The organism is Kitasatospora sp. RG8, from assembly GCF_017813315.1.
GTDB lineage: Bacteria > Actinomycetota > Actinomycetes > Streptomycetales > Streptomycetaceae > Kitasatospora.
Window position 1 is genome coordinate 1 of sequence record NZ_JAGIYX010000036.1, and the last position, 90,421, is coordinate 90,421.

The 90,421-nt window shown below is 73.9% G+C and carries 75 protein-coding genes, 1 other RNA gene and 1 pseudogene; 35 read left to right on the forward strand and 42 right to left on the reverse strand.

The annotated features are described in order from the left end of the window. Positions 1 to 50 precede the first annotated feature (50 nt). The 4 genes from J5Y04_RS35230 to lanL form a co-directional block, all read right to left on the reverse strand. On the reverse strand, positions 51 to 281 hold the full coding sequence (locus tag J5Y04_RS35230; RefSeq protein ID WP_209416611.1) for a hypothetical protein: 231 nt from the start codon (positions 279 to 281) through the stop codon (positions 51 to 53). A 125-nt stretch (positions 282 to 406) separates the two neighbouring features. Beyond that, complete coding sequence (locus J5Y04_RS35235) at positions 407 to 550, reverse strand: VenA family class IV lanthipeptide (protein ID WP_153882823.1); 144 nt, start codon at positions 548 to 550, stop codon at positions 407 to 409. Between the two features lie 165 nt (positions 551 to 715). Next, a complete protein-coding gene (locus J5Y04_RS35240; protein WP_209416612.1) occupies positions 716 to 2,764 on the reverse strand; it encodes an alpha/beta fold hydrolase in 2,049 nt (682 codons plus the stop codon). Then, a complete protein-coding gene (lanL, locus tag J5Y04_RS35245) occupies positions 2,761 to 5,775 on the reverse strand; it encodes a class IV lanthionine synthetase LanL (protein WP_209416613.1) in 3,015 nt (1,004 codons plus the stop codon). Before lanL ends, J5Y04_RS35240 begins: the two co-directional genes overlap by 4 nt. A gap of 622 nt (positions 5,776 to 6,397) precedes the next feature. On the opposite strand from lanL, the gene J5Y04_RS35250 reads away from it, so the two are divergent. The 3 genes from J5Y04_RS35250 to J5Y04_RS35260 are packed head-to-tail and all read left to right on the forward strand — an operon-like array spanning position 6,398 to position 9,163. Continuing rightward, positions 6,398 to 7,234 (forward strand): Nif3-like dinuclear metal center hexameric protein, encoded by an 837-nt coding sequence (locus J5Y04_RS35250; RefSeq protein WP_209416614.1) that lies wholly within the window; start codon positions 6,398 to 6,400, stop codon positions 7,232 to 7,234. A 23-nt stretch (positions 7,235 to 7,257) separates the two neighbouring features. Beyond that, on the forward strand, positions 7,258 to 8,001 hold the full coding sequence (locus J5Y04_RS35255; protein ID WP_209416615.1) for a zinc ribbon domain-containing protein: 744 nt from the start codon (positions 7,258 to 7,260) through the stop codon (positions 7,999 to 8,001). A 4-nt stretch (positions 8,002 to 8,005) separates the two neighbouring features. Then, on the forward strand, positions 8,006 to 9,163 hold the full coding sequence (locus J5Y04_RS35260; protein WP_209416616.1) for a bifunctional RNase H/acid phosphatase: 1,158 nt from the start codon (positions 8,006 to 8,008) through the stop codon (positions 9,161 to 9,163). Positions 9,164 to 9,232: 69 nt separating this feature from the next. Here J5Y04_RS35260 and yaaA read toward each other — a convergent pair whose 3' ends face one another. Together yaaA and J5Y04_RS35270 are read right to left on the reverse strand one after the other, a co-directional pair. Continuing rightward, the gene (yaaA, locus tag J5Y04_RS35265) at positions 9,233 to 10,018 is read right to left on the reverse strand and encodes a peroxide stress protein YaaA (RefSeq protein ID WP_209416617.1); all 786 of its coding nucleotides are present in this window, start codon (positions 10,016 to 10,018) and stop codon (positions 9,233 to 9,235) included. A 98-nt stretch (positions 10,019 to 10,116) separates the two neighbouring features. Next, positions 10,117 to 10,611, reverse strand: coding sequence for a DUF3995 domain-containing protein (locus tag J5Y04_RS35270; RefSeq protein WP_209416618.1), 495 nt, complete (start codon positions 10,609 to 10,611; stop codon positions 10,117 to 10,119). Between the two features lie 133 nt (positions 10,612 to 10,744). On the opposite strand from J5Y04_RS35270, the gene J5Y04_RS35275 reads away from it, so the two are divergent. From J5Y04_RS35275 to rnpB, 5 genes are all read left to right on the forward strand, one after another. Next, positions 10,745 to 11,107 (forward strand): hypothetical protein, encoded by a 363-nt coding sequence (locus tag J5Y04_RS35275; RefSeq protein ID WP_209416619.1) that lies wholly within the window; start codon positions 10,745 to 10,747, stop codon positions 11,105 to 11,107. After that, the gene (locus tag J5Y04_RS35280) at positions 11,104 to 11,499 is read left to right on the forward strand and encodes a type II toxin-antitoxin system death-on-curing family toxin (RefSeq protein ID WP_307853462.1); all 396 of its coding nucleotides are present in this window, start codon (positions 11,104 to 11,106) and stop codon (positions 11,497 to 11,499) included. The genes J5Y04_RS35275 and J5Y04_RS35280 overlap by 4 nt, the downstream gene beginning before the upstream one ends. 84 nt (positions 11,500 to 11,583) lie before the next feature. Then, complete coding sequence (locus J5Y04_RS35285) at positions 11,584 to 13,053, forward strand: RNB domain-containing ribonuclease (protein WP_209416620.1); 1,470 nt, start codon at positions 11,584 to 11,586, stop codon at positions 13,051 to 13,053. 108 nt (positions 13,054 to 13,161) lie between these two features. Next, positions 13,162 to 14,604 (forward strand): MFS transporter, encoded by a 1,443-nt coding sequence (locus tag J5Y04_RS35290; protein WP_245206116.1) that lies wholly within the window; start codon positions 13,162 to 13,164, stop codon positions 14,602 to 14,604. A gap of 13 nt (positions 14,605 to 14,617) precedes the next feature. Further along, positions 14,618 to 15,016: RNase P RNA component class A (rnpB, locus tag J5Y04_RS35295), an RNA gene on the forward strand. A gap of 88 nt (positions 15,017 to 15,104) precedes the next feature. On the opposite strand, the gene J5Y04_RS35300 is transcribed toward rnpB, so the two are convergent. Then, the gene (locus J5Y04_RS35300) at positions 15,105 to 15,362 is read right to left on the reverse strand and encodes a Prokaryotic metallothionein (RefSeq protein WP_209416622.1); all 258 of its coding nucleotides are present in this window, start codon (positions 15,360 to 15,362) and stop codon (positions 15,105 to 15,107) included. 210 nt (positions 15,363 to 15,572) lie between these two features. Next, on the reverse strand, positions 15,573 to 15,971 hold the full coding sequence (locus J5Y04_RS35305; RefSeq protein ID WP_209416623.1) for an ACT domain-containing protein: 399 nt from the start codon (positions 15,969 to 15,971) through the stop codon (positions 15,573 to 15,575). Between the two features lie 172 nt (positions 15,972 to 16,143). Between J5Y04_RS35305 and J5Y04_RS35310 the strand changes: the two genes are divergently transcribed. Next, positions 16,144 to 16,812, forward strand: coding sequence for a PadR family transcriptional regulator (locus J5Y04_RS35310; RefSeq protein ID WP_209416669.1), 669 nt, complete (start codon positions 16,144 to 16,146; stop codon positions 16,810 to 16,812). A gap of 37 nt (positions 16,813 to 16,849) precedes the next feature. On the opposite strand, the gene J5Y04_RS35315 is transcribed toward J5Y04_RS35310, so the two are convergent. Together J5Y04_RS35315 and J5Y04_RS35320 are read right to left on the reverse strand one after the other, a co-directional pair. Further along, on the reverse strand, positions 16,850 to 17,050 hold the full coding sequence (locus J5Y04_RS35315; RefSeq protein ID WP_209416677.1) for a hypothetical protein: 201 nt from the start codon (positions 17,048 to 17,050) through the stop codon (positions 16,850 to 16,852). Positions 17,051 to 17,109: 59 nt separating this feature from the next. Continuing rightward, positions 17,110 to 17,340: a hypothetical protein gene (locus J5Y04_RS35320; RefSeq protein WP_209416624.1), complete on the reverse strand. Its 231-nt coding sequence runs from the start codon at positions 17,338 to 17,340 to the stop codon at positions 17,110 to 17,112. 477 nt (positions 17,341 to 17,817) lie between these two features. On the opposite strand from J5Y04_RS35320, the gene J5Y04_RS35325 reads away from it, so the two are divergent. After that, on the forward strand, positions 17,818 to 18,519 hold the full coding sequence (locus J5Y04_RS35325) for a bifunctional DNA primase/polymerase (protein WP_209416625.1): 702 nt from the start codon (positions 17,818 to 17,820) through the stop codon (positions 18,517 to 18,519). Between the two features lie 22 nt (positions 18,520 to 18,541). Here J5Y04_RS35325 and map read toward each other — a convergent pair whose 3' ends face one another. Next, positions 18,542 to 19,387, reverse strand: a complete 846-nt coding sequence (map, locus tag J5Y04_RS35330; RefSeq protein WP_209416626.1) for a type I methionyl aminopeptidase — start codon at positions 19,385 to 19,387, stop codon at positions 18,542 to 18,544. Positions 19,388 to 19,492: 105 nt separating this feature from the next. Between map and J5Y04_RS35335 the strand changes: the two genes are divergently transcribed. Continuing rightward, positions 19,493 to 19,723: a hypothetical protein gene (locus J5Y04_RS35335; protein ID WP_148645388.1), complete on the forward strand. Its 231-nt coding sequence runs from the start codon at positions 19,493 to 19,495 to the stop codon at positions 19,721 to 19,723. Between the two features lie 3 nt (positions 19,724 to 19,726). Here the strand turns inward: J5Y04_RS35335 and J5Y04_RS35340 are convergent, their stop codons facing one another. From J5Y04_RS35340 to J5Y04_RS35350, 3 genes are all read right to left on the reverse strand, one after another. Beyond that, a complete protein-coding gene (locus J5Y04_RS35340; protein ID WP_241002805.1) occupies positions 19,727 to 20,401 on the reverse strand; it encodes a GNAT family N-acetyltransferase in 675 nt (224 codons plus the stop codon). A 65-nt stretch (positions 20,402 to 20,466) separates the two neighbouring features. Continuing rightward, positions 20,467 to 21,849, reverse strand: a complete 1,383-nt coding sequence (locus J5Y04_RS35345; protein WP_374106177.1) for an MFS transporter — start codon at positions 21,847 to 21,849, stop codon at positions 20,467 to 20,469. Positions 21,850 to 21,960: 111 nt separating this feature from the next. After that, the gene (locus tag J5Y04_RS35350) at positions 21,961 to 22,560 is read right to left on the reverse strand and encodes a hypothetical protein (protein WP_209416628.1); all 600 of its coding nucleotides are present in this window, start codon (positions 22,558 to 22,560) and stop codon (positions 21,961 to 21,963) included. Positions 22,561 to 22,607: 47 nt separating this feature from the next. Here J5Y04_RS35350 and npdG point away from each other — a divergent pair, with 47 nt between their 5' ends. After that, complete coding sequence (npdG, locus tag J5Y04_RS35355; protein WP_209416629.1) at positions 22,608 to 23,300, forward strand: NADPH-dependent F420 reductase; 693 nt, start codon at positions 22,608 to 22,610, stop codon at positions 23,298 to 23,300. Between the two features lie 129 nt (positions 23,301 to 23,429). After that, positions 23,430 to 23,627 (forward strand): hypothetical protein, encoded by a 198-nt coding sequence (locus J5Y04_RS35360; RefSeq protein ID WP_148645392.1) that lies wholly within the window; start codon positions 23,430 to 23,432, stop codon positions 23,625 to 23,627. Between the two features lie 19 nt (positions 23,628 to 23,646). Here the strand turns inward: J5Y04_RS35360 and J5Y04_RS35365 are convergent, their stop codons facing one another. Beyond that, a complete protein-coding gene (locus J5Y04_RS35365) occupies positions 23,647 to 24,462 on the reverse strand; it encodes a site-2 protease family protein (RefSeq protein WP_209416630.1) in 816 nt (271 codons plus the stop codon). Between the two features lie 202 nt (positions 24,463 to 24,664). On the opposite strand from J5Y04_RS35365, the gene J5Y04_RS35370 reads away from it, so the two are divergent. After that, entirely contained in the window at positions 24,665 to 28,048 is a 3,384-nt protein-coding gene (locus J5Y04_RS35370) for a BTAD domain-containing putative transcriptional regulator (RefSeq protein ID WP_209416631.1), read from the forward strand. 79 nt (positions 28,049 to 28,127) lie between these two features. On the opposite strand, the gene J5Y04_RS35375 is transcribed toward J5Y04_RS35370, so the two are convergent. From J5Y04_RS35375 to panB, 3 genes are all read right to left on the reverse strand, one after another. After that, positions 28,128 to 28,940 (reverse strand): ABC transporter permease, encoded by an 813-nt coding sequence (locus J5Y04_RS35375; RefSeq protein ID WP_209416632.1) that lies wholly within the window; start codon positions 28,938 to 28,940, stop codon positions 28,128 to 28,130. Next, entirely contained in the window at positions 28,937 to 29,959 is a 1,023-nt protein-coding gene (locus tag J5Y04_RS35380) for an ATP-binding cassette domain-containing protein (protein WP_209416633.1), read from the reverse strand. The genes J5Y04_RS35375 and J5Y04_RS35380 overlap by 4 nt, the downstream gene beginning before the upstream one ends. Positions 29,960 to 30,222: 263 nt before the next feature. Next, positions 30,223 to 31,092: a 3-methyl-2-oxobutanoate hydroxymethyltransferase gene (gene panB, locus J5Y04_RS35385; RefSeq protein WP_148645397.1), complete on the reverse strand. Its 870-nt coding sequence runs from the start codon at positions 31,090 to 31,092 to the stop codon at positions 30,223 to 30,225. Between the two features lie 285 nt (positions 31,093 to 31,377). On the opposite strand from panB, the gene J5Y04_RS35390 reads away from it, so the two are divergent. The 3 genes from J5Y04_RS35390 (at position 31,378) to J5Y04_RS35400 (ending at position 35,451) form a co-directional block, all read left to right on the forward strand. Then, a complete protein-coding gene (locus J5Y04_RS35390; protein ID WP_209416634.1) occupies positions 31,378 to 33,015 on the forward strand; it encodes an MFS transporter in 1,638 nt (545 codons plus the stop codon). A 182-nt stretch (positions 33,016 to 33,197) separates the two neighbouring features. Continuing rightward, positions 33,198 to 33,830, forward strand: a complete 633-nt coding sequence (locus tag J5Y04_RS35395; RefSeq protein WP_209416635.1) for a TetR/AcrR family transcriptional regulator — start codon at positions 33,198 to 33,200, stop codon at positions 33,828 to 33,830. Positions 33,831 to 34,491: 661 nt separating this feature from the next. Continuing rightward, entirely contained in the window at positions 34,492 to 35,451 is a 960-nt protein-coding gene (locus tag J5Y04_RS35400; protein ID WP_374106179.1) for an endonuclease/exonuclease/phosphatase family protein, read from the forward strand. A gap of 19 nt (positions 35,452 to 35,470) precedes the next feature. Here J5Y04_RS35400 and J5Y04_RS35405 read toward each other — a convergent pair whose 3' ends face one another. Further along, on the reverse strand, positions 35,471 to 37,225 hold the full coding sequence (locus tag J5Y04_RS35405) for an NAD+ synthase (RefSeq protein ID WP_209416636.1): 1,755 nt from the start codon (positions 37,223 to 37,225) through the stop codon (positions 35,471 to 35,473). A gap of 151 nt (positions 37,226 to 37,376) precedes the next feature. On the opposite strand from J5Y04_RS35405, the gene J5Y04_RS35410 reads away from it, so the two are divergent. Together J5Y04_RS35410 and J5Y04_RS35415 are read left to right on the forward strand one after the other, a co-directional pair. Continuing rightward, complete coding sequence (locus tag J5Y04_RS35410; RefSeq protein ID WP_209416637.1) at positions 37,377 to 38,738, forward strand: glutamine synthetase family protein; 1,362 nt, start codon at positions 37,377 to 37,379, stop codon at positions 38,736 to 38,738. A gap of 247 nt (positions 38,739 to 38,985) precedes the next feature. Continuing rightward, positions 38,986 to 40,209, forward strand: coding sequence for an LAETG motif-containing sortase-dependent surface protein (locus tag J5Y04_RS35415; RefSeq protein ID WP_209416638.1), 1,224 nt, complete (start codon positions 38,986 to 38,988; stop codon positions 40,207 to 40,209). Positions 40,210 to 40,499: 290 nt separating this feature from the next. On the opposite strand, the gene J5Y04_RS35420 is transcribed toward J5Y04_RS35415, so the two are convergent. Next, on the reverse strand, positions 40,500 to 40,949 hold the full coding sequence (locus J5Y04_RS35420; protein WP_245206110.1) for a hypothetical protein: 450 nt from the start codon (positions 40,947 to 40,949) through the stop codon (positions 40,500 to 40,502). A gap of 319 nt (positions 40,950 to 41,268) precedes the next feature. Here J5Y04_RS35420 and J5Y04_RS35425 point away from each other — a divergent pair, with 319 nt between their 5' ends. After that, the gene (locus tag J5Y04_RS35425) at positions 41,269 to 44,292 is read left to right on the forward strand and encodes a bifunctional [glutamine synthetase] adenylyltransferase/[glutamine synthetase]-adenylyl-L-tyrosine phosphorylase (protein ID WP_209416639.1); all 3,024 of its coding nucleotides are present in this window, start codon (positions 41,269 to 41,271) and stop codon (positions 44,290 to 44,292) included. A gap of 63 nt (positions 44,293 to 44,355) precedes the next feature. On the opposite strand, the gene J5Y04_RS35430 is transcribed toward J5Y04_RS35425, so the two are convergent. Further along, positions 44,356 to 45,321 carry a phosphatase PAP2 family protein gene (locus J5Y04_RS35430; protein ID WP_209416640.1) on the reverse strand — a complete coding sequence of 322 codons (966 nt, stop codon included), beginning with the start codon at positions 45,319 to 45,321 and terminating at the stop codon, positions 44,356 to 44,358. A gap of 320 nt (positions 45,322 to 45,641) precedes the next feature. On the opposite strand from J5Y04_RS35430, the gene pulA reads away from it, so the two are divergent. From pulA to J5Y04_RS35460, 6 genes are all read left to right on the forward strand, one after another. Then, on the forward strand, positions 45,642 to 51,158 hold the full coding sequence (pulA, locus tag J5Y04_RS35435; protein WP_209416641.1) for a pullulanase-type alpha-1,6-glucosidase: 5,517 nt from the start codon (positions 45,642 to 45,644) through the stop codon (positions 51,156 to 51,158). Positions 51,159 to 51,715: 557 nt separating this feature from the next. Beyond that, a complete protein-coding gene (locus J5Y04_RS35440; RefSeq protein WP_209416642.1) occupies positions 51,716 to 54,049 on the forward strand; it encodes a M4 family metallopeptidase in 2,334 nt (777 codons plus the stop codon). Positions 54,050 to 54,303: 254 nt separating this feature from the next. After that, positions 54,304 to 55,629, forward strand: coding sequence for an ammonium transporter (locus tag J5Y04_RS35445; protein WP_209416643.1), 1,326 nt, complete (start codon positions 54,304 to 54,306; stop codon positions 55,627 to 55,629). Beyond that, positions 55,626 to 55,964 carry a P-II family nitrogen regulator gene (locus J5Y04_RS35450; protein WP_148645409.1) on the forward strand — a complete coding sequence of 113 codons (339 nt, stop codon included), beginning with the start codon at positions 55,626 to 55,628 and terminating at the stop codon, positions 55,962 to 55,964. The genes J5Y04_RS35445 and J5Y04_RS35450 overlap by 4 nt, the downstream gene beginning before the upstream one ends. 603 nt (positions 55,965 to 56,567) lie before the next feature. Beyond that, the gene (locus tag J5Y04_RS35455) at positions 56,568 to 58,313 is read left to right on the forward strand and encodes a carbohydrate-binding module family 20 domain-containing protein (protein WP_374106178.1); all 1,746 of its coding nucleotides are present in this window, start codon (positions 56,568 to 56,570) and stop codon (positions 58,311 to 58,313) included. Between the two features lie 138 nt (positions 58,314 to 58,451). Next, complete coding sequence (locus J5Y04_RS35460) at positions 58,452 to 58,673, forward strand: hypothetical protein (protein WP_209416644.1); 222 nt, start codon at positions 58,452 to 58,454, stop codon at positions 58,671 to 58,673. Positions 58,674 to 58,770: 97 nt separating this feature from the next. Here the strand turns inward: J5Y04_RS35460 and J5Y04_RS35465 are convergent, their stop codons facing one another. Beyond that, positions 58,771 to 59,577 carry an SDR family oxidoreductase gene (locus J5Y04_RS35465; protein ID WP_209416645.1) on the reverse strand — a complete coding sequence of 269 codons (807 nt, stop codon included), beginning with the start codon at positions 59,575 to 59,577 and terminating at the stop codon, positions 58,771 to 58,773. 390 nt (positions 59,578 to 59,967) lie between these two features. On the opposite strand from J5Y04_RS35465, the gene J5Y04_RS35470 reads away from it, so the two are divergent. After that, positions 59,968 to 61,035, forward strand: a complete 1,068-nt coding sequence (locus tag J5Y04_RS35470; protein ID WP_209416646.1) for an esterase family protein — start codon at positions 59,968 to 59,970, stop codon at positions 61,033 to 61,035. Between the two features lie 340 nt (positions 61,036 to 61,375). After that, a complete protein-coding gene (locus J5Y04_RS35475) occupies positions 61,376 to 62,155 on the forward strand; it encodes a hemerythrin domain-containing protein (protein WP_209416647.1) in 780 nt (259 codons plus the stop codon). A 90-nt stretch (positions 62,156 to 62,245) separates the two neighbouring features. On the opposite strand, the gene J5Y04_RS35480 is transcribed toward J5Y04_RS35475, so the two are convergent. Beyond that, positions 62,246 to 63,805 (reverse strand): FAD-dependent monooxygenase, encoded by a 1,560-nt coding sequence (locus J5Y04_RS35480; RefSeq protein WP_307853465.1) that lies wholly within the window; start codon positions 63,803 to 63,805, stop codon positions 62,246 to 62,248. Between the two features lie 149 nt (positions 63,806 to 63,954). On the opposite strand from J5Y04_RS35480, the gene J5Y04_RS35485 reads away from it, so the two are divergent. Further along, entirely contained in the window at positions 63,955 to 64,590 is a 636-nt protein-coding gene (locus J5Y04_RS35485; protein WP_307853466.1) for a TetR/AcrR family transcriptional regulator C-terminal domain-containing protein, read from the forward strand. Positions 64,591 to 64,751: 161 nt separating this feature from the next. On the opposite strand, the gene J5Y04_RS35490 is transcribed toward J5Y04_RS35485, so the two are convergent. The 3 genes from J5Y04_RS35490 to J5Y04_RS35500 all read right to left on the reverse strand — a co-directional run bounded on the left by J5Y04_RS35490 (position 64,752) and on the right by J5Y04_RS35500 (position 66,741). Next, on the reverse strand, positions 64,752 to 65,345 hold the full coding sequence (locus J5Y04_RS35490) for a hypothetical protein (RefSeq protein ID WP_209416648.1): 594 nt from the start codon (positions 65,343 to 65,345) through the stop codon (positions 64,752 to 64,754). Between the two features lie 242 nt (positions 65,346 to 65,587). Further along, complete coding sequence (locus J5Y04_RS35495) at positions 65,588 to 66,133, reverse strand: DUF1707 and FHA domain-containing protein (RefSeq protein WP_209416649.1); 546 nt, start codon at positions 66,131 to 66,133, stop codon at positions 65,588 to 65,590. A 56-nt stretch (positions 66,134 to 66,189) separates the two neighbouring features. Next, positions 66,190 to 66,741 carry a DUF1697 domain-containing protein gene (locus J5Y04_RS35500; protein ID WP_307853467.1) on the reverse strand — a complete coding sequence of 184 codons (552 nt, stop codon included), beginning with the start codon at positions 66,739 to 66,741 and terminating at the stop codon, positions 66,190 to 66,192. Between the two features lie 79 nt (positions 66,742 to 66,820). Between J5Y04_RS35500 and J5Y04_RS35505 the strand changes: the two genes are divergently transcribed. Next, on the forward strand, positions 66,821 to 67,291 hold the full coding sequence (locus J5Y04_RS35505) for a pyridoxamine 5'-phosphate oxidase family protein (RefSeq protein WP_209416651.1): 471 nt from the start codon (positions 66,821 to 66,823) through the stop codon (positions 67,289 to 67,291). 134 nt (positions 67,292 to 67,425) lie between these two features. Here J5Y04_RS35505 and J5Y04_RS35510 read toward each other — a convergent pair whose 3' ends face one another. Continuing rightward, on the reverse strand, positions 67,426 to 67,791 hold the full coding sequence (locus J5Y04_RS35510) for an arsenate reductase family protein (RefSeq protein WP_148645418.1): 366 nt from the start codon (positions 67,789 to 67,791) through the stop codon (positions 67,426 to 67,428). Positions 67,792 to 67,933: 142 nt separating this feature from the next. Between J5Y04_RS35510 and J5Y04_RS35515 the strand changes: the two genes are divergently transcribed. From J5Y04_RS35515 to J5Y04_RS35525, 3 genes are all read left to right on the forward strand, one after another. Next, positions 67,934 to 69,151, forward strand: a complete 1,218-nt coding sequence (locus J5Y04_RS35515) for a cytochrome P450 (protein ID WP_209416652.1) — start codon at positions 67,934 to 67,936, stop codon at positions 69,149 to 69,151. A gap of 214 nt (positions 69,152 to 69,365) precedes the next feature. After that, complete coding sequence (locus J5Y04_RS35520) at positions 69,366 to 70,508, forward strand: PP2C family protein-serine/threonine phosphatase (RefSeq protein ID WP_209416653.1); 1,143 nt, start codon at positions 69,366 to 69,368, stop codon at positions 70,506 to 70,508. Positions 70,509 to 70,940: 432 nt separating this feature from the next. Beyond that, positions 70,941 to 71,228 carry an amphi-Trp domain-containing protein gene (locus J5Y04_RS35525; RefSeq protein WP_209416654.1) on the forward strand — a complete coding sequence of 96 codons (288 nt, stop codon included), beginning with the start codon at positions 70,941 to 70,943 and terminating at the stop codon, positions 71,226 to 71,228. A 98-nt stretch (positions 71,229 to 71,326) separates the two neighbouring features. On the opposite strand, the gene J5Y04_RS35530 is transcribed toward J5Y04_RS35525, so the two are convergent. The 8 genes from J5Y04_RS35530 to glnA form a co-directional block, all read right to left on the reverse strand. Continuing rightward, complete coding sequence (locus J5Y04_RS35530; RefSeq protein ID WP_245206112.1) at positions 71,327 to 71,896, reverse strand: phosphatase PAP2 family protein; 570 nt, start codon at positions 71,894 to 71,896, stop codon at positions 71,327 to 71,329. Continuing rightward, positions 71,889 to 73,244, reverse strand: a complete 1,356-nt coding sequence (locus tag J5Y04_RS35535; RefSeq protein ID WP_209416655.1) for a diacylglycerol kinase family protein — start codon at positions 73,242 to 73,244, stop codon at positions 71,889 to 71,891. The genes J5Y04_RS35530 and J5Y04_RS35535 overlap by 8 nt, the downstream gene beginning before the upstream one ends. A gap of 446 nt (positions 73,245 to 73,690) precedes the next feature. After that, positions 73,691 to 74,158, reverse strand: coding sequence for a MarR family transcriptional regulator (locus J5Y04_RS35540; protein ID WP_209416656.1), 468 nt, complete (start codon positions 74,156 to 74,158; stop codon positions 73,691 to 73,693). A 95-nt stretch (positions 74,159 to 74,253) separates the two neighbouring features. Continuing rightward, complete coding sequence (locus J5Y04_RS35545; protein WP_209416657.1) at positions 74,254 to 75,564, reverse strand: SgcJ/EcaC family oxidoreductase; 1,311 nt, start codon at positions 75,562 to 75,564, stop codon at positions 74,254 to 74,256. A 228-nt stretch (positions 75,565 to 75,792) separates the two neighbouring features. Next, positions 75,793 to 77,016 carry an MFS transporter gene (locus tag J5Y04_RS35550; RefSeq protein ID WP_209416658.1) on the reverse strand — a complete coding sequence of 408 codons (1,224 nt, stop codon included), beginning with the start codon at positions 77,014 to 77,016 and terminating at the stop codon, positions 75,793 to 75,795. 130 nt (positions 77,017 to 77,146) lie between these two features. Continuing rightward, positions 77,147 to 77,806 (reverse strand): hemerythrin domain-containing protein, encoded by a 660-nt coding sequence (locus J5Y04_RS35555; RefSeq protein WP_307853468.1) that lies wholly within the window; start codon positions 77,804 to 77,806, stop codon positions 77,147 to 77,149. A 492-nt stretch (positions 77,807 to 78,298) separates the two neighbouring features. Next, a complete protein-coding gene (locus J5Y04_RS35560) occupies positions 78,299 to 79,186 on the reverse strand; it encodes a LysR family transcriptional regulator (protein ID WP_209416659.1) in 888 nt (295 codons plus the stop codon). A 141-nt stretch (positions 79,187 to 79,327) separates the two neighbouring features. Further along, positions 79,328 to 80,740 carry a type I glutamate--ammonia ligase gene (glnA, locus tag J5Y04_RS35565; protein WP_209416660.1) on the reverse strand — a complete coding sequence of 471 codons (1,413 nt, stop codon included), beginning with the start codon at positions 80,738 to 80,740 and terminating at the stop codon, positions 79,328 to 79,330. Positions 80,741 to 80,993: 253 nt separating this feature from the next. Between glnA and J5Y04_RS35570 the strand changes: the two genes are divergently transcribed. Next, on the forward strand, positions 80,994 to 81,461 hold the full coding sequence (locus J5Y04_RS35570) for an RDD family protein (RefSeq protein ID WP_209416661.1): 468 nt from the start codon (positions 80,994 to 80,996) through the stop codon (positions 81,459 to 81,461). A 184-nt stretch (positions 81,462 to 81,645) separates the two neighbouring features. On the opposite strand, the gene J5Y04_RS35575 is transcribed toward J5Y04_RS35570, so the two are convergent. From J5Y04_RS35575 to J5Y04_RS35605, 7 genes are all read right to left on the reverse strand, one after another. Beyond that, positions 81,646 to 82,335 (reverse strand): DUF4191 domain-containing protein, encoded by a 690-nt coding sequence (locus tag J5Y04_RS35575; RefSeq protein WP_148645436.1) that lies wholly within the window; start codon positions 82,333 to 82,335, stop codon positions 81,646 to 81,648. A gap of 150 nt (positions 82,336 to 82,485) precedes the next feature. After that, positions 82,486 to 82,671 carry a hypothetical protein gene (locus tag J5Y04_RS35580; RefSeq protein ID WP_209416662.1) on the reverse strand — a complete coding sequence of 62 codons (186 nt, stop codon included), beginning with the start codon at positions 82,669 to 82,671 and terminating at the stop codon, positions 82,486 to 82,488. A 161-nt stretch (positions 82,672 to 82,832) separates the two neighbouring features. Further along, the gene (gene lipA, locus J5Y04_RS35585) at positions 82,833 to 83,786 is read right to left on the reverse strand and encodes a lipoyl synthase (protein WP_209416663.1); all 954 of its coding nucleotides are present in this window, start codon (positions 83,784 to 83,786) and stop codon (positions 82,833 to 82,835) included. A 197-nt stretch (positions 83,787 to 83,983) separates the two neighbouring features. After that, positions 83,984 to 84,781, reverse strand: coding sequence for a lipoyl(octanoyl) transferase LipB (lipB, locus tag J5Y04_RS35590; RefSeq protein ID WP_209416664.1), 798 nt, complete (start codon positions 84,779 to 84,781; stop codon positions 83,984 to 83,986). Positions 84,782 to 84,954: 173 nt separating this feature from the next. Beyond that, positions 84,955 to 86,877 carry a GAF domain-containing protein gene (locus J5Y04_RS35595; protein ID WP_209416665.1) on the reverse strand — a complete coding sequence of 641 codons (1,923 nt, stop codon included), beginning with the start codon at positions 86,875 to 86,877 and terminating at the stop codon, positions 84,955 to 84,957. A gap of 128 nt (positions 86,878 to 87,005) precedes the next feature. Further along, positions 87,006 to 88,406 carry an MFS transporter gene (locus J5Y04_RS35600; RefSeq protein WP_209416666.1) on the reverse strand — a complete coding sequence of 467 codons (1,401 nt, stop codon included), beginning with the start codon at positions 88,404 to 88,406 and terminating at the stop codon, positions 87,006 to 87,008. Between the two features lie 41 nt (positions 88,407 to 88,447). Then, entirely contained in the window at positions 88,448 to 89,209 is a 762-nt protein-coding gene (locus J5Y04_RS35605) for a 3-hydroxybutyrate dehydrogenase (RefSeq protein ID WP_209416667.1), read from the reverse strand. A 309-nt stretch (positions 89,210 to 89,518) separates the two neighbouring features. On the opposite strand from J5Y04_RS35605, the pseudogene J5Y04_RS42465 reads away from it, so the two are divergent. Further along, a pseudogene (locus J5Y04_RS42465) lies at positions 89,519 to 90,421 on the forward strand (hypothetical protein); the annotation flags it as partial.

Genomic DNA, 90,421 nt, shown 5'->3' on the forward strand with positions numbered 1-90,421 from the left:
CTTCACGTTGCCCGGTGAGCAGCCGAGCACTTCGGCGACCTGGCCCTCGCTCATGTCCTCCCAGTAGCGCAGGCGGGACCGGCCGCGGCGGCGAGCGCGTCGGCGGCGGCGGCCGTGCCGACGACGAGGGCGAGCAGGACGGACGCGGAGTACCCGGGGTCCCGGTCGAGCGCGGCGTCGACGGCCCCGGCGAGGGCCGGGGGCAGGGCGAGCGTGGTGGCGGCCTCGGCGGGCAGGGCGACGGCCAGCGCGAGGGTCCAGCCGGTGGGGCGGCGGGGCATGGGCGGACTCCCGTCGGGGGCGGGTGGAGGAAGGGGGAAAGGGCGGGCGCCGCTCCCGCCTGTCCGGACAGGCGGGAGCGGCGCCCGTGGGCCACCGCGTCAGAGGGTGGCCGACCGCCGTACGACTAGCTGATCGTGAAGATCAGGCACGTCAGGATGAGACAGGTGTACTGGCAGCCGCCGCCGTGGCCGGTCAGCTCGACGGACTCGGTCTCGGGCAGCTCCTGCAGGGCCGCGAGGTCGGTCTCGAAGTCCACCATGTTCTCCATGATGTGGGTCCTCCCCTGGTGTTCCGCCCGCCGCGATCTGCGGTGCGGGCGATCGGTGGTGCTCCCGCGGTGGCCTCCATCCACCGCCGCGGGTACCAACCCGGGCCATCGGGGCCCGGGAGTCTGTGAGGCCGGTCGGGGCGTGGGGCCCGGCCGGCCGGCCGGTCACCCCGGGCGGCCGGTCCGCAGGAAGGCGGCCAGCAGCTCGTGCAGCACGGCGCCGCCGTCCTCCGCCAGCACCTCGTGCCCGGCGCCGGCGGCCTCCACGTACCGGAAGTCGGTGCCCTCGGAGCGGCCGATCCGCAGCAGTTCGTGCCGCAGTGCACGCGACTGGCTCACCGGGACGACCTCGTCCCGGTCGCCGTGCACGACCAGCAGCGGCGCGGTGAGCCGGTGCGCCAGCTGGAGCACGTCGCGGGGGCCGCGGGCGTCCGCGATCGGTTCGCCGCCGCCCAGCCGGGTCGTCAACGCCCTCACCGGGGAAGCGGCTTCGGACAGCAGACGGGCACCGGACAGGAACGGCGCGACCACCGCGCAGCGTGCGACCTGCTCGGCGGGCGCGTGCGCCGCGGCCAGCAGGGCCAGGAACGCGCCGTAGCTGACGCCGAACAGGGCGGGCGGCTCCAGGCCGAGCGCGGCGCGCTGGCCCGCGAGGCCGTCCAGCAGGTACAGGACGTCGTCGAGGTCGGGGCCGCCCCAGGCGCCCCGGATGGCCATCGCGTGCGCCACCCCGTAACCGGTGGAACCGCGCTGGTTGGGGGCGACGACGGCGAGCCCCTCGGCCGCCATCCGCTGCAGGGCGGGGTCGAACTCCAGCCGCCAGGCGTCCGCCGGGCCGCCGTGCAGGGCGAGCACCAGGTGCGGGCTGCTCAGCCAGGAGTCGCCGCCGTACACCACGGCCTCCAGCGGGCCTGCCGGACCGGCGAGTTCGATGCTCTGGGCCGGGTGCCAGCGGCCGCCGTCGCCGGGCGGCGTGGAGCCGTCCAGCCGCCAACCGGCGGGCGCGGCAGGGGCGGTGCGTGCTCCGCCGGGCTGCCGTGGCAGGACGACGTCCCGCCACGGCCCGGGGAGGCCGGAACCCGGCAGGCCGGTGCCGAGCGGCGCCAGCTGCAGGGGCAGCGGCGCCGGTCCGGGCCCGGCGACGGCCGGGCCGTGGGCCAGCAGCGCGTCGACGTCCAGGGTGGCCAGCGCCGTCGGGTGGTCGGGGGAGGAGTACGGCATCCGCAGCCCCGCCTCCGACCAGTGGCCGGCCGCGCCGAGCCGCCCGGGCGGCACCGGCAGCGGGTCCAGCCGTCCGGCGACGGGCCGCCACAGGGCCAGCGCCGAGCCAGCGCCGTGGTCGATCTGGACCACCACCCGGACCCCCTCCGGTGCGGGCCGCAGCGCCACCGGCCGCAGGAGCATGCCGGACACGTGCAGGCACTCCGGGAACCGCAGGGGCCCGCCGCCGCCCAGCAGACCCCAGCCGAGCCGGTCGGTGCCGGGCGCGTCGCTGCGCACCATCGCGAAGCGGCTGTCCGGGTCGAACAGCACCAGCCGGTCGTTGCTGCGTTCGCCGATCTCCAGCAGCGGGGTGACGGTGCCGCTGCGCAGGTCCAGGACGACGGTGCGGACGACGCCCGCGGCGACCCGGTCGAGTGCCAGCAGGGTGCCGGCCCGGTCGAGCCAGACGCCGCCGCCGTGCAGCCCGGGGATCTCGGCGACCTGGCGGGGCTCGCTCCCGTCCGCGTGCACCAGCCAGACGGTGGTGGCCGGCCGGGTGTCGGTGCCCAGCGCCACGGCGACCGGGACGCGTGCGCCGTCCGCTGCTGGTGCGCCGTCCGGTGCGGGTGAGCCCGCGGCGGACGCCGGAAGCGGCAGCAGGCGCAGGCCGGGCCGTCTGAAGGCGGCCAGCCGGCGTTCGGTGGTGGCCGGTTCACCGCCCGGCCCGGCGGCGCCGAGCGCCACCAGTTCGTGCCGCTCACCGTCGTGCCGGCAGACCAGGACGGAGCCGTCCGGCAGCGAGATCAGCTGCGAGCGCAGGTTCTCGGACCGGTTGCCGGGCAGCGCGAGCGGGGTCGGTACGGCCGGGCCGGACGCCGGGAGGTGCCAACTCTCCGCGTACCAGCCGCCGTCGGCGGCGGACGCGAGGCAGGCGGCATGGCTGCCGTCGGCGGCGAAGGAGAAGCTGAGGCGGCGCAGGGCGTGCGTCGCGCTCCTGGTGGCCACGGTCATGTCGCCCTCGTTTCGCCTGCGGGGGGCGGCAGTTCCCCGGACCGGACCGGAGGCACCGGGTCCACCCAGAGCCGGGGGCCGCCGTGGCGCAGCCGCAGCAGGAAGGCGAGCGGGCCCGCCGTCCCGGTGCCGTACGCGGCGGAACAGCCGGTGCCGGTCTCGTCGGGAAGTACCAGCAGCCCGTTGCGCAGGGCGGACCTGGCGGTGATCAGCTGTGCCAACTCCTCGGCTCCCGCGCGGAATTCGGCGTCGCCGGTGAACCCGGCCAGGTCGAGCAGGTATTCGCCGTTCCCGGCCAGCCCGTGGCAGGCGGTGACGCCGCAGTGCCAGCGTTCGGCCAGTACGGCCCGTCCCGCGGCGAGGGCGAGTTCACGCGCGGTGGCGTCGCCGGTGACCTGCCAGAGCCGGAGCAGGAAGGTTCCCGCGCCCGAGGCGCCGCTGCACCAGTGGGCGAGCCTGACGTGCTCGGGGTCGCCGGCGTCCTGCGGCCACCAGGCGCACTCCCGCGTGCCGCCGGCGCTCTCCCGCCGCGCGGTGCGCGCGAGCGTACGCCCGGCCTCGACGGCGCCGGCGAGCAGTGCCTGGTCCCCGGTGGCCTCGCCGGCGGCCAGCAGGAACGCGCCGACTCCCGCCACCCCGTGGGCGAACCCGAGGTGGGTGATCCCGGCGAGCGCCGAGTCGAAGTCCTCCGGTACCGGCCAGACCGTGCCGTACGGCGAGGGCCGTGCGGCGGCCAGCAGGCCGTGCCCGCAGGCGGTGGCCCGGGCGAGGAACTCCCGGGCGGCGGCCGTTCCCCGGTCCTCGGCCGCGAAGCGCAGCTGGAGGTGGCCGGCACCGGCGGCGCCGTGGCAGACGTCGGGGTTGGGCCACTTGACGGCTATCCCGCGGGCCAGGGCGGCGGCGCGTCCGGCGAGCGCGTGGTCGCCCAGCGATCCGGCGGCGTCCAGCAGGGCCCAGGCGGTTCCCGAGCGGCCGAAGTGCAGCCCCGGCAGGACGACCGGCTCGGCGGCGCACCGGCGCTCGATCCACTTCACCGCGGTCCGCGCCGTCTCGCGGGCCTCGTCCCGCACTCCGGCCGGCAGTGCGCCGGTCACGGCCGCCCGGGCGAGCAGCGCCAGCACCCCGGCGGCGCCGTGCTGGACGTTGCAGGGGTCGGACCGCTGCCCGGCGGGGACGGCGGGCCAGAGCCGGTCGCGCCGCAGCGGGGTGGCGGTGGCGGCGAGGTGCCGCAGGCCGTCGTGCAGCACCCGGTCGACGATCGCCTCGCCGCTCCCCGTGGGCCGGGTTCCCACGGAGCTCGTCTGCGGCCCGCCGGCCGCGTCCGTGCGGCTGTCGTCCGGCCCTGCGGCCGTGTCCGTGCCGTCGCCGCCCGATCCGGCGGCCGTCGCCGTGGCCCCGCCCGCGAGGGCCTCCCGTACGCGGTGAAGCCGCCACCGCTGCTCCGGGGCCTCCGCGCGAAGCCCCAGGACCAGGGGCGCGAGCCGCCGCGCCGTGTCACCGCCGCGGGCGGCGAGCGCGAGCCAGCGGCCGAGGCGGTCGGCGACCGGGCGGGCGCACGGCAGGTCCTCGGGCAGCAACGGGTCGTGGCCGGTCGCGAGTAGGAAGAAGAGGCCGCCGAGGGCGTAGAGGTCTGCGGTCGGCTCGGCCGTGCAGACGCCGCCCGCGCCGCCCCCGGCCGGGCCGCCGTCCGACGGCGCGTCCTCGACCAGGGCGAGCCGCCCCGGCCCCTGCTCGGGGGCTCGGTAGCCCGGGGTGCCGGCCGAGCCGGCGCGGCGGCCCGCCTCGGCGGCCAGCTCCAGGTCCACCAGCCGCAGGGTGCCGTCGGGCTGCACCAGGACGTTCCCGGGGGAGAGGTCGCGGAGCACCAGGCCCAGCTCGTGCACCCGCTCGACCAGGTCGAGCAGGGCGTGCACCAGCGGTCCGGACTCGGCCCAGTCGACGTCGGGGCTGCCGTCGCGGCGCAGCCGGGCCGCGACCCAGCCCCCCAGCGGCTGCCCGGCGATTCGTTCCTGCACGAGGAACAGCGAGTCGTCCTGCTCGATCAGTTCGACCGGTCGCGGCGCCAGCCCCAGGCCCTCCAGCCGGGTCAGCAGCGCGGCCTCGTGCCGCAGCGCGGCCCGGGCGTCGGTGCCGGAGCGGTCCACCTCGATGTGTGCGCGGGCCTGCTTGACCACGACCTCCGCGCCGGCGTCGGTGTCCCGGCCGAGGAAGACGCCGCCCTTGGCGCTGTGCCGGATCGCGCCGGTGATCACGTACCGCCCGGCCAGCAGCACTCCGCCGGCCCCGCGCCGGGCCGCGGCCGGCTTGGCCGCCCCGGGCCCGCGGCGGTCGACGCCGGCTCCCCGGCCCTCGGGCCCCCGCCCCTCCGCCAGCGGGTCGCGCGCCCACGGCGGGCACCGGTACGTCGCCCCGCGCACGTCCTCGACCAGCTCGCCGTCAGGCCCGCGCAGCATCGACCGGTAGCCGCCGTCGTTGCCCAGCTCGGCGCGGGCCGCGAAGGCGCCGTACCGGTAGTGGACGCGGCTGCCGGGCCGGTACGGCCGGTCGGAGAGCACGACCGGGCCGGGCAGGCCGTCGGTGGCCCGGTGCAGGGCGGCGGCCAGCCGCCGGAACTGCTCCTCGCCCTCCGGGTAGACGGTGACGAACTTCCCTGCCGAACCCCGGTCGCTGTTGCGCGAGTTGAGCTCGTGCAGCTGCTCCGGCCCGGCGGCGAACTTGAACGCGCACGGGTCGTCGGCCAGCACCTCGGCGACGGCGGCGAGCACCGCGCCCCCCACGGCGGACGCCGCGCTGACGTGGATCTTCCAGCCCTCCCCGGCCAGTTCTCCCGCGGACGGCCTGGCCGTGCACCAGAAGCCCTCGGCGGTGACCTCCCAGTCGCCGCCGCCTCCCCGGCTCCCGGCGCCGGCCAGCGCCGTCCGTGTGACCTCCGGCCACGAGCCGGCCGCAGCCGGCCCGTCGCCCGCCGATCCCCTTCCCCCGGCCGTGCGAAGCGAGGTGCCCGTCCCCATCCGCTCTCACATCCCTTCGTCTCGGCCGGCGCCCGCCGGTGCCCACTGCTCCGGCACCCGGGCGCACGGCCACGGCCTGATCGGTTTCTCGGAGGTAACGGGAGTGCCGCCCCGGTCGCGTCCGCCGCGGACCTCGGCCGGGGCCCGGTCCGGACCCATCCCGGGGCCGGTGCGGACCCCGCCTGACCAGGGCCCGAGCTCCGGCGGAGCACCTTCCCGACCCGTACGGTCGGGGCAACTCCCGTTCGCAGAAGTGAAGTTACTTTCGGTTTCGGGGCGGACTCAACGCGTAGCGAGTCACTTCACTCGTAAGGGTGATCTGGGCACCGTTTCGAATTCGTGCGAGCCGCCCCCTGTGAGCGGCGGGCCCCGCGTACCCCGGCGGACGGGGCGCCCGAACGGCCCGTACGCCGTCGTCGCCCGCGCCCCGGGCGCCGTCCGAACGCGCTGAACCGCAGGTTGACGCGCACCTGTGCGCCCCGTCCCCCGCGCCGGGCACCTGCCCGTCCCCGCGCCGGGCACCCGCCGCCCCCGGGCAGGGCACCCCGCCGGCCCTGCGGCCCGCCCGGTCCCGGCGGGCCGGGCGGCCCGGGCGCCCCCGCGCGCACGGTAGTCTCGACAGGTGCCGAAACTGTCCGACGTCATTGCCGCGCTCGAAGAGGTCTACCCGCCCCAGTGGGCGGAGTCCTGGGACGCCGTCGGCCTGGTCTGCGGGGACCCTCAGGCCGAGGTCGGCCGCGTGCTCTTCGCCGTCGACCCCGTGCAGGCGGTCGTCGACGAGGCCGTCGAGTGGGGTGCCGACCTGGTGGTCACCCACCACCCCCTCTATCTGCGCGGCACCACCAGTGTCGCCGCGACCACCTTCAAGGGCCGGGTCGTGCACACGCTGATCCAGAGCGGCATCGCCCTGCACGTGGCGCACACCAACGCCGACCACGCCGACCCGGGCGTCTCGGACGCGCTGGCCGAGGCGGTCGGCGTCCGCGTGACCGGTCCGCTGGTGCCGGACCCGACCGACCCGCTGGGCCGACGCGGCGCAGGCCGGATCGGCCTGCTGGAGCCCCCGCTCACGCTCTCCGTCTTCGCCGCCCAGGTCGCCAGGGGCTTGCCGGCCACCGCCGCCGGCGTCCGGGTCTCCGGCGACCCGAACCGGCTGATCAGCCGCGTCGCGGTGTGCGGCGGTTCGGGCGACAGCATGTTCGCCGAGGTGCGGGCGGCCGGCGTCGACGCCTACCTCACCGCCGACCTGCGCCACCACCCGGCGTCCGAGGCCGCCGAGGCGGCGCCGGTCGCGCTGGTCGACGCGGCGCACTGGGCCACCGAGTGGCCCTGGCTCGCCCTGGCCGAGCGGGCGCTGCACGGCGCCGCCGAGAAGCGGGGCTGGGCCGTGGAGACCAAGGTCTCCCACAAGGTCACCGACCCGTGGACCGCGCACGCCCCCATGTCCTTCACCGCCTGACCCGATTCACAGGAGCTCTCCGCTTGAACGCCGCGCCCGCCGACCAGATCCGCCTGCTCGACCTCCAGGCCATCGACTCGAAGCTCGACCAGCTGGCCCACCGGCGTCGCAGCCTGCCCGAGCACGCCGAGATCGAGAAGGCCACCGCCGACCACACCGCGCTGAAGGACCTGGTCGTCGCCGCCCAGGCTCAGCAGGGCGACACCGCCCGCGAGCTGACCAAGGCCGAGCAGGACGTCGAGCAGGTCCGCGCCCGCTCCGCCCGCAACCAGCAGCGCCTGGACTCCGGCGCGATCACCTCGCCGAAGGACCTGGAGAACCTCCAGCACGAGATCGGCTCGCTGGCCAAGCGCCAGGGCGACCTCGAGGAGGTCGTGCTGGAGATCATGGAGCGGCTGGAGTCGGCCCAGACCCGGGTCACCGAGCTGACCGCGCGTCTGGAGCACTCCTCGGTCGTGCTCAAGGAGGCCGAGGCCCGCCGCGACGCCGCCTTCGCCGAGATCGACGGCGAGGCCGAGCGGGTCCGCCGCGAGCGCGAGACCGTCGCCGTCGTCATCCCGGCCGACCTGCTGAAGCTCTACACCCGCCTGCGCGACCAGCAGGGCGGCGTCGGCGCGGCCCGCCTGTTCCAGCGCCGCTGCGAGGGCTGCCGGGTCGAGTTCGCCGTCTCCGACCTGAACGCCATCAAGGCCGAGCCCAAGGACGCGGTCGTCCGCTGCGACAACTGCGGCCGCATCCTGGTGCGCACCGCGGAATCGGGCATCTGAGCCGGTGGCGGGGCGCAGGTTCATCGTCGAGGCGGACGGCGGCTCCCGGGGCAACCCGGGGCCGGCCGGCTACGGCGCGGTGGTCCGGGACGGTGACACCGGTCAGATCATCGCCGAGGCCGCCGAGTTCATCGGCCACGCCACCAACAACGTGGCCGAGTACAAGGGCCTGATCGCCGGCCTGAAGGCGGCCCGGGAGATCGACCCGGACGCCTCGGTGGACGTCCGGATGGACTCCAAGCTGGTGGTCGAGCAGATGTCCGGGCGCTGGAAGATCAAGCACCCCGACATGCAGCCGCTCGCCGCCGAGGCCCGTGGCGTCCTCCCGCGCGGCCAGGTCAAGTACACCTGGATCCCGCGCGAGCGGAACAAGGACGCCGACCGGCTCGCCAACGAGGCGATGGACGCGGGCAAGGCCGGGCGCCAGTGGGAGCCCAGGCCGCTGAAGGCCGCGTCGCCCGTCGTCGTGGAGCCGGCCGCCGAGCCGCCGCTGGAGAAGGCGGCGCCGAAGGCCGGCTGGGCGGCCGCCGCCGACCTCGGGACGCCGACCACCTTCGTGCTGCTGCGCCACGGCGAGACCCACCTCACCCCGGAGAAGCGCTTCTCGGGCAGCGGCGGCAGCGACCCGGAGCTCTCCGAGAAGGGCCGCTGGCAGGCCGAGCGGGCCGCCGAGGCGCTGGCCGCGCGCGGCTCCGTCCAGGCCGTGGTCAGCTCGCCGATGCGCCGCACCCGGGAGACCGCGGAGATCGTCGCCGCCCGCCTGGGCCTGGAGGTCCGGTACGAGGAGGGGCTGCGCGAGGTCGACTTCGGCGCCTGGGAGGGCCTCACCTTCGCCGAGGTCCAGCAGCACTACCCGGACGACCTGAACGCCTGGCTCGGCTCGCCCAGGGCCAAGCCGACCGGCAGCGGCGAGAGCTTCACCACCCTCACCCACCGGGCCGGGGTCGCCCGCGACAAGATCCTCGCCCGCCACCCGGGGAAGACCGTGCTGGTCGTCTCGCACGTCAGCCCGATCAAGACGCTGGTCCGGCTCGCCCTCGGCGCCCCGCCGGACTCGCTCTACAGGATGGAGCTGTCCGCCGCCTCGCTCTGTGCCGTCCAGTACTACGCGGACGGCAACGCCTCGGTGCGGCTGCTCAACGACACCGGGCACCTGCGCTGACCCTGCCGACGCAACGGCGGCGGGCTCCCCACGGAGCCCGCCGCCGTTCGCACACCGGAACCCCGCCGGTCAGTGGATCTCGGTGACCACCACGTCCAGCTGCCACGGCTTGCGGGCGGTGCCCTCGGCCGCGACCTCCACCCGGTGGCCCAGCCCGAGCAGCGCGTCCACCAGCTCGCCGGGCGTCTTCGGCTCGGCGCCCGCCACCAGCAGGTCGCGCACCAGTCGGCCCTTGGTCGCCTTGTTGAAGTGGCTCACCACGGTGCGCCTGCCGTTCCGCTCCTGGAGCACCCGTACGGTCGCCGTCCGGGACACCACCTCGCCGGCCGGCTTCCACGCCGCCGCGTACGCGGAGCTGCGCAGGTCCAGGACCAGCCCGTCCGCCACCTCCGGCAGCACGGACGCCGTCGCGCCCCGCCAGTACGCGCCGAGCGCCCCCAGCCCGGGGAGTTTCACGCCCATCGAGCAGCGGTAGGGCGGAATCCGGTCGCCGATCCGCACCGCACCCCAGAGCCCCGAGAAGACCAGCAGCGAACGCGCGGCCCGGTCGTACGCCGCCTCGTCCAGCGTGGCCAGCCCGAGGTTGTCGAACAGCACCCCGGTGTACACCTCGCCGGCCGGCAGCGCGCCCGCCGTCGGCAGCGCGGCGTTGCGCGCGATCTCGCCCCGCAGGCCGGGGCTCAGTCCGAGCACCCCGGCCGCCGTGTCCTCGTCCCCCCGGCAGAGCCCGACCAGCGTCTCCAGGACCTGCTCCCGCGCCGCCGTCAGCCCGGGCAGCGACAGCCCGTCGAGCGCCACCGGCACCCCGTCCCCGGACGCGGCCTTGCCCTCCGAGGGCGGCAACAGCACCAGCACAGCGGACTCCTCAACAGTTTGTGGCGGACGATCCCCGCCACCCTACGCAAAACCACCCCGCCCCCGGAGACCCGGTCCGGCCGGTGAACGGCCGGGGCCTACTCCCCGCGCCGGGCCCCGCCGGCCGCCGCGACCACGGCGGCCCCGGTGCCGAGGGCCAGGCAGAGCGGCGAGTAGTACCGGGTGTCCAGTCGCCGGAACCGCTCCGAGCGCGGCACCAGGCCCCCGCCGAACATCGCCAGCCCGCCCGCGCCCCGCGCCAGCATCACCCCGGCGACCGCCCGGACCCCCTGCCGCCGCACCCACGCCGGCCCGGCCTTCGGCAGCACGCCGGCCTCCGCGCCCACCAGGTACGCCGCCGAACCGAGCAGCCCGGCCACCGCCACGCACGCGGCCGCCGGCGGCACCCCGTCACCGGTGCCGACCACCGTGTCCGCGAACTCCTCCGGCGTCCGCAACGGCCACGGCGTCACCGCCCACACCGCGTGCAGCGCCCCCGTCGCCGCCAGCACCCCGGCCACCGCCGCCCCCGCGACCTTCACCGCACCCATCGCCGAACCCCCTCCGCAGAACACCGGTTCTTGTCCCGCCACGCTACGACCCCCTTACGCGTCCCGTCCCACCGCCGTACCCGTCGGTGCCGCCCCGCCCGCCGGGCCCCCGTTAAAGCGCTGGTCACCGCGGGCCCGGTCGCTCTACCGTCGACGTGAAGAGGAGAGTGACGCGATGACCCTGCGACCCCTGGACCTGGTCCCCGGCGACGACGACGCCGTGGAGGAGTCCCTGCCCGTCCGCCTGCCCGCCGGCCTTCCGGCCGAGACCAGGCGGGCGCTGGAGTTCGCACTGGAGGCGGCCGCGCAGGCGGTGCTGGCCGGCCGGGTGCGGGTCACCGGGGCACCGGACGAGGACGACCGCGCCGAGCTGGCCTTCGACGTGCGCCAGTCCGAGCTCCCCGACGCCCTCGCCGAGCCCGCCCGGCACCCCGCCCGGGCCGCCGCCGGGCCCGGCCGTGCCGAGCGCCGCGCCGCCATGGTGGGCCGGATCCGCGAGGCCAACGCGGAGACGCTGGAGAGGCTGAAGGACCTGTGAACGCGGCGGGGGGAACGAACGACGTCGAGTACCTCGACCTGGAGGACGTCACCTACCTCGCCGGCGGCCCGGAGAACATCCGCGACCTGGGCGCGCTGCTCTCCGCACTGGGCCGCCCGCAGGCGAGCCTGTTCGGCGGGGACGCCTACCCGGACCTCTGGACCAAGGCCGCCGCGCTCGGCCAGAGCCTCGCCCGCAACCACCCGCTGGTCGACCGGAACAAGCGCACCGCCTTCGAGGCGATGCTGCTCTTCCTCGACTACAACGACGAGCCCTACCGCGACCCGCACCCGGACGACGCGGTCGCCTTCATGCTCCGCCTGGCCACCGGCGGCTACGACGAGTCCGTCGCCCTCGCGGCCAAGGACCTCAGGTCCCTCCTGGGCCGCTGAGCACTCCCGGAGCACGGCCCGGCCACCGGCGCGCCCGGTGGCCGGGTCCGTCCGGAATCACCCGATTCGCCCTACGCTGCCTCCATGCCACGCCGAAAACTGCGCGTCAAGGCCGCCGACTCCGCCCGGATCAACGCTGAACTGGCCGAGCTGCGCGCCCGCCTGGAGATCCACACCGAGTGGCCCGACCCGGTCCTCGCGGAGGCGGAGGAGGCCGCCCGCACGCCCCGGCTGCCGGAGTACGACGCGACCGGGCTGCCGCTCTTCACCGTCGACCCGCCCGGCTCCCGGGACCTCGACCAGGCCATGCACCTGGCCCACCGCCCGGGCGGCGGCTACCGGGTGCACTACGCGATCGCCGACGTCGCGGCCTTCGTCCGGCCCGGCGGGCTGATCGACGCCGAGGCCCGGCGCCGCGTCCAGACCCTCTACTTCCCGGACCACCGCGTCCCGCTGCACCCGGCCCGGCTCTCCGAGGACGCGGCCAGCCTCCTGCCGGGCGAGACCCGCCCCGCCCTGCTCTGGCAGCTCGACCTGGACGCGGACGGCGCCGTCGTCCTCGCGGACCTGCGACGCGCCCTCGTCCGCTCGCACCGCCGGCTCGACTACGCCGCCGTCCAGCGCGCCGTCGACGCGGGTGGCGCCGACGAGCAGCCCGCCCTCCTCGCCACCGTCGGCCGGCTGCGCGAGGAGCAGGAACGGGCCCGCGGCGGGATCAGCCTGCCCGTCCCCGAGCAGGAGATCGAGGAGACCCTGCACGGCTACGTCCTCGGCTACCGCGCACCCGCCCCCGCTGACGGCTGGAACGCCCAGATCTCGCTGCTCACCGGCATGGCCGCGGCCGAGCTGATGCTGGACGCCGGCGTCGGACTGCTGCGCACCCTGCCCGCCGCCACGCCGGAGGCGTACCAGCGGCTGCGCCGCACCGCCCGCGCGCTGGACGTCGACTGGCCCGACGGCCTGCCGTACCCGGAGCTGGTCCGCTCGCTGGACCCGGACGTCCCGCTGAACGCTGCGTTCCTCAACGAGTGCACCGGCCTGCTGCGCGGCGCCGGCTACCACGCCTTCGACACGGCGCAGGGCCTGCCCGTCCCGGCGGATCCGGCGCACGCCGCGCTGGCCGCACCGTACGCGCACTGCACCGCGCCGCTGCGCCGGCTGGGCGACCGCTTCGCCCAGGAGGTCTGCGCGGCCGTCGCCGCCGGCGAGTCGGTGCCCGACTGGGCCCGGGAGGCGCTGCCCGCCGTGCCGTCCCTGATGGCGGGCGGGGACCGCCGCTCGGCCGAGGTCGAGCGGGCCTGCGTGGACCTGGTGGAGGCCGAGCTGCTGGCGGGCCGGGAGGGGGAGGACTTCCCGGCGCTGGTGATCGACGTGGACGAGCAGCGGCCCGCCCGCGGCACCGTCCAGCTGCGCGAGCCGGCCGTCCGGGCCCGCTGCGAACGCCCCGACGACGCGTCGGGAGCCGGCCGCGGCCTGCCGCTCGGCGGGGAGGTCCTCGCGCGGCTGACGGTCGCCGACCCGGCCACCCGGACGGTCCGCTTCACCGCCCGCTGACCCCGCCCCCGGTGGGAGGATCGTCCCGTGGCCGAACCGAACCCCCGCAGGACGCCCCCGGGCGAGCACCCCGCCGCGCCGTCCGCCCCGCCCGGCCGGCGCCGCCGGCTGCTGGTCCTGGCGATCTGCTGCCTGAGCCTGTTCATCGTCGGGCTCGACAACACGGTGGTGAACATCGCCCTCCCGGCGATCCAGAAGGACCTCGACGCCCCCGCCTCCGGACTGCAGTGGATCATCGACGCCTACACCCTGGTGCTGGCCTCGCTGCTGATGCTGTTCGGCTCGGTGGCCGACCGCTTCGGCCGCCGTCGGGTGTTCCAGACCGGCCTGCTGCTCTTCGTGCTCGGCTCGCTGCTCTGCAGCCTGGCGCCCAGCCTGGAGTGGCTGGTGGCGTTCCGCGCGCTGCAGGCGGTCGGTGGCTCGATGCTCAACCCGGTGGCGATGTCGATCATCACCAACACCTTCACCGATCCGAGGGAACGGGCCCGGGCGATCGGCGTCTGGGGCGGCGTGGTCGGCATCTCGATGGCGCTGGGCCCGCTGCTCGGCGGCTTCCTGGTGGACGGCGCCGGCTGGCCCTCGATCTTCCTGATCAACGTCCCCGTCGGACTGCTCGCCTGCGTGCTGACCGCCCGGTACGTCCCCGAGTCCCGCGCGCCGCGGGCCCGCCGGCTGGACCCGGTGGGCCAGCTGCTGATGGTGGCACTGCTCGGCTGCGGCACCGCCGCGATCATCGAGGGCCCCGAACACGGCTGGACGTCCCCGCTGATCCTGGCCCTCGCCGCGACCGCGCTCGCCGCGCTGACGGCCTTCCCGCTCTGGGAGCGGAGGGTCGCCGAGCCGCTGGTCGACCCGCGGTTCTTCCGCAGCGCCCCGTTCACCGGTGCCACCGTGACGGCGGTCTGCGCCTTCGCGGCGCTCGGCGGCTTCCTCTTCCTCAACACGCTCTACCTCCAGGACGTCCGCCACTACAGCCCGGTCGAGGCGGGCCTGTGGACGCTGCCGATGGCCGGGATGATGCTGGTCTGCGCGCCGGTCTCCGGCCGGATCGTCGGCAGCCGGGGCCCGCGCGGCCCGCTGGTCGCGGCCGGGCTCGGCCTCGCCGCCAGCGGCCTGCTGCTCACCCGGCTGGCCGCGGACTCCCCGGCGGCCCTGCTGCTGGCCGCGTACGGGCTGTTCGGCTTCGGCTTCGGCATGGTGAACGCGCCGATCACCAACACCGCCGTCTCGGGCATGCCGCGGGCCCAGGCCGGCGTGGCGGCGGCGGTCGCCTCGACCAGCCGTCAGGTCGGGCAGTCGCTCGGCGTCGCGGTGATCGGCACCGTGGTCACCTCGGCGGTGGTCGGCCCGCTCGTCACCGGCTTCGCCCCGGCCAGTCACGCCGGCTGGTGGATCGTGACCGGCCTCGGCGTCGCCATCCTCGTCCTCGGCCTGGTCACCACGACCGCCTGGGCCACCGGCACCGCCACCCGGGTGGCCGCCCGCCTCGGCGGCGAGGCACCCGTCGTCAGGCCCGCCGTACGGGAGGCCCCGCCCGAGCGGCTACCATGACCACTACGGCGGAAGAGTCGGCCGGGCGGTCGCGACGGGTCCTCAGGGCCCGCCGAGGAACGTCCGGGCTCCACAGAGCAGGGTGGTGGGTAACGCCCACCCGGGGTGACCCGCGGGACAGTGCCACAGAAAACAGACCGCCCGCAGCTTCGGCAGCGGGTAAGGGTGAAACGGTGGTGTAAGAGACCACCAGCGACCGGGGTGACCCGGCCGGCTAGGTAAACCCCACCTGGAGCAAGGTCAAGATCGGTGCCCTCGGGCGCCGTGCGCGGATGACCGAGGGCTGCTCGCCCGAGTCCGCGGGTAGACCGCACGAGGCTGTCGGCAACGGCAGCCCTAGATGGATGGCCGCCTCCCCGGGCCGCGCAAGCACCCCGGGAGACAGAACCCGGCGTACAGGCCGACTCTTCCGTCCTCAGGCGTGGTGAAGGCCCGTCGGACCGCTCAGCGGTCCGGCGGGCCTTTCGCCGTCCGTCCTCGGACGGGGCACCGCCCGCGGCTCAGGACGGGTGGGCGCCGACCGCGTCGCGGATCTGTTCGCCGAGGCCGCCGTTGACGCGGGCGCAGTTGGCGCAGCAGAAGAACCGGCCCGCCACCTCCACGCCGTGGCCCACGATCCGGACCTGGCACTGTTCGCAGCGCGGCGCGAGCTTCTCCATCGCGCACTCGAAGCTGTCGAAGGTGTACACGTCGCCGGTGATGGTCTTGATCTCGAAGGCGAGCCAGTAGTCGTTGCCGCAGGTGACGCAGATGGCCATGGTGGCCGTCTCCCTTCCGGTGGGGGCTGAACGGCCGGTCTGGCGCTCAGCCCTTCCCAGTGTCGGAGCGGCCCCCGGCACCGGCCACTCGGCCGCACCCGCCCGGGAGGCCCGGAAGCACGGGGGCCCGGAAGCACGGGGGTGCGGAAGCATCGGGGCCCGGACGCACCGGCGGCTCACCTGGACCGGAGCCTCAGGTGGACCGGAGCCTCAGGCGGACCGGGACGACAGCTCCTCCAGTGCCCGGACCGCCCGGTCGGCCTCCTCGGCCCCGACGAACAGGTGGTCGTGGTGGAAGCCGGCCACCACGTTGCAGCTGATCCCCTCCTCGGCCAGCCGGCCCGCCACGGCGGCGGTCAGGCCGACGGCTTCCAGCGCCGAGTGGATCTTCAGCGTGATCCAGGCCGCCACGTACTCGTAGCGCAGGCCGAGTGCGTCCGCCTCCTCCTGCGCCACCACCACCGTCACCCCCTCGGGCTCGGCGACCGTGACCACCGGCCGCATCCCGGCGGGCACCTTCGCGGGCAGCGTGCAGTAGACGTACCGCCCCGGGTTGAGCTGCGGGCGCATTCCGCGCAGGAGGGTCGCAAGGTCTCGTTCACCGGCCATGCCCGCCACCGTAGCGGCTGGGCCCCTGCCGCACGGGGTGCCGGCCGACGACCGGTCGGCCGTGTCGGAAACCGTTGACGAGCGACAGTCACCGATATATCGTCGAGTTATCGAGACAGTTACTCGACTGTCCGAACGACTGATGGACGAACGAATGCAGGAGGTGGGCGCGATGCGCTCGGGACGACGATTTCGTGAGGAGGGCCCGCGCGGCGGACGGCGCCGCGGGCCGGGCCCGGAGTTCGGGGGGACGCCCGGGGAGGGCTTCGAGGGCCGGGGGGCGTTCGGCCCCTTCGGGCCGCCGCCGTTCGGGCCCGGTCGCCCGATGGGCGGGCCGTTCGGCGGCTTCGGCGGGCACGGGGGCCGCGGGCACGGCGGTCCGCGCGGCCGTCGCGGCGGGCGGGCGCGGCGCGGGGACGTGCGCGCGTCGCTGCTGGCGCTGCTCAAGGAGCGGCCGATGCACGGCTACGAGATGATCGCGGAGATCGCCGAGCGGACGGGCGGGGCCTGGCGGCCGAGCCCCGGCTCGATCTACCCGAACCTCCAGCTGCTGGAGGAGGAGGGCCTGATCACCGCGGAGGAGGTCGGCGGCAAGCGGCTGGTCTCGCTCACCGAGGCCGGCCGGGCGGAGGCCGAGGCGGGGGCCGCCGAGCCGTGGGCGGAGGCCGGCCGTGAGGTCGACTGGGAGGCCGTCCAGGAGGTCGGCCAGGCGCTCGGCGCGGTCGACCACGCGATCCGGCAGGTCATGACGACGGGCACGGAGGCGCAGCGAGCCAAGGGGCTGGCGGTGCTCAACGAGGCCCGCAAGAAGCTGTACCTGATCCTCGCCGAGGATGCGTAGCGGTCGGCGGGGGGCTGTCGGCGGACGGTGCCGCTGCTCAGGAGCGGATGGCGAACAGTGCCACGCACGCGAGCAGCAGCACCGTCCAGCCGAGCCAGAGCCAGGGGTTCGGGCCGATCGCCGCGCTGTAGGCGCTGACCATCACCAGCAGCCCCGCGGTGACCGCGGCCACCTGCCGGTTGTGGTGCATCGCCGTCCGGGACCTCGTCCGCGGGTGGTGCCGTGCCGTCCTCGCCATGGCCGTTCTCCCTGGATCGGGCCCCCGGGACGCGCTGTCGTCACCCCGGGGAGCGGCCGTCACCCGGAGGCGCGGGCGCTGGCCGCCTCGTCGTACTCGTAGCGCCAGTACCAGCTGACACCCCGCTGCTGCTTGGACCGGACGTACACCAGTGTGCGCGCGGGGGTCTCACCGTGCGCGGGGACCGGCACCTTGTAGGTCTTGGGCACGCCGTACATGGGCCCCAGCGGGATCGGCAGGATCCGGCCGTCCAGGGGGCCGCCGACGAATTCGGTCTCCGCGCTCTTCACCTCACCAGGGTCTCACCCCGCCGGGTCCTCCCGTCGCCGCAGGTGGCCGTTGGGTGGCCTCCCGATGTCCGGGGGGTGAACGGCGGTCCGGGGCGGTCCGGAGGAGGGGTTGTGACGCGCAGGTGCCGGGAGTGTGACCGGAGAGGCACCGCCCCCGGTCATCCGAGGGCCCCGCGCACCCTTATCCTTCCTGTTACGCCCTCGGGGTTCACCCGGGTCAGCGGGCCCCGTACGGGCCGGGCAAGGCGCACGTCGGTGTGCCTGCCGGGCCACCGAGCCGCAGCGTCCGTGCTGCCGTGACTCCGTACCGTGACCCGGGCGTCGGCCGTCCGGCAACCCCGGCTCCGGCCGGCTGGGCGCGGACGGCAGGGCCGAGCACCATCCCGGGAAGCAGGCGGGGGGTGCTGTGCGTTGCGTCGGAGTAGGACGTCGAGTGCTGTGTCACACCAGGCACGGCAGTGCGCGGAGAGGGGCCCGATGGAATCCGGCAGCAGGTGGACGACCTGGTGGCAGAAGCGTGATCGTCAGCGGGCCCGGTCGGCCGACGCGGACAGTCCCGCCGCCAGACTGGATCAGCTGCTCGGCGCCGTGCGCGCCGGTTTCCCGCTCGCGCCCGCCGCGCACCCGGCCGGGTACCGGTGTTCCTGTGACCGGGTCGCGTGTCCGGCCCCGGCCCAGCACCCGGTGTCCTTCGCGTGGCAGACCCAGGCGACCACCGACCCCGAGCAGGTCGGCCGCTGGCTCTCCCGCGACCCCCAGGCCAACTTCATCACCGCCACCGGCCGCGCCCACGACGTGCTGGACGTGCCCGCCGAGGCCGGCCGGCTGGCCCTTGAGCGGCTCACCGCGCTGGGCGTGGAGGGTCCGGTGGCCGCCGTCGGCGAGGACCGCTACCTGTTCTTCACCGCCACCCGGGGCACCCCGGTGGACGAGGACGAGTGGTGGCCGAGCGCCCTCGACTCCACCCCGGACACCATGTCCGAGCACCCCGGACTGCGCTGGCACTGCCGGGGCTCGTACACCCTGCTGCCGCCGGCCGCGCTGCCGGACGGCTCCGAGGTGCGCTGGCTGCGCGGGCCCGAGCAGCCCCTGCCGGACCCGCTGCGCGTCCTGGACGTGCTGACCGACGCCTGCACCGAGGTGGGCGCGGTCGCCGAGGAGCAGTGGCTGATCGGCTGACCGCGCCGTCCGTCCCGCCGGGCTACGGCAGGGTGAGGATCTCCGCGCCGTCGGCCGTGACGACGAGGGTGTGCTCGAACTGGGCGGTGCGCTTGCGGTCCTTGGTCACGACCGTCCAGCCGTCGGCCCAGATCTCGTAGTCGTAGGTGCCCAGGGTCAGCATCGGCTCGATGGTGAAGGTCATCCCGGGCTTGATCACCTCGGTGGCCCGCTCGCTGTCGTAGTGCGGGATGATCAGGCCGGAGTGGAACGACGTGTTGATGCCGTGCCCGGTGAAGTCCCGCACCACGCCGTAGCCGAAGCGCTTCGCGTAGGACTCGATGACCCGGCCGATGACGTTGACCTGGCGGCCGGGCTTGACCGCCTTGATGGCCCGGTTGAGCGACTCGCGGGTCCGTTCGACCAGCAGCCGCGACTCCTCGTCCACGTCGCCGCAGAGGTAGGTGGCGTTGAGGTCGCCGTGCACCCCGTGGATGTAGGCGGTGGCGTCGATGTTGACGATGTCGCCGTCCTGCAGCACGGTCGAGTCCGGGATGCCGTGGCAGATCACCTCGTTGACCGAGGTGCAGATCGACTTCGGGAAGCCCCGGTAGCCGAGGTCGGACGGGTAGGCGCCGTGGTCGCACATGTACTCGTGGGCGACGACGTCCAGGGCGTCCGTGGTGACGCCGGGCGCGATCAGCTTCGCGGCCTCCGCCATCGCCTGTGCGGCGATCCGGCTCGCGATCCGCATCTTCTCGATCGTCTCGGCGGTCTGCACCTCGGGCCCGGTGTACGGCGCCGGCGCGGGCCGTCCGACGTACTCGGGGCGCGCGATGTGCGCCGGGACCTTGCGGGTGGGGGACTGGATGCCGGGTACGAGAGCCATGGCCGCGAGTCTATCCGCCGGTCCTGCCCCGGCCCGGGGCGTGCGGGGCGCCCCCGGCCGGGGAATGATCGGTACGACCTGCCACGCCGAACGGGAGTGACCGCCATGCCCCTGGGATTCCACCGCAAGCCGACCGGCAAGCCCGGTGAGTGGTTCTACTGCATCAAGCACGCCAAGGTGGAGGAGGGCCCCGAGTGCCCCGCCAAGGACCGCCTCGGCCCGTACGCCACCCGCGAGGAGGCCGCCCACGCGCTCCAACTCGCCGACGAGCGCAACCGCGAGTGGAAGAACGACCCCCGCTGGGGCGACCGGCCGGCGGACGATCAGGCCGAGTAGCCGTCAGCGACCGCGGGGGCCCAGGTACTTCGCGCTGGTGAGCGGGGCGAGCACCCGCCAGCCGAGCGCGGTGTACAGCGCGTGGCCGTCCGGGGTCCCGGCGAGGACGCCGGTCTGGGCGCCCTGCTCGGCCGCCGCGGTGGCGAGCGCGCGCATGACCAGACTGCCGAGGCCCCTGCGGCGGTGCCCGGGGTCGGTCTCGATCTGGTCGACGACGGCGGTCGGGCCGAGGGGGACGGTCTGGCCGCGGGCCGCCAGTGCGCCGGAGGCGTCGGTGACCATGGCGCGGACCACGCCGCCGCGGGTCCAGGTGCGCAGGCGGTAGCCGTCAGGCGCGGTCAGCCGGTGCGCGGGGGAGGGGGCCAGCGGGACGGTCATCAGGTAGCCGGGTTCGTCGTCGATCCACCAGTCGGGCCCGAGCCAGGGGGAGACGACCGCCGGGTCCGCGAAGACCTTGAGCCAGGTGCCCTCGGCGCGGACGGCGCCGGCGACCTTGCGGACGTCGGCCTCGCGCACGGCGTCACCGGTGGCGTCGAAGACGTGCCGGGTGACGTGGCCGCCGACGCCGACGTCGATGGTGTACCCCCACGGTTCGACGACGGGCGGCGCGGCCAGCCGCGACACGATCCACCCGTCGACCCAGCTGCGGACGACGTTCTCCGTCGTGGTCTCCAGCACGGCCACCCCTTCGCCCGGACGATCTGAACGAGGGAAGAGTAATAGGCCCATGGCCACTCTGTCACTTACTTTTGGGTGGCGGGTGCCGCGGCCTCCGTCTTCGCGGCCTCCACCGCGGCCCGATCCGCCTCCGCCCGGTCCGCCGCGGCGCGCTCGTGCTCGGCGCGGACGGCGGCCGCGTGCGGGTCGGTGCGGTCGTCGTAGGCGAGCAGGGCGGGCAGTGCGGCGACCAGGGCCAGCACGCCGGCCACGCAGGCGACGCCGCCGACCCACACCGAGGCCCGGACGCCGACCAGCCCGGCCATCCCGCCGGCCCGGACCTGGCCGAGCTGCGGGCCGAGCGAGTAGCTGAGCAGCTCCACGCCGGCCATCCGCCCGCGGACCTCGTCCGGGATGGACTGGTTCCACATCGTGGAGCGGGCGATGCCGCTGATCTGGTCGGCGCCGCCGGCCAGTGCCAGACAGAGCAGGACGGCCCAGACGGAGGCGGTGAGGCCGGCCAGGGCCATCGCCGCGCCCCAGCCGAGGGCGGCGGCCACCAGCATCCGGCCCAGCCGGTGGACCCGGGAGGCCCAGCCGCTGGTCACCGAGACCGCCAGGGCGCCGACCGCCGAGGCGGAGTACATCAGGCCGAGCGCCCAGTCGGCGTCCAGCTCCGAGGCGAGGAAGGGGAAGACCGCCACCGGGAAGGCGAACAGCATCGCGACCAGGTCGACGGCGTACGTCCCCAGCAGGTCCTTGCGGCTCGAGGCGTACCGCACACCGGTCAGGACGGCTTGGACGGACGGCTTGTCGGCGCCGGTGGGCGGCGGCACGGCGCGGATCCGGGCGAGCAGCACCAGCGAGGCGGCGAAGGTGAGCACGTCCAGCGCGTACGCGGTCTGTACCCCGGCGAACGCCACGACGACCCCGGCCAGAGCCGGTCCGGCCACCGAACCGGCGTTGCGGTAGAGGGAGTTGAGTGCGAACGCGGCGGTCAGCTGGTCGTGCGGGACGATCCGCGGGGTGAGCGAGTCCAGCGCCGGGCGTTGCAGGCCGTCGGCGGCGGCGACCAGCGCGGCCACCAGGTAGACCGGCCAGAGCACCGGCGTCGGCAGCAGCGCGTTGAGCAGCAGGACGCCGCTGAGCAGTCCGAGTGCGGCCTCCGAGAACAGCACCAGCCTGCGGCGGTCCAGCGCGTCGGCGAGGGCGCCGCCCCAGAGGCCGAAGACGACGAGCGGCACCAGCTCGAAGGCGCCGACCAGGCCGACCGCGACGGAGGAGCCGGTGAGCTCCTTGATCTGCAGCGGCACGGCGACGTACGTCAGAAAGCTGCCGAGGCTGGTGACACAGCCCGAGAGCCAGAGGAGCCGGAAGTCCCGCGAGGAGCGCCAGGGCGTCAGGTCGGGGCGCAGCGAGCGCAGCAGCGTCTGCAGCCGGCCGCTCGGGGGTGGTTCGGCGTCGTTCACGAAGCACCATCCTCGGCGGGCCGTTCACGCCCCCGCAACCGGTTTTCGGCGCAGCCCGGCAGCCCGGCAGCGCGGCTCGGCGGCGCCGCCCGAGCCGCCCGGGGTGCCGCCCTACCAGCGGCTGACCGTCGGCCCCGCGGTGAGCCGGCCGGCCAGCCCGGCCAGCCGGCCGAGTGCCGAGCGGCGGGCCGGCGGTTCCCCGGCGGCCACGCTGACCAGGTGCTGGGCGAGGTCGAACGGCTCCTCCTCGGCGGTCCCGACGACCAGCCGCTCGTGCGCCAGGCCCGCCAGGTCCGTCCGGCCGGCGGCGCCGTCCAGGGCGAGCACCGTCGCCCCGCCGCGCCGGGCGTCCTGCACCCGCTCCAGCAGGCCCTCGCCGGCCGCCGCCGGGGCCACCACCAACACGGTGGCCCTGCGCCCGGCCTCGGCCAGCCGCCGCAGGCCGTGCGCCAGGTGTGCCGGGGCCTCGGCGGGCACCCGGTGCCGCAGCAGGGTCGGGGCCAGCCGGGGGACGTCCGACCAGGCCGCCTCGTCCGCCAGGTGGGCGGCCAGGTGCCAGGGCTCGTACGCCTCGGTGCCGACCAGCAGCAGCCCGTCCGCACCCCGCCGGCCGACGGCGTGCCGCAGCGAGCCGGCGAAGCCGCCGACCGCCTCCAGCCAGCCCGAACCGGCCAGCCGCTCCCGGAGTGCCGAAACTCTCACCACGTCCATGGGGCACAGAATGTCGCGGCGGGCCGGGCGTTTGGCAGGATCGGCCCATGACTTCCCTCGATTCAGCGACAAACCCGGCCCACGAGCTGCCGGACGTCTCGCAGCTGGTGGTCGGTGTCCTCGGCGGCACCGGCGACCAGGGGCGGGGGCTCGCCCTGCGGCTGGCCAAGGCCGGCCAGCAGGTGATCATCGGTTCGCGCGACGCCTCCCGCGCCGAGGCCTCGGCGGCCGCGATCGGCCTCGGCGTGCGCGGCGCCGACAACGCGGCCACCGCGCGGGAGAGCGACATCGTGATCGTCGCCGTCCCGTGGGACGGCCACGCCGCCACCCTCTCCGCCCTGCGCGAGGAGCTGGCCGGCAAGATCGTGGTGGACTGCGTCAACCCGCTCGGCTTCGACAAGCAGGGCGCGTACGCGCTGGTGCCGGAGGAGGGCAGCGCCGCCCAGCAGGCCGCCGCCCTGCTGCCGGACTCCCGGGTCACCGCGGCCTTCCACCACCTCTCGGCGGTGCTGCTCCAGGACGAGGCCGTCGAGCGGATCGACACCGACGTGATGGTGCTCGGCGACGAGCGCGCCGCCACCGACGTGGTGCAGGCGCTGGCCGGCCGGATCCCGGGGATGCGCGGCATCTTCGCCGGCCGGCTGCGCAACGCCCACCAGGTGGAGTCGCTGGTCGCCAACCTGATCTCGGTCAACCGCCGCTACAAGGCCCACGCGGGCCTGCGGATCACCGACGTCTGAGACGTCCGGGCCGTGCGCCCGGCGGCCGGTGCGGACGCGCCGGGCGCCGGGCGCCCCCCTGGACCGGCTCCCGGGGTGAGGTCGGCGACAATGGGTGCCGACCGTCAGCCCGCGCTAGGAGCCCCCGCCATGCCCCGCACGTCCCTCTTCGCCTCGATCGTCGTCGTCCTCGCGCTGGCCGCCGCCGTGGTCTCCGTGGTGCAGGGCTGGTGGGTGGGGCTGATCTGGATCCCGATGGCGGGCATCGCCAGCAACGTCCTCTGGATGGACCTGCGCCGCGAGAAGCTGGCGAAGGCCAGGGCCGAGCGGGCCCAGAGCGCCGCCTAGGCCCCCCGTCCTTCCGTTCCTAGTTCTTCCAGAAGGAGAACAGGTACCGGCCGAGCGTCGCGTAGTCGGCGTCCGCGCCGAACAGGCCCATCAGCCCGTACACCGCGTCGAAGAAGAACCGGTTCACCTCGGGCTGCCAGAGCAGCGCGAAGACCGCCAGCATCCCGTACGGGGCGAACGGCTCGACCGCGCGCCGGGTCTTGTACGACAGCCAGGGCTCGATGATCCCGTAGCCGTCCAGGCCGGGCACCGGCAGCAGGTTCAGCAGGGCCGCGCTCAGCTGGAGCAGCCCGAGGAACCCGAGCGCGCCGGAGAACGGCGAGACGCTCAGCTCGTAGCCGTTCCACTGCGCGTGCACGGACGGGTCGTCCAGCCACCCCGCGCCGATCGGGATCAGCAGCAGGGCCGCGCAGACCAGGTTCACCAGCGGGCCGGCCGCCGAGATCAGGCTGTGCTTGAGCCGACCGCTGATCCGGTGGCGCTCGATCCAGACCGAGCCGCCGGGCAGGCCGATGCCGCCGAGGATCACGAACACGATCGGCAGCACGAAGCTGAGCAGGACGTTGGTGTACTTGAGCGGGTTGAGCGTCAGGTAGCCCTTGGCGCCGACGGTGAGGTCGCCGCCGTGCAGCGCGGTGCGGGCGTGCGCGTACTCGTGCAGGCAGAGCGAGACCATCCAGCCCGCGACCACGAACAGGAACACCCCGAACGAGGCGTTGCCGTACCCGGAGTACACCGCCCAGCCGGACGTGGCCAGTATCGCGAGCAGCACCCAGAACACCGGGCTGATCCGGCGGTCCTCGCTGCGCGAGCGCTGCGTTGCGGCGAAGGTCATGGTGTGGGTGCTCCGGGTGTCTGGGGTGCGGGGGTCGGGGCTGCGGGCAGGGACCGATCATGCCGGGCGGGTCCGTCGCCGGACAAGCCGTCCAGGGTGAACGTACGACGACCGGGCCCCGGTTCCGTGCCCGGGCCGCGGACTCCGCGGACGGCGCGGACAATTGTGCGCGGCGGCGGCGGCCATCGACCAGAATGGGCCGGTGCACTACGGCATCCTCGGAACCACCACGGCCCACCACGACGACGGCTCCCCCGTCCCGCTCGGCGGGGCCCGCCTGCGGGCGCTGCTCGCCGCGCTGGTCCTGCGGCAGGGGCGGCCGGTCCCGGCCGACCTCCTGGTGGACGAGGTGTGGGACACCGAGCCGCCGCAGGACGCCGCCGCCGCCCTGCAGACCCTGGTCGGCCGGCTGCGCCGCACCATCGGCCGCGACCGGGTCGGCTCCGGCCCGGCCGGCTACTGGCTGACCGAGCCGCGCACCGACCTCGGCGATTTCCAGCGCCTCGCCGGCGAGGGGCGCCGCGCGCTGGAGGACGCCGACCACGCGCTGGCCGCCGAGCGACTGCGCGCCGCCCTGGCCCTGTGGCGCGGCCCGGCCCTCGCCGACCTGCCCGACCGCAGCGGCCCCGCCATCCGGCTGGAGGCCCAGCGGGACGAGGCCCGCCGGCACCGGATCACCGCGGACCTCGGCCTCGGCCGGGCCGCCGAGCTGGTCGCCGAACTCGCCGAGCTCTGCGAACGGCAGCCGCTGGACGAGCCCCTGCAGTACCTGATGGTCCGGGCGTTGCACGAGAGCGGCCGCACCGCCGAGGCGCTGCGCCACTACGAGCGGAGCAGGCGCGCCCTTGCGGACGAGCTCGGCGTCGACCCGGGACGCCAACTCCAGGCCCTGCACGCCGAACTGCTGGCCCCCGCCGAGGCGGTCGAGCCGGTCGCGCGCGAGCGGGCCCAGCCGGCGGCCCCCCGGCCGCCGGCCTCCCAGCCGCCACGGCCGCCGGCCTCCCAGTCGCCCCGCAGCGCGGGCAACCTGCGCGGCCGGCTGACCAGTTTCGTCGGCCGGGAGGGCGATCTCGCCTCCCTGCGCACCGCCCTGACCGGCAGTCGGCTGGTCACCCTGACCGGGCCCGGCGGCTCGGGCAAGACCAGGCTCTCGGTCGAGGCCGGCCGCGCCGAACAGGGCGCCGGGAGCTGGCCGGACGGCGTCTGGCTGGCCGAACTCGCCCCGCTGGAGAGCGCGGCCGCCGTCCCGGCCGCCGTGGTGTCCGCGCTCGGCCTGCGCGAGACCGTGCTGCACACCGGCGGCATGGTCGCCGACGTGATCGAGACCCGCACCGAGGACCCGCTGCGCCGACTGGTCGAGCACTGCGGCCACCGCCGGATGCTGATCGTCCTGGACAACTGCGAGCACCTGATCCAGGCCGCTGCCGACCTCGCCGACCAGCTGCTCGCCGAGTGCCCCGGCCTCACCGTCCTCGCCACCAGCCGCGAACCGCTCGGCGTGCCCGGCGAGACCGTCCTGCCGGTCGAGCCGCTGCCGGACCCGGTGGCGCTGCGCCTGCTCGCCGAGCGCGCCGCCTCCGCCAGTCCCGGCTTCGACCCGCAGGGCGACCCGGAGGCGTGCGCCGAGATCTGCCGCCGCCTCGACGGCCTGCCGCTCGCCATCGAACTGGCCGCCGCCAGGCTGCGGGTGATGACGGCCCGCCAGATCGCCGACCGCCTGGACAGCCGCTTCGCGCTGCTCACCGGCGGAAGCCGCACCCTTCTGCCGCGCCAGCAGACCCTGCGGGCGGTCGTCGACTGGAGCTGGGACCTCCTCGGCAAGCGAGAACGGGCGGTGCTGCGGCGGCTGTCGGTGTTCGCCGGCGGCTGGACGCTGGAGGACGCCGAGTCGATCTGCGCCGACGACACCGAGGTGCCCCGCGAGGAGGTCGCCGACCAGCTGCTGTCGCTGGTCGACAAGTCGCTGCTGGTGGCCGACCTGGGCACGGACGGCCCGCCGCGCTACCGGATGCTGGAGACCATCCACGAGTACGCCGAGGAGCGGCTGGCCGCGGCGGCCGAGCGGGCCGAGACCGAGCGCCGCCACGTCGAGCACTTCCGGGAGCTGGTCCGCACCGCCGACCTGCACGTCCACGGCCCGGAGCAGCTGAACTGGCTGGCGGTGCTGGAGCGGGAGCAGGACAACATCCGGGCCGCGCTGCGCCGGGCGGTGGACGGCCGGGAGGAGCAGGAGGGGCTGGCCCTCGCGCTCGGCATGAGCTGGTACTGGTCGCTGCGCGGCTTCAGCCTGGAGGCGCGCGGCTGGTACGAGGCGGTGGCCGCGCTCGGACCGGACCCGTTCGACCCGGACGGCCCGCCGCCGGAGCCGCTGGAGCGGCACGTGCTGGAGTACGGCCTGCCGATGCCGCCCGGGGTGGTGGCGGAGGCCCGCCGGCAGATGGCGCTGTACCGGCTGGTCGGGCTCTTCGAGGGCAACCTCGACGTGCTGGCCGACGAGGAGGCGACGCGCCTCTCCCGGCAGCTGTTGGAGGCCTACACCCCGGACCTTCCGCAGAGCTACCGGTTCCCGGGGCTGATGAGGGCGTTCGGGGCGTTCCTGGCGGGCCGGCTGGAGATCATGCGGGACCTGCTGGACGACGCGGTGGAGGGCTGCCGCCGCCACGGGGACGCCACCGACCTCGCGTTCATCCTGCAGATCCGGGCCAAGATGATGAACGACTGGCCCGGCGGCCTGGAGCAGTCGGTCCGCGACGGCGAGGAGTCGCTGGAGCTGTTCCGCCGTTCGGGCGACCGCTGGGGGATGTCCCAGGCGTACGCGGCCCACGGCGAGTCGATGGCCAATCAGGGCCGGGCCGAGGAGGCCGTCAACGCGTACCAGCGGGCGATCGAGCTGGCGGAGGAGCTCGGCGCCCCGCAGGAGGTGCCGATGCTGCGCGTCAACCTCGGCAACTCGCTGCTCGCCCGCGACCCCGTCGAGGGGGAGCGGCAGATCCGCGAGGCGCTGGCCGAGGCGGACCCGGACGAGAGCCAGGCGGCCAACGGCGCGGTGCTCTTCGGGCATCTGGTCCTCTGCGGGATCCACGCCCAGCGGGGCGAGTACGACGCCGCCCTGGCCGAGCTGGACCAGCTGAACTGGAACCGGGCGGGCTTCTTCGCCCCCGGCCTGGTCGGCGGGATGCTGACGGTCACCCGGGGCTGGGTCATGGCGCAGGCCGGGGACCCGGAGCGGGGGCGGGAGGTGGTCAACGAGGGCCGGCGGCTGCTGCACACGGTGCCGGACGCCGCGAGCGGGTTCGCCGATCAGATGTCGATCATGATGGTGCCGGCGGCGGCCGGGGTGCTGCGGGCGTTCGCCGAGCGTGACGGCGACCTCGACGCGGCCCGCCGGGCGGCGGTCCTGCTCGGCGCGCACGCGGGGCTGAACGGACCCAAGGGCGGCGGCTACCTGGAGCGCGTCGAGCGCGAGACCGCCGAGGCGCGCCTGCGCGGCCTGCTCGGTGACGAGGCGTACGAGGAGGCCGCCGCGGAGGGCGCGGCCAGGGCGGCCGGCCGGGTCGTGGACCTGCTCGACCTGATGAACGAATGACCGGCCGGCCCGCCTCGTCCCCTGAGGCGGGCCGGCCGGTGGCCGGGTGGCCCGTGGTGCTGCCGGGCCGGGGCCGGGCTCAGGTCCGCTTGCGGAACCGGGCCACGGCGAGCGGGGCGAAGACCGCGGTGATGCCCACCGACCAGCCCAGCACGATCAGCACCGGGTGGGCCAGCGCACCCTCGCCGTTGAGCAGCGCCCGGCAGGCGTCGGCCAGCGCCGAGAGCGGGTTGACCTTGGTGAAGGACTGCAGCCAGCCGGGCATGGTGTCGGTCGGCGCGAAGATCGAGCTGCCGAACTGCATCGGCATCAGGACGAGCATCGAAACCCCCTGGACGGCCTGGGCGCTGCTCAGCGCCATGCCGAGCAGCATCGAGATCCAGACGATCGACATGCCGAACACCAGGGAGAGGCCGACGGCCGCCAGCACCTCCAGCGGTCCCGTCTTCACCTCGAAGCCGAGGATCAGCGCGAAGCCGATCAGGATGGTGAAGGAGACCAGTGCCCGGCAGGTCTCCGCGACGATCTTGGAGAGCAGGACGGAGGCCCGGCCGATCGGCAGGGTCCGGAACCGGTCCATCACCCCGGTCTGGAAGTCGCTGTTCAGGCCGGTGCCGACGGCCATCGCCAGGGTGAGGCCGGTCTGCCCGAGCAGGCCGGGAATCATGTACTGCTTGTAGGCGTCCTGGCCGCCGGAGATGGCGCCGCCGAAGACGTAGACGAAGAGCACGGTGAAGATGACCGGCATCAGCACCGCGTCGAACATCGACTCCGGGTCCGCCTTGATCCGCATCAGGTTGCGGCGGGTCAGCGCGCCGATGTGGCGCAGCGTGCCGGACAGGCCGATCCGGGTGTCCTCCACCCGGGCGGGCGCGACGGTTGCGGTGGTCATGCGACGGGCTCCTTGGCGAGGCTGGGGGCGCTGTCCGCGGGGGCGGCGGACTTGCCGGTGATGGCGAGGAAGACCTCGTCCAGGCTGGGCACCTTGGTGTCGATGCCGGCGATGGCGAAGCCGCGGGTGCCGAGCACCCCGACCACGGCCGTCAGCTGGTCCTCGCCGGTGATCGGTACCGACAGCTGTCCGGTGTCGGCGGAGAAGGTGGCCTCGGCGATCCCGGTGTCGTGCAGGCAGCGTGCCATCTCGGGCAGTTCGGCGCCGTGGGCCGGGCGGACCTGGAGGGTCTGGCCGCCGACCTGGGCCTTGAGTTCGGCCACCTTCCCGGCGGCGATCACCCGGCCCCGGTCGATGACGGTCAGCTCGTCGGCGAGCTGCTCCGCCTCCTCCATGTACTGGGTGGTGAGCAGCACCGTGGAGCCCTCGGCGACCATCCGCTGCACCTCGTCCCAGACCTCGTTGCGGGTGCGCGGGTCCAGGCCGGTGGTGGGCTCGTCCAGGTAGAGGACCCGGGGGCGGCCGATCATGGAGGCGGCGAGGTCGAGCCGGCGGCGCATGCCGCCGGAGTAGGTCTTCGCGACGCGCTTGGAGGCCTCGGTGAGCGAGAACCGCTCCAGCAGTTCGGCGGCGCGGGCCTTGGCGTCCTTGCGGGAGAGGTCGAGCAGCCGGCCGATCAGGTAGAGGTTCTCGTAGCCGGAGAGCATCTCGTCGACGGAGGCGTACTGGCCGGTGAGGCCGATGGTGCGGCGCAGCTGCTTGGGCTGGCGCAGCACGTCGTAGCCGCCGACGAAGGCGGTGCCGGCGTCCGGCTTGATCAGCGTGGAGAGGACGCGGACGAGCGTCGTCTTGCCCGCGCCGTTGGGGCCGAGCACACCGAGCACGGTGCCCTCGCGGACCGTGAGGTCGACCCCGTCGAGCGCCTTGGTGGCGCCGTAGTGCTTGACGATGCCGCGGACCTCCACGGCGTTGCCCGCGGCGGGCCCCCGGTCGTTCGGGGTGGTGGCGATTCGTGTCATGCCCCCAGGCTGTCCGGCCCGGCTGTCAGCGGGCTGTCACCGTCCGGCCGCCGCCGGGGGGCCGCTGTCATCCCGCTGTCGTGCCGCTGACAGCGGGCTGACGGCGGCTGACGGCGGCCGTTCCGGGCGGTGGGGGCCGGTGCGGCCGGGGGCGGGGGCCGGGTGTGAGTTGCCCCGGGCAGGGCAGGGCAGGGCAGGCCAGGGCTGAGTCGGGCAGGCCGAAGGCCCCGCTCCCGGCCGGGGAGCGGGGCCCTGGCCCTGCGTCAGTGGAAGGTGTGCTCGGGCGCCGGGAAGGCGCCGGACTGCACGTCGTCGGCGAACGCGCGGGCGGCCTCGCCGAGCACGGCCCGCAGGTTGGCGTACTGCTTGACGAACTTCGGCACCCGGCCGGCGGTCATGCCCGCGAAGTCCGTCCAGACCAGGACCTGGGCGTCGCAGTCGACGCCCGCGCCGATGCCGACGGTGGGGACGGCCAGCTGTTCGGTCACCTGGGCGGCCAGCTCGGCGGGCACGGCCTCCAGGACGACGGCGAAGGCGCCCGCCTGCTGGACGGCCTTGGCGTCGCGCAGCAGCTGGTGCGCCGCCTCGTCGCCGCGGCCCTGGACGGGGTAGCCGCCGAGGGCGTGCACGGACTGCGGGGTGAGGCCGATGTGCGCCATCACCGGGATGCCTGCCTCGACCAGCAGCTCGATCGAGCGGGCGCTGCGCTCGCCGCCCTCCAGCTTGACCGCGCCGACCCCGGCCTCCTTCATCAGCCGGGCGGCGTTGTGCATGGCCTGCGCGGGGGACTCCTGGTAGGAGCCGAACGGCAGGTCGGCCACGATCATGGCCCGCTTGGTGCCGCGGACGACGGCGGCGGAGAGCATCACCATCTGATCCATGGTCACCGGCACGGTGGTCTCGTAGCCGAGGTGGCAGTTGCCCGCCGAGTCGCCCACCAGCAGGACGGGGGTGCCGGCCTCGTCGAAGACGCCCGCGGTGAGGGCGTCGTAGGCGGTGAGCATCGACCACTTCTCGCCGCGCTGCTTGGCGGCGGCGAGGTCGCGAACGGTGACGCGGCGGTTGGTGACCCCGCCGTAGAGCGTGGCGGTCGACGCCTGGTTCTGGGCAGGCGAAGGCGAAGAAGCGTTCATCGAACAGGCTCCTGAAGGGTTGTCGTCTCGTGGCGCCGTGTGGCGTCCCCGGATCACCTCCATGCTTGCACGCCCCGGCACGCGCGCAAAGGGGCTTGCCGCGGGTGGGGTGCGATCTGCGGCACACCGGGCCGGGCGGGCGGTGTCCGGCAGGCCCTTTGCCCGAACTTTACGAAACGGGCTCGTCTCGTATCGAAAATCGCGCTACGCTGGCCGAGGGGGTTACGAGACGCTTGCGACTCGGAATTACCCGCCAGTGACACGCCACCACGGACGGGAACCGTAATGACCACCGCAGCCGCGCCACCTCGCGTGCCGGAAGCCATCCATCGCCGGCGCTGGGCGATCCTGGGCACCCTCGTGCTCGCCCTGCTCGTCGTCGTCCTCGACAACTCGATCCTCAACGTCGCGATGAAGACCATCGCGGCCCCCGCGCCGACCGGGCTCGGCGCCAGCCAGAGCGATCTGGAATGGTCGATCAACTCGTACACCCTGGTCTTCGCCGGGCTGCTCTTCACGGCCGGCCTGTTCGGCGACCGCTTCGGCCGCAAGCGCTCCCTGCTGGCCGGCATGGTGGTCTTCGGCATAGCCTCGCTGCTCTCCGCGATGGCGGCCTCGCCGGGTGAACTCATCGGCTACCGCGCCCTGATGGGCGTCGGCGGCGCGCTGGCGATGCCCGCGACGCTGGCCATCATCATGAACGTCTTCGAGCGCTCCGAGCAGCCCAAGGCGATCGGCATCTGGGCCGGCGCGGTCGGCCTGGCCATCGCCATCGGCCCGATCACCGGCGGCCTGCTGATCGAGCACTTCTGGTGGGGCTCGGTCTTCCTGGTCAACGTGCCGATCGTGATCGTCGCGGTGATCGCGATGGTGGTGCTGGTGCCCGAGTCGAAGGACCCGAACCCGGGCAAGCTCGACCCGGTCGGCGTGCTGCTCTCGATCATCGGCCTGGTCGCGCTGATCTACGGCATCATCAAGGGCGGCGAGCTGGCCGACTTCACCGACGCCGGGGCCTGGGTGCCGATGCTGGTCGGCGTGGTGGCACTGGTCGCGTTCGTCTGGTTCGAGCGCCGCGCCGCGCACCCCGCGCTGGACGTCAGCTGGTTCCGCAACAAGGTGTTCAGCGCCTCCGTGGTCGTCGTCGGCGTGGTCTTCTTCGCGCTGATGGGCGTCTCCTTCTTCGGCGTCTTCTACACCCAGAGCGTGCGCGGCTACAGCGCCCTCCAGGCCGGTGTGCTGATGCTGCCGCTGGCCGTCGCCCAGCTGATGTTCGCGCCCCGGGCCCGGCTGGTGGTCGACCGCTTCGGCGTCGCCGCCACCTGTGCCGGCGGCATGGTCCTGATCGCGGTCGGCTTCCTCGGCTACCTGCTGCTGGACGCGACGACCCCGATCTGGATCCTGGTGGTGCTGGGCTTCCTGATGGGTGCCGGCATGGCGCACGTCATGCCGCCGGTGACCGTCGCCATCATGGGCTCGCTGCCGCGGGAGAAGGCCGGCGCGGGCTCGGCCGTCAACAACACCTTCCGGCAGGTCGGCGGCTCGCTCGGGGTCGCCGTGCTCGGCGCGGTGCTCTCCACCGTCTACCGCGACGGCATGGCCGACAAGCTGGACCAGCTGCCGACCGAGGCGCTGCGCGAGAAGGCGGGGGAGTCCCTGGAGGCCACCCTGGCCGTCGCCGACCGGCTCGGCCCGCAGGGCGCCGCGCTGGTCGGGCCGGCGCACGACTCCTTCATCAACGCCATGCACGTGGTGGCCGGGCTCTCCGCCGGCATCACCGCGGTCGGCGCGTTGCTCGCCTGGTTCCTGCTCCCCGGCAGGCTCCCGGCGGGCGGCCCCGGCGCCGCGCCGGGCGCCACGCCCGCCCCCGAGGCGGCGGCCGGTGCCGCAGGCCCGGCGCGCGAGTCCGAGGTCGCCGGCACCTGACCCGGCCGCAGGCTTCTGACCTGCGGCTGAGCTGAGCGACAATAGGGCCCTGCCCGTCCGGCCGCGGCCGGACGGGCAGGGCCGTCGTCCGTACCGGGGTACTCACCGGCCCCGGAGGGCGGACGACAATTGGAGTGGGAACGGCGCCTCGCGCCCGTGAGCATCCAGGGAGAAGAGCGGGGATGAAGACGGACACCACGGCCGTGCCGGACTGCACCGGTCCGCGTCGGGGCCGCCCGCGCAGCGAGGCGGCCGAGCAGGCCATCTTCGCCGCCGTCGAGGAACTCATGGCGGGCGGCACCAGCCTGCCCGAGCTGACCATCGAGGGAATCGCCACCGCGGCCGGCGTCGGCAAGGCCACCATCTACCGGCGCTGGTCCAACAAGGAGGCCCTGCTGATCGACATGGTCAGCCGGTTGGAGGCCCCCGTCCCCGAGGCCACCGGCGACTCGGCCCGGGACGATCTGGTCGCGATGCTCGAGTACATGCGCATCCGCGGCCTCGCCAAGCGCTCCCGCTGGGTGCTCAAGGCCGCGCTCGGCCAGATGCACAGCTGGCCCGAGCTGCACGCCGCCTACCGCGAGCGCGTGATCATGCCGCGTCGGCGGATGGCGCGCGAGGTGATCCGGCGCGGCGTCGTCGAGGGCGAGCTCCGCGCCGACCTCGACGAGGAGCTGCTCGCCGACCTGCTGCTCGGTCCGATCCTCGCCCGCAGCGTGCTCTGGGAGGACTCCGACCTGGAGGACCCGGACCTGGCCACGCGGATGGTCGACGCGCTGCTCCAGGGTCTGGCGGGGCCGGCCGCCCGGGGCTGAGCCACCCCGTTCCGGACTCCTTCGTTCCGGAACGAGCGCTTCCGGCCCCCGCGGCGCCGTTCCGGCGTGGCCTGGCTCACCAAACCGGGCCACGCCGGAACCCGCTCCACCGGCCCCGCGTCTGTCCCGGCATAGGCTGAGCCGGGAATCCGATCAAACCGGCACCAGTCCGGCACGTGCCCGCCCACCGGCGGCGTCGGGCGCCGGACCGGCAGGCGGGACGAAGGACGGGAGCCACGGCATGGCGCAGGCGGACAGGGCGGACCGGACGGCGGCACCGGTGGCGGGGGGCAGCGGCCCGGCCACCGGCGGGGCCGACGCCCGCCCTGACGGCCCCGGCGGCCCGGCGGACCCGTCCGGCCCGGTCAACCCGGCGAGGCCGGGCGACGCCGTCGATCCGGTCGACCCGAGGAGCCAGGTGGGTCCGGCGGATCCGGTGGGCCGGGTGGACCCGGCAGGACCGGAACGCCCCGGCGGCCAGGTGGTCCCGGCAGGCCTCGCCGGCCCGGCAGGCGCTGCGGGCCGGGAAATCCCCGCCGGCCCGGAGATCCCCGCAGGCCAGGCAATCCCCGCCGACCCCGGGATCCCCGAAGACCAGGCAATCCCGGCCGGCCCGGCCGGCCCGGACGCCCCCGGGCCGTCCGGCGCGGGCTTCCTGGGCCTGCGCCGCTGGGGCCGGGACGGCCGGGGCAGCACCACCTGGCGTCGCGGCCTGGTCGTCGCCGCCCTCGCCCTGCTCACCGCGGCCCTGCTGGCCTTCCACTCCGAGGTGCCCAACAACGTCGGCAACCTCGGCAGCCTGCTGGAGACCTTCCTGCCCTGGCTCGGCCTGGCCGTCCCGGTGCTGCTGGTCCCCGCCCTGCTGCGCCGCTCCGCGACCGCGCTGGTCGCGCTGCTGCTGCCGGTGCTGATCTGGTTCAACATGTTCGGCGGCCTGCTCGGCGACAAGAGCGGCGGCACCGGCGACTGGACGGTCGTCAGCCACAACGTGGCCGCCGCCAACACCGACCCGCAGAGCACGGTGAAGCTGCTGAAGGAGTCCGGGGCGCAGATCGTCGCCCTGCAGGAGCTGGCCGGCAAGCCGCTGCGCGGCTACGAGTCCGGCCTGGCCGACGCCTACCCGTACCACGTGGTGGAGGGCACCGTCGGCCTCTGGTCGAAGTACCCGGTCAGCGGGGTCTCGGTGGTGGACATCAAGATGGGCTGGACGCGGGCCTTCCGCGCCCAGGTCGCCACCCCGCAGGGGCCGGTCGCGGTGTACGTCGCGCACCTGCCGTCGGTCCGGCTGAAGGCCGAGGGCGGCTTCACCGTCAAACAGCGGGACGCCAGCGCGCAGGCCCTGGGCGACGCCATCGAGGCCGAGCCGCTGAAGAAGGTGCTGCTGCTCGGCGACCTCAACGGCACCATGAACGACCGCAGCCTCGCGCCGGTCACCTCGCAGATGCGCTCGGCCCAGGGCGCGGCCGGCGACGGCTTCGGCTTCAGCTGGCCGGCGTCCTTCCCGATGGCCCGGATCGACCAGATCATGAGCAAGGGCGGCCTCCGGCCCACCGACTCCCGCACGCTGGGCCGGGACGGCAGCGACCACCTCGCGGTGGCCGCCACCTACCGCTACCAGTAGCGGCCGGCCCCGGCCGGGGTCAGCCCCGGCGCCACCGGTTGGTGATCGGGAGGCGGCGGTCCCGGCCGAAGCCCTTGACCGAGATCTTCGGGCCCGGCGGGTACTGCCGCCGCTTGTACTCGGCCGTGTCGACCAGGCGCACGACCCGGTCCACCACCGCCGGGTCGAAGCCGGCCGCCACGATCGCGTCCCGGCCGTGGTCGCCCTCGACGTAGAGGTCGAGCACCGTGTCCAGCAGGTCGTAGTCGGGCAGCGAGTCGGTGTCCTTCTGGTCCGGCCGGAGCTCGGCGGACGGCGGCTTGCTGATGGTGTTCTCGGGGATCGGTGGCACCTCGCCGCGCCGCTCGGCCTCCTCGTTGCGCCAGCGGGCGAGGCGGAAGATGAGCGACTTGTAGACGTCCTTGATCGGCCCGAACGCGCCGACCGAGTCGCCGTACAGGGTGGAGTAGCCGACCGCCAGCTCGCTCTTGTTGCCGGGCGCGAGCACGATGTGCCCCTCCTGGTTGGAGATCGCCATCAGCAGCGTGCCGCGCAGCCGGGACTGCAGGTTCTCCTCGGCCAGGCCGGTCAGCTCGGTGGCCGCCAGGTAGGCGTCGAACATCGGGGCGATCGACACCGTTCGGAAGTGCAGCCCGGTGCGGCGGGCCAGCTCGGCGGCGTCGTCGCGGGAGTGCTGCGAGGAGTAGCGGCTCGGCATGGAGACGCAGTACACGTTCTCGGCGCCGATCGCGTCCACGGCGATGGACGCCACGAGGGCCGAGTCGATGCCGCCGGAGAGGCCGATCAGGACCGAGCGGAAGCCGTTCTTGCGCACGTACGCCTGGGTGCCGGAGACCAGCGCGGCCCAGATCTCGGCCTCGTCCGAGACGCGGGGGGCCACCTCGGCGCGCACCGGTTCGGCGGGCGCCGGAAGCGGCTCGCCCCCCAGCTCGGTGCGGACCAGGCGCAGGCCGTCGCTGAGCAGCAGCCCGTCGGTGTGGTCGCTGCTCGCGGCCGGCAGCTCCAGGTCGAGGACGAGCAGGTGCTCCTCGAACTGCGGGGAGCGGCCCAGCACCTCGCCGTCCGCGCCGACCACGATCGAGTCGCCGTCGAAGACCAGCTCGTCCTGGGCGCCGACCATGTTGACGTACGCCAGCGGGCAGCCCGCCTCCGCGGCACGGCGCTGCACCAGCTCCAGCCGGGCGTCGTCCTTGTTCCGCTCGTACGGCGAGCCGTTGATCACCAGCAGCAGGCCGGCCTCGGCCTCGCGGGCGGCGGTGACCCGGCCGCCGTCCTGCCAGATGTCCTCGCAGATCGCCAGGGCGACGTCCACCCCGTTCAGCCGCAGCACCGGCAGCTGGTCGCCGGGGACGAACCAGCGGTACTCGTCGAACACGCCGTAGTTGGGCAGGTGGTGCTTGGCGAACCGGGTGACGACCTCGCCCTGGTACAGCACGGCCGCGCAGTTCTGCGGGGAGCCGGCCGGGCGGCCGAACCGCGGCGAGGCCTGCTCGGAGCGGCCGAGGTAGCCGACCACCACCGGAAGCCCGCCCAACCCCTCGGCCGCCAGCCGGCCGGCCAGCTCGACCAGCGCGGACCGGGAGGCCTCGACGAAGGAACGGCGCAGGGCGAGGTCCTCGACCGGGTACCCGGTCAGGGCCATCTCGGGGAACGCGACCAGCTGGGCGCCGGCCTCGGCGGCCCGCTTGGTCCAGTGCACCACCTCATCGCTGTTGCGTGCGATGTCACCGACCCAGGGGTCGGTCTGGCTGAGGGCGAGACGGAGATTGGGCATGCTTCGGAGTGTAATCGTCTATCTGACGCAATGTCTCGGCCGGGGGTCGCCACTGCCCTCATGGCCGGTGATCCGCCATGATGGGGGCAGTCGCTCTCGAGTGGTTTCCGGGCGTAACACGAACGTAAAGAGCAGAGGTGAGACTGTCCCCATGGGCAAGCAGCAGGAGTTCGTGCTTCGGACGCTCGAAGAGCGTGACATCCGTTTCGTCCGGCTGTGGTTCACCGACGTGCTCGGGTTCCTGAAGTCGGTCGCGGTGGCGCCGGCGGAGCTGGAGCAGGCCTTCGAGGAGGGCATCGGCTTCGACGGCTCGGCGATCGAGGGCTTCGCCCGGGTCTACGAGTCCGACATGATCGCCAAGCCGGACCCGACCACCTTCCAGATCCTCCCCTGGCGCTCGGAGACGCCCGGCACGGCCCGGATGTTCTGCGACATCCTGATGCCGGACGGCTCGCCCTCCTTCGCCGACCCGCGGTTCGTGCTGAAGCGGACCCTGGAGAAGGCGTCCGACCTGGGCTTCACCTTCTACACCCACCCCGAGATCGAGTTCTTCCTGCTGAAGAACCTGCCCGGCGACGGCACCCCGCCGATCCCCGCCGACCAGTCCGGCTACTTCGACCACACCCCGCGCGGGGTGGGCCACGACTTCCGCCGCCAGGCGATCACCATGCTGGAGTCGATGGGCATCTCGGTGGAGTTCTCCCACCACGAGGGCGCCCCCGGCCAGCAGGAGATCGACCTGCGCTACGCCGACGCGCTCTCCACCGCCGACAACATCATGACCTTCCGCCTGGTCATGAAGGAGGTCGCGCTGGAGCAGGGCGTGCACGCCAGCTTCATGCCGAAGCCGTTCTCCGACCACCCCGGTTCCGGCATGCACACCCACCTCTCGCTGTTCGAGGGCGACCGCAACGCCTTCCACGAGTCCGGCGCCGAGTACCAGCTCTCCAAGGTCGGCCGCTCCTTCATCGCCGGCCTGCTGAAGTACGCGGCCGAGACCGCCGCCGTCACCAACCAGTGGGTGAACTCCTACAAGCGGATCTGGGGCGGCTCCCAGCGCACCGCCGGCGCCGGCGGCGAGGCCCCCTCCTACATCTGCTGGGGCCACAACAACCGCTCCGCCCTGATCCGCGTGCCGATGTACAAGCCCGGCAAGCAGGGCTCCACCCGGATCGAGGTCCGCTCCCTCGACACCGGCTGCAACCCCTACCTCGCCTACGCCGTCACCCTCGCCGCCGGCCTCAAGGGCATCGAGGAGGGCCTCGAACTCCCCCCGGGCGCCGACGACGACGTCTGGGCGCTCACCGACTCCGAGCGCCGCGCCCTCGGCATCCAGCCGATGCCGCAGAACCTCGGCGAGGCCATCGACCTGATGCAGCGCAGCGAGCTGGTCGCCGAGACCCTCGGCGAGCACGTGTTCGACTTCTTCCTCCGCAACAAGCGCCAGGAGTGGGAGGAGTACCGCTCCGAGGTCACCCCGTTCGAGCTGCGGAAGAACCTCCAGGTGCTCTGACGTTTCGTCAACTTCCTTGCGGGCCTGCTCCGGTCGGAGCAGGCCCGCGCTGTTCGTGCCGGGGGTTTCGGCACCCCGGGTGCCGTCGGCGGGTGCGGGTCGCGGGGTGGGGTGCACGGCTCGGCCGGCGTCCTCCGCGCACGCTAATTCCTTGGGCCAATGTGATTACTCTGCAGCGGTGCGAACCGTGGCGGGTGATGGAGGGGCGTATTCAGAAGATCCGTTTTGCGGATCATCCTGGAGTGTCATGCGTACTCGAATCAGCACCCTGGTCCTGTCCGGACTGGCCTCGGCCGCCCTCGTGTGGGGCGCCGGCTCCACGGCCTACGCGTCGCCCCTCGTCGACCACGGCGCAGCCACCGAAACGGCCGAGGCGAAGGGGGGGTGGGTCGACAGCCTCCTGCGCCAGGCGGCGGAGGGCAGCGGCTCCGCCGACGGCGTCTGGACCTTCACCGGCCGCAGCAGCCTCTACTCTGCGCCGGTGGTACGTCCGGCCCACCGGAGCGAGGCCGACGCCACCGGGGTCGACGGCATGGAGTCCGAGGCCACCGAGGTCGAGGCCACGGAGGCCGACGGCTGGGCGCCCGACTTCGCGGAGCGGGTCGCCGCCGCAGTTCCCGGGAAGGACGCATCGGTGGAGCCGGGCGCGGCCGGCCCCGAACGCGGTCAGCCGGCGGTCCAGCCGGCGGTGCCCAAGCCGCAGGAGGGGCACGCTCAGCCGGCGGTCCAGCCGGCGGTCCAGCCGGCGGTGCCCAAGCCGCAGGAGGGGCACGCTCAGCCGGCGGTCCAGCCGGCGGTGCCCAAGCCGCAGGAGGGGCACCCGGCCGGTGGTGGTGAGCACTGCGAGGAGGAGGGGCACGGCCACCCCGGCGATCACGGTTCCCCCGGCTGCGACTGCTCGCCCGGCGGTCACGGTGGTCACGGCGGCCACGAGGACCATGGCGGTCACGAGGGGCACGAGGGTCACGGCGGTCACGAGGGCCATGGCGGTCACGAGGGGCACGGCGGCCAGGACCAGGGCCAGAGCAACGAGCAGCACCAGGGTCAGGGCCAGGCGCAGGACCAGAGCCAAGGCCAGGGCCAGGACCAGCACGTCAACGTCACCGTCGTGGTGAAGAACAACGTCGTCAACCACCTCGACAACAGCGCGAACAACAGTGCCACCAGCAAGGCGAACAACTGGGCGAAGAACAGCCAGAGCCAGAGCAACCACCAGGCCGCGCAGAACGTGAACAAGGTCAAGTTCGTGGCGAAGGAGGGGGCGCCGTCCAAGCCGGGCCACTCCGGCGGTCACACCTACGAGGGCAAGCCCCCGCAGCACGGTGGGGGCGAGCAGCACCACTCCGGGTCCCACGACCACGGTGAGCTGGCCGAGACGGGCAGCGAGGGGATGCCGGTCCTGGCCGGCTTCTCGGCCGCCCTCCTCGCCGCGGGCGCGGCGGCGATGCGGCTCGGCCGACGGCGGTCCTGACCGGAGGTGTCCCCCGGAGAGCGGGGTGGCGTCGTACGGGCCGCCCCGCCCGGCTGTCCGGCGGGTGCCGTCCCGGCCGTCCGACGGCCGGGACGGCTGAAGCGGACCGGGCGAGGCACCGGGCTCCGGGGCGGTGCGAGTATCCGGACGGGTGAAGGGTGGCGGCCGGCCTGCGGTCGGCGGCCACCCTTCACCTCGTCGAGGGATACCGCTCCCGCAGCCCGGGCGGCGGCGTACGGTCCGGGTCCACCGGCTGCTCCCGGACCGGGCTTGCCCCAGACGGCCATCCGCTACAGCGACGTGTAGACCGGGGTGCAGGTCGTCAGGGTGATGTAGCGGCCCGGCCCGGTGCACGGGGGCCGGTGGGCACCGGGGCGATGACACCGGTGTCGTACCTGGAGGTCTGGGGCAGTCGTCCGGTAGCCGCTGCCCATGGCAGGCACGTGCAGGAAGCCGATTCCGCCGTCCGCCGCGTACGGGGGCGGGGCGGGGGTGCCCGCGGTGCCGGCCAGTGGGGCCGCCCGGGCCGTCTGGGCCGCCGACGACCAGTGCCGACGCAGGTCGTCGGCGGCCGCGTCCGCGTGCCGGGCGGCCGTGAGGTCCGTCCACCACAGCGAGTGGAGAACCAGCAGGGCGAGCGGCAGGCCGGTGGTGAACAGCAGGTCGCCGATCACGCCGGCCGCGACCCGGAGGGGGCGTCGGCGCGGGGCGGGCGCCTCGGCCGGTCGCTCGGTCGCCATGGCTCGTCCTTCGATCGGGAGCGGGGGAGGAAGGGCGCCGGTCCGGAGAGCGGTGTCCGGCGCCGGTGCCGTGCCGTCGGGCGGGCGGGGACACCCCGTCGCGGGCAGGGGCCGGAGCGGGCGGCGCCGGGGGTCGACGTCGAGGGCGTCCGGGCCGGCATGGGCGTACTTCACCGCGTCCTCGAACGGCCGGGCAGGCCGATACGCCACGTCACCGGCCGGGGCCCCTTCGGCCGGTCCGGGCGGGGCCGGTCCGTGGTCAAGCCCGGCGCGGCACCGTGGGGGCGCGTAACCTGCTGAGCGGACGGATGGAGGGGCCATGGCGGTGGAGGAACAGCGGGCCGGGAGCCGGGTGAGCCGGCCGGAGATCCGGCTGGTCCGGCGCGGGTTCACCGATCCGGCGCAGGCCGTCCGCCTGCTGGCCGGGCCGGGCCTGGAGGGACTGGCCGACGACCCGGTGCTGCTGGACGCCCTGGGGGCCACCGCCGACCCAGACCTCGCCCTGCTGGGCCTGGGCCGCCTGCTGGAGGCCGCCGACGAGCCGGACCGGCACACCCTGCGCGACACCCTGACCACCTCCAAGCCGCTGCGCGACCGGCTGCTCGGCGTGCTCGGCGCGTCCACCGCGCTCGCCGACCACCTGGCCCGGCACCCGCACGACTGGCACGCCCTGGTCACCTTCGAGCTGCGCGACATGCACCCCGGCCCGGACGACTTCCGGCGCGCGCTCCACCAGGGCGTGTGGGAGAGCGGGGCCGGCAACCGGGCGGACGCGCTGCGGGTCGCCTACCGCCGCTGCCTGCTCGCCATCGCCGCCCGCGACCTCACCGGCACCACCGACCTCGCGCAGACCGCCGCCGAACTCGCCGACCTGGCCGGCGCGACCCTGCAGACCGCCCTGGACATCGCCGCGGAACAGGACGAGGCGGCCGCCCGGGCCTGCCGCCTCGCCGTCATCGGCATGGGCAAGTGCGGCGGACGCGAGCTGAACTACGTCTCCGACGTGGACGTGATCTTCGTCGCCGAGCCGCAGGAGGGCGTCGACGAGCACGAGGCGCTCAAGGCCGCCACCCGGCTCGCCGCCGCGCTCACCCGGCTCTGCGGCGACACCACCGGCGAGGGCACCATCTGGCCGGTGGACGCCAACCTGCGCCCGGAGGGCCGCAACGGCCCGCTGGTCCGCACCCTGGCCAGCCACCAGGCGTACTACCAGCGGTGGGCCAAGACCTGGGAGTTCCAGGCCCTGCTCAAGGCCCGCCCGGTGGCCGGGGACGCCGAGCTGGGCGCCGCCTACCTGGCCGCGCTGGAGCCGATGGTCTGGCAGGCCGCGGCCCGGGAGAACTTCGTCGCCGACGTCCAGCAGATGCGCCGCCGGGTGATCGACTCCATCCCGCACACCGAACTGGACCGCCAGCTCAAGCTCGGCCCGGGCGGGCTGCGCGACGTCGAGTTCTCCGTCCAGCTGCTCCAGCTCGTGCACGGCCGCACCGACCCGGCGCTGCGCAGCGGCAACACCCTGGAGGCGCTCGCCGCGCTCTCCCGCGGCGGCTACGTCGGCAGGGCCGACGCCGCCTCGCTCGACGCGGCCTACCGCTTCCTGCGCTCGCTGGAGCACCGCATCCAGCTGCACCGGCTGCGCCGCACCCACCTGATGCCCACGCGCGCGGAGGACCTCCGCCGGCTGGCCCGTTCACTCGCCCCGCTGATCAACGACGACACCCGGGCCGACCCGGTCGCCGCCCTCCAGCGGGAGTGGAAGCGGCACGCCGTGGAGGTCCGCCGGCTGCACGAGAAGCTGTTCTACCGGCCGCTGCTGGACGCCGTCGCCGAACTGCCGCCCGGCGCGGCCGGCCTCACCGCGGACGCCGCCCGTGCCCGGCTGGAGGCGCTCGGTTACGCCGACCCGGCCGCCGCGCTGCGCCACCTCACCGCGCTGGCCTCCGGCGTCAGCCGCAAGGCGGCCATCCAGCGCACCCTGCTCCCGGTGCTGCTCGGCTGGTTCGCCGACTCCGCGGACCCGGACGCCGGGCTGCTCAACTTCCGGCAGGTCTCCGACGCGCTCGGCCGCACCCCCTGGTACCTGCGGCTGCTGCGCGACGAGAGCGCCGCCGCCGAGCAGCTCGCCCGGGTGCTCTCGGCCGGGCGGCTCGCTCCCGACCTGTTGCTGCGGGCCCCCGAGGCGGTGGCCATGCTGGGCGACCCGCACGGCCTGGTGCCGCGCGGCCGGGCCGCGCTGGAGCAGGAGATACTGGCCGCCGTCGGGCGGGCCGACAGCGCCGGGGCGGCGGTCGCCGCCGCCCGGTCGGTGCGCCGCCGCGAGCTGTTCCGTACCGCTGCGGCCGACGTGCTCGGCCGTTTCGGCGACGACCCCGCCGAGTCGCTGGACACCGCCGGGGAGGCGCTCACCGCCCTGAACGCCGCCACCCTGCAGGGCGCGCTGCGGGCCTGCATCGCCGGCTGGGAGGCGAGCAACGGCGGTCTGCCGACCCGGATCGCGGTGATCGCGATGGGCCGGTTCGGCGGGCACGAGCTCGGCTACGGCTCCGACGCGGACGTGCTCTTCGTCCACGAGCCGCTGCTCGGTTCGCTGGAGCACGACGCGGCGAAGGCCGCCCAGGCGGTCTGCCACGAGCTGCGCTCGCTGCTGGCCGCGCCGTCCACCGAGCCGCCGCTGGAAGTCGACGCGGACCTGCGCCCGGAGGGCCGGAACGGGCCGCTGGTGCGCACCCTGGCGTCGTACACGGCGTACTACCGGCGCTGGTCGCACGCGTGGGAGAGCCAGGCGCTGCTGCGTGCCGAGCCGGTGGCCGGGGACGCGGACCTGGGCACGCGGTTCCGGCAGCTGATCGACCCGCTGCGCTACCCGGGCACCGGGGTGCCGGAGCGGGACGTGGTGGAGATCCGGCGGATCAAGGCCCGGATCGAGGCCGAGCGGCTGCCGCGCGGGGCCGACCCGACCACCCACACCAAGATCGGCCGGGGCGGGCTGGCGGACGTCGAGTGGACCGTCCAGCTGCTCCAGCTCCAGCACGGGCACGAGCTGCCGGGCCTGCGGACGACCCGGACCAGGGCGGCGCTGGCCGCGGCGGTCGAGGGCGGGCTGGTCGGGGCGGAGGACGCGGCGGTGCTGGACGCCGCCTGGGTGCTGGCCTCGCGGGTGCGTTCCGCGGTGATGCTGGTGCGCGGGAGGCCGGGGGACAGCTTCCCCGGGGACGCCCGGGAGCTGGCCGGGGTGGCGCGCTACCTCGGCTACGGCGCCGGGCACAGCGGCGAGCTGGTGGACGACTACCGGCGCACCACCCGGCGGGCCCGGGCGGTGGTGGAGCGACTGTTCTACGGGTGAGGCGGGCCCGCGGGAGGCACGCGAAAGGGGCCCCGACCGGGGCCCCTCTCGTCGTTCACGCGCTCAGCGGCGGGCGGTGCTCACCGCCGGTTCGCTCCACTGCTCGGGGACGGTGACCGGCTCCTCCGCCGTCTCCCGGGCGGGCACCTGGGGGAGCCTGTAGACCCAGTCGTGGTAGAGCCAGCGGGCGGTGAGGAAGCCCACCAGGAGGCAGATCTCGCCGCCGACGGCGTCCATCCAGAAGTGGTTGGCGGTGGAGACGATCACGATCAGGGTGGCCGCCGGGTAGAGCAGGCCGAGCACCCGGACCCAGGTGCGGCGGGCCAGGAAGAAGAGGGTCAGACCGCACCACATCGACCAGCCGATGTGCATCGAGGGCATCGCCGCGAACTGGTTGGAGACGTGCGTGGCGGGTCCGGAGGCCATCGAGCCCCAGGTGCCGTGCGTCTTCACGGTGTCGATGAAGCCGCCGTCGGTCATCAGCCGGGGAGGTGCCAGCGGGAAGGAGTAGAAGCCGACCAGCGCGATGGCGGTGGTGACGAAGAGCACCGTGCGCACCGCGACGTAGCGGCCCGGGTGCCGGCGGTAGAGCCAGACCAGCACGCCGATGGTCACAATGAAGTGCAGCGTCGCGTAGTAGTAGTTCATCCCGGTGATGAGCCACCCGATGCCGTCGATCCCGTGGTTGATCGAGCGCTCGACGGCGATCCCGAGGGACTTTTCGAGGTCCCAGATCCACGACGCGTGCTTCTGGGCTATCGACTCCTGCTCGGGGACGGCGTTGCGCACGAGGGAGTACAGCCAGTAGCTGATCCCGATGAGGGCCAGCTCGAACCAGATCCGCGGCCGGGCCGGGGAACGCCGCTGGTCGCGGATGCGGCTGCGGAGCGCCGCCGAGCGCGACTGGGCCGCGCGGGTGGCTCCTTCGGGCATCCGGCCGGGCGCGGCAGGGGCCGGTCCGGAACCACCGTCGCGCGCCGCGTCGGCGTCTGCGGCGCCAGGCTGCTGGATCTCAGTAGGTTCCCCCATGACCGAGAAGTCTGCCAGACGTCCCGTAGCCGTCTGCTCATCCTGTGGAAGTGGATTCTTCATCGGCTGTCCCCCTTGAGGGTTAGGGGGTTTCTCCCACCGGGGTAGGGGGTGAGGCTGGATCTGGTGCAAACCGGTGGAACGGGCATACGTCCCATTGTCACGCCGGGTGGACGGGCCGGCGCAATCGGGGGTCGGGGCAGCGGCACGACGGGCGGATTTTCCCCGGAGGAAACGGTTTCTGCATCTTGCTGAAACATATTGCAGGCCGCTAGCGTCCTGGCAACTCGATCACCCCTTTCCCCCGCAGGGAGCCCTCAGTGGCCGATGTCCCGCCCCGCCGCCGGCGGAGCACCACCCGCAGACCCGGCCGCACGGCCGTACTGCTCGCCGCCTCGCTGACCGCCGCCACCCTCGGCACCGCCCCGGCCGTGTTCGCCGCCGCCCCGCCCGCCCCGCCGTCGGACGCCGCGCTCGCCGCCACCGCCGGGCGGCACGACCTCACCCGTGAGCAGTTCTACTTCGTCCTGCCCGACCGGTTCGCCAACGGTGACCACGCCAACGACACCGGCGGCATCACCGGAAGCCGGCTGGAGAACGGCCTCGACCCGGCCGACAAGGGCTTCTACCACGGTGGCGACCTGGCCGGCCTGATCCAGCGGCTCGACTACATCCAGGACCTCGGCACCACCGCCATCTGGATGGCGCCGATCTTCAAGAACAAGCCCGTCCAGGGCACCGGCGACAACGCGAGCGCCGGCTACCACGGCTACTGGATCACCGACTTCACCCAGGTCGACCCGCACTTCGGCACCAACGACCAGCTCAAGGAGCTGATAGCCAAGGCGCACCAGCGGGGCATCAAGGTCTTCTTCGACGTCATCACCAACCACACCGCCGACGTCATCGACTACCAGCAGCAGCAGTACGGCTACCGCTCCACCGGCGCCTACCCGGTGCTGGACGCCGACGGCCGCCCGGTCGACGAGACCGCCGTCGCCGACGCGGGCGCCGCCTGGCCGAAGCTGACCAAGGACTCGTTCCCCTACAGTCCGGTCTTCCGCAACCCGGCCGACGCCAACGCCAAGACCCCGGCCTGGCTCAACGACCCCTCGCTCTACCACAACCGTGGTGACTCGACCTTCGTCGGCGAGTCCGCCACCGAGGGCGACTTCTCCGGCCTGGACGACCTCGACACCCAGAACCCCCGGGTGGAGAAGGGCTTCGAGAAGGTCTACCAGCAGTGGGTGAAGGACGCCGGCGTGGACGGCTTCCGGATCGACACCGTCAAGCACGTCAACATGGCCTTCTGGCAGCAGTGGGCGCCCGCGCTCAAGGACTTCGCGGCCAGGCAGGGCAACAAGCGCTTCTTCATGTTCGGCGAGGTCTACTCCGGCGACCCGGCGGTCACCTCGCCGTACGTCACCAAGGGCAGGCTCCAGGCCACGCTCGACTTCCCGTTCCAGAACGCCGCCCGCTCCTACGTCTCGCAGGGCGGCTCGGCGAGGAACCTCGCCGACGTGTACGGCCAGGACTACCGCTACACCACCGCCGACACCGACGCCTACGAGCTGCCGACCTTCCTCGGCAACCACGACATGGGCCGCTTCGGCTCCTTCCTGTTGAGCGACAACCAGGGCGCCGACGAGGCCACCCTGCTCAGGAAGGACCGGCTCGGCAACGAGCTGCAGTTCCTCACCCGCGGCCAGCCCGTCGTCTACTACGGCGACGAGCAGGGCTTCACCGGCGCGGGCGGCGACAAGGACGCCCGGCAGGACCTCTTCGCCTCGCAGACCCCCTCCTACAACTCCGACCGGGTGCTCGGCGGCGCCGCCGGCCCCGCCGACCGCTACGGGCAGGGCGGCGAGCTCTACCAGGGCATCGCCGGCCTGGCCAAGCTGCGTCGCGACCACCCGGCGCTCGCCGACGGTGCCCAGATCGAGCGGTACGCCGCCGACGGCGCGGGTGTGTACGCCTTCTCCCGGATCGACGCCGGGCAGCAGGTCGAGTACCTGGTCGCGGTCAACAACGCGACCGAGGCGAAGACCGTCACCCTGGACACCTTCTCGGCGGGCCAGGGCTTCGACCGGATCTACCCGGCGGCGGGGGAGCGGCTGACCAGCGGCGCGGACCGCAAGGTCACCGTCACCGTGCCGGCGCTGTCGTCCGTCGTCCTCAAGGCGGCCGGCCGGCTCGCCCCGGTCGCGGCCGCACCGGCGATCGGCCTGGAGACGCCGGCCGACGGCTCCACCGGCACCGTCACGGTCGGCGCGAGGGTCGACGGCGGCGGCTTCAACCGCGTCACCTTCGCCGCCCAGATCGGCGACGCGCCCTGGCGCACCCTCGGCACCGCCGACAACGGTTCGTTCAAGGTCACCCAGGACCTGTCCGCCGTCGCCCCCGGCACGGTCGTCCGGTACAAGGCCGTGGTCCAGGACTCCAGCGGCCACCTGCGCTCCGCCACCGGCAGCTTCACCACCGGCGCCCCCGCGCCCAAGCCGGCGCCCAGCGCCACCGCCCGCCCGTACGCCGTCGTGCACTACCAGCGCAGGAACGGCGACTACGACGGCTGGAACCTCTACGCCTGGGGCGACCTCGCGGACGGCGAGAGCACCCCGTGGCCGGCCGGGCACGGCTTCACCGGCCGGGACGCGTACGGCGCCTTCGCCTACGTCCGGCTGAAGCCCGGTGCCTCGGACGTCGGCTTCATCGTCGAGAAGGACGGCGTCAAGGACGTGGACGCCGACCGCCACCTCGACGTCGGCGCGGGCGGCGAGATCTGGCTCAAGGAGGGGGACCCGGCCGTCCGGACGGCCAACCCCGGGCCGGCGAACACCCAGCCCGCCAACACCGCGGTGATCCACTACAACCGGGCCGACGGCGACTACGACGGCTGGGGGCTGCACGACTGGACCGGCGCCGCCAACCCCACCGACTGGGGCAACCCGCTGCAGCCGGTGCGCCGCGACGCCTTCGGCGCCGTCTTCGAGGTGCCGCTCGCCCCCGGGGCGACCAGCCTCAGCTACATCCTCCACAAGGGCAACGACAAGGACCTGCCGGGCGACCAGTCGCTGGACTTCGCCGTCAACGGCCACGAGGTCTGGATCCTCGGCGGCCGGGAGGGCTACCTGCTGCCGCAGAGCGGCGCCGCCTCCTCGCAGGTGGACCTCGGCTCGGCCAAGGCCCAGTGGATCGACGCCCGGACGGTGGTCGTCCCCGCCAACTACGGCGCCGCCGACGCGGCCCTGGCGGGCGGGACCAGCGCCCAGCTGGTGTACGACCCCGAGGGTGCCCTGGGGAGTGGACAGAGCACGGCCGACAAGGGCGTGCTGGGCAAGCCCGGCCAGTGGATCCGGCTGACGCCCGCCCCCGGCGGCCTGACCGACGCACAGAAGGCCAAGTACCCGCACCTGGCGGGCTACCGCGCCTTCACGGTGGACCAGCGGGACACCGGCCGGGTCGCCCAGGCCCTCCGGAGCCAGCTGCTCTTCACCGAGCACCTGCCCAGCGGCGCGGCCCTGGCCGCCACCGGCGTGCAGACCCCGGGCGTGCTGGACGACCTGTACGCGCGCCGCACCGGCCGGGTGGACTTCGGCCCGGCGTACTACAACGGCAAGGTGGCGCTCTCGGTCTGGGCCCCGACCGCGCAGGAGGTCTCCGTCCAGCTCTTCGACGGCCCGGCGGGCGGCACCCCGAAGACCGTGCCGCTGAAGCTGGACGAGGAGACCGGGGTCTGGGAACTCGTCCGTGACAAGGCCGAGCTGGACGGGAAGTACTACCTGTTCCAGGTGAAGGTCTGGGCGCCGTCCGTGCAGCGGGTGGTGGTCAACACCGTCACCGACCCGTACTCGGTCGCCCTCTCCACCGACTCCAAGCGGAGCCTGGTCGCCGACCTCGCCGCCAAGGAGCTCAAGCCGCAGGGCTGGGACGACCACGCCGTCCCGAAGGCCGTCCCGCCCGCGCAGCAGCAGATCCAGGAGCTGCACGTCCGGGACTTCTCGGTCGAGGACACCACCGTGCCGGCCGCCGAGCGCGGCACCTACCTGGCCTTCACCGAGTCGCAGTCGGCCGGCATGCGGCACCTGCGCGAGCTGGCCGCGGCGGGCGTGACCACCGTCCACCTGCTGCCGACCTTCGACATCGCCACCATCCGGGAGAACCGGGCCGAGCAGAAGCTGCCCGCCTGCGACCTGAAGTCGCTCGCCGCGGACGGCGACAAGCAGCAGGAGTGCGTGGCGGCCGTCGCCGCCGAGGACGCCTACAACTGGGGCTACGACCCGCTGCACTACAACGTGCCGGAGGGCTCCTACGCCACCGATCCCAACGGAACCGCCCGCACCGTGCAGTTCCGGCGGATGGTGCAGGCGATCCACGCGGCCGGACTGCGCGTGGTGCTGGACGTGGTCTACAACCACACCGCGGCCAGCGGCCAGGCGGAGCACTCGGTGCTGGACCGGGTGGTGCCCGGCTACTACCAGCGGCTCGACGCCAACGGCAAGGTGACGACCGACAGTTGTTGCTCGGACACCGCGCCCGAGCACGCCATGATGAACCGCCTGGTGGTGGACTCGGTGACCACCTGGGCCCGCGAGTACAAGGTGGACGGCTTCCGCTTCGACCTGATGGGCCTGGACCCGAAGTCCACGATGCTGGACGTGCAGGCCGCGCTGCGGAGGATGACCCCGGACTCGGACGGCGTCGACGGGAAGAACATCCTCCTCTACGGCGAGGGCTGGAACTTCGGCGTCGTCGCGAACAACGCCCGCTTCGAACAGGCCACCCAGCTCAACATGGCCGGAACCGGCATCGCGACCTTCGACGACCGGATCCGGGACGCGGCGCGCGGCGGCAACTTCCAGCTCTCCTCGGCCCCGCAGCAGGGCTTCGCCTCGGGCCTGTTCACCGACCCGAACGGCTCGCCCGCCAACGGGACCCCGGAGGAGCAGAAGGCCCGGCTGCTCAAGCAGATGGACCAGCTGAAGGTGTCGCTCACCGGCAATCTGGCCGGATACCGCTTCACCGACAGCTCGGGCAGGTCCGTCACCGGCGCGGGCGTCGACTACAACGGTGCCCCGACCGGCTACGCGGCCAAGCCCGGCGAGGCCGTCGAGTACGTGGACGCGCACGACAACACCGGCCTGTTCGACGCGCTGGCGTACAAGCTGCCGGCCGGCACCGAGCCCGCCGACCGGGCCCGCATGCAGGCGCTGGCGCTCTCGCTGACCGCGCTGACCCAGGGCCCGGGCTTCGCCCAGGCCGGCAGCGACCTGCTGCGCTCCAAGTCGCTGGACGCCAACTCCTACGACTCCGGTGACTGGTTCAACGCCATCCACTGGGACCCGGCCGAGGGCAACGGCTGGGGCCGGGGCCTGCCCCCGGCGGCCGACAACAAGGAGATGTGGCCGGCCGCCAAGTCCCTGCTGGCCAACCCGAAGCTGACCGTGGGCGCCGCGGACATCCGGGCGGCCGGGGCGCAGTACCAGCAGTTCCTGCAGACCAAGCAGGGTTCGCCGCTGTTCTCGCTGCCCACCCTGGCCGACGTGCAGCAGCGGCTCTCCTACCCGCTCTCCGGCACGGCCGGCGAGACGCCCGGGGTGATCACGATGCACCTGGACGGCACCGGGCTGGCCGGCGCGGAGAAGGGCGTCACCGTGGTGTTCAACGCCACGCCCGGCGCGCAGAGCCAGACCGTCGCCGCGCTGAAGGGGACGGCCCAGGCGCTGCACCCGGTGCAGGCGGGCGGCGTGGACCAGGTGGTCCGGCAGTCCGGCTTCGACGCCGCGACCGGCACGTTCACCGTGCCCGGCCGCACCGTGGCGGTGTTCGTCCAGCACTGACGGGCCGCCCCGACCGGGCCCCGTGCCGCCTGAGGGCGGTGCGGGGCCCGGTGCGTTCCGGACCGGCCCTGGCGGGGGTGGCCGAAAATCGACCCTGGCACGGCCGGAATGGTGACGTGCCGTGCGTGCGCGGCGCTGCCGTCCACCATGCGGACGCCCGAGGTGCCCTGAGTGCTGGTCAGTGGCCGCCGGGGGTGATCGAACGATTCCGCGACAATGAAAACCGTCTTCGGAAGTTTGTGCGCCTGTAACACGGAGGCCGGTCTGACGGATGAACGGGTCCGGTAGCTAATCGGCCATTCCGTGGCATGCATCTGTCATTAACGGCTCGTTTGCTGCCACGATTCCTCCGGCTGCAGACGAGGGGGCCCCACCCCCCGGTGCGGCTGTCCCACGGTCAGGAACAGCGCTCCCCCTGCCAAGTACTTGCTCCGCAACTGCTCCGCAACCGCACCCGCGCCGCGAACCCGGCGGCGGGGGCCCCCACTGTGCCGCAACCCTGCGGCCAGGTTCTCTCCACCGGTCGCGAACCCGCGCCGGTCGGAAAAGGAGTCCGCATGTCCCGTTACACCCAGGCCCGGAAGGCAGCCGTTGTCATGGCCGCCTCCACCGCGCTGCTCGTGACCGGCATCCCGGTCATCGCGCAGGCGGCGACCCCGGACGCTCCGGCGGCCGTCGCCGCCGCGCAGGCGAGCCGCGCCCAGCTGATCGCCTCCGCGAACCAGCAGACCACCACCCTCGCCCAGAGCCTGGGCCTGGGCAGCGAGGAGAAGCTGGTCACCAAGGACGTCGTCCAGGACGCCAACGGTGCCCGCCACCTGCGCTACGAGCGCACCCTCAACGGCCTGCCCGTGCTCGGCGGCGACCTGGTGGTGCACCAGGCCCCGGGTGGCGCGACCACCGGTGTGGACCGCGCGAGCACCGCCGCGCTGACCGGCGTGAGCACCACGCCGAAGCTGGCCGCGCCGGCCGCGCAGTCCGCCGCGCTCGCCGCGCAGGCGGGCACCTCGCTGGACACCGCGCCCCGCCTGGTGGTGTGGGCCGCCGACAACACCCCGCGGCTCGCCTGGGAGACCGTCGTCTCCTCCACCGAGGCCGACGGCACCCCGAGCAAGCTGCACGTGATCACGGACGCGACCTCCGGCCAGGTCATCCACAAGTTCGAGGGCATCCAGACCGGCACCGGCAAGGGCGTCTTCGTCGGCAACGTCACCATCGGCACCACGCAGTCGGGTTCGTCCTTCCAGATGAAGGACGGCACCCGCGGTGGGATGTACACCACCAACCTGAACCACGGGACCTCGGGCACCGGCACCCTGTACAGCAAGTCCAGCGACAGCTGGGGCGACGGCACCGTCGCCAACAGCGAGTCCGCCGCGGTCGACGCCCACTTCGGCGTCGCGGCCACCTGGGACTTCTACAAGAACACCTTCGGCCGCAACGGCATCAAGAACGACGGTGTCGGCGCCTACAGCCGCGTCCACTACGGCAACAACTACGTGAACGCGTTCTGGGACGACAGCTGCTTCTGCATGACCTACGGTGACGGTGACTCCAACACCCACCCGCTGACCGAGCTCGACGTCGCGGGCCACGAGATGAGCCACGGCGTCACCGCCGCCACGGCCAACCTCGACTACTCGGGCGAGTCCGGCGGCCTCAACGAGGCCACCTCGGACATCTTCGGCACCATGGTCGAGTTCTACGCCAACATCCCGACCGACAACCCCGACTACCTCATCGGCGAGTTGATCGACATCAACGGGAACGGCACCCCGCTGCGCTACATGGACAAGCCGTCCAAGGACGGCGGCTCCGCCGACTACTGGTCCTCCACCGTCGGCAACAAGGACGTCCACTACTCGTCCGGCGTCGGCAACCACTTCTTCTACCTGCTGGCCGAGGGCAGCGGCGCGAAGGTGATCAACGGCGTCAGCTACAACTCGCCGACCCAGGGCAACATCACCGTCAACGGCATCGGCCGGGACAAGGCCGCGGCGGTCTGGTACCGCGCGCTGACCACCTACATGACCTCCACCACCAACTACGCCGCGGCGCGCATCGCGACGGAGAAGGCGGCCACCGACCTGTACGGCGCCGGCAGTGCCGAGCTCAACGCGGTCAGCACCGCCTGGGCGGGCGTCAACGTCGGCACCGCGCCGAACCCGGGCGGCGTCACCGTCACCAGCCCGGGCAACCAGAGCACCGCTCTGAACGGCTCGGTCAACCTGCAGATCGCCGCCACCGGCGGCACCGCTCCGCTGACCTTCTCGGCCACCGGCCTGCCGACCGGCCTGTCGATCAGCTCGACCGGCAAGATCACCGGCACCGCGACCGCGGCCGGCACGTACAACGTGACCGTCACCGCGAAGGACGCCGCCAACAAGACCGGTTCCACCAGCTTCACCTGGACCGTCTCCGGCGGCGGTGGCGGCACCTGCACCCCGGCGCAGCTGCTCGGCAACGCGGGCTTCGAGACCGGCTCCGCCGCCCCGTGGACCGCCTCCAGCGGCGTGGTCGACAACAGCGCCTCGCAGGCCGCCCACGGCGGTTCCTGGAAGGCCTGGATGAACGGCTACGGCTCCACCCACTCGGACAACCTGTCCCAGACGGTGACCATCCCGGCCGGCTGCAAGGCGTCGCTGAGCTTCTACCTGCACATCGACACCGCCGAGTCCGGCTCCACGCAGTACGACAAGCTGACCGTCACGGTCAACGGCACCGCGCTGAAGACCTACTCCAACGTGGACGCGGCCGCCGGCTACCAGCTGCGCACCTTCGACCTCTCGTCCTACGCGGGCCAGACGGTCACCCTGAAGTTCGCCGGCACCGAGGACTCCTCGCTGCAGACCAGCTTCGTGATCGACGACACCTCGATCGCCACCAGCTGAACCCCGGCCGGTGACACCGGCTGAAACCAGGTGAGACAGGGAGCGGGGCCCGGCAGCGACGGCTGCCGGGCCCCGCGTCGTCCGCCCGCCCGTGAGCTTCCGGAAACCGCCCGGCAACCGCGGGGCAACCGCCGGGCAATACGAAACACGGGCGAAACGTGTCCGTCCGCGACCGGAAACCCGTCCTCGCGACACTCTCCCAACCGCGACCTGCGAACCCCACCCCGACGCAGGCCCTTGGGAAGGCACGCCCTATGTTCCTGGCTGACTCGTCGCCCGGCCTCGACACCGGTGACACCGCCTGGCTGCTGGCCAGCACCGCGCTCGTCCTGCTGATGACCCCCGGTCTGGCGCTCTTCTACGGCGGCATGGTCCGCACAAAGAGCGTGCTCAACATGATCATGATGAGCTTCGTCTCGATCGCCGTGGTCACCGTGGTCTGGCTGCTGGCCGGCTACTCGCTGGCGTTCGGCCGGGACGTCGGCGGCTGGGGCCTGATCGGCGGACCGGAGCACCTCGGCATGGCCGGGATCACCCCGTCCTCGCTCACCGGCCACGTGCCCACCGTGCTCTTCGCCACCTTCCAGCTCACCTTCGCGGTCATCACCGCCGCCCTGATCAGCGGCGCCATCGCGGACCGGGCGAAGTTCGGCTCCTGGGTGGCCTTCACCGCCGTCTGGACGCTGCTGGTCTACGTCCCGGTCGCGCACTGGGTGTTCGCGCCCGACGGCTGGATCCTGTCGGGGCTCGGCGCGCTGGACTTCGCCGGGGGCACCGTCGTCGAGGTCAACTGCGGTGCCAGCGGCCTGGCCCTGGCGCTGCTGCTCGGCCCGCGGATCGGGTTCCGGAAGGAGGCGATGCGCCCGCACAACCTGCCGTTGGTACTGCTCGGTGCGGGCCTGCTCTGGTTCGGCTGGTTCGGCTTCAACGCCGGCTCGGCGCTGGGCGCCAACGGCCTGGCCGCGTCCGCACTGCTCAACACCCAGGCGGCCGGCTGCACCGGGCTGCTCGGCTGGCTGCTGGTGGAGAAGCGGCGGGACGGCCACGCCACCACCCTGGGCGCCGCCTCGGGTGCGGTGGCCGGCCTGGTCGCGATCACCCCGTCCTGCGGCAGCGTCGACCTGGTCGGCGCGCTGGTGATCGGGCTGGCGGCGGGCGTGGTCTGCTCGTACGCGGTCAGCTGGAAGTTCCGGTTCGGCTTCGACGACTCGCTGGACGTGGTGGGCGTGCACTTCGTGGCCGGTGTGATCGGCACCGGGCTGATCGGCCTCTTCGCCACCGCCGCGATGACCGGCGGACCGGCCGGCCTGCTGCACGGCGGCGGCCTCGGGCAGCTCGGCAAGCAGCTGGTGGCGGTCGCCGCCGTCGCGGCCTACGCCTTCGCCGCGACCTACGGGATCGGCCGGGCGGTCGACCGGGTGATGGGGTTCCGCGCCAGCGAGGAACACGAACTCACCGGCCTGGACCTCGCCGTGCACGCCGAGACGGCGTACGATCACGGCGTCCTGGGGCACGGCACGACCGCCCACGCCACCACCACCGTGTTCACGCACCCGTCCGACAGGACCCCCTCCGCATGAAGCTGATCACCGCGATCGTCAAGCCGTTCAAGTTGGACGAGGTGAAGAACGCGCTGCAGGCCGTCGGCGTGCACGGACTGACCGTCACCGAGGCCAGCGGGTACGGCCGGCAGCACGGGCACACCGAGGTCTACCGGGGCGCCGAGTACCGGATCGACCTGGTGCCCAAGGCCCGGATCGAGGTGGTGGTCGAGGACGAGGACGCCGAGCGGGTGATGGACGAGATCGTCCGGGCCGCCCGTACCGGGAAGATCGGGGACGGCAAGGTCTGGGCGGTGCCGGTGGAGTCGATCGTCCGCGTGCGGACCGGCGAACGCGGGCCCGACGCCGTCTAGTTCCCTCTCCCTCCTGCCGTCGGGTGTCGTGACCCCGGCGGCTCCGGCCGCCGGCGGCGGTCCGCCGCCACCGGGGGCGGGCCGTCAGGACCTGTGGGTGGGGCCCGGACCCGTGGGCGAGGGGGCCGGTGGCGGCCGCCCCGGGGCCCCGAGGGCCTGCGGGCCGGCGCCCTGCCTTCGGCGAAGCGGCCCCGGCCGGACGGCCCGTGCCGGCCCGCCGCGGGCGTCGCAGGGTGATGTGAAGGCCGGTGAGGCCGGGCCGTGCGCCTCGACCGGGACCGTCCCCCGCGCCCGGCCCGCCCGGGTGTGCGGCCCCGGGCCCCTGCCCGTCCGTGGTCCTCCGCGCCCGTCCGAGCCCGCCCATGCCCCGCCCCCGGCCGGTCCCGGCCGTTCCTGCCCGGCCCCCCGTCGTCCGCGCCCGTCCATGCCGGGCGCGCGGGAAAGTCGCATACGAGCTTTCCGGAGCTGCAGAAACGTTGTTTCCAAGGCCTTGACGGGTCCAGGTCGCGACCCTAAGTTCAGCGCTGCAAGTTTCAGAAACATTTCAGCAAGTTTCACGAGCGGTACCCCAGGCTGCCCCCACCCCAGCCCCCAGGAGACATCGTGGTCACCACCGCCCCCACCCGCCGGCCTGCCCGGACGGCCGGCGCGCTCACCGCCTCGGCGGCGCTCGCCCTCTCACTCACCGCGGCGTTCGGCGCCGCCCCCGCCCAGGCCACCCCGCCCGGCAACGGCAAGGACGTCACGGCGACCCTCTTCGAGTGGCGCTTCGACTCCGTCGCCAAGGCCTGCACCGACACGCTCGGCCCGAAGGGCTACGGCTTCGTCGAGGTCTCGCCGCCCCAGGAGCACATCCAGGGCAGCCAGTGGTGGACCTCCTACCAGCCGGTGAGCTACAAGATAGCCGGGCGCCTCGGCGACCGGGCGTCCTTCAAGCGCATGGTCGACACCTGCCACGCGGCCGGCGTCAAGGTGGTCGCCGACTCGGTGATCAACCACATGTCGGCCGGCTCCGGCACCGGCACCGGCGGGACGAACTACAGCAAGTACAACTACCCCGGGTACTACCAGGACCAGGACTTCCACTCCTGCCGCACCGCGATCAGCAACTACGCCGACCGCTCCAACGTGCAGAACTGCGAGCTGGTCAACCTCTCGGACCTCGACACCGGCAGCGCCTACGTCCAGCAGACCATCGCCGGCTACCTGAACGACCTGGCCTCGCTCGGCGTCGACGGCTACCGGATCGACGCCGCCAAGCACATCGCCGCCGCCGACCTCGCCGCGATCAAGGCCCGGACCGCCAACCCCAACGCGTACTGGGTCCAGGAGGTCATCTACGGCGCGGGCGAGCCGATCCAGCCCTCCGAGTACACCGGCACCGGCGACGTCGACGAGTTCCGCTCCGGCACCTGGCTGAAGAGCGCCTTCCAGGGCGGCCGGATCGCCGACCTCGCGAACTGGGGCTCCGGCCTGCTGCCGGGCGACAAGGCCCGCACCTTCGTCGACAACTGGGACACCGAGCGCAACGGCTCCACGCTGACGTACAAGGACGGCTCCGCCTACACCCTGGCCAACGTCTTCATGCTGGCCAACCCGTACGGCGCGCCCAACGTCTACTCCGGCTACGCCTTCACCGGCCACGACGACGGCCCGCCGAACGGCGGCACCGTCAACGCCTGCTACAGCGACGGCTGGAACTGCACGCACGCCTGGCGGCAGGTGGCCAACATGGTCGGCTTCCGCAACGCGGTGGCGGGCACCGGGATCACCAACTGGTGGTCCAACGGCAACAACGCGATCGCCTTCGGGCGCGGCAACAAGGGCTTCGTGGCGCTGAACCGCGAGTCCGGACCGGTCACCCAGACCTTCCAGACCTCGCTGCCGGCCGGTTCGTACTGCGACGTCCAGCACGGCGACCCGGCCGCGGGCGGCTGCACCGGGCCGTCGTACACCGTCGGTTCGGACGGCCGGTTCACCGCCACCGTCGGCGCGGGCGACGCGGTGGCGCTGTACGTCGGCGCGCCGGGCGGCACCGGCGGCGGCAACCCGGTGGGCGGCGGCGCGTCCTTCGCGGTCAACGCGACCACCGTCTACGGCCAGAACATCTACGTGGCCGGCAACACCGCCGCGCTCGGCGGCTGGGACACCGGCAAGGCACTGCCGCTCTCCTCGGCCGCCTACCCGGTCTGGAAGCTGGACGTGGCGATGGCCGCCGGTACCGCGTTCGAGTACAAGTACATCCGCAAGGACGCCGCCGGGAACGTCACCTGGGAGTCCGGCGCCAACCGGACCGCGACCGTGCCGGCCTCCGGCCAGGTCACGCTGAACGACACCTGGCGCAACTGACCCCGGTCTCCGCGCCGACGGCCGCCTCCCGTGCACCAAGGAGGCGGCCGTCAGCCTGTCGTGACGGAGGATCACCCGGGCGAGTGGCTTCACGGGGTCCAAACCCCCGGGTCGGGTGAACGCTGCCACCATCGCGGGATGAGCACCACCCCCGTCGTCCTCGACGTCGAACTCTGCGGCGGCCGCTGGGACGGCCACCGCAAGCGCGTCAACGCCACCGCCCCGCCGCCCTCGCTGCGGATGGTCCTGCGCGCCGAACTGCCCGCCACCGACGCCGGCGAGTACTGGCCGACCACCAGCGTGTACCGGCTGGACGAGGAGGGCGGCCGACGGCGCTACCGCCACTCCCACGACGAGTAGCGCCGGCTTCCCCGGTACCTCCCGCGGTGGCTTCCCCGCCCTCCCGCGGTGCCGGCGCCGGCTCCTCCCGCGGTGGGGGCCCCGCCACCGGACCGGCTCAGCCCCGTCCGATGTAGGGCATGGCGGTCGCCATCACGGTGGCGAACTGCACGTTGGCCTCCAGCGGCAGCCCCGCCATGTGCCGCACGGTGCGGGCCACGTCGGCGACGTCCATGGTCGGCTCCACCGCGACCCGCCCGTCCGCCTGCCGCACGCCGACGCTCATCGCCGCCGTCATGTCGGTCGCGGCGTTGCCGATGTCGATCTGCCCGCAGGCGATCCGGTACGGGCGGCCGTCCAGCGACAGCGACTTGGTGAGCCCGGTGACGGCGTGCTTGGTCGCGGTGTACGCGATCGACTGCGGCCGCGGCACGTGGGCCGAGATCGAGCCGTTGTTGATGATCCGGCCGCCCTGCGGGTCCTGGGCCTTCATCTGCCGGAACGCGGCCCGGGCGCAGAGGAAGGCCCCGGTCAGGTTGAGGTCGACCACGGCCCGCCACTCGGCGACGTCCAGCTCGTCCACCGGGGTCGGCGCGCCGAACGTCCCGGCGTTGTTGAACAGCAGGTCGACCCGGCCGAACCGCTCGGCGGCCGTCGCGAACAGCGCGTCCACCGCCGCCGGGTCGGTGACGTCGGTCGGCACCACGGCCACCGCGCCGCCCGCCGCACCTCCCGTTCCCCCGCCGGCCGTCCCGTCGCCGCCCGTCCCGGCCGCGGCCGCCGCGCAGAGCCCCGCCGTCTCGCGCAGCGGCGCCTCCCGCCGGCCGGCGAGCACCAGCCGCCAGCCGGCGGCGGCCAGCTCCACGGCCACGGCGCGGCCCACCCCGCTCCCGGCTCCGGTGACGACGGCGGTCTGCTGGGGCATGGCGGCTCCTCGGGCGCTGGTACGGGCGAACTGATCGTCCCCGATCGGGCTCCCGGGGTCACTGGTACGAGGGCCCAAAACACGGCGGGCCCGGACCGCGCGCGACTGTGCTCCCCGCCGTCCGGCGGGGACGCCCCCCGCCGATCGGCAGGGCTGTCGAAAGCCTTTACCGGATCGGGAACAAACATTGGATTGACACTGGTCCAACCGCAACCGGCTCGCCCCGGCCCACGTCATAAGATCGCAGGACGGCACGCCTCCGCGAGGGGCGGCGCGCCGCCTCCCGGGGGCCACGGACGACGTCGTGCCCCCGGCCTGTCCGGCCCCACCCGGGGGCCACCGCCCGGCTCCCGACGGAGCGGGCGCGACACCGGTCGGAGAGTCCTCACCGTGCAGCCGCAGTCCACCCGTATCCGCGCCGTCCTGACCGGCGCCGCCGCCTTCACCCTGGCCGCCTCGCTGGCGGCCTGCGGCAGTACGGACGCCGGCGGGAAGAAGGGGGACACCGCCAAGGCCGCCGGCACGGCGAGCGCGAGCGGCAGCACCGCCCCCGGCTCCCCGTCGGCCACCGGCAGCACCTCCGCGGCGCCCGCCAGTGCGACCCCGACCGCCTCGGGCAAGGTCCTGATGCCCACCGGCCCGGCCGCGGCCCTCACCAAGGCCCGGGACACCGCCGCGGGCCAGATCCTGGTGACCACGCTGGCCGGTCCCAAGTCGGGCGTCTCCGGCAAGGTCTGGGTCTGGCTGCCGCCCGAGTACAACGACCCGAAGTTCGCCAAGACCGGCTTCCCGGTGCTCACCCTCTTCGCCGGGGGCCAGAGCAACGGCTACAACACCTGGACCGACGACCAGCTGCCGATCCAGCAGGTGAACGCCGAACTGTCCAAGGCCGGCAAGGCGCACCCGTTCATCATGATCATGCCGGTACAGAACTTCAACAGCGACGAGAAGAACGCCCTGGACTGCGCCGACATCCCCGGCCAGCCCAAGATGGGCACCTGGATGGCCGAGGACATCCCGGACTTCGTCCGCGCCAACTTCCGCACCGTGAAGGGCCGTGACGGCTGGGGCCTGATGGGCGCCTCCACCGGCGCGTTCTGCAGCGCGAAGCTGGCCCTGCAGCACCCGGACAAGTTCAAGGCGGCCGTGCCGATCGACGGCTACTTCAACCCGGACTCGGGGCTCTGGAAGGGCCACGAGGCCGAGCGGCAGGCCAACAGCCCCGAGACGATGGTCGCCCTGGGCAAGGCCGACGTGAAGATGCTCGTCACCGCCGGCGGCGCCAACGCGTACGAGACCAAGCTGGTCAAGGCGTGGGTCGCCAAGGCCACTCCGCCGCTCGCCATCGAGTACTACGAGCAGCCCGGCGGCAAGCACCTCACCAGCGACTTCAAGAAGATGATCCCGGACACCCTGCAGTGGCTCACCAAGAACCTGGCGGGCCCGCAGAGCGACTGACCCGCAGAGCGACTGATCCCCGAGCGACCGACTCCTGGGGGCGACCGACCCCGGGGCGACCGTCCTCGGGAGCGACCGACCCGAGCCGCCCGCTCGACCCGCGCTGATCCGCTGACCCGCCGCCCGGTGCGGCCGCCGACGGCCCGGCCCCTTCCGGGGGCCGGGCCGTCGGCTTCGGCGCCGGGCCCTCCGGGGCGCCCACAGGGCGCTGACCTGCACGTCAATCGGACATTGATTCGGCTCTGATCGACTACGGCCACTGTGGTGGGACCGCCTACCGCCAGCCGCGAATCCGCCCATGGCGATTCCACCAGCCGTGCCAAGTCGTGAAGAGAGTGCCATGCCGAGCCATCTGCTGCCCGTAGCGTCCCCGCCCGCAGCCCCCGCCCAGGGGGGCTCCGACCGTGAGCACGCCGCCGGCGAGGAGCCGCAGGCCGTCCGGTTCGCCGGACTGCGGCTCGTGCACGCCGCGCTCCGCCGCGACCTGGCGCGGCTGCCCAACTCGCTGCGGCTGCTCCAGCCCGGCGAGGACGACAAGGGCGAGGCGCTGCTGCGGCACTGGCACTTCGTCAACGCGATGCTGACCTGCCACCACGAGCAGCAGGACACCCGGATCTGGCCGATCGTCCGCCGCTTCGCGCCCGAGCTGCGGCTGCTGCTCAACTGGCTGGAGGCGGACCACCACAACCTCGACCACTCGTTCACCCGGGTCAGCACCCTGGTCCGGATCGCCAGCCGGGACGCGGGCAGCGCCTGGCCGGTCGCCTACGCGATGGAGGACCTCGCGGCCCGGCTGGAGACCCACCTGCGGATCGAGGAGCGCCAGCTGCTGCCGCGGATGGAGCTGGTGTTCACGGAGACCTCCCGGGTCGGCAGCCTGCCCGAGCTGCTGGACCTGCTGCGCTCCGCCGACGGCCCCGGCACCGCGGACGCGCTCGCCTGGCTGCTGGACGGCGTCGAGCCGGCGCTGGTCGAGCGGCTGATCGCGGACTGCGACGACGACGTGGCCCGCAACTGGCCGCACTGGCAGTCCACCTACCAGCGCTGCACCGCGCAGCTCTGGGGCCGGGCCGACATCCGGGACGGCGCCGCGGGCATCCTGGGAGGCGCCGCCGAGTGACCGGCGGCCGCTTTTTCGGGCCGATGATCTACGCGCGTGGCATATGCCCCTGCCACCTGCCCGGGGGATGTGCCAGGCCTGCCCGGGGCGTCAGCGGAGCCCGAGTCGGGCCAGGTATCCCGGCAGGTCGGCCGGGTCGTCGGTGGCCAGCCCGAGGTAGCCGTCCGGCCGGATGACGAAGAGCCCTTCGCCGTAGACCGCCTGCGCGACCCCGCCGTCCACCCGGTGTGCCCGCACCCCGGCCGGCACCGCCGGCAGCCGACGGCCGACGGCGAGCACCGTCACGTGCGGGCCGCGGAACAGGTCGAACAGCCGGGTGCCCGCCGGTGACCCGTCCAGCGGTGCGTCCGGTGCGCGGTCGCCCGCCCGCAGGGCCTCCTCGGGCAGGCCCGGGCGCGCTTCCACGGTGAGCGGCCCGTCCGGATAGCCGACGCCCAGCTGCTCCGTCCGCGGCCCGCGCAGCCTGCCGTGCCGTACGGCGCCCGCGCGGTGCAGCCGGGTGGAGATCTCCAGCACGTCGGCGGCGACCGGCAGCCGTTCCTGCTCGTAGCTGTCCAGCAGCTCCTCGGGCGCGTCGTGCAGCAGGACCTGCCCGAGCTTCCAGCCCAGGTTGTAGGCGTCCTGGATGCTGGTGTTGAGGCCCTGTCCCCCCGCCGGGGAGTGGATGTGCGCGGCGTCGCCGGCCAGGAAGACCCGGCCGGACCGGAACCGCTCGGCCAGCGCCGCGCTCGGGCGGAAGGCCGAGGCCCAGCGGACGTCGCCGACCGCCGCTGCGGCGAGGTGGGTGCGGGCCGCGATCAGCTCGCGCACCGCGGCCGGCGAGGTGTCCGGTTCCGCGTGCTCGCCGAACTGGGCGAGCAGCTGGAAGTCGGCGGTGCCGGGGAGCGGGCAGAGCAGCAGCGGGCCGCCGGCGCCCTTCGGCCAGAAGTGCCAGTTGTCGCGGTCGAGACCGGTGACCCGGACGTCCGCGACCAGCGACTGCTGCGGGTCGACCTGCTCGCCGGCCATCGGGATGCCGGCGAGCCGCCGGACGGCGCCGCGCCCGCCGTCCGCCGCCACCAGGTACTGCGCCGAGACGGTCCGCAGGCCGCCGTCCGGACCGGTCAGGGTGGCCGTCACCCGGTCGGGGCGCCGGTCCGGGTGCTCGTCGAGGGCGGGGGTTTGGCCGAGGTCGGGGTGCCGGCCGGGGTCGAGGGGCTGGTCGAGGCCGGTGAGCGCGGTGCCGAAGCGGACCTCGCCGCCGAGCTCGCGCAGCCGGGCGTGGAGGATCTCCTGGGTGCGCCACTGCGGGAGCATCCAGGTGTCCGGGTACGGGACGGTCGGGTCGTCGGCGGTGCTGCGCTCGACGAGGTCCCACTCGCCCTGCCGCTCGCCGTCCTGCCAGGACAGGATCCGCGGGTAGGGGCCGCCGGCCTCACGGACGGCGGGCAGGATCCCGAGGTCCTCGAAGACCTCCAGGGTGCGCGGCTGGAGCCCCTTGCCGCGCGAGCCGGGGAAGAGCTCCGCGGCGCGCTCGACCAGCAGGGCGCGCACCCCGCGGCGGGCGAGGTCGCAGGCAAGGGTGAGGCCGGTCGGTCCGGCGCCGACGATCAGGACGTCGGTCTGCTCCTGGTGCGGGGCGGTCCGGGGGCGGGGCTGGGCAGGCAGCACGAGCACTCTCCTTAACGACGTTAAGTTGGCGATGGGGAGAGCATGGGCTTAACGGTGTTAAATTGTCAATGCCGGGAGTCCGCGACCGCGGGCGCCGAGGTGCGCGACCGCGTGCCGGGAGCGTGCAACCACGGGAAGGAAGGCCGGTCGTGCCACCGAAGCTGGACCGTGCCCAGGTCGTCGACACCGCGCTGCGGCTGCTCGACGAGACCGGCCTCGACGGCCTCACCCTGCGCCGCATCGCCACCGAGCTGGACGTCAAGGCGCCCGCGCTGTACTGGCACTTCGCCAACAAACAGGCGCTGCTGGACGAGATGGCCACCGAGATGCTCCGCCGGATGTCCGCCGGGCCCGCCGCTCTGCCGGACTCCTGGCAGGAGGCGCTGGCCGGAACCTGTCGCGGCCTGCGCACCGCCCTGCTCGGCTACCGGGACGGCGCCAAGGTCTTCAGCGGCACCAGGCTCACCGACCAGGGCCACGCCGAGGGCCAGCACGCCCTGCTCGGCGTCCTCACCCGGGCCGGCTTCGAACTCGCCGATGCCGTGCAGGCGTTCACCACCGGGTACGCGTACACCATCGGCTTCGTGATCGAGGAGCAGGCCGTTCACCCCGTGCCGGGGGAGCGGGCGCCCGGCTACGACGCGGAGCAGCGGGCCGCCGAGATCGATCCCGCGTACGAGCTGGCCGCCGCCGCGGGGCAGGACTTCTTCGGGGACTTCGAGCGGCGCTTCGAGCGCGGCCTCGCCGTCGTGGTGGCCGGCGTCGAGCGGGTCCTCGGCCCTTAGGCTCCCCGGGCCCCCGGCCCCATCGAGTCTTTCTCCCCCTGCCGGCTCCCGGGTCTTCGCCTCCGGCCGGCTCCCGGGTCTTCGCCTCCGGCCGGCTCCCGGGTCTTCGCCTCCGGTCGGCCCCAGGGGCGGCCCGCCGCCGGGCGGCGGGCCGTCGACGGCTACTCGGGCAGCCGGTTGAGCCAGGTCAGCGGGGTGACCGCAATGGCCTTGGCCGGCGAGCCGTCCCACTCCACCGGCAGGCCGGCCGCCTCCAGGGCCGCCACCACCTCGCGGCCGATCTCCACCGTGCGCCGCTCCGCCGACTCCTTGGGCTCGCCCTCGGCCCGGAACCCGCCGTACCGCAGCATCAGCCCGTGCCCGGCGGCCGCGCTCTCGGTGTCCTGCTGGTGGAAGAAGACGAAGCCGCGCGAGTCCGCCTCGGCCTCGCCACCGATTTCGTGGTAACCGCAGTTCGCGCAGCAGGTGAAGTCCATCGCCGCGACGATGCCCTGATCCTCCAGGGTGTCGAACGCCTCCTCCAGCCGGTCCACGTCGGTCGTCTCCGGCCAGGACGCCTGCTCGGCCAGCCGCTCCCGCCAGAGCGGGGCGACGATCTCCTCGGCGTCCTCCTCCTCCAGCCCCTGGTCCTCGAACTCCTCGACCAGGGACTCGGCTATCTCGTCCTGCTCCTGGAAGCCGCACCGGATCAACTCGCGGGCACGCTCCTCGGCCTCGCGCCGTACGTCGAAGGTGAGCTCGGTCTCCTGGTTCATGACCGCATCCTCGCACCGGCCACCGACACCCGCTCCGCCGGGCCCCCGGGTACGGTCGTCCGCCGGTGGCCTCGCTGCCTGAACGGCCCCTGACGACCAGTCCGACATCCGCCTGACAGCCCGCCCGGTGGCCAGGGTTGACGGCCCGACGGGCTGATCCGGAGCGCCGGCGCGGGGTCGGTGGCCCGTCAGGCCGCCTCCGCTTCCGGGGAGTTCCGCGCCGACTCCCGGCCGGGGTGGGCTCAGCCCGAGGCGAGCCGGAACTCCAGGTTGCCGAAGCGGACCTGGTCGCCCGGGCGCACCCGGACCCCGCCCGCGATCCGCAGGCCGTTCACATGGGTGCCGTTGGTCGAGCCGAGGTCGTACAGCACCCAGTCGGCGCCCTCCCACCGCAGCTCGGCGTGGTTGCGCGAGACCGAGATGTCGTGCAGCCGCAGCCCGGACCCGGGGACCCGTCCGATCGTCAACTTCCGTTCCCCCGACTGCGGCAGGCTCAGTCCGGGCAGCCGCTCGATCCGCCACGCCCCGCGCAGCCGTACGCCGAACGCCGAGACCTGGCCGACCGTCCGCAGCAGGAAGCGCCCGACCGGGTTCCCGGCCGGCAGGCCCGCCATCGCCTGGTCCAGCTCGGCCCGCGTGCCGGCCTGCAGCACGAGCTCCATCCGGCCGAGGAAGGTGTCGTGCGAGAGCCGGCCGCTGCCCGCGCCCTCCCGCAGCACTCCGAGCGCGTGCTCGCGCTCGACCTCGGACGGCCGGACCACGTGGGTCCGGATCTCAGGAGACGTCATGGCCCGATTGTCGGCTCACCGGCCCCCACCTGTCCAGATTGCGGTCCTCCGCCGCGTCAGCTCCTCCTGGCGGCGGCCAGGATCTTGACGGTGGTGTGCAGGAACCGTGCGGTGGCCGAGCCCCGGTAGGACCTGCCGAAGAGGTTGCCGGGGGTGTTCCACCGTCCGTCCCGGAGGTGGACCACCACGTAGGCGGTGCCGTCGTCGGCGCCGATCACCTCGTAGTCGCCCTTGGGGGAGGTGTACGGGACGGGGAAGTCCGCCGGAAGCGGCTCGGAGAGGAAGTTGACCACCAGCCGGATGTCCGGCGTGACCTCGATGCCCGCGAACGGCTCGGCGGCGAGCAGCGCCTCGACCTCCTCCACGGTGCGCAGCATCACCGGGACGGGGTAGCCGAGCGCCTCCGCCAGGTGCTGCTCGATGCGTCCGGCGAGCGCGGCGCGATCCGGCTCGTCGGTGGTGAAGAAGACGTTGCCGCTCTGGATGTACGAGCGCACGTCGCCGAGGCCCAACTCGCCGAACAGGGCCCGCAGCCGTTCCATCTTCACCGTCCGGCCGCCGACGTTGACGGCTCGCAGGAAGGCGATGTACGTGGTCGTGGTGGTCACCGGGTCAGTCTGGCACCGGCCACCGACGAACGCCGCGGCCGCACCGGCGGTTGTCGGCCCCCGGTGCCAGACTGACGCCATGGCTACCTGGCAGGATTTCGAGCACGAGGCACCCGATCTGGCCTCCGCCGTGCGGGCCCGTTTCGAGGCCAACAAGCACCACGTCCTGGCGACGCTGCGCAAGGACGGTTCACCCCGGGTGAGCGGCACCGAGGTGGAGTTCGTCGGCGCCGACCTCACCCTCGGGTCGATGTTCGGCGCGGTGAAGGCCCGCGACCTCCAGCGGGACGGCCGCTTCGCACTGCACGCCCACCCGGGCGACGCGACGATGGAGGGCGGGGACTCCAAGGTCTCCGGCCGCGCCGTCGAGATCACCGACGAGGTCGAGCTGGCCGCCTGGGAGGCCGATCTCCCGGAGCCGCCGCCCGGCCCGTTCCACGCCTTCCGGCTGGAGCTGGAGCAGGTGGTGCACACCACCGTGGGCGAGGACCACCTGTGGATCACGTCCTGGCGCCCGGGCGAGCCGGTGAAGCGCATCCAGCGGCACTGAGGCGGCAGGCGGCACTGAGAGCGGCACTGACGGAGGTAGCGGCGGCGGCACTGAGAGCGACACCGGCGGAGGTACCGGCGGAGGCGGAGGCACCGACGGAGGGGAGCCCCGCCACCGGTGCACCCCGGCCGGGATCAGCCCCGCTGCGGCAGGACCGACTTGAGGGCGTCGGGCGTCCGGGCGACCACGGCGTGGCCGTCGTCCGCGGTGATGATCGGGCGCTGGATCAGGATCGGGTGCGAGGCCATCGCCGCGATCCAGCGGGCCCGGTCGCCCGGCTCCCTGGTCCACTTCTTCATCCCGAGGTCCTTGGCGGACTGCTCGTCGAGCCTGGTGATGTCCCACGGCTCCAGACCCAGCCGCTCCAGCACCTGCTCCAGCTCGGCAGCGGTCGGAGGGTCCTCCAGGTAGCGCCGCACGGTGTACTCGGCGCCCACGGCCTCCAGCTCGCCGAGCGCCGTTCGGCACTTCCCGCAGCGCGGGTTGATCCAGATCTCCATACGGCCAGCGTACCGACCGCCCGCCCCGGCGCAGGCGAACCGGAGTCGGGCCGGGCACGACCGGCCGGGGACGCACGGGAACTTCCCTCCGCCCGCGGAGGGTTGAGAGGCCAGGGCTCGGGTCTCGGGAGGGGAGCACCGGATGGACGGCGCATCGATCATCGAGCAGCTGATGACCGGCGAGGGCAGGGCGGACCCGTACCCGCTCTACGCGCGGGCGCACGGGCTGGGCGCGGCCGCCACCGCCGGGCCGGGCACCGTCCTGGCCATCGGGCACGCCGCCGCGAGCCAGGTGCTGCGCAACCCGGCCTTCGCGCTGGAGGACACCGAGACGCTGCTGCTGTCCGACCCGCTCCTCGCCCGGCACTCCTCGGTCACCCTGCTCGGCCGCTCGATCCTCCAGCGCAACGCGCCCGACCACGGCCGGGTCCGCTCGTTGATCGCCTCGGCGTTCAACGCCCGCCGGGTGGCCGCACTGCGGCCGGCCGTGGTGGCGGCCACCGGCCGGCTGCTGGAGGGCATGGCGGAGAGCGGCGCGGACGGCTCGCCCGTCGACTTCATGGACGCCTTCGCCTTCCGGCTGCCGGTCGAGGTGATCTGCGAGCTGCTCGGCGTCCCCGGGCCGGACCGCTTCCGCTTCCGCGGCCTTGCCGGGGACCTCACCATCGCGCTGGAGCTGGTGCAGGACCTCGACGAGCTCACCGCCGCCGACGAGGCCGCCGACGAGCTGTCCGACTACTTCACGGAGCTGGTCGCGCAGCGCCTGGCCCACCCCCGGGACGACCTGGTCAGCGACCTCGCCCGGACCGCCGCGGACGCCCCCGGCCGGATCTCCGGCGCCGAGCTGCTGGCCAACCTGGTGCTGCTGCTGGTGGCCGGCTTCGAGACCACCACCAACCTGCTGGGCAACGGGCTCGCCCTGCTCTTCCGCCACCCGGCGGTGATGGACGGCTTGCGGACCGGCTCGGTCGCCCCCGCGCTGCTCACCGACGAGGTGCTCCGCCACGACTCGCCGGTCCAGCTCACCGTGCGGGTCGCGGCCGCCGAGGGGCTCGCCGTGGGCGGCGTGCCGACGCCGCCCGGGACCGTGGTCGTGGTCCTGCTGGGCGCGGCCAACCACGACCCGGCCCGCTACGACCGCCCGGAGCTGTTCGACCCGGGCCGCACAGACAGCCAGCCGCTCAGCTTCGGCGGCGGCCCGCACTACTGCCTGGGCTCCCAGCTGGCCCGGCTGGAGGCGGAGGTCGCCGTGCCGGCCCTGCTGGACCGCTTCCCCCGGCTGGCCCCCGGCGGCGTGTCCACCCGCCGGGACCGCCTGGTCCTGCGCGGCTACGAGACCCTGCCGGTCACCGTGCGCTGACCCCGGCCGGTCACCGTGCGCTGACCCCGGCCGGTCACCCTGCGCCGACCCCGGCCGGGCGCCGCGGAGACCTGGGGCGTCCGGCCCCTGCGGGCGGGACCACCGGAAGGCGCCGCCGCGCCGCCGTTGGGGGAGCATGGAAGGGCGAACCGGTCGTCCCGGAGCGGTCCGCCCCGGACCGGTGCCCCCACCGGCCGGCCAGGAGGTCTCCGTCGTGCCCGCAGTTCCCCGCCCGCCGCACCCGGTGGCCGAGGACCCGAAACCGCCGCGCTGGGTGGCCTGGCTCCCGGCGGTGCTGGTGATCCTCGACCTGGCGGCCGAGGCGGTGGTCCCGGACGCCGTCGCGGCCGGTTTCCTGCTGACCGCGCTGCCGGTCGTGGTGGCGTTCAGCTACGGCCCGGCCGTCACCGCGGGCGCCACGGCCGGCACCCTCGCCCTCCAGCTGCTGCTGGCCCATCGCGCCGGGCACCTGGGCGAGCAGCACCACGTCTGGGTGTACATCTCCACGCTGCTCGCCGGGGTGATGGGCACCGCCCTGTCCTGGCAGCGGATCCGGCAGGGCCGCACCCTGCTGCGCGCCCGTACGGTGGCCGAGACCCTGCAACGGACCGTCCTGCGCCCGGTCCCCGAACGGGCCGGCGGGCTGCGGGTGGCGGGCCTGTACCGCCCGGCCGAGGCCGAGGTGCTGGTCGGCGGCGACCTCTACGAGGTCTGCGACACCCGCTTCGGCGCCCGGGTGCTGCTGGGTGACGTCCGCGGCAAGGGCCTCGGCGCGGTCCGGACGGTGGCGGACGTGCTCGGCGCCTTCCGGGCGACCGCCCATGACACCGCCGGCCTGGTCGAACTGGCCGAGCAGCTGGACCGCGCGGTGCTGCGCGACGCGGCCGCCCGGGGCGACGAGGAGCTGTTCGTGACCGCCGTCCTGCTCCAGTACCGGCCCGGCGCGGAGTACGTGGAGATCGTCAACCGGGGTCACGTCACGCCGCTGCTGCTCTCCGGTCACACCATCACACCGGTGCGCTGCCCGTTCGAGCTGCCGCTCGGCCTCGGCAGCCTCGGCCGGGCCGTGCCCGGCGAGCCGGGCGCGGCCGCCGTGTCCGAGGGGCGGGCCGTGCCCGAGGTGCCGACCGGGCCCGCGGCCGTGGCCCTGCCGCCCGGCCACACCCTGCTGCTCTACACCGACGGAGTGAGCGAGGCCCGTGACGCCGCCGGAGCCTTCTACCCGCTGGCCCGCCGCCTGGCCACACTCGGCACGACCGCCCCGGACTGCCTGGTCGCCTTCCTCGCCCACGACGTCCACGCCTACGCCGGCGCGCTCGCCGACGACCTCGCCGTCCTCGCCCTCGCCCGGGACTGACCACTGCCGGGACCGACCACTGCCGGCATCGGCCGTGGCGGTGTCGTCCCACCTCGTCTGCGTCACGCCACCCGGTACGCCACGGCGAGGCGGACAGATCGATTTCCTCCCACGGGTGGGGGATGCTGGGAAGCGGCCTTCAACCGGTCGAGCGCGGCCGGTCCCGCCCGGGTGGCCGGCTCGGACTCCCGGCCCCGCCTTCGCGGGGAGGACACGGACGGTGGCGTCACCGGCGTGGAGCCGGAGGCCCTCGACACCGAGGAGGCATCGGTGTCCGGGAGCCTCGACGGAGAGGCCGGCGGTTCGACCGGCGAGGGCGGCGCGGTCCGGGTGCGGCTCCGCGAGCCCGGGCCCCCGGGGCCGGGAACATCCGCGAGGCAGATCGGCGCGGCTCTTCGGGGCGTGCGATCCCACCGAGGGTTGGAGGAAGCTGTGAAGGACCTCAAGTTCGAGCAGAAGAAGTCTCTGTCGCGCCTTGAGGCCGCGGACCTGCTGTCGGCGATCGCCGACGCGCTGCGGCACGGCGATGGTGCCAAGCTGGATTTCGGCCCCGGGACGGTGAGCCTGCGGATCCCCGAGGAACTCCGCAGTGAGATCGAGATCGAGCTCGGCGATGGCCAGCTCGAACTCGAAGTCGAGCTCAAGTGGCCGGTCCCGTCGGCCGGTACGGGTTCGCCGCGGCCGGCGACCGGCCCGCAGGACGAGTCCTCACCGGGCTGAGGCGGGCTGGGATCCCGCCCGGCCGGGGCGCCCGCCGCAGATCGCCCGAGCCCCCGGCCGGTCACCGGCCTGGGCGCCGAAGCTCCTGGAATCCGCCGTCACCGGCAGGGGGGCTTCGGCGCCCAGTGGTTCGCGCCGGCCGTCACGGCGGCGGCGCTGGCGATGCCGATCAGCGCCCCGACCGCCACGTCGCCCGGGTAGTGGACTCCGGTGTGGACGCGGGAGTACCCGACCGCACAGGCGAGCGCGCCGAGCGGGAACGCGAGCGCGGGAAGAGCGGATCCGGTGACCGCCGCGAAGGCGACCGCGGCGGCGGTGTGCCCGGAGGGGAGGGAGGGGGTGGAGGGCATGGGGACGTGGCGCTCGATGGTGCTCGCGGCCGCCAGGCGGTCGGGCCGTGGGCGTCGCACCAGCTGCTTGACCACCAGGTTCGCGCCGGCCGAGGCCGTCCCGACGGCGAGGACGCCGAGCAGTGCCGCGCGCCGCGTCCGGCCGGGGCGTAGGGCGAGCAACCCGGCCGTGGCCAGGGAGAGCTTGGAGTGGTCGGCGGCGGACGACAGGCGTCGCAGGCCGCGGTCGAGTGTCGGGGTGTCGGTGGCGGCCACCGTGGCGTAGACGGCGCTGTCGAGGGCCATCAGGTCGCGCACCACGTCACGGGCGCTAGCCATCGGCGCGGTCCGACGTGGCCGGGGCCGACCGGGGCCGGCCGAGGGCCAGCGAGAGCAGTGCGCGCCAGTCGAGGGGCGGCGCCTCCGTCGGCGTACCGGGCCGGTTCCTGGGTACCAGGACCCGCAGCGCACCGGGGCGGATGCCGCAGGTGACGGGGGTGGGCAGCTGGAGCGCTTCACCGTCGACGGCGATCGGGATGACGTCCGTGTCCGAGACCACGGTGACCTCGGGAGACGTCAGGACGCTCAGCCCGGGAGCCCGGGCGCCGCGGAGAGCGACCTGCGCCGCCTGTGCGGCGTTGCTCACGTGGATCCCGACGACACCCAGGGTGCCGAGGTCGAGCCGGGGTCTGCGGGCGGCCAGGGCCGCGGGAGTGGGCGCGGCGTAGGGGTTGTTGCTGATCAACAGGGCCTGCTGGGCCTCCAGACGGCCGGTTGCCGTCAGTGCGTCGACCAGGTGGCCGGTGTAGCCGTGCAGCAGGTCGGGCAGCGCGTCCAGGGTGGCGCCGGCCTTGGCGTCGCGGTACTCGGGGCTCTGCACGATCTGCGCGTACACCCCGAAGGAGACCGTGTTGACGAACGGCCGGCCGTCGACCGTGCCCAGGTCGACGCGCAGTTCCTCGCCGTCGCTGAGCGCGTCGAGGCACCGGTCGGGAGCGTCGCGGTCGAGGCCGAGGTCCATGGCGAAGTGGTTGCGGGTGCCGGCGCTGATCACCAGGAACGGCAGGTCGTGCTCGGCGGCGACCGCGGCCACGAGGGCCTGCGTGCCGTCGCCGCCGGCGACCCCGAGCAGGTCCGCGCCGTCGGCCACGGCGCGGCGGGCGATCGCCCCGACGTCCGTCCGGGTGGACGGGTCCAGCAGCACGACCCGCGCGCCGAGTGCCTCGGCCTTCTCCACCAGCCCGAAGCGTTCGACCTTGCCGCCCCCGGACTTCGGGTTCATGATCAGCACCGGATGCAGGGGAGCCCGGGACGGGACCGCCCGCATGCCCTGGGGCCTTCCGGTCACGCGCAGGGCCGCCCTGGCACAGAGCCCCGCCGCCCCGAGGAGCAGGACGGCGGCCAGTGCGGCGGGCCACAGGTCCGCCCAGGCGTAGAGCACCAGCACGGCCGCGGGGGCGGCGAGGGTGAGCAGCGCCCCGACCACCCGCAGCGTGCCGTGCTGGGACACCACCCACCAGGTCCCGGCCGCTGCGACGACCAGGCAGGCCACCCCGACGACGACGATCAGCAGGCCGCCGGGCCCGCGTACGGCCACCAGGGCCACCAGTGCGCCCGCCAGGAAGCCCAGTGCCAGCCGCGCCAGCAGACGTCCCCGCGCGGCCGTGGGTGAATCGGTCGGGCCCATTGCGCTCCCTCCTGCCGTCCCGGACGGCGCCAGGTCGGTCCCCGTGGCGGGAGGTACGACACGGTGGTGCCACCCGTGCCAGGATGTCCGCCACTGGCCGGCCCGGCACCCGGTGAGGGCCGAACGGCGGACGGCCCAGCGGGTCCGCCCGCATCGCGGGCCCGCGATGCGGGACGGCGGCCTCCGCGTGAGGGAAGCGCACACGCGGTTGCGTCCGATCGTCCGACAGTGCCGGCAACCTCCGTGTGGGCGGTCAGGCGTCGGATCTGCCCTCACGGCCGCTCCCCATCGGCACGAGACCCCTGGTCCGGCCACTTCGTCAGGTGGTCGGACCAGGGGTGTTCGTCTCAGCTGATCGGTCGGGCTGATCGGTCGGCCAACCGGGCTGACCGGCTGCACCCCGCGCCGGCTCGTGAGGGGCGGGGCAAACGAGGCCCGTCGGCCCGTCAGGCCACCGTCCCGCCCGCGTTGCGGATCAGCTGCTGGAGCACCTTCACCGTGGTGACGTAGTCCGCGTCGTCGATGCCCTTGTGGAGGGCGGCGCGGATCGCGGGGGCATTGCGCGCCAGGTCGACCCGGGCTCGTTCCCCTTCCCCGGTGAGCCACAGGCGGTCCTCGCCGTCCCGCCTCAGCCAGCCGCGCTCGACGAGCACCGCGGACTCCGCCGCCAGGTCGTCCTCGGGCCGGAGGTAGGACCTCATGGCCTCCGTCAGCTCGGGCAGGGTCATCCCCTCGCCATCGGGTGAGATGTCGTTCGCCGACAGGTTGCGCAGCAGCCAGAACTGCGGCTGGGTGTAGCTCTTCTCGGCCTGCCGGGCCCGGGTGTACGCGATCAGCGCCTCGTAGGCGACACCGGTCCAGTAGGCGGCGGGCTGTCCGGCGAGTTCCGCATCGGACATCTGCTGGTTCGTCATGAAATCTTCCTCTGCTGTCACTTCGGGCGCGAAGCCTGCCGTGCAGGCCGCGCCTGCCCTGCAAGCCGTGCAGGTCGTGCAAGCCGTGCAGGTCGTCAGTCGACCGCGACGGTGTTCTGGGCGGCGCCGATGCGCCAGGTGCCGTCCTCCTTGACCACGATGTAGAAGGGGCGGCCCTCGGGCCGGTCGGTGATCCGGGTGCCGTCGTGGCGGACCGGCTGCTGGCGGACGTTCACCGCGGCGACGTCGGGCCGCAGGAAGAGCACGCGCTCGACGTCGTAGACGGCGGACGACTCGGCCGTCGCACCGGGCAGCACCTTCCGGGTGAAGGCCGCGATCTCCTCGAAGCCCGACAGCCGCTTGCCGTGGCCGGTGGTCCACACCGGGTCCTCCCGGCGGAAGACGCCCAGGAACCGGTCGACCAGCTCGTTCTGCTGGGCGTGCTCGACCTCGGCGACCAGGAGGCGGATCGCGGTCACCTCGGCGTCGGTCTCCGGGCCGTCGGGGGCGCCGAACACCTCGACCGGCCGGTACGAGCCGGACACCAGCTCGGTCAGCACGCCCGGCCGGCCCGGTCGCCAGCCGAGGGCGGTACGGGCGGCGGCGCCGCTGACGCTCTGGTCGAGGGCGAGCGCGTCCGCGAAGAGCGGGCCGAAGATTTCGGCGGCCTGCTCCGCCGGCACCGCGTGCGGGGTGGCGAGCACCCCGGCTGCCCGGCCGGCGGCCCGGGCGAGGTCACGGACCGGGACGGCCGACTCGCCGACGCCGTGCCAGACGGTGCCGGCCCCGGCCCGCTCGACGGCGGCCACGAACAGCTCGGCCAGGTCGTCCACGTGGACGGTCGGCCAGCGCACACCCTCCTCGCCGTAGTACTCGGGCACCTCCTGCCGGCGGGCCCGGTCGACGAGGATGGCGGGGATGCCGCCGCCGCGGCCGTACACGATGCCCGGCCGGACGACGACCGCGCGTACGCCCTCGGCGGCCTCGGCCAGCACCCGCTGCTCGATCCGCGGGCGGTAGCCGACGATGTCGATCGGGTTGGTCGGGCTCTCCTCGCCGACCTCCTGGGCCGTGCCGGTGGCGCCGAGCACCCAGACGCCGCTGGTGTAGACGAAGGGGCGGCCGGTGCCGCGCAGCGGAGCGGCGAGCGCCTCGACGGCGGCGGTGTCGACATCGGCGTCGCCGCTCGGGGGAGCCAGGTGGATCACCGCCTCGATCTCGGAGGTCACCGCGCCGGCCAGCGAGGCCGGGTCGGCGGTGTCTCCGACCAGCTGGGCGTGCCAGGCCCGGCCGGGCCGCGGCTCGGCGCCGCGGGTGAGCGCGACGACCTGGTGGCCGGCGGCGGTGAGGCGGTCGGTGACGGCGGAGCCGATGTAGCCGGTGGCACCGGTGAGCAGAACCTTCATGACATTCCCGTCTTGACGAACGAGGCGTTGCGTCTCGTCCGATGGCATGGTGACGTGCTTCGAATCCGCGCAGTGCGCGCGGGGTTTCGTCTCAGAGATTGATCATTTGTCCGGCGATGCCGTGGATCGCCTCCTTCAGGGCCTCCCCGAGGGTCGGGTGCGCGTGGATGTTGCGCGCCACCTCGTGGACGGTCAGGGCCCACGGCTGAGCGAGCGTCAGTTCCGGCGTCAGCCGGTAGTGCCGCGAGTCCGCCAGACGGTCAGGCTGGTCAGCAGGCCGACCGCCGCACCGACCCAGAGCGCGGCGGTGAGGGTGGCGGCGTCGACGACGAGGCCGCCGAACAGGGCACCGAGGGCGATGGCGAGGTTGAACACCGAGGTGTTCAGGGCGGTGGCCGCCTCGGCCTCCCGGGGCGCCGACTGCAGGATCCAGGTCTGCACGCTCACCGGAACCCCGCCGAAGGCCAGGCCCCAGCCGATCAGCAGCGCGATCCCGCCGACGGGGCTGGTACCGACGATCGGGAACAGCGCCAGGATCACGGCGAGCAGCAAGCCGATGGCCGTGATCACGCGGCGGACGTCACGTCCCACCAGCGCGCCGGCCAGGAAGTTGCCGAGGATGCCGGCCGCGCCGAAGACGAGGAGGAGCGGGCCGACCATGCCCTGGCTGATGCCGGAGACGTCCTGCAGCACCGGGCTGACGAAGGTGAACGCCGCGAAGTGACCGCCCACCAGCAGGAACGTGGTCAGCACCCCGGCGCGGACGGCACGGTTGCGCAACTGCGCCCCGAGCGTGCGCAGCCGGACCGGGTCGCTCGCGGGCAGCGACGGCAGCAGGACGAGCAGGGCGCCCACGACGAGCAGGCCGAGGCCGCCGACGGTGGCGAACGCGGCCCGCCAGTTGCTGAACTCCCCGATCAGGGTGCCGGCCGGCACACCCAGGACATTGGCTGCCGTGGCGCCGCCGAACGTGATGGCGGTCGCACGGCCCACGTACGCGGCGGGCACCATGCGCACCGCGATCCCGGCGGCGAGCGCCCAGAAGCCGCCGATGCTGATGCCGACCAGGAACCGCGAGGCGAGCAGGACGGTGAAGTCCGGGGCGAGTACGGACAACAGGTTGGCCCCGGCCATCAGACCCAGCAGGACGATCAGGACCGTACGCCGGTCACCGCGCCGGATCAGCACGGGCAGCAGCGGCGCGGTGGCGGACGCGACGAGACCGGGCACGGTCACCATCAGGCCCGCCGTCCCCTCGGAGACGTCGAAGGAGCCGCCGATCGGAGTGAGCAGCCCCATCGGCAACTGCTCGGCGGTCACCATGGCGAAGGTGCCGACGGCCACCGCCGCCAGGGCGAGCCATCGTCGTAGCGGGACGACGGCCGGTAGACCGGGCCCGAGCGTCGGCACGTGGCCGGCGTCGGTGCCCTGGACGGGCTCGACGATGGTCATGAGGGAACTCCTTGTGTGGGACGGGCTGTGCGGGAACCGGTCCACGGGCAGGGACCCGCCCGTTGACCGCGGGAGAGGAAGGGACGCCAACCCGCCGAGAACGGCGGAGGGCATCGGGGGAGGGCGGGGCTCAGGGCGGGGTGACGGTCAGGGCGCCCCGGGTACCCCACCGGTCGAGCACCGCGTAGGCGGGCTGCCACCGGTGCGCGTACGCGTGGTGCGCGGACTCGGGCAGGAGCTGCGTCAGAACGGCGGCCACGGTCCGCCCGGTGACGCCGTCCAGGAGCCAGGGCAGGATCCGTGCCGCGTCGGCCCCGATCCGCTGGGCGTGGACGCGCCCGAAGTGCTCCCACTGCTCCTTGCCCAGGATGATCTGGACCAGCGGGAAGACGGCTTCCTCCTCGTGGCGGAGGTGTCCGCGTAGACCGGTGACCAGCGAGCCGACGAGCTCGCCGAACAGGTCGAGCCCGAGATCGGGGCCGGCCAGCGCCTGGTCGATCGCCTCGATCAGGAGGGCGAGCGAGGCGTGCTCGGCCTCGATCGCCTCCAGCCGCACCAGGGAGAAGGGGCGGCCGTCCAGGGCCTGGCGCAGCGAGGGCCACAGGGCGTCGTCCTCGGCGGTGTGGTGGGCGTGCAGAGCACTCCGGAACAGCTCCCAGCCCGCGGCGCTGCGCAGGACGTTCCGGGGATCGGGGTGGGCGCGGGTGGCGGCTCGGGCAAGGTGGTGCAACTCCCTTCGCAAGGCGTTGTGCATCGCGTACGTCACGGTCATGTCGAACCTGTCTCGCACGTCTGTCTGACTCCTGGTGCCGGTGACCGGGTGAGCCCGTGTCAGGCAGTGGCGTCGTGACTGGTTCTCCGGGAACAGGGCAGCGCAAAGCCACGCCTGACGAGCGGGACATCATGGAGAGGGCAGGGGCGGCGGGTTGGAACCGAGGCCCTCGACGAGCCCCCTGCCCGGGTGCCTCAAGCCTCCCGCGGGAGCCGTGTCCGGATCAACGCAGGCTTCGTGCGTCGATCGATAACCCGACCGTTATCGCTGTGCGGGAGCGGTGGCGGAACGACGCGACGGGGAGGACCTCCCGGCCTGGCGGATGAGTCGCACTCCGGTCGGGACGGCCGAACGGCTCCGTGCGGCCGGCGGCCTCGACGCACACCGCGCGGCTCCGCCGTCGGGCGGCGGGTCGGGCACTCCGCGGCAGCCGATCGCCACCTCGCCGGCGACGGCATCCTCACCCCGCCGGCGGCAGCGGCTTCCTCGGCTGCGGGACGTGACGGCGCGTCAGAACCGGAACGTGCCGAGTTCGCGCACGGTGTCGGCGAGCGCGCGGATCGGCTCGTTCTCGGCGTCGGTCCGCCAGACCAGGGCGTAGGAGAGCGTCGTCAGGTCCGGGACGGGTATCCAGCGGACGTTCGGCATGCCCCAGTGCCGGGTGACGTGGCTGGGGAAGCCGTGGATGATCTCGCCCATGCCGACCCGGTTGATCAGGTCCTCCGCGTCGGTCACGGGCCGACCGCGTTCGATCGTCCGGCCCCGGGGCGAGTGGAAGGGCAGGTAGCCGTCCTCCCAGTAGTCCGGCATGGCGGGTGGCATGGGGTGCGGGAAGTCGGCGAACATCTCCAGTCGCACCGACGTGCGCCGGGCGAGCTCGTGGTCGGCGGACACGCCGAGGATCCGGGGGTCCGTCAACAGGACCGGGCCGACGGTGAAGTCCGGTTCCTTCACGGGCAGCCAGACGACCAGGACGTCCAGGTCGCCGTCACGGAGCCGGCCGAACGGATCGATGTAGTTCAGCTGGCGGATCTCCAGCTCCCACTGCGGGCACCGGGAGCGGAACTCCCTCCAGTAGAAGTGCAGGTCGACGACGTTGAACGGCATCATGCCGACGCGGAGCCGGCCGGTGACGCCGCGGGCGGCGAGCCGGGCGCGTTCCAGGGACTCGTGCAGGCCCGCGTAGACCGGCTGCAGGTCGTCGCGCAGCTGGCGTCCGACGTCGGTCAGGCGCACGGTGCGGCTGGTGCGCTCGAACAGCACGGCGCCGATGCGCCGCTCCTGTTTCTTGATCGCCTGGCTGACCCGGGCCTGGGAGACCCGGAGCCGCTCGGCGGTCCGGCCGAAGTGCAACTCCTCGGCCAGCACCAGGAAGATCTCGATGTCCCGCAGTTCCATCACGCCCCCGTGTACTTCTGCGGCCCGACGACCCGGAGGCCGTCGAGCCGCAGAAGTATATGGTGATCGCTGCTCGGTGCGCAGGACCGGTGACCGGAACGGGTGCGCCGGTCGGGTTGTTCCCGCAGGTCGGAGGGAGCTTTACAGGTCGTAGTAGAGCTCGAACTCGTGCGGGTGCGGGCGCAGGGCGATCGGGGCGATCTCGTGGGTCCGCTTGAAGTCGATCCAGGTCTCGATCAGGTCGGGCGTGAAGACGTTGCCCGCGAGCAGGTACTCGTGGTCGGCCTCCAGGGCCTCCAGGACGGCCGGCAGCGAGGACGGCACCTGGGGGACGTTGGCGTGCTCCTCCGGGGCCAGCTCGTAGAGGTCCTTGTCGACCGGCTCCAGCGGCTCGATCTTGTTCTTGATGCCGTCGAGGCCGGCCATCAGCATCGCGGCGAAGGCCAGGTACGGGTTGGACGCAGGGTCCGGCGCGCGGAACTCGATGCGCTTGGCCTTGGCGTTGGAGCCGGTGATCGGGATGCGGATCGCGGCCGAGCGGTTGCGCTGCGAGTACACCAGGTTGACCGGCGCCTCGAAGCCCGGGACCAGCCGGTGGTAGGAGTTCACCGACGGGTTGGTGAAGGCCAGCAGCGACGGGGCGTGCTTGAGCAGCCCGCCGATGTAGTAGCGGGCGGTGTCGGAGAGCCCGGCGTAGCCCTGCTCGTCGTAGAAGAGCGGCGAGCCCTCGGTCCACAGCGACTGGTGGACGTGCATGCCCGAGCCGTTGTCGCCGAAGATCGGCTTCGGCATGAAGGTGGCGGTCTTGCCGTTGCGCCAGGCGACGTTCTTGATGATGTACTTGAACAGCATCAGGTCGTCGGCGGCGTGCAGCAGGGTGTTGAACTTGTAGTTGATCTCCGCCTGGCCGGCGGTGCCGACCTCGTGGTGCTGGCGCTCGACCTCGAGGCCGGCCGCGGCCAGTTCCAGGGACATCTCGGCGCGCAGGTCGGCGAAGTGGTCGACCGGCGGGATCGGGAAGTAGCCGCCCTTGTACTTGACCTTGTAGCCGCGGACGTCGCCCTCGGCGGAGCCGGTGTTCCAGGCGCCCGCCTCGGAGTCGATGTGGTAGTACGAGGCGTTGGCGCTGGTGTCGAAGCGGACCGAGTCGAAGACGTAGAACTCGGCCTCGGGACCGAAGTACGCGGTGTCGGCGATGCCGGAGGAGGCGAGGTAGGCCTCCGCCTTCTTGGCGACGTTGCGCGGGTCGCGGCTGTAGGCCTCGCCGGTGACCGGGTCCTGGATGAAGAAGTTGATGTTGAGGTGCTTCTCGGTGCGGAACGGGTCGAGCCGGGCCGTGGCCAGGTCCGGGACGAGTGCCATGTCGGACTCGTGGATGGCCTGGAAGCCGCGGATCGACGAGCCGTCGAACATCAGGATCTCGGACGGGTCGAAGGTGGCCGCGGGCACGGAGAAGTGCTGCATGACGCCCGGCAGATCGCAGAACCGGACGTCGATGAACTTCACATCGTTGTCCTGAATGAACTGCTTCACTTCGGCGGCGTTGTTGAACATCCATCCTCCTCGGCGTGCGAATGGGCTCACCCTAGGAATGGCCCGTTTCCAACCGGTGACCCGGTCGTTTCCTGAATGTTAACCGGCCGTGTTGAACGGGCGGCAAAGTCGTACGCTCCGGGACAAAACGCTTCGCCCTCCCGGGGCGGGCCTCCCGAGTGGTCTGGACCACTTGGAAACCGCCCGGAGACGCGATTCACCCTCCGGGGGAGGCGGTGCAGGTCCGGACCGCCCGCCCGGTTAGTGTGGATTCGTGGACACCAGAGAAGCGTTGGGATCGTGGATCGACGGCCCGAAGGCGGCCGCCGAGAAGATGGGCACCGACTTCGGCTACCGCGGTGAGCGCCTCGGGCTGCCGCAGGAGGGCCCCGGCTCGATCGCCGGCCCGGGCCGCCGGCTGGGCGCACTGTTCGTCGACGGCTGGCTCGTCTCCCTGGTCGCCTTCGGGCTGATCGCCAAGGGCTCCCCGGGCTCGGCCAACATGTGGACCACCCCGCTCTTCTTCACCGTCACCGTGCTGCTGCTCGCCACCACGGGGACGACCGTCGGCAAGCGGCTGTTCGGCCTGCGGGTGGTGCGCCTGGACGGCAGCCGCGCGACCATCCCGCAGGTGCTGCTGCGCACGCTGCTGCTCTGCCTGCTGGTGCCGGCCCTGGTCTGGGACCGTGACTCCCGCGGGCTGCACGACAAGGCGGTCGGCACCGCCGAGGTCCGCATCTGACGCCGGAGGGTGGCCCCTGAACGCGCCCCTCGGCGGTCGAGCGCCGTGGAGGCCCGGCGGTGAGGTCCTGGAGGTCCGGCGGTGAGGTCGTGAAGGCCCCCCCGCAAGGCCCCTGCAAACGTCGAACGGCCCCGCCGCGGAACTTCCGCGGCGGGGCCGTTTCGTACGAATGGGGAGGGGTGGATCAGCGGGCCTGGCCGCCCTTGGGCATCCGGGCACCCTTGGGCATCGGGCCCTTGGGGATCGGCGCCTTGGAGAGCAGGTCGCCCAGCGCGCGCAGCCGGTCGTTGGTCTCGGTGACCTGGGCCGGGGTGATGGCGCGCGGCAGACGCATCAGGTGGATCTGCAGCTTCTTGAGCGGGATCTCGCCCTCGCCGTCGCCCACCACGATGTCGTGCACAGGGACGTCACCGACGACCCGGGCCATCTTCCTCTTCTCCGAGGCCAGCAGCTGGCGCACCCGGTTCGGGTTGCCCTCGCCGATCAGCGCGATGCCGGCCCGGCCCACGGCGCGGTAGACCGCGTCCTGGTTGCGGGTCACCGCCACCGGGGTGGGGCTCGCGCTCCAGCCTCGCCGGATGTTGTTGAGCACCGCCGCCACGGCTCCCGGCTGCCCCTCCATCTGCCCGAACGCTGCGCGCTCGGCCCGGCGCCCGAAGACGATCGCCATGGCCAGGAAGGCCACGATGAAGCCCAGGATGCCCAGGTAGATGGGGTGGTCGATTGCGAAGCCGATGGCGAGGAACACGCCGAAGGTCAGCAGGCCGACGCCGGCGATGATCAGGCCGATCTTGGTGTCGACCTTCTTGGTCATGGTGTACGCCAGGCGGATCTGCTTCAGCCGCCCGGGGTTTTCGGATGTTTCCCTCGCCATAACGCTCATGGTACGTGCCGTGGGTACGGGATATCCAAGCCCGGGTGCCCGTTCGCCCCGAACCGTGACCCGGGTGAACCCGCGCGGCTGCGTACGGGTACGAACACCGGGCACCCGGCCGACGGTGCGGGGCCTGTCGGGCGGGCCCCGCTACCGGTGTGCCGCCCCGGCTGCCGGGCTGCCGGGGCGCGTGTCGCGCTCGCGGTCCGCCGCGTACCGGCGGTTCTCGCAGACCGCCGCCCAGGCGTTGCGCCGGGCCTGGCGCTGGCCGCCCGCCAGCAATACGCTCTCGGCCAGCCGCAGCGCGGTGCCCACGGACCGGATGCCGACCTGCATGTCGAACAGCTCCCCTCGTGGCGGAAATGATTCGAACGGTCTCATCATCACCACCCCGTGTTACCAGTCCGTGACCTGCCAGTCAAAGCAGGATGAACCCGAAGAACCCGAAGGGCGGAGCCTCGGCTCCGCCCTTCGGTGGCCTGAAGTCGCCGGTCCGGTCAGACCGCCGCCTGCTCGCGGCGCTCCAGGGCCTGCCGGTAGAGCCGCCCGGCGCGGTACGAGGAGCGCACCAGCGGGCCGGACATGACGCCGGCGAAGCCCAGCTCCTCGGCCTCCTGCTGGAGCTCGACGAACTCGTGCGGCTTCACCCAGCGCTCCACCGGGTGGTGGCGCAGCGACGGGCGCAGGTACTGGGTGATGGTGATCAGCTCGCAGCCGGCGCCGACCAGGTCGGCCAGCGCCTGGCTGACCTCCTCGCGGGTCTCGCCCATGCCCAGGATCAGGTTGGACTTGGTGACCAGCCCGGCCGCGCGGGCCTGGGTGATGACGTCCAGCGAGCGCTCGTAGCGGAACGCGGGCCGGATCCGCTTGAAGATCCGCGGAACCGTCTCGACGTTGTGCGCCAGCACCTCGGGGCGGGACGAGAAGACCTCGGCCAGCTGCTCGGGCACCGCGTTGAAGTCGGGGATCAGCAGCTCGACGCCGGTGCGCCCGGCCTCGCGCGCGGCCGTCATCTCGTGCACCTGGCGCACCGTCTCGGCGTACAGCCAGGCGCCGCCGTCCTCCAGGTCGTCGCGGGCGACGCCGGTGATGGTGGCGTAGTTGAGGTCCATGGTCACGATGGACTCGGCAACGCGGCGCGGCTCGTCGCGGTCGAACTCGGCGGGCTTGCCGGTGTCGATCTGACAGAAGTCGCAGCGGCGGGTGCACTGGTCACCGCCGATGAGGAAGGTCGCCTCGCGGTCCTCCCAGCACTCGAAGATGTTGGGGCAGCCGGCCTCCTGGCAGACCGTGTGCAGCCCCTCCTTCTTCACCAGCGACTGGAGGGCGTTGTACTCCGGGCCCATCTTCGCGCGGGTCTTGATCCACTCGGGCTTCCGCTCGATGGGGGTCTCGCTGTTGCGGACCTCCAGGCGGAGCAGCTTCCTGCCGTCGGGTGCGACAGCGGACACGTGCGACTCCTAGAACTAGACGGGGTACCCCCAGGGTACGCCTGTGCTTGTACGGCTTTCGCCGGGCCTGCAGCCCGCAATCGCAGGGCAACATCGCTACCGGCGGGTAGATTCCCCGGGCGTTCCGGGGGATTGCCCGGAACGCCCGGGCGGACGGCCCCGGACAGGGCCCGGGCGGACGGCCCGGGCCCTCCCGGTCAGCGGCCGAGTGCCGGTTCCGGCAGTTCGGCGAACACGTCCGCCAGGTGCTTCTCGACCGCGTCCAGCGCCTCGCCGACCGGGAACTCCCGGTCGAGCTCGCCGGAGAGCGAGGCGACGCCCGCGTCCCGGATGCCGCACGGCACGATCCGGTCGAACCAGGTCATGTCGGGATTGCAGTTCAGCGCGAAGCCGTGCATGGTCACCCCGCGCGAGACGCGCACGCCGATCGCGGCGAGCTTGCGGTCGTCGCCGCGCTGCCCCGCGTTGGACGGCGCGTACTCCGGCCCGGCGAGCCGCGGGTCGATGCCGAGCGGCAGGCCCATCCGCAGGGTCAGCTTGCCGAGGTCGACCACCTGCGACGGGTCCACCACCGCGTCCGGGATGGCCTCGCCCAGCACCCAGACCCCGCTGCGGCCCTCGACCCGGGTGGTCTCCACGCCGAAGTCGCCGCAGGCCCGGATCAGCGACTCCTCCAGCCGGCGCACGTACGCGACGACGTCCATCGGCTCGGGGAGCTTCACGATCGGGTAGCCGACCAGCTGGCCGGGGCCGTGCCAGGTGATCTCGCCGCCCCGGTTGACCTCGACCACCGGGGTGCCGTCCAGCGGCAGGTCGGCCGGGTTGGTGCGCCGGCCCATCGTGTAGACGGGCGGGTGCTCCAGCAGCAGCACGGTGTCGGGGATCTCGTCCGCGACCCGCAGCGCGTGCAGCCGCTGCTGCTCGGCCCAGGCCTCCTGGTAGGGGACGGCGCCCTCGCCCATGCCCATCCGCACGAACCGCACGTTCGCGCTCATGCGCCCACCTCGCCGTGCTCGGCGGTCACGTCGCGCAGCGCGGACCTCTCGATGGTTCGCTCGCTCACTGCTGCTGCTCCTTGCCAGGCGTTCGAGACCAACCTCGCCACTGTACGCCCCGGCCGTGACCGGTCGTTCAGGTGTCCGAGGGCGGCCCGGGTCCGGCGGTCCGCTCAGGCGCCCGCGAGCAGTTGGAGGCGCAGCGCCAGTTGGAGCTCCAGCGAGCGCTCGGGGTGGTTCCAGTCGCGGCCGAGCAGCACCTCGACCCGGTCCAGCCGCTGCACCACCGTGTTCACGTGGACGTGCAGCTCGTCCTTGGCCCGGGTCAGGCTGCCGCCGCAGTCGAAGTAGGCGCGCAGCGTCCGGACCAGTTCGGTGCCGCGCCGGGCGTCGTAGTCCAGCAGCGGGCCGAGCGTCGCGCCGACGAAGCCGTCCACGTCGTGGCCGTCCCCGAGCAGGACCCCGAGGAAGCCGAGTGCCCGGGCCGAGGCGCCGTCCCCGGCCCGGCCGAGCACCCGCAGCGCCCGGACGCAGCGCAGGCCCTCGGCGTACGAGGCGGCGAGCGCCACCGGGCCGCCGGCGGGCCGGCCCGCGCCCACGGTGACCGGGAACCCGGCCAGCCGGGCGAGCCGCTGGGCGGCCCGCTCGGCCGCTTCCTGGGGGGCGCCCGCCGAGCCGTCGTCCGGGAGCAGCAGGACGACGGCCTCGCCGTGCTCCGCGCTGATGCCGCGCGAGCCGAACAGGTACCGCCCGGCGGCGCCCGCCAGCCGGCTGCGGTCGGTGGCGGCGGTGCCGGGGGCGCCGGCGGGCTCGGCGACCAGTACCAGGTGCGGGCGGCCGAGGTCCACGCCGAGCCGGCGCCCGCGCGCGGTCAGCCCGGCCGGGTCGCGGTCGGGGGCGGTGAGCAGGTCGGCGAGCAGCTCGCCGCGGACCCGGTTCTCGGTCTCGGCGACCGAGCGGCGCAGCAGCAGGAGCAGCGCGGTGACCACGCCGGCCCGCTCGAACAGCCGCCGGTCGGCGTCGTCCAGGCCGGGCCGGCCGCGCAGCACCAGGGTGCCCAGCGGCTCCTGGCCGGCCAGCACCGCGCAGACCCAGGTGTCGCCGTGCCGCACCGACCGGCCCTCGGAGCGGGACGCGGCCACCGCCTCGGCCAGCCCCTCGGCGGGCGCGGCCCGGCCGGCCAGCGGTTCACCGCCGGTGTCCAGCACGGCTATCTCGCCGCCCAGCAGGGCGGCCACCGCGGCGGCCACGTCCGGCACCTCGGCGCCGCGCAGCACCAGGTCGGTGAGCCGGTCGTGGCCCTGCTCGGCGCGCTGGACGGCGGCGGCGTGGGCCCGGACCAGCTCGTTGGCGGTGTTCAGTTCGGCGAGCGCGGCCCGGGTGTCGGCCAGTGACTTGGCGGTGTCCAGGGCGATCGCGGCGTGCGCCGCCAGGGTGCAGAGCAGCGCGACCTCGTCGGGGGAGAAGGCGCGCGGCGAGCGGTCGGCGGCGAACAGGACGCCGATCACCTGCCCGCCGAGCAGCAGCGGCACCCCGATGATCGCCACCAGCCCCTCGTCGAGCACCCCGGCGTCGATCGTGCCGGTGTGGTGGAAGCGCTCGTCGGTCCGGTAGTCGGGGGTGGCGTACGGGCGGGCGGTCTGGGCGACCAGGCCGCCGAGGCCGTCGCCGAGGCTGAGCCGAAGGGTCTGGAAGAGCACGGACACCGAGCCGTCGGTCACCCGCATGTAGGTGTCGCCGGCGGCCTCGTCCGGGAGGGTCAGGTAGGCGGTGTCGGTGCCGAGGAGCATCCGGGCCCGGCGGACGATCGCCTGGAGCACGGTGTCGAGGTCCCGGGAGGCGGCGAGGTCCCCGGCGGTGTCGAAAAGGGCCGTCAGCTCGGCCTCGCGTCGGCGGTGCTGACGCAGCGTCCGGTGCACCCGCAGCGCCTGCCAGGTGGCGTCGTCGATCTCGCTCAGCACGGCGCCCGGCGCTCCCCGGCGGCGGGCGTCGGCCAGCACGTCGGCGAAGTCCTCGGTGGCGGCGCCGGAGGCGAGCAGGTCGAGCAGCCGCCGCAGCGCGGGCGCCGAGCCGGTGTGGGGGAGGGGGTCGTTCACGGTACGGCCGCCAATCGGCAGTGGGTCACAGGCCCCAGGGACGGAAGCGCGATCGTAGCTGTTCAGCCCCGGTGCCCGTGGCGGGCCGGCGCTCGTGCGGTCAGGAGCGCCGGCCGTCGAACGGGGCGTCAGGCGGTCGCGGGCTCCCCGGCCACCGCGGCCCCGGGAGCGGATCCCGGTTCGGCCCCCGGTTCGGCCCCCGGCTCGGTCTCCGCCAGGTCGCTGCCCCGGGTCTCCCGGCCGCAGACCACCGCGAGGACGGTGATCGCCGCCGCGATCGCCACGTACACCGCGATCGGGGTGGAGCTGCCGTAGTCCTTCAGCAGCGCGGTGGCGATCAGCGGGGCGGGCGCGCCGGCCGCCACCGAGGCGAACTGGGCGCCGATCGACGCGCCCGAGTACCGCATCCGGGTGGCGAACAGCTCGGAGAAGAAGGCGGCCTGCGGTGCGTACATGGCGCTGTGGAAGACCAGTCCGACGGTCACCGCCAGCACCAGCGAGCCGAACGACCGCGTGTCCACCAGCCCGAAGAAGACGAACGCCCAGATCCCGACGCCCACCGCTCCGGCCAGGTACACCGGCTTGCGGCCGACCCGGTCGGAGAGCGCCCCGAAGAGCGGGATCAGGGCGAACTGGACCGCGGAGGCGATCAGTACCGCGTTCAGCGCGGTCTGCTTGGGCAGGTGCACCTGCGTCACGGCGTACGCCAGGACGAACGTGGTCATCACGTAGTACGAGATGTTCTCCGCCATCCGCGCGCCCATCGCCACCAGTACCTCCCGCCAGTGGTGGCGCATCACCGCGACCAGCGGCGGCTGCTCGGGCTGCCGCCGCGAGGCCTTGCGCGCCTCGGCCCGGGCCAGCGCCTCCTTGAACAGCGGGGACTCGTCCACCGCCAGCCGGATCCACATCCCGACCGCGACCAGCAGCGCGGAGAGCAGGAACGGCACCCGCCAGCCCCATGCGAGGAAGGTCGCATCGGACTGCACGGTCGTCAGCAGCGACAGCACGCCCGCCGCCAGCAGGTTCCCGGCCGGCGCGCCGCCCTGCGGCCAGGACGCCCAGAACCCGCGCCGCCGCTGGTCGCCGTGCTCCGAGACCAGCAGCACCGCGCCGCCCCACTCGCCGCCGAGCGCGAAGCCCTGCACCAGCCGCAGCAGGGTCAGCAGCACCGGCGCCGCCACGCCGACCTGGTGGTACGTCGGCAGCAGCCCGATCAGCGTGGTCGAGCCGCCCATCAGCAGCAGGCTCACGACCAGCAGTTTCTTGCGGCCGACCCGGTCGCCGAAGTGCCCGAAGACCAGTGCGCCGAGCGGCCGGGCGGCGAACCCGATCGCGTAGGTGAGGAAGGAGAGCAGCGTTCCGGTCAGCGGATCGCTCGCCGGGAAGAACACCTTGCCGAAGACCAGTGCGGCGGCCGTGCCGTACAGGAAGTAGTCGTACCACTCGATGGTGGTGCCGATCAGGCTGGCACCGACCACCTTCCACAGTGGTGAGCCCGGTCTGGCGGCGGTGGGAGAACTGGCCATGGGGGTCGAGCCTCTCGGACGGGGGACGGGAGGGGGGAGGGTCAGCGCGCGGTCCAGCCGCCGTCGACGGGGAGGCTGGCGCCGGTGATGTAGGAGGCGTGCGGGGAGCAGAGCCAGACGGCGAGCTGGGCCACCTCGTCGGGCTCGATCAGCCGCTTGACGGCGGTGCGGTCGAGCATGATCTGCTCCACCACCTCGTCCTCGCGGATGCCGTGCGCCAGCGCCTGGCCGGCGATCTGCCGCTCGACCAGCGGGGTGCGGACGTAGCCGGGGTTGATGCAGTTGCTGGTGACGCCGTACGGCGCGCCCTCCAGGGCGACCGTCTTGCTCAGCCCCTCCAGCGCGTGCTTGGCGGTCACGTAGGCCGACTTGAACGCGCTGGCGCGCAGGCCGTGGACGGAGGAGATGTTGACCACCCGCCCCCAGTCCTGCTCGTACATGTGCGGCAGGGTGCGGCGCAGGATGCGGAACGGGGCCTCGACCATGACCCGCTGGATCAGGGTGAAGCGTTCGAGCGGGAACTCGTGCACGGGCGCGACGTGCTGGAGGCCGGCGTTGTTGACCACGATGTCGGCGTCGTCCGGCAGGCCCTCGACCGCCTCCGGGTCCGAGAGGTCGGCGACGTGGGCGACGCCGCCGATCCGCTCGGCGACCTCCCGGGCCGGGGCGGCCGCGAGGTCGACGACGTAGACCCGGGCGCCGGCCTCGGCGAAGGCCTCCGCGCAGGCCCGGCCGATGCCCGAGGCGGCCCCGGTGACCAGGGCCGTACGGCCGTCGAGCGGGCGGGCTGAAGTGGTGTCCATGGCCGAGAACGGTAGGAATCCGGCGGCCCGGCTCCTATGTGGTGGTGGCCTACAGCAGGCCGGTGAACTGTGGTGGTCAGCACTACGACGGCCGATCGGCGGTTCAGCCACCCGGAGCCAAACCCATCCTGTCCGGGCTTCCCCACAATGGGCGCCGATGGTTCACCCGTTCGGAGGATTGCTCGGCCAGAACCACCCATAGCGCCCGAATGCTCGCTACATTCGCGCCGATTCCCGACAGGGGGCGCCGCCACGGGCAGCCGAAGTGCTGGTGGAGCCGGTGCGGCGTCCGAGAGGTGTTGACTGACTATGCCCCAACGGCCTGCAACCGACAGCCCGGCGTACGGACCGCTCGACCCGCTCGACCAGCACAGGGGTCCGGTCGGCCGGGCCCTTCCGGACGCCCCCGACGCCCCGACCGCCGACGAGTTGCGAGTGCCCGTGCAGATCACGTCCGTCACGCCCGAACGGCACCAGGGCCCCGCCGCCCCGGACGACTCCGTCCCGGACGGCTCCGCGGCGCCGGCTCCGCCCGCACCCGCCGCACCCGCCGCACCCGCACCGTCCCCGTCGACGGCCGGCCACTCCGGCCCGGGCCCGCAGAACGGCCAGCTGGCCGCGCTGATCGAGGAGGCCGGCTTCTCGCACGCCGGCCTCGCCCGCCGGGTCGACCAGCTCGGCCTGGAGCACGGCCTCGACCTGCGGTACGACAAGACCTCCGTCACCCGCTGGCTCCGCGGCCAGCAGCCGCGCGGCGCCACCCCGGCGCTGATCGCCGAGGTCTTCACCCGCCGGCTCGGCCGCCGCCTCACCGCCCAGGACCTCGGCCTGGACGCCTGCGCGCCGGTCTACGCCGGCCTGGAGTTCGCCGAGACGCCGCAGGAGGCGGTGGACATCGTGGCGAGCATGTGGCGCAAGGACAACGGCCCGCAGTCCGAGCTGCGCCGGATCGCCTTCACCCCGGCCGGGCTGGTCGTCCCCAGCCGGGACTGGCTGATCGGCCGGACCGACGAGCGCGTCGCCCGGGACGGCTCCACCCTGCCCCGGCCGGACGCGCCCGGCGCGCCGCCCGCCACCGCGCCGGGCGCGTCCGCCGCACCCCCGGCGCGCGGACCGGTGTCCGGGCCCTCCGGTGCGCCCCGGCCGCCGGCTCCGGCCACGGCCCAGGCCTGCCAGGGCAGGTCGAGGCCGTGGGAGGCGGCGGTGAGGTGG

What these genes read in the sequence shown, in the direction of transcription:
- J5Y04_RS35505 (WP_209416651.1), top strand. Translation starts at nt 66,821, where the DNA reads ATGGCTACCTGGCAGGATTTCGAGCACGAGGCACCCGATCTGGCCTCC.
- J5Y04_RS35335 (WP_148645388.1), top strand. Translation starts at nt 19,493, where the DNA reads ATGCCCCTGGGATTCCACCGCAAGCCGACCGGCAAGCCCGGTGAGTGG.
- J5Y04_RS35495 (WP_209416649.1), bottom strand. Translation starts at nt 66,133, where the DNA reads ATGACGTCTCCTGAGATCCGGACCCACGTGGTCCGGCCGTCCGAGGTC.
- J5Y04_RS35550 (WP_209416658.1), bottom strand. Translation starts at nt 77,016, where the DNA reads ATGACCATCGTCGAGCCCGTCCAGGGCACCGACGCCGGCCACGTGCCG.
- J5Y04_RS35350 (WP_209416628.1), bottom strand. Translation starts at nt 22,560, where the DNA reads ATGGACGTGGTGAGAGTTTCGGCACTCCGGGAGCGGCTGGCCGGTTCG.
- J5Y04_RS35600 (WP_209416666.1), bottom strand. Translation starts at nt 88,406, where the DNA reads ATGGCCAGTTCTCCCACCGCCGCCAGACCGGGCTCACCACTGTGGAAG.
- J5Y04_RS35605 (WP_209416667.1), bottom strand. Translation starts at nt 89,209, where the DNA reads ATGGACACCACTTCAGCCCGCCCGCTCGACGGCCGTACGGCCCTGGTC.
- J5Y04_RS35575 (WP_148645436.1), bottom strand. Translation starts at nt 82,335, where the DNA reads ATGGCGAGGGAAACATCCGAAAACCCCGGGCGGCTGAAGCAGATCCGC.
- J5Y04_RS35275 (WP_209416619.1), top strand. Translation starts at nt 10,745, where the DNA reads ATGACCCTGCGACCCCTGGACCTGGTCCCCGGCGACGACGACGCCGTG.
- J5Y04_RS35415 (WP_209416638.1), top strand. Translation starts at nt 38,986, where the DNA reads ATGCGTACTCGAATCAGCACCCTGGTCCTGTCCGGACTGGCCTCGGCC.
- J5Y04_RS35460 (WP_209416644.1), top strand. Translation starts at nt 58,452, where the DNA reads ATGAGCACCACCCCCGTCGTCCTCGACGTCGAACTCTGCGGCGGCCGC.
- J5Y04_RS35315 (WP_209416677.1), bottom strand. Translation starts at nt 17,050, where the DNA reads ATGGCGAGGACGGCACGGCACCACCCGCGGACGAGGTCCCGGACGGCG.
- J5Y04_RS35450 (WP_148645409.1), top strand. Translation starts at nt 55,626, where the DNA reads ATGAAGCTGATCACCGCGATCGTCAAGCCGTTCAAGTTGGACGAGGTG.
- J5Y04_RS35445 (WP_209416643.1), top strand. Translation starts at nt 54,304, where the DNA reads ATGTTCCTGGCTGACTCGTCGCCCGGCCTCGACACCGGTGACACCGCC.
- npdG (WP_209416629.1), top strand. Translation starts at nt 22,608, where the DNA reads ATGACTTCCCTCGATTCAGCGACAAACCCGGCCCACGAGCTGCCGGAC.
- J5Y04_RS35230 (WP_209416611.1), bottom strand. Translation starts at nt 281, where the DNA reads ATGCCCCGCCGCCCCACCGGCTGGACCCTCGCGCTGGCCGTCGCCCTG.
- J5Y04_RS35310 (WP_209416669.1), top strand. Translation starts at nt 16,144, where the DNA reads ATGCGCTCGGGACGACGATTTCGTGAGGAGGGCCCGCGCGGCGGACGG.
- J5Y04_RS35300 (WP_209416622.1), bottom strand. Translation starts at nt 15,362, where the DNA reads ATGGCCATCTGCGTCACCTGCGGCAACGACTACTGGCTCGCCTTCGAG.
- J5Y04_RS35360 (WP_148645392.1), top strand. Translation starts at nt 23,430, where the DNA reads ATGCCCCGCACGTCCCTCTTCGCCTCGATCGTCGTCGTCCTCGCGCTG.
- map (WP_209416626.1), bottom strand. Translation starts at nt 19,387, where the DNA reads ATGGCTCTCGTACCCGGCATCCAGTCCCCCACCCGCAAGGTCCCGGCG.
- J5Y04_RS35390 (WP_209416634.1), top strand. Translation starts at nt 31,378, where the DNA reads ATGACCACCGCAGCCGCGCCACCTCGCGTGCCGGAAGCCATCCATCGC.
- J5Y04_RS35395 (WP_209416635.1), top strand. Translation starts at nt 33,198, where the DNA reads ATGAAGACGGACACCACGGCCGTGCCGGACTGCACCGGTCCGCGTCGG.
- J5Y04_RS35325 (WP_209416625.1), top strand. Translation starts at nt 17,818, where the DNA reads ATGGAATCCGGCAGCAGGTGGACGACCTGGTGGCAGAAGCGTGATCGT.
- J5Y04_RS35510 (WP_148645418.1), bottom strand. Translation starts at nt 67,791, where the DNA reads ATGGAGATCTGGATCAACCCGCGCTGCGGGAAGTGCCGAACGGCGCTC.
- J5Y04_RS35475 (WP_209416647.1), top strand. Translation starts at nt 61,376, where the DNA reads ATGCCGAGCCATCTGCTGCCCGTAGCGTCCCCGCCCGCAGCCCCCGCC.
- lipB (WP_209416664.1), bottom strand. Translation starts at nt 84,781, where the DNA reads ATGAGCGCGAACGTGCGGTTCGTGCGGATGGGCATGGGCGAGGGCGCC.
- J5Y04_RS35365 (WP_209416630.1), bottom strand. Translation starts at nt 24,462, where the DNA reads ATGACCTTCGCCGCAACGCAGCGCTCGCGCAGCGAGGACCGCCGGATC.
- J5Y04_RS35560 (WP_209416659.1), bottom strand. Translation starts at nt 79,186, where the DNA reads ATGGAACTGCGGGACATCGAGATCTTCCTGGTGCTGGCCGAGGAGTTG.
- J5Y04_RS35490 (WP_209416648.1), bottom strand. Translation starts at nt 65,345, where the DNA reads ATGAACCAGGAGACCGAGCTCACCTTCGACGTACGGCGCGAGGCCGAG.
- J5Y04_RS35240 (WP_209416612.1), bottom strand. Translation starts at nt 2,764, where the DNA reads ATGACCGTGGCCACCAGGAGCGCGACGCACGCCCTGCGCCGCCTCAGC.
- J5Y04_RS35530 (WP_245206112.1), bottom strand. Translation starts at nt 71,896, where the DNA reads ATGGCTAGCGCCCGTGACGTGGTGCGCGACCTGATGGCCCTCGACAGC.
- glnA (WP_209416660.1), bottom strand. Translation starts at nt 80,740, where the DNA reads ATGTTCAACAACGCCGCCGAAGTGAAGCAGTTCATTCAGGACAACGAT.
- J5Y04_RS35420 (WP_245206110.1), bottom strand. Translation starts at nt 40,949, where the DNA reads ATGGCGACCGAGCGACCGGCCGAGGCGCCCGCCCCGCGCCGACGCCCC.
- J5Y04_RS35535 (WP_209416655.1), bottom strand. Translation starts at nt 73,244, where the DNA reads ATGGGCCCGACCGATTCACCCACGGCCGCGCGGGGACGTCTGCTGGCG.
- J5Y04_RS35285 (WP_209416620.1), top strand. Translation starts at nt 11,584, where the DNA reads ATGCCACGCCGAAAACTGCGCGTCAAGGCCGCCGACTCCGCCCGGATC.
- J5Y04_RS35540 (WP_209416656.1), bottom strand. Translation starts at nt 74,158, where the DNA reads ATGACGAACCAGCAGATGTCCGATGCGGAACTCGCCGGACAGCCCGCC.
- J5Y04_RS35235 (WP_153882823.1), bottom strand. Translation starts at nt 550, where the DNA reads ATGGAGAACATGGTGGACTTCGAGACCGACCTCGCGGCCCTGCAGGAG.
- J5Y04_RS35405 (WP_209416636.1), bottom strand. Translation starts at nt 37,225, where the DNA reads ATGCCCAATCTCCGTCTCGCCCTCAGCCAGACCGACCCCTGGGTCGGT.
- J5Y04_RS35465 (WP_209416645.1), bottom strand. Translation starts at nt 59,577, where the DNA reads ATGCCCCAGCAGACCGCCGTCGTCACCGGAGCCGGGAGCGGGGTGGGC.
- lanL (WP_209416613.1), bottom strand. Translation starts at nt 5,775, where the DNA reads ATGGGGACGGGCACCTCGCTTCGCACGGCCGGGGGAAGGGGATCGGCG.
- J5Y04_RS35545 (WP_209416657.1), bottom strand. Translation starts at nt 75,564, where the DNA reads ATGAAGGTTCTGCTCACCGGTGCCACCGGCTACATCGGCTCCGCCGTC.
- J5Y04_RS35380 (WP_209416633.1), bottom strand. Translation starts at nt 29,959, where the DNA reads ATGACACGAATCGCCACCACCCCGAACGACCGGGGGCCCGCCGCGGGC.
- J5Y04_RS35580 (WP_209416662.1), bottom strand. Translation starts at nt 82,671, where the DNA reads ATGCAGGTCGGCATCCGGTCCGTGGGCACCGCGCTGCGGCTGGCCGAG.
- J5Y04_RS35440 (WP_209416642.1), top strand. Translation starts at nt 51,716, where the DNA reads ATGTCCCGTTACACCCAGGCCCGGAAGGCAGCCGTTGTCATGGCCGCC.
- J5Y04_RS35430 (WP_209416640.1), bottom strand. Translation starts at nt 45,321, where the DNA reads ATGGGGGAACCTACTGAGATCCAGCAGCCTGGCGCCGCAGACGCCGAC.
- J5Y04_RS35425 (WP_209416639.1), top strand. Translation starts at nt 41,269, where the DNA reads ATGGCGGTGGAGGAACAGCGGGCCGGGAGCCGGGTGAGCCGGCCGGAG.
- J5Y04_RS35410 (WP_209416637.1), top strand. Translation starts at nt 37,377, where the DNA reads ATGGGCAAGCAGCAGGAGTTCGTGCTTCGGACGCTCGAAGAGCGTGAC.
- J5Y04_RS35375 (WP_209416632.1), bottom strand. Translation starts at nt 28,940, where the DNA reads ATGACCACCGCAACCGTCGCGCCCGCCCGGGTGGAGGACACCCGGATC.
- panB (WP_148645397.1), bottom strand. Translation starts at nt 31,092, where the DNA reads ATGAACGCTTCTTCGCCTTCGCCTGCCCAGAACCAGGCGTCGACCGCC.
- J5Y04_RS35515 (WP_209416652.1), top strand. Translation starts at nt 67,934, where the DNA reads ATGGACGGCGCATCGATCATCGAGCAGCTGATGACCGGCGAGGGCAGG.
- J5Y04_RS35305 (WP_209416623.1), bottom strand. Translation starts at nt 15,971, where the DNA reads ATGGCCGGTGAACGAGACCTTGCGACCCTCCTGCGCGGAATGCGCCCG.